Source organism: Brevundimonas sp. Bb-A (assembly GCF_009394735.1).
GTDB classification, from domain to species: domain Bacteria; phylum Pseudomonadota; class Alphaproteobacteria; order Caulobacterales; family Caulobacteraceae; genus Brevundimonas; species Brevundimonas aurantiaca.
The window spans coordinates 2,084,999-2,197,118 of sequence record NZ_CP045456.1 but is presented as its reverse complement, the minus strand read 5'-3'; the positions used below and the strand labels follow the sequence as shown (position 1 = coordinate 2,197,118).

Below are 112,120 nucleotides of genomic sequence, written 5' to 3'. Positions count from 1 at the left end.
CGACAAGCCGGCTCCGGCCGGCCATGAAAGCGGACAGGCCGTGGCCACGCCCGAAGGCGTCAAGTCCGCCGAGGCCGTTCTGCCGCCTAAGAGCGCGCCGGCGCCGAAGTCCGAAAGCGGCCAGCGCATCTTCGCCTCACCCCTGGCGCGCCGCATCGCGGCTCAGAACGGCGTCGATCTGAAGTCGGTCAAGGGCACCGGTCCGCATGGGCGCATCGTGCGCCGCGATGTGGAAGCCGCCGGCAAGGGATCTGTCCAGCCCGCCGCCGCCGCTGCGACGGCCGCCGCCGCTGAGCCCCGCAAGGCCCTGTCCCTGGCCCAGATGGGTATTCCGGACGGCAGCTACGACCTGATCCCGCTGGACGGGATGAAGAAGGCCGTGGCGCGGCGGATGGTGGAGAGCGTGCAGAACGTGCCGCACTTCCCCTTGTTCATCGACTGCGAGATCGACCAGCTGATGGCCGTCCGCGCCAAGGTGAACAAGATGCTGGAGCCGCAGGGGATCAAGGTCTCGGTCAACGACTTCGTCATCAAGGCCGCCGCCCTTGCCCTGAAGATGGTGCCGGAGGCGAACGCCTCCTACACGCCCGAAGGCATCGCCATGCACCACAACGCCGACGTCTCCATGGCGGTGGCGATCGACGGCGGTCTGATCACCCCTATCATCAGGAAGGTCGAGACCAAGGGTCTGGCGCAGATCGCGACCGAGTCCAAGGACCTGGCCAAACGCGCCCGTGACCGCAAGCTGAAGCCCGAAGAGTTCCAGGGCGGCACCTTCTCGGTGTCCAACCTGGGCATGTTCGGCATCAAGCAGTTCACCTCGATCATCAACGAGCCCCAGGGCTGTATCATGAGCGTGGGCGCGGGCGAGCAGCGGGCCGTGGTCAAGAACGGCCAGGTGGTTCCGGCCACGGTCATGACCGTGACCCTGACCTGCGATCACCGCGTGGTGGACGGCGCGACCGGCGCCCGCTTCCTGCAGGCGTTCAAGCCGCTGATCGAAGATCCCGTCGCGATGCTGGCGTGAGGGGGAGGAAGTCATGACCTCGGTCTATGACTTCTCCGCCCGCGCCATCGACGGCGCCGAGGTGTCGCTGGACCGGTTTCGCGGTCAGGCGCTGCTGATCGTCAATACCGCGTCCAAGTGCGGCTTCACCGGCCAATACGAGGGTCTGGAGACGCTGCACCGAGATTTCGCCGATGCGCCGTTCGAGGTTCTGGGCTTTCCCTGCAACCAGTTCGGCAACCAGGAGCCGGGCCGTGCGGCGGAGATCGCCGCCTTCTGCGCCACCAGTTTCGACGTGAGCTTCCCCCTCTTCGACAAGGTGGAGGTCAATGGGCCGAACCGGCATCCGCTCTATGCCTGGCTGACCAAGCAGAAACGGGGCTTCCTCGGCTCCCAATCCATCAAGTGGAACTTCACCAAGTTCCTGACCGACCGCGAGGGCAGGGTGGTCGCCCGCTACGCCCCGCAGACTGAACCTGAGGCCATCAAGGCCGACATCGAGAAGTTGATCTGATCATGGCTGCTGAATTCGATCTCGTCGTCATCGGCTCGGGCCCCGGCGGTTACGTCGCGGCCATCCGCGCCAGCCAGCTGGGCCTGAAGGTCGCCATCGTCGAGCGCGAGAACCTAGGCGGCATCTGCCTGAACTGGGGCTGTATCCCGACCAAGGCCCTGCTGAAGTCGGGCGAGAAGTTCGAGAGCCTGAGCCATCTGAAGGACTACGGCCTGTCGGCGTCCGGCGCGTCGTTCGACTTCGACGCCATCATCCAGCGCTCGCGCGGCGTCGCGGCGACGATGAACAAGGGCGTCGCCTTCCTGATGAAGAAGAACAAGATCGAGGTGATCGAGGGTTCGGCCAAGCTGGAGAAGGGCGCTGCGGCGCCCAAGGTCGTGATCGCCCTGAAGGCCGGCGGATCGCGCACGGTCGAGGCCAAGTCGGTGATGCTGGCGGTCGGCGCGCGGGCGCGCGCCCTGCCGCAGATCGGTCTGGAGGCCGACGGCGACAAGATCTGGGCCTATCGCGACGCCTTGGCGCCGAAGAAGCTGCCCAAGACCTTCGTGGTGATCGGCTCGGGCGCCATCGGCATCGAGTTCGCCAGCTTCTATCGCGCCCTGGGCTGTGAGGTGACGGTCGTGGAGGCGGTCGAGCGCATCATGCCGGTCGAGGACGAGGAGGTCTCCAAGGCCGCCCAGAAATCGTTCGAGAAGCGCGGCGTCAAGTTCAAGGTCGGGGCCAAGGTGACCAAGGTCTCCAAGACCGGCGCGGGCGTGAAGGTGGACATCGAAGTCGGCGGCAAGGCCGAGGCCCTAGAGGCCGAGGTCTGCATCTCGGCCGTGGGCATCACCGCCAACACCGACGGCATCGGCCTGGAGGCCCTGGGCGTCGAGCTGGACCGCGGCCATATCAAGACCGACAGCCACTGCCAGACCAACGTCAAGGGCCTGTTCGCCATCGGCGACTGCGCCGGCGCGCCCTGGCTGGCGCACAAGGCCAGCCACGAAGGCATTCACGCCGCCGAATATATCGCCGGTTACAAGACTCCCAATGTCGTCTCGCCCATCGCCGGCTGCACCTACGCCCAGCCGCAGGTCGCTTCGGTCGGCGTCACCGAACAGGCCGCCCGCGCCGAGAAGCGCGAGGTCAAGATCGGCCGCTTCCCGTTCCGCGTGAACGGCAAGGCCGTCGCCGCCGGCGAGATCGACGGCTTCGTCAAGGTGATCTTCGACGCCAAGACCGGCGCCCTGATCGGCGCCCATATGATCGGCCACGAAGTCACCGAGATGATCCAGGGCTATGTCACCGCCATCACCATGGAGGCGACGGAAGAGGACATCCACGGCATCGTCTATCCGCACCCGACCATGTCGGAAGCCATGCACGAGGCGGCGCTGGACGCCTATGGGCGGGTGCTGCACATCTGATGGAGAGGTCCATGTTCGCCAAGGTCACCGAGACAAACGGCGTGGTTCACTGGATCAACCTGAACCACGTCCGCGAATTGATCGTGAAGGACGGCAAACATGGTCAGCCGACTCTGACGGAGGTCAGCATCGATAACCAGTTTGTGGCCAAGGTGTTTCGCGTCAGGGAAACGCCCGAGATGATCCTGACGCAGGCCAGGGACTGAGGCTCAGCGCTTCTTCCCCAGCTCCGCCGCGATGTCCTTGGTCATGCGGCCGACCTTGCGGTGGGCGGCGGTGATCTGATCCTTGGTCACGCCCCAGCGCTTCATCCGGTATTCGACCGACTGACGCTCGGTCAGGTCGATGCGGTCCTTGTCGATGAAGCCGCGCTTGTCCTTGAGGCCCGCCATGGTCGGCTCCTGTAGAGGTTCGGACCGTTTGCGGCCTCTCGGCTCTTCTTAGTCCTGTTCATCCCGACAAGACAGGCGGTTCAGGCCTCGGGCAGGACGCCGGTTTCGAAGAAGGCGTCCAGGCGGGCCTCCCAGGGCGCTGTGTCCAGGCCCTGGGAGGAGATCCAGGCGTCGTCGAAATAGGTCGAGGCGTAGCGGTCGCCGTGGTCGCACAGGATCGAGACGATCGAACCGCATTCGCCCGCCTGCGCCATCTCCTGAGCGAGTTCGACACAGGCCCACAGGTTGGTGCCGGTCGATCCGCCGCAGGGGCGGCCCAGACGCCGGCTGAGGACGCGGGTGGCGGCGATGGAGGCGACGTCGGGGACGACGATCATCCGATCCACCACGCTGGGGATGAAGGAGGGCTCGACCCGCGCTCGGCCGATGCCCTCGATCAGGGACGGGCGATCGGCGCTGCTCTGGACCGCCGCGTCGGCCCAGTGACGGTGAAAGACCGAGGCTTCCGGGTCGGCGACGCAGATCCGGGTGTCGTGGCGATTGAACCGGGCGAACCGGCCGATGGTCGCCGAGGTGCCGCCGGTGCCGGCGCCGCACACGATCCAGCGCGGGACGGGGCAGGGCTCGCGTCGCATCTGGGCGAAGATGGACTCGGCGATATTGTTGTTGCCGCGCCAGTCTGTCGCTCGTTCGGCATAGGTGAACTGGTCCATGTAGTGGCCGCCCAGTTCGTCGGCGAGCCGCTGGCTCTCGGCGTAGGCCTCGCCGGGCACGTCCACGAAATGGCAGCGTCCGCCGTAGAATTCGATGGCGGCGATCTTCTCCTGGGCGGTGGAGCGCGGCACCACGGCGATGAAGGGCAGGTTCAGCATCCGGGCGAAATAGGCCTCGGACACGGCGGTCGAGCCGCTGGACGCCTCGATGATGGTCATGCCCTCGCCGATCCAGCCGTTGCTGAGGGCGTAGAGGAACAGCGACCGCGCCAGACGGTGCTTCAGGCTGCCGGTCGGGTGGCTGGATTCGTCCTTCAGATACAGGGCGATGTCCGACAGGGCCGGCATGTCCACCGGGATCAGATGGGTGTCGGCCGAGCGGTTGTAGTCCGCCTCGATCCGCCGCATGGCCCAGCTCAACCAGGCGCGATCAACGGTGGGACGGGCAGGGGCGGACATGGCGGACTCGGTCGCAGACAGGAAGGCGATGGCTTAGGCCAAAGCTTGGCCGACGGCAAAGGCGGATGATCGCCGCCACGCCGACGTCGCTCCGTTCAGTCCGCCTTCTCCACGAAACTGTCGATCACCCGTTTCTCGCCCGCCTTTTCGAAATCGACCAGCAGCTTGTTGCCCTCTATGACGCGGACGTGGCCGTAGCCGAACTTCTGGTGGAAGACGCGCTGGCCGCGCGCCCATCCTGAGCTGGACTTCGGGTCCGCCGTGGCGATCAGGCGGCCGTCGCCCTCGATCACGGCCTTGCGCGCGGGGATGCGGTTCGGCGTCTGTGCGGCGGTGAAGCTTTGGGCCCGTTTCCAACCGGGGGAGGAATAGCCGCTGCCGAAGCTGGGCGCGTCGTCCCAGCGGCTCTTGGCCTCCTTCATGCCGGTCGAGGCGCCGTAGTAGCCGGTGTCGGATTGGGGATCGACGTGGGCGATGGGCAGTTCGTCGACGAAGCGGCTGGGCAGTTGCGAGGTCCAGCGGCCATAGACCAGGCGGTTGGCGGCGAAGGAGATGCGGGCGTCCTGTTTGGCGCGGGTGACGCCGACATAGGCCAGGCGGCGTTCCTCCTCGAGGCCCTTCTCGCCCTTTTCGTCGATGCTGCGCTGGCTGGGGAAGACGCCTTCCTCCCAGCCGGGCAGGAAGACCAGCGGGAACTCAAGTCCCTTGGCGCCGTGCAGGGTCATGATCTGGACCGCCCCGTCGCCGTGCGGGTCCTCGGCCGTCGCCCGTTCCAGGTCCATGACCAGGGAGACATGCTCCAGATAGGCCTGCAGCGTCTCGAACTGCTGCATGGACTGGGTCAGTTCCTTCAGGTTCTCCAGCCGCGTCTGGCCGCTGGTGCGGTCGGCCTTCTGCATCTCGGTGTAGCCGCTCTCCTCCAGCACCGTCTCCATGACCTGCCAGTGAGGCGTGGTCTCGGCCAGGGCGCGCCAGCGGTCCAGGTCGCGCACGAAGTTGGACAGGGCGGTGCGGGTGCGGGCCTGAAGCTCGTCGGTGTTGATCAGGCCTCGCACGGCCGTCAGGGCGGACAGGTCGTGCTGGCGGGCGATCTGCAGGATCTTCTGGACGCTGGTGTCGCCGATGCCGCGCTTGGGGACGTTGACGATCCGCTCGAAGGCCAGGTCGTCGTCCTCGGACTGGATCAGGCGCAGATAGGCGTGGGCGTCGCGGATTTCGGCGCGTTCGAAGAAGCGGGGGCCGCCGATGACCTGGTAGGGGATGGCCAGCATGACCAGCCGCTCCTCGAAGGCGCGCATCTGGAAGGAGGCGCGGACCAGTATGGCCATGTCCTTGTATTTCAGCCCCGGCTTGCCGGCGTGGGGGCGACGCGCGGTCTCGATCTCATCGGCGATCAGACGGGCCTCGGCCTCGCCGTCCCAGACGCCGCGCACCCGCACCTTGTCGCCGCTGTCGTCCTCGGTCCACAGGGTCTTGCCCAGACGGTCGCGGTTGGCCGCGATCAGGCCCGAGGCGGCGCCCAGGATATGGCTGGTCGAGCGATAGTTGCGCTCCAGCTTGACGATCTTGGCGCCGGGGAAGTCGCGCTCGAAGCGCAGGATGTTGTCCACCTCGGCCCCGCGCCAGCCGTAGATCGACTGGTCGTCGTCGCCGACGCAGCAGACATTGCCGGTCGAGGCCGTCAGCAGCCGCAGCCACAGATACTGGGCGACGTTGGTGTCCTGATATTCGTCGACCAGAATGTAGCGGAAGCGTCGCCGGTATTCCTCGGCCAGGTCCGCGTGCTTGGACAGGATGGTGATGTTGTGCAGCAGCAGATCGCCGAAGTCGCAGGCGTTCAGGGTGCGCAGGCGGGCCTGATAGGCGGCGTAAAGACCCTGGCCCTTGCCGTTGGCGAAGTCTTCGCCGGGCGGCAGTTTGTCGGGCGTCCAGCCGCGGTTCTTCCAGTGGTCGATCAGGCCGGCCAGGGATTTGGGCGTCCAGCGCTTGGTGTCGATATTGGCGGCTTCCAGCAGCTGTTTCAGCAGCCGCTCCTGGTCGTCGGTGTCCAGGATGGTGAAGCTGGACTTCAGCCCGACCAGTTCGGCGTGGCGGCGCAGGATCTGGGCGGCGATGGAGTGGAAGGTGCCCAGCCAGCGCAGGCCTTCGGCGGAGGGGCCGATCAGATGGGTGATCCGTTCGCGCATTTCGCGCGCGGCCTTGTTGGTGAAGGTGACGGCCAGAAGCTCCCACGGGCGGGCGCGGCCGGTGGCCAGGATGTGGGCCAGTCGCGTCGTCAGCACCCGCGTCTTGCCCGTGCCGGCGCCCGCCAGGACCAGGACCGGGCCTTCCGTCGTCTCGACCGCCTCGCGCTGCTCGGGGTTCAGTCCAGACAGATAGTCGCGCGCCTCTCCCTCCTGCGGCGCACGCGCGCGGGCCAGGTCTGAAATACGGGGGGCGGGAAGATCGGTCACAGGCGGCAAGCGGTCCGGGCGGTCAGAATCGAAGAAGGGAACATAAGGGGACCAGACGGCGATGTCAGGACCGGTCCGGAAATGAACTGCGGAACCGGTTCCGCCGAGGCTCTGTTCCCCTGACGATGCAACGGAAGGCGCAGAGGATGACCCGACCATCGGACCGAAGACCTGGACAGGACGGAGGCGGTTGGCGGGCTTTCGTCCTCGGCATGGTCGGCATGTTCGCCGTTATCGCCGTGTGGGTCGCCCTGGTCGAATCGACGGGTGAGCGGGAGGTCGACGAGCGGCGACCCACCGAACGGCCCGCGTCCGAGATCGTCCAGCTGGGCGAGGTACAGGCGCCGGACGGGCCTATTTCAGACTATAGGTGATGGTGGTCACGACCCGGACCTTCTTGTCGATGGAGCCGGATTCGTCGCCGCCCGCGCCGTCGCGCGGCAGGATTTCGAAGGAGCCCTGGGTCGCCTGGCGAATGGGGCCGAGCGGCGTGCCCGAGTCCTTGGCGAACTGTTCGGCGCCGGTGCGCGCCGCCGCCGTGCCTTCGGCGATCATCTCGGGCCGGACGGCGTTCAGCTTGGTGAAGATGTAGGAGGGGCCCTGGAAATCCTGAAGCACCACGCCCTGACGGACCAGGTCGTTGAGGGCGCGGGTGGTGGCCTGGACCCGGGCGACGTCGCCGGTGCGGACGATGACGGTCTGGGCCAGGATGAAGCGAGGGCCGCCGTTCTGGACTCCGTATTCCCGAGACCGCGTGTCGGCCACCTCCAGCCGTCCCAGATCGACGGCCTCGGCCGGATAGCCCTGGGACTTCAGGAACTGGCGGACCAGGGCCAGGTCGCCGTCGATCCGTGCCTGGACTTCGGACAGAACCTCGCCCGAGGCGGTGAAGCGCAGCGGCAGGACCGCCAGATCCGCCTTCACCTCGCGCTCCGACAGGCCGCGCACGGTCACGGTGCGGTCGCCGGCGCGGGCGTGGACCACGCCCTGGCCGATCAGAGCGCCGGCGCCGATCAGGCCCAGGGCGACCAGGCCGCCGAAGACGGCGGCGGGGATCAGGCGCGGGGTGTCCATAGGGAAGGCTCCTTGTCGGCGGCCGATTTTACATCTCCACCCCGTGTTCCGCCACCCAGCTGAGCGCCAGCAATCGACAGGCGGAGGCGAGCGGGCGCCGGCCCCGACCCGCGTCGATGTCGGCCAGCAGTTGCGCCTTGGAGAGGCTGCGGCGGGCCGCGATCCGGTCCAGTACGGCCCAGAACTCCGGTTCCAGCGCCACCGAGGTGGCGTGGCCCGCGAGCACGACCGAACGCTTCCGCAGGCCGCTCACTGCGCAGGTCCCCTGAAGCGTCCGGGCGAGGGACGGCGAGTACTGCACATGGCGGGTTTTCTCCTGGAATTGACGTCACACACGGGCGCAAGACGTGAACGGCGCCGGAAGGGCGGGGATGGTATTCCGGCGCCGTCAGCCGGAGTCTTGCATGAGTCGCCCCGTCACCGTCCTAGCCATCCTCGTCTGCGCCCTCATCTGGGGCACGACCTGGTTCGCCATCACCCTGCAGCTGGGCGTGGTTGATCCGATCGTCTCGATCGTCTGGCGTTTCGGTCTGGCGGCTGTCGTCCTGTTCGGCTTCTGCGCCCTGACGCGGCGGCCGCTCAGGCTGAGTCGCGTCCAGCATCTGGCCGCCGTGGGGCAGGGGGCCTTCGTCTTCGCGGTCAGCTACGGCTTCGTCTATGCGGCCGAGGAGCGGGTGGCCTCGGCCGTGGTGGCGGTCATTTTTGCGGCCCTGGCCTTCGTGAACCTCGTCATGTTCCGGCTGGTGGAGCGACAGAAGGCGTCCGCCGGCGCCTGGCAGGGGGCGGTGCTGGGGATTTGCGGTGTCGCGGTCCTGTCGTTTGGCCAACTGGCGGGAACGGGGGCTTCCGCCGGATCGGCGCCGGGGCTGGGCATTGTGCTGGCACTCGTCGCGGTGCTCGCCTCCGCCTTGGGCAACTGGTTTGCCTGGCGCGGTCAGCAGGCCGGAGCCCCGGTCATGGCCGCCACAGCCTGGGCCATGGCCTATGGCACGGCCATGTTGGCTGCTTACGGGCTTGCAACCGGAGTGGAGTGGCGGGTCGAGGCGACACCCGCCTATGTTCTGTCCCTGCTGCACCTGTCGCTTTTCGGATCGGTCATCGCCTTCGGCCTGTACTTCACCCTGGCGAAACAGAGGGGGTTCGCCCTCGCCAGCTATATCTCGGCCCTGACCCCGCCGATCGCCGTCATCATGTCCGTTCTGTTCGAGGGGGCGGAGGTCGGCGTGACCATGCTGGTCGGGCTGGCCCTTGTGCTGGCGGGCCAGGTCTTGCTGATCCGGGCGCCCAAGGCGGCTTAAGGCTCAGTCCTCCGTCGGCGTCTCGCGCTTCTGAGCGTCCAGGCGACGGTCCGCTCGCTCCTGCTCGGTCCGGGCGGCCTGTTTCTCGGCCTTGGAGCGTCCGTGGACGACGCGGTTTGCCGCCGCGCGGGTCTTGTCTTCGGACTTCGCGCGGGCCTTGCGCACCCGGTTCAGGTTGATGATTTCGGCCATGGTCAGTTCTGTTTTTCGGGTCTGTCGGCCTCGTGGGGTCTCAGTGGCTCGGGGACCTCGTCGGCGGGCAGGGCCTTGGCGGGAAGGAAGCCAGGCGAAGGGTCCGGCCGATCCAGGCGGGTCCAGGCCTCGGCGGACCGACCCTGCCGGCGCCCCAGTTCGAACAGGGCGGTCATGGTTTTCTGGTCGAACTCCAGGCTGGAAGCCTCGACATTATCGGGAATGGCGGACAGGGACAGGCTCATCCCGTTGCGCCGGGCGAAGGCGGCGGTGGTCGCCAGATGGGTGCGAAGCGAAGCCTTGCTCATGCTGTCGTAGCTGCGCATCAGGATTGCGGTCAGCCGACCGGGCGTGACCCCTTCGTTGCGGCCGACCTGGCCGTTGACCACGACATAGAGGGCGCCGCCGCCGGGCTCGTCCTGCGGCCGCGTCCACAGGGCCAGGGGCTCGGGGATGGCGAGGAAGGGGGTGTTGACCCCGCCGTCGGCGTGCATTTCCATCACCACGGTCTGGTCCGGCTGAAGACCGGCGATCAGCACGGGCGGAAAGACGCCCGGGATGCTGGCGGACGCCACCAGCACCTCCTTGAACAGGGCGCGCGAATTCTCGTCGTTCTGGCTGGCCAGCAGGCCCATGTCCCAGATGACCGTCTCCTCGCTGTCCAGATTGGTTGTGGCGACCAGCAGGCGGCGGCCCTTGGCGTGTTCGCGGGCGATGGCCGCCAGGAGGTCGGGGGTGACGTTCTCGTCGACGAGAGTCCGGAGCGCCGAGGCGCTGTAGAGGCTGGGGTAGAGGAAGAAGGCCAGGCTGCGCCAGCTCAACAGACTGCTGGCGCCCCCGTCCGTATAGGCGTGGCCCAGCTGGGCGTCCCATGCCGAACCGGCGAAGGCGAAGGGGGCGGCCAAGGCGCCCGTGCTGACGCCGGTGACGATGTCGAAGACCGGCCGGTCGCCCCGCTCGGTCCAGCCGACCAGCACGCCTGCGCCATAGGCGCCGTTGGCCCCGCCGCCGGACAGGGCCAGGATCGACAGATCATGTTTCTGAGCCAGGCGCTGGCCCACTTCTTCGGTGAAGGCCTCGAGGCGCGCGGCGTCGTTCGTGCGGATGCGCGGATCCTGAGCCGGGATCAGGGCGCCATCGGCCAGGCGCAGCGGGCCTTCCGGCCGCTGCAGGGTGCCGCAGGCGGCGACGGACCAGGCTATCATCATCGCCAGCAGCGTCGAACAGGCGCGTTTCATAGGTACCTCGACGATCCGTGGCGGAGCCGGCGGCGGGCTCAGGTTCTGCCTCGTCGCCTATACAGCAGCAAGCGCTGCGGTTTGAAACCCGCTCGTGGCGCGTCCGTTTCATGGGACCAACCTTCAAACCCGGAGAACCCTCATGGTCGACGCCTCGCTCATCAAAGAACATCTTGAAGTCGTCGGATCGGACGGCGGTCATGTCGGCCGCGTGGATCATGTTCTCGGCGACCAGATCGAACTCGCCAAGCTGGACCTCGCGGGCGCCTTCAAACACCACCTGATCCCGGTCAGCTGGGTCGAGCGGGTTGACGACAAGCACGTCCATCTGAGCCTGACGAAAGACGACGCCAAGGCGCGCTGGACCGAGAAACCCCACTAGGGCCAGGTGTCGGCGAATTAATGAAGGCCCCGCTGTCGCCGGCGGGGCCTTCGTTCTATCTGGAGGACATTGTTCTCGGAGAGGTGCGATGATCCGTCTGATCCTGAATATCCTGTGGTTGGTCTTCGGCGGGTGGCTGTCGGGCCTGCTGTGGCTGCTGGGCGGCGCGATCCTGGCCCTGACCGTGGTGGGCCTGCCCTGGACCTTCGCCGCCTGGCGGATCGCCAGCTATTCCTTCTGGCCCTTCGGACGCGAGATCGTCTGGCAGGACGCCCATCCGGTGGCGGGCTGTCTGGGTCTGGTGCTGAACATCGTCTGGTTCGTCGTGGCGGGCTGGTACATCGCCCTGTCGCACCTGGTTATTGCGGTGGCCGAGTTCGTGTCGATCATCGGCATTCCCTTCGCCCTGAAGGATCTGGAACTGGCCAAGCTGGCGCTGGCTCCGGTGGGACGAACGATCCGCGACAAGCCTTAGGTTTATGTGGGTGGTGCGTCGGGGCGAGTCGGTTCGGGCGGTCGGGCCGGCTTGACGCCGGTCTCCGCGACGATCCGCCAGGACCGCTGGCGTTCGACAAAGATCCGGTTGGGGATGTCGTCCAGGGGTGTGTCCGCCAGCACCGCCGAGATGTCGTCGTTCATCGCCTGGCTCCGCACATAATAGCTGTGCTCGATGAAGGGATCGGCCGATCCCGCGACCACGCGGCAATCGACCAGGGCGACCTTCTTGGGGATCAGATCCACCAGGCGAGGGCCGTCGGAGCCGAGGCGGTCCGGATTGGCCTTGGTCTTGTCCGAGACGGTCAGGCCCTTGTCGTTGGGATTATGATAGACGGTCACCTGTCGCCCGATGCGGGGCAGCAGCCGAAGCTTCGTGTCGTGCTCGAAGGCGTCGTCGTCCTCGTCCGGGGCGGCCAGAAGGATCTGGTCGAACAGACGGGTCAGTCCATCCCGATCTTTGGCGATCAGGGCCTGCAAAGCCTGGCGCAGCACATAGGCGCCCATGCTGTGGGTCAGCAGATGCACGCGCCGCTGACAGTAGTCGGCTTCGTTCAGCGCCAGGACGAAGTCCCTGAACTTCAGGAACGCCCGCGCGACCGACGGCCCTGACGCCCGCGCATCCTCCCGGTCGCTGTAGTAGGACATCCAGGGCACGGCCGACCCATCCGAAGGCCAGCTGAAGACGACGACATTCAGCGGATGCCCGCCGATGTTCAGTCCCTGAGCCAGCAGGGCCGCGCTCTGCAGGGCGCCGGTGAAACTGACGTTGAAGCCGTGGATGAAGACCAGGGTGTCGCACTTCCTGCCTTGGGCCATAGAGGCGCGCAGATCCTCCATCAACATGCCGCCGCCTGTTTTGATCACGTCGGTCTGGTTCAGGACATCGGGATAGACGTGCAGGTCCTGCAGGACCGGTCGTTGGGGATCGGACTTGAAATCGGCATAGCCGAACCGCAGGGCGGCGACGCCGTCGGGATTGAAGGTACGGCCGAAAACCTGTCGCTTGTTGGCGGGCTGATAGTTGCGGTTGGTGGTGAAGAATACCCGGACCTCGGTCATCGCCGCCTCCAAATGACGACGGCCCGAGGGCTGATCCCTCGGGCCGCGCCTTGGTTGCAAGTTTAACAGCCGGACGTCAGCCGGGCGAGATCATCTTTTCAGGTCGCACCGCCTCGTCGAACTCGGCGTCGGTCAGATAGCCGCCGCCCACGGCTTCCTCGCGCAGGGTGGTGCCGTTCTTGTGCGCGGTCTTGGCGATCTTGGCGCAGAGGTCATAGCCCAGCTTGCCGTTCAGGGCCGTGACCAGCATCAGCGAGTTGTTCAGGCCGCGCGCGATATTGTCTTCGCGGGCTTCGATGCCGACGACGCAGTTGTCGGTGAAGCTGATCGCCGCATCGGCCAGCAGGCGGACCGACTGCAGGAAGTTGTAGGCCATGACCGGGTTGTAGACGTTCAGCTCGAAATGGCCTTGCGAGCCGGCGAAGGTCAGGGCGGCGTTGTTGCCGAAGACCTGGACGCAGACCTGGGTCAGGGCTTCGCACTGGGTCGGATTGACCTTGCCCGGCATGATCGACGAGCCCGGCTCATTCTCCGGCAGGGCCAGTTCGCCCAGGCCCGAACGCGGACCGGAGCCCAGGAAGCGGATGTCGTTGGCGATCTTGAACAGCGAGGCGGCCACCGTGTTGATCGCGCCGTGGCTGAAGACCATGGCGTCGTGGGCGGCCAGGGCCTCGAACTTGTTCGGGGCGGTGGTGAAGGGCAGGCCGGTGATCTGAGCGATCTGGGCGGCAACCTTTTCGGCAAACCCGATGGGGGCGTTCAGGCCGGTGCCGACGGCGGTGCCGCCCTGGGCCAGTTCCATCAGCTTGGGCAGGGTCTGTTCGATCCGCTCGATGCCGTTGGCGACCTGCTGGGCGTAGCCGCCGAACTCCTGGCCCAGGGTCAGGGGGGTGGCGTCCTGGGTGTGGGTGCGGCCGATCTTGATGATGTGGGCCCAGGCCTTCGACTTGGCGTCCAGGGCCGCGTGCAGGTGCTTCAGCGCAGGGATCAGGTCGTTGACGACCTGTTCGGCGCAGGCCACATGCATGGCCGTCGGATAGGTGTCGTTCGACGACTGGCTCATATTGACGTGGTCGTTGGGGTGGACCGGCTTCTTGGAGCCCATCTCGCCGCCCAGGATTTCAATGGCGCGGTTCGAGATCACCTCATTGGCGTTCATGTTCGACTGGGTGCCCGAACCCGTCTGCCAGACGACCAGGGGGAAGTGGTCGTTCAGCTTGCCCTCGATGACCTCGTTGGCGGCCTGGATGATGGCGTCGGCCAGGGCGGGGTCGAGCTTGCCCAGGTCGCGGTTGGTCTCGGCGGCGGCGCGCTTGACGATGCCCAGGGCCCGCACGACCGGCAGGGGCTGCTTCTCCCAGCCGATCTTGAAATTGCCCAGAGACCGTTGCGCCTGGGCCCCCCAGTAGCGATCGGCGGCGACCTCGATGGGGCCGAAGGTGTCGGTTTCAGTGCGGACGTTGCTCATGCGCGGACAAGGCTCTCAGGCGTGGCGATTGTATGCGCGGCGGTGTAGCACGAGAGAAGAGCAGGGCAAGGCGAGGCGGCCATGGGACCAAAGCATATTCTAACGGCGACTCTGCTGATGCTGGCGGGATGCGCCGGACTTCCCGCTGAAGAGCCTCGACCGCGCGTCGCCCTGGACACGACGGCCGGGCGAATCGTTCTGGCCCTTGACGCCGAAGCGGCGCCGATCAGCACCTGCAACTTCATCAGCTACGTCGTCTTCGGCGACTATGACAACGGGTCCTTCTTCCGCACCGTGGTGCGCGAGACCAATACGGCCAACCCGAACCCGATCGACGTCATCCAGGCGGCGACGCCGCGGGGCAGCGACGACGACGCCCGTCCGCCCATTCCGCTGGAGCGGACTCGGGACACAGGACTGCGTCATCTCGCGGGGACCGTGTCCATGGCGCGTGACGGTCCGGACAGCGCGACGTCCAGCTTCTTCATTGTGACCCAGGACACGCCCAGCCTGGATTTCGGCGGCGCCCGCAATCCGGACGGCCAGGGATTCGCCGCCTTCGGCCGGGTGATCGAGGGATTGGATGTGGCGCGCCGCATCCAGAAGATGCCTGCGAACGCGCAAGAGCAGCTCACGCCGCCGGTCGTCATCCGTTCCGCCCGTTTGCTGGACGCCGCGCCGTCCGTCTGCACCCGATGACCGTCGGCTGGATCGGAACCGGCAAGGTGCGGGCCCGTGAGGACGGCGAGGCGGTCGAGATCGTCATCGACGGCCTGACCACCCAAGCCAAATACTACAAGCCGCTGGTCTATGAGTTCATGCGCAAGGAGTGGGCGTCGCGGCCGTCCTGGGGCGATCATGTGGTCGAGATCCGCATGGAACATGTCGGCGAACCGCCGTGGATGGACCTCGACAACCTGGCCAAGGCCCTGCTCGATTCGATCAAGGGCTATCTGTTCCACGACGACAGCCAGGTGGCCCGTCTTCTGGTGGAGCGGCGGGAAGGCGAGCGCGAGCGGATTACGATCCGGTCCTATCCTCGTAGGGCCTGAACCGCAGCGTCGGCAAAAGCAGTTGCATGTTCGCGCCGATCGCCGTTTGAGGCTCGGAGGCCGGAGAGAGCCCCTCCGCCTGTTCGCGCGCGTCGACGCAAGACGTGGCGGCGCGGGACAGGGCGATGAAATCCGGCGCAGTCTTCAGCCCGTCCAGCACGCATTCATCAAAATAGGGATACAGGGCGTCGGCGGCGCAGCCGAATGAGGAGCGATCGCGCCGGGCGGCGGTCATGACCATGCGGTTCGGTCCCTTCAGGCCGTCGACGAAGACGCCCGAGAAACAGGCGGACAGCACCACGACCGTCGGACGATCGCCGCAGGTTTGACGCAAGACAGGGATCAGATCCTCTGGAGCCAGCGTCGCCTCCGGTCCGAAAACCAGGCCTTCGGGAGAGCCGTGGGAGGTGACGTAGAAGAGGCAGCCGCGCGTCGCCCGTTCAGCCGCCTCGGCAAACCGACGCAGGCTGTCCTCGGCCTCCACCGGCGCGGCGACGTCCGGACGCAGGCTCACGCTGACCATGGAGGCCGGATCGAAGCCGGCTCGCTGAAAGGCCTTGGACAGGTCGCGTTGGGCGTTGTCGAAGGCGGTGATCGCTCGGCCGTCGCTGTCGCGCCAGTCGGCGGCTATGACGGCGGAGGCCCAGCCGTCGAACCGGTTCTGCGCCTGGGCCGAACAACCCAGGACGACCAGGCTGAACATTACGACCGCCGCCGTGGTCCACCGACCCATCGCACGTCCTCATCCACATCCCTTACACGGGAGCTTAGCGCCAGGACGGGGTGAGGGAAGGCGCTATTTCTTGCGGAACTGGTCCAGGGAAACGACCTTCGGACCGTCGGACGTCGGCACCGGATCTTCCGGCGGCGTGGCGTCTTCCACATTCTCGACGATCTCGGGTTCTTCGAACTGCAGCAGGAACTGGACGCTGGGATCGTAGAAGCGGGTCACCGCCGTATAGGGCATGGCGAGGGTGCGAGGCACGCCGCCGAAGCGGAGCTTCACGGAAAAGCGGTCGGCCTCGACCTGAAGATCCTCATACTGATGTTGCAACACCACCGTCATTTCATCGGGATATTTGGTCAGCATGTCCGCAGGAATGCTGACGCCGGCGGCCCGGGTCTTGAAGGTGATGTAGAAGTGATGCGCGCCGGGCAGACCTTCGGCGGCCACATGATCGAGCGCAGACCGGATCACGCCGCGCAAAGCCTCGTGCGCCAGCCGCTCGTACTGCATCTCATCGACCGGAGGGGTCTGGTCGGTCATCGTCACCTCGCAATTAAGCGCGACTGATAGCGGCGCAGGCGCGTGGGCGAAAGATGTGAATGAGGTAAAGACGCAGGATGTGCGGGATAAGCGCCGGGATTCTGTTGCCAGGCTCCCGACAGGCCCCGCCCAGGGATCTGAACCCCTAGGACTTAAGGTTCGAAATCACCCGAACCGCATTACGCGGCGAGAGCGACTTCTCCAGCGAAGTTATCGTTCGCAGTTAGAAAATGGCCCGATACGGTGGGCCAGGACGAGCGAAAGCAATCCTCTTTACACGTCCGTCGATGCTAGTCGGCCCCATACTGCCTCCGCCGATAACGCGGGGAGAAATGGTGGAGCCGCCGGGAATCGCACCCGGGTCCGGTCCGCTTATTACAGGCACCTTTATCGCCATAGTCCGGCCGAAGCCGAACGACGCGAATATAGGCGTGGCCTGGGCGGTTTCCAAGCCCCGTCGTCAGGCGCCGGGGAGCCGAAGCCAGTCCGGCGTCTGGTTTCGGAACCAGGTCAGCTGCCGCTTTGCGTAGTTCCGTGTGGCCTGCTTCAGCGCAGCGACGGCCGGCTCGCGCTCAAGGTCGCCGGAGGTATAGGCGGCGAGCTCGCGCACGCCCACTGCCTTGAGGGCCGGCAGGGCGGGTGAAAGATTGCGCGCGATGAGGCGTCGAACTTCGGTCAGGGCCCCCGTTTCCACCATCGTATCCACGCGCCGGTCGCAGTTGGCGTAGAGGACCGCGCGATCCGGTTCGAGCACGAGGCCCGTCCATGAACCGGGCTCCAGAAGCGGGCGGGTCCGCGCCTTCCAGTCTGTCAGCGAGCGACCGCTGGCGGAATGGACGCTCATGGCCCGCACCAGGCGCTGGCGGTCGCCGACTTCTATGGATTGGGCGGCCTGGGGGTCGACGTCGGCGAGGCGGGCGCGAAACGCAGCCTCGCCTTGCGCCAGATAGTCCGCCTCGATCTGGTCGCGGACGGCGGGGGGAACCGGAGGAATGTCGGCCAGCCCACGTGTCAGGGCTGCGAAATAAAGGCCCGTGCCGCCGACGAGGACGGCGGGGCGATTCTCCGTCCGCAGTTCGTCCAGAATGGTCAGGGCGGCCCGGCTCCATTGTCCGACCGACCAGGCCTCCGCCGCGTCGGCGACGCCATAGAGTCGGTGGTCGGCCAGAGCTTCGTCCTCCGGCGAGGGGCGGGCGGTCAGGATGCGCAGGTCGGCGTAGAGTTGCTGGCTGTCCGCGTTGATGATGACCGCCCCGGTCTCGCGCGCCATCTTCAACGCCAAGGCGGATTTTCCCGAGGCGGTGGGGCCGGCGATCAGGGTGACTAACGGCGGCTTGGACAAATCGAGGCTCGCGGGCGGCATCCAGGGGCGATAGAACGCGCCCCTTATCGCCTGCAAGTCTTGTGGAGACCGTCTTGGTCGAACGTTCCGCCGTCATCGCCGCGCTCGACGCCGTCACGGACCCGGTTTCGGGCCAGGGCCTCCATGCTTCGGGTCTGGTTCAGGGGCTGGTCGTCGCCGAGGACCGGGCGGGCTTCGCCCTGGAGGTGGACCGTAGTCTGGTCGCGACCTACGCCCCCGTCAGGGACGCGGCCGAGGCGGCGCTGAAGGCCATCCCCGGCATGAGCCGGGTCTCGGTGATCCTGACGGCGGAGGCCAAGCCTGGGCTCGGCAAGCCCGCGCGCACCGCCGGCCTTTCGAAAGCCGCCGTGGATCAGGGACGTCCCAAGGCGCCGGTCCCCACGGACCGCCCGGCCCATGTCCGGCGCGTCCTGGCCGTCGCCAGCGGCAAGGGCGGGGTGGGCAAGTCGACCGTGGCCGTCAATCTGGCCGCGGCCCTGGCTGCACGGGGGCTGTCTGTCGGGATTCTGGACGCCGACGTCTACGGTCCCTCGCTGCCCACCATGCTGGGGATCAGCGGCCAGCCCGCCTATGAGGACGGGGCTATCGTGCCGCACCAGGCGCATGGACTGAAAGCGATGTCCGTGGGCCTGCTGACCAAGATGGACGACGCCATGATCTGGCGCGGGCCGATGGCGTCCCAGGCCATCACCCAGATGCTGACCCAGACCCGATGGGGCGCGGCCGAAGCGCCGCTGGACGTGTTGGTGGTCGATCTGCCGCCCGGCACAGGCGACGTGCAACTGACCCTGATCCAGAGGACCCCGCTGGACGGCGCCGTCATCGTCTCCACGCCGCAGGAGGTGGCTCTGGCCGACGCCCGGCGGGCGCACACGCTGTTCCAGAAGGTGAATGTGCCGACCCTGGGCCTGATTGAAAACATGAGCGGCGCCGTGTTCGGACAGGGCGGCGCCAAGACCGAGGCGGAGCGCCTGTCTGTTCCCTTCCTGGGCGATCTGCCGCTGGAGGCCGCTCTGCGAGAGGGCGGAGATGCGGGGAGGCCTGTGGTTGCGTCGGATCCCAAAGGCGCGATCGCGATGCGGTTCGCTGTGATCGCCGAGCAGGTGGCGGCTTCTTTGGGACTGTAGAAACTTCAGGGCGTGGGGTTTTCAAACGCAACTCTATTCGCCACCTTCACCCTTGCCATTTCGCGAGGAGATCCGATGAGCGTCGATGCCCTGTTTCGCCCCTTTACGATCAAGGGGCTGACCCTGCCCAACCGCATCGTCATGGCGCCGATGACGCGGTCCTTTTCCCCGAACGGCATCCCGACGTCCGATGTGGCCGGCTATTACCGCCGCCGCGCCGAGGGCGGGGTGGGGCTGATCGTGACCGAGGGCACGGTGGTGGAACGGCCCGCTGCGCGCAATGACGTCAATGTGCCCGTTTTCCACGGCGAGGCCCTGCCGCACTGGAAGACGGTGGTGGACGAGGTCCACGCCGCCGGAGGCCTGATCGCGCCGCAGATATGGCACGTGGGATCGGCGCGGGGCCAGGGCGCTGATTGGACGCCCCTGGGCAAGGTGGACAGTCCGTCAGGCCTGACTTCGCCGGGCAAGGCCAAGTATGAGCCGATGACCGAAGAGGACGTCGCCGACACCATCGCGGCCTTCGGTCGCTCTGCGCGCGCGGCGCGTGAGCTGGGCTTTGACGCCGTCGAGATCCACGGCGCCCACGGCTATCTGATCGACCAGTTCTTCTGGGGCGGGGTCAATCTGCGCGGGGACCGCTGGGGTGGCCCGACCATCGCCGAACGGGCGCGCTTCGGCGCCGAGGTGGTCAAGGCGGTGCGCGAGGGCGTCGGCGACGACATCCCCGTCATTCTGCGCCTGTCGCAATGGAAGCAGCAGGACTTCGCCGCCCGGATCGCCGAGACGCCGGACCAGATCGTGGAATGGCTGACGCCCTTGTCGGACGCCGGGGTCGACGTCTTCCACTGCTCGCAGCGCCGATTCTGGGAGCCGGAGTTCGAAGGGTCTGACCTGAACTTCGCCGGCTGGACCAAGAAGCTGATGAACAAGCCGACCATCACCGTCGGCTCGGTCGGGCTGGACGGCGAATTCATCGCGGCCTTCGGGGGCGAAGGCTCCAAGCCCGCCTCGCTGGACGGCCTGACGCGCCGGCTGGAGAAGGAGGAGTTCGATCTGGTGGCGGTCGGCCGCGCGCTGCTGGCCGATCCGCACTGGGTGGAGAAGATTCGGGACGGGCGCACCGAGGAACTGCGCAATTTCGAGCGCTCGGACCTGATGACTCTGTCCTGACCCGAGGCGTCGGGCCGGCCGGCCTTCCGAGAGGTCAGGCCGGCTCGACGATCACGGCTGTGCCGTAGCACAGCACCTCGGTCACGCCCGGCATGATCTCGGTGGCGTCATAGCGGACGGCCAGAATGGCGTTGGCGCCGTGGGCCTGGGCGTGTTTGACCAGTTCGTCATAGGCTTCCTGACGCCCCGCCTCGGCCAGTTTCACATAGGCGCCGACCCGGCCGCCCAGCATGGACTGGACGCCGCCGATGGCGTCGGAGATGGCGTTGCGGGATCGCACCGTCACGCCGCGCACCAGGCCGATGTGGCGGGTGACGCGAAAGCCGGGCAGGTCATTGGTGGTGGCGACGTACATGAGGGGCTCCTAACGACGGTCCAGAACGCGGAAGGTGAAGGCGTGATCGTCCTTCTCGCCCGCCGCATGGGTTTCGGACGATACTTCAACCCAGGCTGTTTCGTCGAACGACGGAAAGACCGCATCTCCCTCGGGGGCCGCGTCGACCTCGGTGATATAGAGGCGGCGGGCGCGGGGCAGGGCGGCGGCGAACAGGGCCGTGCCGCCGATGATGCAGATCTCGTCCACGCCGTCCTCCTCGGCGGTCTCGCGCGCGATCTCGATCGCCTCGTCCAGATTGGAGCAGACCACGGCGCCCTTGGCCATGCCGTCGGCCTCATAGGACTCGTCCTTGGTCAGGACCAGGTTCAGCCGGCCGGGCAGGGGCTTCAGCGGCAGGCTCTCCCAGGTCTTGCGCCCCATCAGACAGGGCTTTCCGATAGTGATCGCCTTGAATCTCTGCAGGTCCGAACGCAGCCGCCAGGGCAGGTCGCCGTCCCGGCCGATGACGCCGTTCCGGCCGCGGGCCACGACCAGGGCGATCCGAGCGGGCCCGGTCATGCCGCAGGCTCCAGCCACTTCAGCCATTTGCGTCGCATCGCGGTTTCAAGGTCGATCCCGGCGCCCGCGCAATAGATCAACAGCATGCCCAGAACATCGGCCGCCTCGTCGCCCAGGGCCTCGGCGTCGCCCGCGCCGCGCGCCCGACCGGACAGCCGCAGATGTTCAGCCGTCAGCTCTCCCAGCTCTTCCTGGAGCTTCAGCAAGGCCCAGTCCCGGTCGCGATCAATGCCGTGATTGGCGGCGTAGAGGTCGGAGATGCGCAGGACGTCGGCCTGCAGACTCTTGAAATCCATCAGACGGCCACTTCGGCCTTTATGTGCGGCCAGGCTTCATAGCCCTCCAGCGTGAAGTCCGACAGTTCGAAGGCGAACAGATCGTCCTTCGGCGCGATCTTCATCACGGGCAGGGGCAAGGGTTCGCGTGTGAGCTGGAGCTCGGCCTGTTCCAAATGGTTCAGATACAGGTGGGCGTCGCCGAAGGTGTGGACGAACTCGCCCGGCTCCAGCCCGACCACCTGGGCCAGCATCATCGTCAGCAGGGCGTAGGAGGCGATGTTGAACGGCACGCCCAGGAAGACGTCGGCGCTGCGCTGATACAGCTGGCAGCTCAGTTTCCCATCCGCCACGAAGAACTGAAACAGGCAATGGCAGGGCGGCAGGGCCATGTCGTCGACGTCGGCCGGGTTCCAGGCCGTGACGATGTGGCGGCGGCTGTTGGGATTGGTCTTCAGGCCGTGGACCAGTTTCTCGATCTGGTCGATGACGCGGCCGTCCGGCGCCGTCCAGGACCGCCACTGCTTGCCGTAGACCGGACCCAGTTCGCCCTCGGCGTCGGCCCATTCGTCCCAGATGCGGACGCCGTTCTCCTTCAGATAGGCGATATTGGTCTCGCCGCGCAGGAACCACAGCAGTTCGACGATGATTGAACGCAGGTGCAGCTTCTTGGTGGTGAGGACCGGGAAGCCCTTGGACAGGTCGAACCGCATCTGGCGGCCGAAGACGCCCAGGGTTCCGGTGCCGGTGCGGTCGTCGCGGCGAACGCCGTTGTCCAATATGTCGCGCAGCAGGTCCAGATACTGCCGCTCCGGATGGTCGGCGGGGGCCGTCCGGCCCTGAAGTTCTGAAGAGGCGACCTGAGCGTTCATTAGGCGAGATTGCCTCAGCCGGGGTGATTCGCCACGCGGTTCCGAACCGGCGTCCACAGGAAAGACGGCCCGGCCCCCTCCGTCGCGGCGCGAAGAGGCGCCGCGCCACCCCCAGAGGGGGAGGATTTCGGTCATCGCATTCCTCCCCCTCTGGGGGAGGGGGACCGCGCGAAACTTGGTGGAGGGGGAACCGCCCGGCCGCCGTTGCCCGTAACCGCGCGGGCGGGTAGAGCGTTCGGCTTCTCCCGCCCAACCGAAGTTTCAGACCATGCACGACATCAGAGCCATTCGCGAAAACCCCCAGGTTTATGTCGCGGGCTGGTCGTCGCGCGGGGTGGATCAGGCCGACGGGCTGGTGGCGGACATCCTGCGGCTGGACGCCGAACTGCGCCACGCCCAGACCACGGGCCAGGACGCCCTGGCCAAGCGCAACGCCGCCTCCAAGCTGATCGGCGCCGCCATGGGCAAGAAGGACATGGCCGAGGCCGACCGGCTGAAGGCCGAGGTCGAGGCGCTGAAGGGCGATATCGCGGCGGCGGCCGAGATCGAGGCGCGCGTTGGCAAGGACCTGCGCGACCTGCTGGCGGGGTTGAAGAACCTGGCGGCCGAGGATGTGCCGGACGGCGAGGACGAGGCGGGCAATGTCGAGGTCTCGCGCTGGGGCACGCCCCGCGAAGGCGGCCCGGCCAAGGATCACGCCGACCTGGGCGAGGCCCTGGGGATGCTGGACTTCGAGGCGGCCGCGAAGATGTCGGGCGCTCGGTTTGCGGTGCTGAAGGGGCAGTTGGCGCGGCTGGAACGGGCCGTGGGCCAGTTCATGCTGGACCTGCAGACGGACCAGCACGGCTATCTGGAAGTGAACCCGCCGCTGCTGGTGCGGGACGAGGCGATGTTCGGTACGGGACAATGGCCGAAGTTCCGGCCAGATCTATTCCAAACGGGGCTGTCCTTCCGGGACCAGTACGAAATGATCAAGTCACGCGGCATTGATGCTGGCGACGTTTATGATCAACTCGTTGCTGACTATGAGCGCAACAACGGGCCCATCGAAATTGATGAGAACGGCTACTCTGAAGTTTATTCGGCGTTGGGAGAGCGAGCTTGGATCGAAGCTGAAGAGGCATTCTTCAAGCTTCAAGCCAGTGAGGCACAAAGCCGCCGTTGGCTCATCCCCACCGCCGAAGTCTCCCTGACCAATCTCGTGCGCGAGACCATCCTGTCCGAGGACGACCTCGCCACGCCGATGCGGATGACGGCGCTGACGCCCTGCTTCCGCGCTGAAGCCGGGTCGGCGGGGCGGGATACGCGCGGGCTGATCCGCCAGCACCAGTTCTCCAAGGTCGAGATGGTGTCGATCGCGCGGCCGGAAGACTCCGACGCCGAGCACGAGCGGATGACGGCCTGCGCCGAGGCGGTGCTGAAGGCGCTGGAGCTGCCGTTCCGGCGGATGCTGCTGTGCAAGGGCGACATGGGCTTCTCGGCGCAGAAGACCTTCGACCTGGAGGTCTGGCTGCCCAGCCAGAACACCTATCGCGAGATCAGCTCCTGCTCGAACTGCGGCGATTTCCAGGCGCGGCGCATGGACGCCCGGTTCAAGCGCGCCGGCGAGAAGAAGACCGAGTTCGTCCATACGCTGAACGGCTCGGGCCTGGCGGTCGGCCGGACCCTGGTGGCGATCATGGAGAACTATCAGCAGGACGACGGGCGGATCGCAGTGCCGACGGTGTTGCAGCCCTATATGGGAGGTCTGACCCATGTGGGCTGAACCTTCTCTTTCGTCATCCTCCGGCAAGCCGCGCAGCGGCGCAGACCGGGGGACCCAGCGGCGCGCGAGAGCGCGAACCTGTCGCGCACGCCAGCCGTTGGTCTTGTTGAACCATTTCGCCTTCGGCGCCGCTGGGTCCCCCGGTCTCGCTGCGCTCGCCGGAGGATGACGAAAGAAAATATGAGAATCCTCCTGACAAACGACGACGGGATCGAGGCGGAAGGTCTTGAATCCCTTGAGCGGATCGCGCGGACCCTGAGCGACGACATCTGGGTGTGCGCCCCCGCCGTCGAACAGTCGGCCAAGGGGCGGGGGATCACCCTGACCGAGCCGCTGCGGGTGCATAAGCATGGCGAGCGGCGGTTCTCGGTGACGGGGACGCCGACCGACTGCGTCATCCTGGCGGTCAACGATCTGATGCCGGAGAAGCCGGACCTGGTGCTGTCCGGGGTGAACCGGGGGCACAATATCGGCGAGGACGTCAGCTATTCCGGCACGGTGGCGGGAGCCCTGCAAGGCATGGCCTTCGGCATCCGCTCCATCGCCCTGAGCCAGAGCCTGGAACGGTTCCACGACGAGGTGGTGGCTCACTGGGAGACGGCCGAGGCCTTCGCGCCGGCGATCATCAGCCGTCTGCTGGACCAGAAATGGGCCAATGGCGTGGTGATGAACGTCAACTTCCCCAACCTGCCGCCCGAACGGGTCGAGCAGATCGAGGTGACGACGCAAGGCTTCCGCGACGTGGGCGAGATGCACGCGGTGCGACGCACCGACCTGCGCGGGCGCGACTACTACTGGATGAGCTTCCGCGGCGAGAAGCAGGAGCATGCCGAGGGCACCGACCTGAGGGCCATCGAGGCGGGACGGATCTCGGTCACGCCGCTGCACATCGACCTGACCCATATGGCCAGCGTCCATGACCTGAAGAAGGTGCTGGGCGGGGCGCCGCCAAAGGCGGTGAAGGCGGCATGAACCTGCACGACGACCGCGCCGGACGTCTGATCCTGTCGCTGCGCCAGCAGGGGGTGACGGACCCCCGGGTGCTGGGCGCGATGGAGAGCATCGACCGCGCGGTCTTCGTGCACGAGAAATTCCTGGATCAGGCCTGGGAAGACCAGGCCCTGCCCATCGACTGCGCCCAGACCATCAGCCAGCCCTATATCGTCGGCCTGATGACCCAGGCTCTGGACGTCCAGCCCCGTCACCGGGTGCTGGAGATCGGCACCGGCAGCGGCTACCAGTGCGCAGTGCTGAGCCGGCTGGCCCGCTATGTCTATTCGGTGGAGCGGTATCGCAGTCTGCTGGTCGAGGCCGAGGCGCGTCTGCGCGCCCTGGAGATCGAGAACGTCATCACCCGCCACGGAGACGGCGGCCTGGGCTGGATCGAACAGGCGCCCTTCGACCGGATCATGGTGACGGCCGCATCGCCGGGCGAGCCGACCGAACTGCTGAAACAGCTGAAGCCCAATGGGGTTCTGGTGGCGCCGGTGGGCCGCACCTCGGTGCAGATCCTGCATCGCTATGTGGGGCAGGGCGACGGCTCGTTCCGGCGCGAAAGCCTGACGGAGGTGCGGTTCGTGCCCCTGGTCGAGGGGACGGCGAAGGAGGGGTGAGGCCTTCCCCCCGCAAGCGGGCGTTCTGGACATCCGTTAACCTTCTCGCCCCACTTTGGCGATGATTGCGGGCTTGGCTTGCGCGGCGCGAGCGGGCAAACCGGGCGGGCGGATTTAACCACGTAAGGAGCGGCCGGTGGCAGTGATGTCGGGCGGAATGAGAACGGTTGTGATCGTGGCGGCGTCGCTGAGCGCAGCGGCCTGTATGACCTATCCGTCCGAGCCGCAGTATTCGACGCGCCCTGTTCCTGCCGGAGGCGCCCAGCCGCAGGCTCAGCAGGGCCCCTATGGTCAGCCGGCCCAGCCGCAGACCCCCGCCCAACCGTATCAGCAGCCGCCGGCGACGGCGCCGGTCGGCTCGATCGACGGCGGGGCCCTGCCGCCGCCGGTTTCGGTCACGCCGGCCCAGCCGACCTATCCGGCGACGCCCGCCCCATCTTCGCCGCCCGCCGTGGTGACGCCGGGCGCGGCCTATGTGATCCAGCCGGGCGACACCATCTCGGGCGTCGGCCGGCGGTTCCAGACGCCGGTTCAAACCCTGATCGACCTGAACGGGCTGGGGCCGCGCGGCGCGATCACCAGCGGTCAAAGAATCATTCTGCCCGATTCCGCCGTGGACACGGGACGCGATCCCTACGCCACGGGGCCGTCGCCGGCCGGTGTGCTGGTGCCGAACTCGGGGGTGGTTCCGCCGCCCCCGCCGCCGCCCTCGGGCAATCCGGCCCTGCCGGCCCAGACGCGGCCGGTCCAGACGCGGCCGGTCGAGAGCGCGCCCGGTCCGGCGACGACGCCCGTCGCAGGCGGAACCATCGCCCTGCAATGGCCGGTGCGGGGCGACATCCTGAGACGGTTCGGTCCGGTCGGCATGGGCGAGCGCAACAATGGGATCAATATCGGCGCCTCGGCCGGCGCCTCGGTCGTGGCGGCGGCCGGTGGGCGCGTGGCCTATGTGGGCGACGATCTGGTGGGCCAGGGCCTGACGGTGCTGATCGTGCACAACGGCGGCTGGCGCACGGTTTACGGCCATCTGGGCTCGGCCACGGTCAAGGACGGCGACGACGTGCGCGCGGGTCAGCAGATCGGCACCGTGGGTTTGACCGCCGGGGACGGCCGCCCGTCGATCCATTTCGAGACCCGCCAGATGCGCGGCGACGACCCCGTGGCGGTCGATCCCCTGAGCGTATTGCCGCGCTGATCGTTCGTTACGTTGCAATCCGCGAAGCGCGGCCCTAGGTTCCGCGCCTCGTTTTAATGGGGGCGCCGACGAGGGCCGCCCCGCCTTGTGTTCGGAGAGACCCCATGGGCGCCCCAGCTGACGGCGGCATGATGGCCGTGATCATGCAGTTCCTGCCGATCGTCGCCATCTTCATCCTGTTCTACTTCCTGCTGATCCGTCCGCAGCAGAAGCGCGCCAAGGAACATGCGGCCGCCATCGCCGCCGTGAAGCGCGGCGACACGGTGGTCCTGTCCAGCGGCGCCATCGGCAAGGTGACCCGCGTCGAAGAGGCCGAGGTCAATGTCGAGATCGCGCCCAGCGTCAATATCCGCGTCGTCAAGGCGATGATCGCCGAGGTGCGCAACCGCACCGCCGTCGCCGCCAACGACTCCAAGGCCTGAGACCCGAAGCGTATCGCTGAACCTGGACTGTCCTCATGATTCAGCTGTCGCGCTGGAAAATCATTCTCGTCGTCGCCTCGGCGATCATCGGCTGCCTGCTGGCCTATCCCAACCTGCTGAGCCCGGCTCAGCGGGAGGCGCTGCCCGGCTGGCTGCCGAAGAACGCCCTGAACCTGGGGCTGGACCTGCAGGGCGGCTCCTATCTGCTGCTCGAGGTGGACGTGCCGGCGATGCGCGAGAAGCGCGTCACCAATCTGATCGAGGACGTGCGGGTGACCCTGAACGGCGAGGGCATCGCCACCAACGGCCTCCAGCGCGAGGCGGGCGGCGTCGTGGTCGCTTTGGCGGACCCGGCGAAACAGACCGCCGCCTTTGAAGCCCTGCGCCGCCTCGCCGGCGCGCCGGGACCGTCCGGCCAGGTCGAACGGACGGCCAGCCGCGTCGGTTCGGACCGGGTCCGATTCGCCTATACGGACGCGGCCCTGGCCGGCATGGGATCGACGGCGGTCGATCAGTCCATCGAAGTCGTCCGTCGCCGCATCGACAGCCTGGGTACGCGCGAACCCTCGATCACCCGCCAGGGCGCCGACCGGATCGTGGTCCAGGCGCCGGGCGAGAGCGATCCGCGCAAGCTGGAGGAGGTCATCGGCCAGACGGCGCAACTGACCTTCCAGATGGTGGACACTGAGAATTCGGTGACGGAGGCCCAGGCGGGTCGCGTGCCGCCGGACGCTGAACTGCTGACCGATGAACAGGGCACGCCCTATCTGGTCAAGAAGCGGGTTCTGGTCTCGGGTGAAAACCTGACACGGGCCTCGGTCGACGCCGATCAGAGCGGCCGCCCCGCCATCGGCTTCCGCTTCGACGGCGCCGGCGCCCGCCGCTTCGGCGAGGCGACCTCGGCCAATATCGGCAAACCCTTCGCCATCATCCTGGACGGCAAGGTCATATCCGCGCCGCGCATCAACAGCGCCATCACCAACGGATCGGGCATCATCGAAGGCCAGTTCACGATCCAGGAAGCCGCGACGATGGTGAACCTGCTGAACGGGGGCGCCCTGCCGGCGCCGCTGAACGTCGAGGAACGCCGGACCGTGACCGCCGAACTGGGCGCCGACGCCGTGGCCGCAGGCGCCCTATCGACCGCCGTCGGCTTCGCCATCATCGTGGTCTTCATGATCCTGGCCTACGGCCTCCTGTTCGGGGGCGTTTCGGTGGTCGGCCTGATCCTGAACGGCGTGCTGATCGTGGCGGCCATGTCGCTGACCCAGGCGACCCTGACCCTGCCGGGCATCGCGGGTCTGATCCTGACCTTCGCCGTGGCGGTGGACGCCAATGTGCTGATCTATGAGCGGATGCGCGACGAGGCCCGGGCGGGCCGCAGCGTGATCGCCAGCATGGACGCCGGATTCTCCAAGGCCTGGGGCACGATCCTGGACGCAAACGTCACCACCCTGGTGGCGGCGGCGATCATGTTCGTCTTCGGCGCCGGTCCGGTACGCGGCTTCGCCTGGACGCTGAGCATCGGCGTCTTCACCTCGGTGTTCTCGTCGGTTCTGGTGGCCCAGGTGCTGCTGGCCTACTGGCTCAAGACCGCCAAGCCCAAAAAACTGCCGATCGCGGAGTAATGGCGATGCGTGGATGGCCCCTCATCAAACTGCTGCCGCAGAAGACGAACTTCCATTTCGTCAAATACTCCCGGTACGCCGCCGTCCTGTCGGTGGTGCTGTGCATCGCCTCGATCGTGGGCTGTTTCGTGCCCGGCCTGAACATGGGCATCGACTTCCGGGGCGGCGCCTCGATGGAGGTGTCCAAGCCCGCCGGCCAGACCATCGAGCTGGACCGGGTGCGCGAGGCGGTGAACGGTCTGAACCTGGGCGACGTCCAGGTGCAGGGCATCGCCCGGCGCGACACCAATGTCGATGACGGCTCGACCGCCATCCTGCGCTTCCAGGTGCCGGAAGGCCGCGATCAGACCCAGGTGGTGAACCAGGTCGAGCGCGCCATCAGCGGCACGGTCGGCGAGGTGCAGTATTCGGGCGTCAGCGTGGTCGGGTCCAAGGTGTCCGGCGAACTGTTCACCTCGGGCCTGTTGGCCCTGGCCGTCGCTATCGGCCTGATGTTCCTCTACATCTGGTTCCGGTTCGAGCCGCAATTCGGCTTCGGCGCCGTGATCGGCCTGCTGCACGACGTGGTGCTGACCTTCGGCCTGATCGTGGTCTTCCGCCTGGAGTTCAGCCTGAACATGGTCGCCGCCATCCTGACCGTCATCGGCTATTCGATGAACGACACCGTGGTGGTGTTCGACCGGCTTCGCGAGAACCTGCGCAAGTACAAGACCATGCCTTTGGGCGAGGTGATCGACCTGTCGCTGAACGAGACCCTGTCGCGGACCATCATCACCGGCGTGACCGCCGTCATGGTGCTGGCGGCCCTGGCCCTGTTCGGCGGCGAAGCCCTGTTCGGCTTCTCGATCGCCCTGATGTTCGGCATCATCGTGGGCACCTATTCGTCCATCTATGTCGGCGCGCCGATCATCCTGCTCTGGGGCGTCAAGCGCGGCGCCCTGAACGAGGAGGCCAAGCCGGTTAAGCTGGGCATGGCCAGCCGGCCCTGATCAAGACGACCTAGGTCTGCGGGGAGCCTTGAATAGGCGACGAGGGTGTTTAGGGTGAGCGACCTGTGATCGTTCTCAAGAACGGCGCGCCCTGGGGAGGGATCATCGCATGACCAATGCGGAGCTGAGTGTCGCCTTTTTCCTGCAGATGGCGGTGATCATCGCCGCCTGCCGGGTGGTGGGATGGGCGGCCAAGCGCTGGTTGGGTCAGCCGCAGGTCGTCGGCGAAATGATCGCAGGCGTGATCCTGGGGCCGTCCCTTTTCGGACTTCTGGCTCCCGACTTGCAGGCCGCCCTGTTTCCGAAGGAGTCGCGGTCCATCCTGTTCGTCGGCGCCCAGCTGGGCGTCGGTCTCTACATGTTCCTGGTCGGGCTGGGGTTTCGCCGGGATCATTTCCGCGCCCATGCGACCAGCGCGGCGGCCGTGTCTCTGGCCGGTATGGCGGCGCCGTTTCTGGTCGCGGTCGCCATCGCGCCCTGGCTACTGAGTCTTGGCCTGTTCGGCGAGGGAATCGTGACCTGGCAGGCCATGCTGTTTATGGGCGCGGCCATTTCGATTACCGCCTTTCCCATGTTGGCCCGCATCATTCACGAACGCGGCCTGAGCGGATCGAGGCTGGGATCGCTGTCTCTGGCCGCCGGCGCCATCGATGACGCCGGGGCGTGGTGCGTATTGGCGATCGTCCTGGCCAGCTTCGGCGCCGGCCCGATGGTGGCGGTGGTGGCGATCGCCGGAGGCGGCGCCTTCGCCCTTTTCATGATGACCTTGGGGCCCCGGCTTCTGGCGCCCCTAGGCCGGATCGCAGAGCGGGAGGGGCGCGTCGGACCGAGCGTATTGGGCGTCGTCCTGATCCTGTTCATGCTCAGCGCCTGGGCGATGGACGCCGTCGGCATCCATGCGGTGTTCGGCGGTTTCATCCTGGGGGTCGCCATGCCGCGCGGCCTTTTGACGGCGGAGATCAAACGTCAGCTGGAGCCTTTCGCCGTTCTGGTTCTGCTGCCGATGTTCTTCACTTTTTCGGGGCTCAATACGCAGCTGACGATGGTGGACAATATCGGTTTGGCCGCCGTCACCCTGGTGATCCTGGCCGGCTCCGTCCTGGCCAAGGGGGGCGCCTGCTGGGCGGCCGCCCGGCTGACGGGCCAGGACAACGCCACGGCCATGGGGATCGGCGCCCTGATGAACGCGCGCGGGCTGATGGAGCTGATCATCATCAATATCGGACTTCAGCGCGGCGTCATCGGCCCAGCCCTGTTCTCCATCCTGGTCCTGATGGCCATCATCACGACCCTTATGGCGTCGCCGCTGTTCGAATGGGTCTATGGCCGCAGGGCGCGAGAGCAAGGGGAGCTGGGCGATCCGAACGAACCGGACGGCGACGGAGCCCGACTGTCGCCTCGCGTCACGGCCTGAACTGGGGCCGTTGATCCGGACGGACACAGAGGCGTCCGTCCGGTGGGGAAAAATCAACGCAGCGAGGCGGCGAAGCGCTGGATGCGGGTGCAGGCCTCTTCCAGCACGGCGTCGGAGGTGGCGTAGCTGATGCGGAAATAGGGCGACAGGCCGAAGGCCTCGCCCTGGACCACGGCGACGCCCTCGGCGTTCAGCAGCTCGGCGGCGAAGGTCGAGTCGCCGTCGATGACCACGCCCGATTCCGTCGTCTTGCCGATCAGGCCGGCGATGGACGGATAGACGTAGAAGGCGCCTTCCGGCACAGCACAGGTGATCCCCGTCGCCTGGTTCAGCATCGAGACGACCAGGTCGCGGCGCTTCTCGAAGGCGATCTTGCGCTCGGGGATGAAGTCCTGGGTTCCGTTCAGGGCCTCGACCGCGGCCCACTGGCTGATGCTGGTGGGGTTGGAGGTGGTCTGGCTGGCCACCTTGCGCATCAGGTCGATCAGCGGCTTGGGGCCGCCGGCGTAGCCGATGCGCCAGCCGGTCATGGCATAGGCCTTGGACACGCCGTTGACGGTCAGGGTGCGGTCGATCAGGTCGGGGGCGACCTGGGCGATGGTGGTGTATTCGAAGTCGCCATAGACGAGGTGCTCGTACATGTCGTCGGTCAGCACCCAGACGTGGGGGTGACGACGCAGAACCTCGGCCAGGGCCAGCAACTCCGCCTGGGTGTAGGCGGCGCCGGTCGGGTTGGAGGGGCTGTTCAGGATCAGCCACTTGGTCTTGGGCGTGACGGCGGCCTCCAGCACCTCGGGACGCAGCTTGAAGCCGTCCTTCTCCTCGCCGACCACGGTCACGGGCTCGCCCCCGGCGAGCAGGACCATGTCGGGATAGGAGACCCAGTAGGGAGCAGGCACGATGACCTCGTCGCCGGGGTTCAGGGTCGCGACCAGGGCGTTGAAGATGACCGGCTTGCCGCCCGGGGCGACGTGGATCTGCGACACGTCGTAGGTCAGGCCGTTCTCGCGGGCGAACTTGGCCACGATGGCCTTCTTCAGTTCGGGCATGCCGTCGGCGTCGGTATATTTGGTCTCGCCGCGATTAATGGCGTCGATGGCGGCCTGTTTGATATTCTCCGGCGTGTCGAAGTCCGGCTCGCCGGCCCCTAGACCGATCACGTCGCGGCCTTCTGCTTTAAGCTTCCGGGCCTGGGCGGTCACGGCGATGGTGGCCGAAGGCTTGACACGGGCGAGGGCGGAAGATTGCAGGCTGGACATGGGAATCCCATCGGTCTTGGAAGGTTGTTGCCGGGGAGGCGAGGTTCCTTACGCGCGCAGGCCCGCCGGGACAATCCGCCCAGGCTCGCTAATGTACAGCCGGGGTGATAAGCGGCGCGTCTGATGCGTTGGATCCTCGATTTCCTGTCCAATATGGAGGCGCGGCGCTGGCGCGCCGTGCTGGCGACTATTGTCGTCCTGGGCGCGATGACGGCTCTGTTTGCTGTGGGTAAGAGCCAGCTGGGGCTGGACGCCGAGGCGCGGCTGGAGGCCTGGCTGGGCGGGTTCCGGCACGGACCGTGGGGCCTGCCTGCGGCCGTGATCGTGTTCACGGTCGCAGCCTTCTTCGGCGCGCCTCAGTTCATTCTGATCGCCGCCTGCGTGGTGGCCTTTGGCCCCTGGTTCGGGTTTCTGTACAGCTGGATCGCCACGGTCGCCTCGGCCGCCGTCACATATTGGATGGGGCGCGGGCCGACCGCGCGGGTGCTGGAGCGGCACGGCGGCAAGACGGTGGGGCGGCTGACCCGGTTCGTGGGTCAGAACGCCTTCTACGCCAGCTTCATGATCCGCAACGTGCCCTCGGCGCCCTTCATCGTGGTCAACATGGCCTTTGGCGCGGCGCGGGCGTCCTTTCCGGGCTTTCTAGCCGGGTGCGCGCTGGGGGTTTTGCCCAAGACGGCGCTTGTGGCGTTTTTCGGCGGCTCCTTCATGACGGCCGTCAGCGGCGACGGTGTCTGGACCTCGGCCATCCTGGCGGGCGTGGCCCTGGCTTGGTTGGGTCTAATGCTGGGGGTCCGGGAGTGGGTGAGGCGTCGCGAAAAGGCGCGTGGAGACTGACGTCGCGGCAAGCGCCGGCAGGATGTTTCACAGGGAGTCCTTGCCGCTCATGACACTATCGTGAACGGCCCTGAGCGCCAAGCTTCCACAGGCCTGGGGGTGAACGCGTGTCCGGCACGCGAAGGGGGTTGTATTCCCTGTTTCATACGGGCACACGGGCCAGCGGTAGGCGTGGCGAAGACGATCAGGAAGCTGTCCGGCAAGGGGATGTCAGGACGGCGGGGCGTCGCCAGGTCGACTGCGAAACTGACGCCCTCGGTCAAAGAACAACGGTATCGATTCCCATGAGCTTTTCCCTTTTCGGCGCGATCTCCAACGACATCGCGATGGACCTGGGCACCGCCAACACCCTGATTTACATGAAGGGCAAGGGCATCGTCCTGAACGAGCCGTCCGTGGTGGCCCTGCGCAACGTCGGCGGACGCAAGATCGTTCACGCCGTGGGCATTGAGGCCAAGCAGATGCTGGGCCGAACGCCCGGCCACATGGAAGCCATCCGCCCGATGCGCGACGGCGTCATCGCCGACTTCGAAGTCGCCGAAGAGATGATCAAACACTTCATCCGCAAGGTGCATAACCGCAAGGGCTTCGTGAACCCGAAGATCATCGTCTGCGTGCCGTCCGGCGCCACGGCGGTCGAGCGTCGCGCGATCAATGATTCCTGCCTGAACGCCTCGGCGCGCCGCGTGGGCCTGATCGACGAGCCGATGGCCGCCGCGATCGGCGCCGGCCTGCCGATCCACGAGCCGACCGGCTCCATGGTCGTCGATATCGGCGGCGGCACCACCGAGGTGGCCGTGCTGTCGCTGTCGGGCATCGTCTATTCGCGTTCGGTCCGCGTCGGCGGCGACAAGATGGACGACAGCATCATCAGTTATATGCGTCGCAACCATAATCTGCTGATCGGCGAGACCACTGCCGAGCGCATCAAGAAGGACATCGGCACCGCCCGCATCCCGGCCGACGGGGAAGGCCTGTCGATCGAGGTCAAGGGCCGCGACCTGATGCAGGGCGTGCCGCGCGAAGTGCGCATCTCCGAACGCCAGGCGGCGGAAGCCCTGGCCGAGCCGGTGACCCAGATCATCGAGGCCGTGAAGGTCGCGCTGGAGGCCACCCCGCCCGAACTCGCCGCCGATATCGCCGACAAGGGCATCATGCTGACCGGCGGCGGCGCCCTGCTGCGCGGCCTGGACGTCGAGATCCGCGACCACACCGGCCTGCCGGTTTCGGTGGCGGACGACCCGCTGTCGTGCGTGGCGATCGGCTGCGGTCGCGTGCTGGAGCATCCGCGCTGGATGAAGGGCGTGCTCGACTCGGCGCTCTGATCTTTTTTGATTGCGGCCGGACGGAAGTCCGGCCGCAGATCCTTTTCAGCCCTGCGTGATCGACGGTTCCATTCCGGCCCTGATTTTGCGATAGGCAGGCAGAACGACAGGGATCGCCTGTCAATTCCAACCCCTTTTGTGGAAGGTCGCCCGTGGCGTTTCGCGACGGTCCCTTTGAAAACCTGAAGGTGCCGCTGGTCTGGACCGCCGCGGTTGTGGTCGTCGTGTCGATCGTGGCCGCCGGCCTCCTACTGGTGAGCGATCGCAAGGCCGTCGACGGCGGTTCCAGCTATGGCGCCGTGCGCGGAGCGGCTGATACGGTGACTGGACCTGTCAGCGGGATCTTGGCCGCGCCGGTGCGCTGGGTCGGCGCCGTCACCGACTATGTCGGGGGCTATTTCTTCGCGGTGTCGGAAAATCGGAAACTCAAGGCGGAATTGGCGGAACTCCAACCGTGGCGCGACCAGGCCATCGCCCTGAAGAACGTCAACGCGCGCTATGAAGCCTTGCTGGGGCTGCGGACTGAGCCGCCCGTTCCGATGATCACGGCGCGCGCCATCTCCGACGCGCGCGGACCCTTTAATCGGGCCAAGCTTCTGGACGTGGGCACGCGCCGCGGCGTGCGGATCGGCAATCCGGTGATCAATGAACACGGCCTCGTCGGTCGCGTGACGGGCGCGACCGGAGGCGTGAGCCGCATGGTGCTCCTGACCGATGTGGCGTCTCGGACGCCCGTCCTGGTGGATCGCACCGATGCGCGGGCGCTTCTCACCGGCGACGGCAGCGACAACCCGCGTCTGGAGTTTGTTCGCGGAGCCGGCTCGGTGCAGCCGGGTGATCGCATTCTGAGTTCTGGGGACGGTGGGGGACTGCCGCGCGGCATACCGATCGGCGTCGCCGCCAAGGGCATTGACGGCAGCTGGCGCGTCAAACTGTTCAGCGATCGTGGCGCTGTCGATTATGTGCGTGTGCTGTTGTTCCAGGACTTCGGCCAACTGGTCGATCCCAACGCCCTGAATGCGCCGCCCCTGGCGGGTCTGGGGACGGCGCCCGAGCCCAGCCTCGAACAGGCGGCTGCGATTGCGGACGTTGCCGCACGCCGGCAAGCGGCCGCACGCGCCCAGGCCGAACGCACGCGGCAGGCCCAGGCTTCGCAGGCCGCAACCGCCGGGCCGTCGGTTCAGCGCGGTCCGGCTCCGCGCGCCGCTCCGGATCAGTCCACGCCTGAGACTCCGCCGGGCGGACCCTCGCCTGCGCCGGGAGGCGCCGCGTGAGACGGCCGGTTGCGGTCCGCGTCGTCGGGCCTTTGCAATGGATCCTCTATCCGGCCCTTGTGGCGGTCGCGGCGACCATCGTCCTGGCCACCCCCGCCCAGCTTTTCGGCCTGACCTTGCCGGAGCCGGTCGTGCCCATGGTTCTGGCCTTCGCCTGGCCCTTGATCCGTCCGTCGATGACGGCGCCGGCTGTGCTGTTCGCCCTGGGCCTGTTCCTTGACCTGTTTTGGAACGGCCCGCTCGGCATGTGGGCCCTGTGTCTGATGGGGGTCTATGGCGTCCTGCTTCTGTCGCGCAATCTTTTGGCCGGACACGAAGGGCTGATCCGGTTCGCCTGGTATGTGGCCTGCACCCTGGGGGCGTTTCTGTTCGCCTATGTCATCGTGACGGTGCGGGCGGGCAATCCGCCGGCCATTCTGTCGCTGATCGGCCAGATCGTCCCGACCCTCCTGCTTTATCCGGTCGCTGACTGGATGCTTGAGCGGTTCGACGATGGAGACATTCGCTTCCGATGAGCGGCGAACCTTCCATTTTTTTCGCCGACGTCAATGAACGACAGGGCTCGTTCCTGCGGCGCACCTTCGTGTTCGGCGGCCTGGCGACCCTCGGCGTGGCGGCGCTTGTAGGGCGGCTGGCCCAGCTCCAGGTCGTGCAGGCTCAGGAGTATGCGACCCTCTCGTCGCAGAACCAGTTCAACTTCCGCATGGTTCCGCCGCCGCGGGGCCTGATCAAGGATCGCAACGGCGTCGTCATCGCCGGCAACCGCCCCAGTTTCCGAGTGCTGGTGGTGCGCGACGAAACCAAGGACCTGGATCAGACCCTGGACCTGCTCGGCCGGCTCTTGCCCGACACCCTGGAGCGCCGCCGGGCTATCATCCGCGATGTCAACGCCTCGTCCAAGTTTAACCCGGTCCCGGTCAAGAGCGACCTGACCTGGGAGGAGTTCGCCAAGGTCAATCTGTACGCCAACGAGCTGCCGGGCGTCATGGCCGACATGAACGACGCCCGCTACTATCCGTTCGGCGGCTCTTTCGCCCATGTGGTCGGCTATGTGGCCAAGGTGTCGGACCGAGACGTCAAGGCCATCCGCGACAAGGGCGAGGAAGTGCCGCCCCTGCTTTTCAATCCCAGTTTCCGCATCGGCCGTCAGGGGGTGGAGAAGGCGCTGGACGAGGCCCTGCGCGGCGAGCCCGGCGGTAATCGCGTCGAGGTGGACGCGCGGGGTCGGGTGGTGGCCGAGGATGTGGGCGGCTCCCGCCCGGCGGTTCCCGGGCAGGAAGTGGTTCTGACCCTCGACGCCGACATTCAGAACCGGGCGCTGGAGGTGTTCGGCGAGGAGTCCGGGGCCTGCGTCGTGATGGACGTCCGCAACGGCGACATCCTGGCGATGACCTCCGCCCCATCGTTCGATCCCAACCTGTTTGTGGGGGGCGTGCCTTCCAGCATCTATCGCGCCTTGGCCGACTATGAACGTCGCCCGCTGCTGGACAAGGCTCTCACGGGGACGTTCGCGCCCGGCTCGACCTTCAAGCCGGTCGTCGGGCTGACGGCGTTGAAACGGGGCGGCGATCCGAACCGACGGATCGTCTGCAACGGGGCCTACTATCTGGGGCGGCGGTTCGCCTGCCTGGGACGGCACGGTTCGCAGGACATGCGTTCGGCGATCAAGAACTCCTGCAACGTCTATTTCATGACCCTGGCGGTCGAGGTCGGGCCGGACGCCATCGCCGAGACGGCGCGCGAAATGGGCTTTGGCCAGACCTACGACATCGGCATCTCCGGCCAGAAGCCGGGCCTGGTGCCTGACCGAGAATGGCGGCGGAAGAATCCCGTGCGGGGCGACGGCAAATGGTATCCGGGCGAAACGCCGAGCTACGGCATCGGTCAAGGCGCCTTGACGGTCAACGCCCTGCAACTGGCCGTCTATGCTTCGCGACTGGCCAATGGCCGAAAGGCCGTGACGCCGCGGCTGATCAAGTCGATCGGGGGAGTGGAGCAGGGGGGCGACCGCAGCTTCGCCGACCTGCCCTATGATCCGGCCTTCGTGCAGGTGATGCGGGAAGGGATGGAGGCGGTGACCGACGTCGGCGGGACCGGCTTCAGGAACAGCCAACTGGGCCTCGGCGACATCCGCATGGCGGGCAAGACCGGGACGGCCCAGGCGCAGAACTACGGCGCCGGCTCCCGCAAGGGCGCGGGCCGGCCCTGGGCCCAGAAGGACCACAACCTGTTCATCGCCTTCGCGCCGGCGGACAATCCCCGCTACGCCGTGTCGGTGATTGTGCAACACGGCGGCATGGGCGGCGGTACAGCCGGCGCGCCGCGCGCGCGGGAGGTGATGAAGGTCGCCTTGCTGAAGGATCCGGAGATGCGCGCGCGAATGGAACGCCCGCCGGCGCCCGAGCCGACAGAGACGACGGACCTGACCCAGCCTTCGACCGTCGAGCCGGCGGCGCCGACGCCGGAGGCGGTTGATCCGCTTCCCCCATCGACGGAGCCGCGCTTATGACCGCTTCCGCCCTGTCTCGTCCCGGCGAGCGCGAGCGCGTTTCGACCAAGATCAGCCAGCTCGACTGGCGGCTTCTGCTGCTCATCTGCGCCGTAGGCGGCGCGGGCGCAATGATGCTCTATTCGGTGGGGGGCGGCTCGTGGTCACCCTGGGCGGCTAAACACCTGATCCGGTTCGGCGTCTGCCTGGTGCTGATGCTGGGGCTGTCGATGATCAACATTCGCTACTGGTTCGCCCTGGCCTATCCCATCTATGGCGTGGCCCTGTTCCTACTGGCTCTCGTCGAGACGCCGTTGGGCTACACCGCGCTCGGCGCCACGCGCTGGCTTGACCTGGGCGTGACCCGCATACAGCCCTCGGAAATCATGAAGATCGGCGTGGTTCTGGCCCTGGCGCGTTGGTACCACGGGGCCTCGGCCAAGGAGGCGAGCTTTCACTGGAAGCTGATCATTCCCGTCGCCATCATCGGCATGCCCTTCCTGCTGGTGGCGCACCAGCCGGATCTGGGCTCGGCCATGCTGATCGGCCTGACCGGCGCGGCCATCATGTTCATGGCCGGTCTGAACTGGAAGATCATCGCCGCCGTCGCCGCCGTCGCCACGGTCGCCGTGCCTCCCTATGTGATGTTCGGCATGCACGACTATCAGCGCCACCGGGTCCTGACCTTCCTGAACCCTGAGGCCGACATGGCCGACAAGGGGTATCAGATCGTCCAATCCAAGATCGCGATGGGCTCGGGCGGGCTTCTTGGCAAGGGCTACGGCCTGGGCAGCCAGAGCCAGCTGGAGTTTCTGCCCGAGCGGCATACCGACTTCATCTTCGCCGCCTTCGCTGAGGAGTTCGGCTTCGTCGGCGCCTTCTTCCTGCTCAGCGCCTATGCGGCCATCATATTGATCTCTTTGCGAATAGCGTCCCTGTCCCACAGTCATTTCGGCCGTTTGGCGGCGTCCGGCGTGATCGCCACCTTCGCCATGTATGTGCTGATCAACGGAGCCATGGTTATGGGGCTTGCGCCAGTCGTGGGCGTGCCCATGCCGCTGTTGTCCAACGGCGGCACGGTGATGCTGACCGTCATGATAGGCTTCGGCCTCGTCATGGCGACGCGGGTGCATCGATACGCCGAACTGCCGAAGGGCCATGGGCTGATCTGAGGCTGATTGGAAAGCGCGCCTGGGCGGGCCGTCCAGCATGTTTGATTAAAGCGCCGCATATTCTGCGGGCGCCATAGGCCGACCAGGATTTTTCGACCTGTAGGTAACCGGTGTCTTTTTTGTCCTCGGCCCTGTAACAGGAGGGACAGAAACGACTCGTCGCGTCCGGCCGGCGGGAACTGAGGGAAGGATTTCATGACTCAGCCGCTCCGACTTCATCCCGACCGCCTGTTTCCAGCAGATGCGGGAACCCGCGCAGTCGCGCGGCGGCTGTATGACGCCGTCAAAGATCTGCCGATCATCAGTCCGCACGGGCATACAGACCCCAGCTGGTTCGCCCTGAACCAAGCCTTCGCCAACCCGGCTGAGCTGCTGATTACGCCCGACCATTACGTCTTTCGGATGCTGTATTCGCAGGGGATGGCGATGGAGGATCTGGGCGTGCCGCGCGTCGACGGCGGGCCTGTGGAGACGGATCCCAGGAAAATCTGGCGCCGGTTCGCCGAGAACTATCACCTGTTTCGCGGCACGCCTTCGCGCCTCTGGCATGACTGGGTCTATGCCGAGGTGTTCGGCCTGGATGTGCGTCTCTCGGGCGAGACGGCGGACCATTATTACGACGTCATCGACGCCGCCCTCAAAACCGACGGTTTCCGGCCACGCGCCCTGTTCGAACGCTACAATATCGAGGTTTTGACCACCACCGAGAGCCCGCTGGACACCCTGGATCACCACAAGACCATCGCGTCGTCAGGCTGGAAAGGCAGGGTGCTGACCGCGTTTCGACCCGACCCGGTCCTGGATCCGGACTATGAGGGTTTCCGCGACAATCTGCACAGCCTGGCCGATCTCACCGGTCGCGACGTCATGAGCTGGGACGGCTATCTTCAAGCTCTCCGCGACCGTCGCGCCTTCTTCATCGAAAGGGGCGCGACCTCGACCGACCACGGCCATCCGACCGCCTTCACGGCGGATCTGCCGAGAGGAGAGGCCGAGGCTCTGTTCCGTCGCGTATCCGCGGCGCCCGCGACAGCTGCGGACGCCGAGCTGTTTCGCGGCCAGATGCTGACCGAAATGGCCGCCATGTCGGTCGAGGACGGCCTGGTGATGCAACTGCATCCCGGCAGTTTCCGCAATCATTCGGCGACGGTGTTCGATCGCTTTGGACGCGACAAGGGATGCGACATTCCCACCCCGACCGATTACGTCAGGGCCTTGAAGCCGCTGCTGGATCGCTTTGGAGCGGACAGGCGCCTGTCCTTGATCGTCTTCACCCTCGACGAGACCAGCTACAGCCGCGAACTGGCTCCGCTGGCCGGTCATTATCCGGCGTTGAAACTGGGCCCCAGTTGGTGGTTCCACGACAGCCCAGAGGGCATGCGCCGCTTCCGCGAACAGGTCACCGAGACCGCCGGCTTTTACAACACGGTCGGGTTCAATGACGACACCCGCGCCTTCCTGTCGATCCCGGCCCGTCACGATGTGGCGCGCCGCATGGACTGCGGCTTCCTGGCCCGGCTTGTGGTGGAGCATAGGATCGAGGAGGACGAGGCGCACGAGGTCGCCCACGCCCTGACCTATGGTCTGGTCAAGGCGGCCTACAAGCTGTGAGCGGTCCGACGTCCCGGCTGAACTCAGAGGCCTTGTCGCGACTGCCTTTGGACGTCGCTCAGCCCAGATATGACCGAGCGGAGGTGAAGACCGGCGTGGTGCATCTGGGGGTGGGAGCCTTCCACCGCGCCCATCAGGCGGTTGTCTTCGACGACGCCCTGGCCGGCGGCGACCTGCGTTGGGGGGTTCTCGGGGCCTCGCTGCGGTCACCGGGCGTCAGAGACCAACTGAATCCCCAAGAGGGACTGTACACCCTGGTGGTGCGTGACGGGGCGCGTGAGGATCTTCGCGTCATTGGCGCGGGCTGCGGCGTCCTGGTCGGCCCAGAAGACCCCGCCGCCCTGGTGGCCGCCATGGCGAGGGCTGAGGTTCACATCGTCACCTTGACCGTCACCGAAAAGGGTTACCGTATCGACCCCGCAAGCGGCGATCTGATTTTCAATGATCCGGACGTGGCCGCGGATTTGACCGATCTGGAGGCGCCGCGCACGGCCCCTGGATTCCTTGTTGCGGCGTTGAAGGCGCGCAAGGCTGCGGGCCTCAAACCCTTCACCGTCATCAGCTGCGACAATCTTCCGCAGAACGGGCAAAGAATCAGGGCGGCCGTGCTGGCGATGGCGGGCCGTATCGACCCTGACTTGGCCGATTGGATCAGGCGTCATGGCGCCTTCCCGCAGACCATGATCGACCGGATCGTTCCTGCGACCACCCCCGACGACGTGGCGCGACTGACCGGCCGGCTCGGCGTCGAGGATCAAGGCATGGTCAAGACGGAGCCCTTCACCCAGTGGGTGATCGAAAACCATTTCGCCGGCGAGCGACCGGACTTTCCAGGCCTGGGCGTTCAGTTGGCGGAGTCCGTCGAGCCTTGGGAGAACGCCAAGCTGAGACTTCTGAACGGCGCTCACTCCGCCTTGTCCTACCTGGGGGCCCTGGCCGGCTTCGAACATGTGCATGAGGTGGTGGGCGTGCCGTCTTTCCGCACCTATGTCGAAGCCCTGTGGGACGAGGTCGAGACGACGTTGGAGCCGCCGCCCGGTTTGGTGATCGCCGACTATCGGAACGCCCTGATGGCGCGCTTCTGCAACGCCGCCCTGATGCATCGCACACGCCAGATCGCCATCGACGGTTCTCAGAAGCTGCCGCAGCGACTGTTGGCGACGGCCGCAGATCGTTTGGCGGCAGGGCTCGGGATCAAGGCGACGGCGCTGGGCGTAGCGGCCTGGATGAGGTGGCAATCGGGTTTGACGGAAGGGGGAGAGCGCTTCGAGGTCGATGATCCGCTGGCCGCCGAAACGGCCCGGCGTCTGGCTGAGGCTGACAATGAAGCCGACCAGGTGCTGAGTCTTCTGAGGCTTGCGGCCGTTTTTCCGCAGCGCCTGGCGGCGGACGACCGCTTCGCCCTGGCGGTTACGGACGCCTATCTGTCGCTGTGTCGCAAAGGAGCGGTCGAGGCGGCGCGGGAGGCGGCGGTCTAGATCATGTCTCGCATTCTGGTCTTAAATTCACTCGACGACGTCGCCATCGCCCTGGATGACATTTCCGAAGGCCAGACTCCCGAAGGCTTGGACGTCCCCGCGCGCACCCACATCCCCACGGGTCATAAGATCGCGCGTCATGCTGTGGAAGCGGGAGGAGTGGTTCGTCGCTATGGTCAGGTCATCGGCCGCGCCGGCATGGCGATCGCGCCGGGAGACCACGTTCACATCCATAATCTGATGATGACCGACGATGGACGAGAGGCCGAGGTGGGGGCGGATCTGCGTTCGCCGCCGCTGCGGTCTGACGCGACCTTTCAGGGGATCGTTCGCCCGGACGGGCGAGTGGGGACGCGAAACTATATCGGCGTGCTCACCAGCGTGAACTGTTCCGCCACAGTGGCGCGCCGCATCGCCGACGCCTTTCCTGATGACGGCCTGCCGGACGGTGTCGACGGAGTGGTCGCCTTCACCCACCAGGGGGGATGCGGCGGCTCATCCCTGTCTTCCGATGTGGCCCTCTTGCAGCGCACCCTGGGAGGCTATGCCCGCCACCCCAACTTTCACGCCCTGCTGATCGTGGGGCTGGGGTGCGAGGCCAATCAAATCCCCGCCTGGCTCGCCAATGAGGGGCTGAACGCCGGTCCCACCCTTCACGCTCTGACCATACAGGAGGCCGGAGGAACGGCGCGCGCGATCGAGGCCGGCGTCGCGATCGTTCGCGATCTGATCACGGAGGCCGCCAAGACACGACGCACGACCGTGTCGGTCGAGCATCTAACGGTCGGCCTTCAGTGCGGCGGTTCGGACGGCTGGTCCGGCGTCACGGCCAACCCGGCCTTGGGCGAGGCGGTCGATCGGCTGGTCAGCCACGGCGGGTCGGCCCTGTTGTCGGAGACACCCGAAATCTGGGGAGCCGAACACCTGCTGCTGCGCCGTGCTGCGTCACAGGCCGTCGCCGACAAGCTGCAGGCGCGCCTGGCCTGGTGGCGCGACTATGCGGCGCGACATCAGATGGAGCTGAACAACAACCCCTCTCCGGGCAATCTGAAGGGCGGATTGACAACCATCCTGGAGAAGTCTCTGGGGGCCGTCGCCAAGTCGGGCTCGACGCCGCTCAACGACGTGATCGGCTATGCCGAACCGCGGGCGGCCAGGGGGCTCAGCTTCATGGACAGCCCAGGCTACGACCCCTGTTCGGCGACGGGCCAGATCGCCTCGGGCGCCAATTTGATCGTCTTCACCACCGGCCGTGGCTCAGTCTTCGGGGCCAAGCCGGCGCCCTCGATCAAGATCGCGTCCAACGCCAAGTTAGCGCGTTGGATGGACGAGGACATGGATATCGACGCTTCGCCGGTGCTTACGGGCGCCAGCCTGGCCGACGTCGGCGAACGGATCTTCCAAAAGATGCTGGCCGTGGCCTCTGGCGAGCCTTCAAAGTCGGAGGCGCTGGGCATCGGCGACAATGAGTTCGTCCCTTGGCAGGTGGGCGCCTACCTCTAAAGGACTGACACCGGACGGCCCGATCATTCGGGCCGTCCGATCCGGTCAGGCGACCAGGGCCTGGATCAGATCGCCCATGTTTCGAATAAAGACCGAGGTGGAGACGCCCTCGACCGGGTAGTCGGTCCGATAGGGCGACGTGTCCCAGACGTCGCCGACACGTGTCATCTGATATTCGCCGCCGGTCACGGCGGTCGGGGAGTCGCCCCTGTAGGGGTTCGACGTCGTCGTCAGCGGCGTCGGCCAATAGCCCCGCGCATTCAGTCCGGCCAGAACCTCGGCTACGCGGCTTTCGCTGACCGGCGACGGCCGTTTGGCCTCGCTGGACATGTCCCAGACATCGACGTCCTGAAGGGTGAAATAGGTCGGAAGCCGTAGAGAGCCCGGTCGCGCCTTCAGCGGCGACCCTTGCGTCACAGCCTCGACCGGCAGGGCGGAGAGGCGGGCATACTCCGCGCGAAGAGCGGGCGTGTCCACGTTCCGGAACGAACCGTAGTGGACGATCAGATTCTCGGGATTGTCGTCGGCGTAGTACTGGCCGTTGGCGACGTTGGATCCCCGACGATGGATGTAGATCGGGGTGTTGGCGCCTTCGAGAATGAAGGTGGGATGGGTCCGCCCCGGTGTATTGAGCGGCGGCTTGGTCGCGACCTGATCCAGCCAGTCCAGGGCCTCAGGCAGGCGGTCAAGGAATTTCCGGTCCCCGGTCAACCGGTAGAAGCCGAGCATCGACTTGATGTTGGTGCCCGTCGCATGGGTGACGAGGGCCTGAGGTTCGATCGTCCGCGCGCCGGCCGGCTTTAGGGTGTCGGGGAAATGCTGCAGGCCCCAGGCGGGCTGGGGCTGAGGCTGTTGGGTTCTGACGAAGATATCCATGCCGCGGTTGATCGCATCCAGGATGCGCGGATCGCCGCGTCCGTTCCGCGCCAACCCGTGCCAGGCGTAGATCAGAAACTCCAGATTCTCGCCTGCGACATCGTCATTGAAGGTGATGTAGGGCGTGTAGTCGGCGTGCCCGTGGACGCCGCCGTTCTGTACGAAGGGGTAACGTTGAGGCCAGCCTCCGTTCGGATACTGGCTGTCGAGAACAAAATCGATCGCCTTGTTCAGAGGCGCCAGATATTTGCGGTCTCGCTTTTCGAGGTACAGGCGAAGAAGCAGTTGCGAGGCCTCAGCCGTACCCGCGTCATCGAAGGTGGCGTTGCCGTAGTAGCGATGAAATTCCTCCAGCCGCCATGCGTTCTTGCCGACCGTGTCGTACCACCGCCTCAGCGAAGCCTCGCCGGCCGTGTCGATGACATAGTTCCAACCGCCAGCCGGGTGTTGGCCCCGGACAAGAGCGTCGGCGGCGGACTTGGCGGCCTCATAATAGAAGTCGTCGCCGGTCGCATGATAGGCGTCCAGGAACAGGTGCCCCATGGTCGCGGTTCCAGGCGGCTGCACCCAGATCATGGTCGGGCTGGCTTCCAACTCGCCCCAGCGCCGAGAAAAGTCGGGCAGATACTGCCAGACATAACCGCCTTCGACTGCAGCCTCATCGGTCATAAAGCGTGCGGCCCGCTTCATCCCAGCCAGGATGGCGTCCCGCTGAGGCGCCGAGGCGGCGCCAGCGAGGGCGGGTGCGGAGGCGGCGACGAATGTGGCGGCGGCGCCGGCGGCCAAGACGGCGCGACGGCTCATGGAAGGGGCATGCATGCTGAAACTCCTGGACCTCTGAAACGGCTCTTCGCGGCCGGTTGGAGACTCAATCAAGCACGACTGACACCGGTTTCCTAGAGGCGTCTCGACGGAATCCGGCCGGGGATCTAACGGCGAATGTCGAAACCGTTGTCACCCATGGACGCCCGAACCTGATCGGCCGAGAACAGGTTGAAATCGCCCGGAACCGAGTGTTTCAGTCCGGCGGCCGCCAAGCCGAAATCCAGCGCCTGCTGATCCGACCAGCCGCTCCAGAGCCCGAACAGCACCCCGGAAGCGAAGGCGTCGCCGCCGCCCACCCGGTCAACGACACCGGCCATGTGTAGGGCGTCCGCCCGCGTTTCGACGATCCGTCCACCGTCTCGCGTCAGCATCACCGCCGAAAGCGCCTGGTCGGCGACGCTGTCCTGCACCCGCATGGTGCAGGCGATGCGTTGAAGACGAGGGAAGGCGTCGAAGGCGGCCTTTGCGGCCTCGCGACGCCGCCCGGCGGGGTCGGCGTCGTCGAACCGCGTCCTCAGCACCAGGCCGAAGTCGCGATCGTCAGCAAAGGCCAGGGTCGCGCCGCTCAGCATGCGGCCCAAAACCGTCGGGGGATCGCCGTCCCATTGCTCCCACAGCTTTCCGCGGAAGTTGCCGTCATAACTGACCTTGACCCCCCGGCGCGCCGCAGCTTCTATCAGGGCGACGGCGGCGGAAGAGCCGTTAGGGCCCGTAGCCGGCGTGACGCCGGACGCGTGCAGCCATTCCACCCCGTCCAGCAAGGCGTCCCAATCGAACGCCGTATGGACATGTTCGACGAAGGCGGAGCCGGCGCGGTCGTACAGGACTTCCGATGGCCGCCTCACGGCCCCAGGCGTGAGGAAATACAGCCCCATGCGACCGGCCTTGAACACGACCGTCGAGGTGTCGACGCCGTGGCGGCGCACTTCGTCACGCGCGGCGCGACCCAGGACATTGTCGGGCAGGACTGTCGCCAAACCCGTGGGGGCGCCGAATTGGGCCAGGGAGACCGCGACATTCGCCTCCGCGCCCCCTGGACGGACCGTCAGGGCGGGAGACTGCAGAAGCAACTCGTGCTGATTGGGCGAAAACCGCAGCAGCATCTCGCCGAAGCAGAGGATGCGGCGGGGAGATGCGCTGTGGGTCATGCTTCAGACTAGCCGTCGCTCAGCGCGCCTGCCAACCGCCGTCGACCGGCAGGATGGCGCCTTGGACATAGTCGGACGCTCGGCTCGCCAGGAAGACGGCGGCCCCGCCGAGGTCCGAAGGCTCGCCCCAGCGGCCGGCCGGGATGCGGCCCAGGATTTCAGCCGAGCGGACGGGGTCCTCGCGCAGCGCCTGAGTGTTGGCAGTGGCGAAATACCCAGGCGCAATGGCGTTGGCGGTGATGCCGTGCGGCGCCCATTCGTTGGCCATCAGCTTGGTCAGGCCGGCCACGCCCGACTTGGAGGCGGTGTAGGAGGGCACCCGGATGCCCCCCTGGAAGGAAAGCATGGAGGCGATGTTGATGATCTTGCCGCCTTCGCCCTGTTTGATGAAGTGACGGGCCACGGCCTGGCTGAGGAAGAAGACGGTCTTCAGATTGATGTTCATCACCAGGTCCCAGTCGGCCTCGGTGAAGTCCACGGCGTCGGCGCGACGGATCAGGCCCGCATTGTTGACCAGGATGTCGATCCGGCCCATCGCCTCAAGGGTTTCCTGAACCACGCGCTCGACCGGTTCGATCGAGGTCAGATCGGCGCTGACCGCATGAGCGCGGCGTCCCATGGCCTTCACCTTGGCGACCGTGTCGTCGGAATCCGACAGGGCGACCGAAACGATGTCGGCGCCGGCTTCCGCCAGAGCCAGAGCGATTCCCTGGCCCAAGCCCACATTGCCGCCGGTGACCAGGGCGACTTTTCCGGTGAGGTCGAATGGAGTGGTCATATTGTGTTTCCTCTGGTCTGCGCCTTTTGCGACGCCGTTTAGCGGGTGTGATGCGGCAAGGGCTAATGTTCCGCTCTGTCAGCCTCGCCGGGAAATCGATCCGGCTGACCTTGCATCTCTCCCCATGTGGACTAGGTAACCGGTGTCATATTATGATGCAATCCATTAGCCCATAATCGCGCGACATGGTTCGATGTCGCCTGAACTCGCCTTGAGGAGTCCCCATGAAGATCGCGCTCATTATCGAAAACAGCCAGGCCGCAAAAAGCGAGACGGTGCATGCGGCTCTGTCCGCCGTCGCGGAGCCGCTGGGGCATCAGGTGTTCCACTATGGAATGTACGCCGCCGAGGATAAGGCGTCGCTGACCTATGTGATGAACGGCGTGCTGACCGCCATCCTGCTCAACTCCGGCGCCGCCGACTTCGTGGTGACCGGTTGCGGCACCGGCATGGGATCGATGCTGGCCTGCAACAGCATGCCGGGCGTCTTCTGCGGCCTGGTCATTGATCCGACCGACGCCTTCCTGTTCGGCCAGATCAATGACGGAAACGCCATCTCCATGCCCTATGCCAAGGGGTTCGGTTGGGCGGCGGAGCTGAACCTTCAGGACGTGTATCGCAAACTGTTCGAGGGCGAGCGCGGCCTGGGCTATCCCAAGGAACGTGCGGAGATCATGCGCAAGAACCGAGGCGTGCTGCGCGATCTGAAGGCCGCATCCTGCAAGGACATGCTGACCGTGCTGAAGGAGATGGATCAGGACTTGCTGAAAGCCGCGATCGCGGGCGAGCGGTTTTCCGAATACTTCTTCGCCAACGCTACGGACGAAGATATTCGCGACTATCTGAAGGGCGTTCTGAGCGGCGCGAAGGCTTTGGAGCCCGCATAAGGCCAAGGCTCGGCCGGCGCGTGGCCCGCGCCGGCCGCCTTTTTGAAAAGCGTTTTCAAGCCGCAGGGATAGCGGATTTCCGCACCACGAGAGCAGGTCGGACTTCCGGCTGCTTCAACTGGGCCGCATCCACGCCGCGCATGGGCGCCAGAAGCTTCTCGGCCGCCATGCGGCCCATGTCGCGAATCGGCAGGCGGACGGAGGTCAAGTTCGGCCAGACCCGCGCGGCCATGGGCAGATCGTCGAACCCGACGATCGACAGGTCGCGTGGCAGCTCCAGCCCCCGCTCGCGGGCCGCCTGCATGATCCCGATCGCCATGTCGTCGTTGAGGGTGAAGATGGCGCTGGGCGGGTGGGCCAAGGAAAGCAGGGCGTGGCCGGCTTCAACACCTGATTCAAACGTATAGGCGCCCTTGAAGTCGTATTCGGGCGCCAGTGGAATCCCGCGCGCCGACAGGGCGTCGATAAAGCCCTTGCTTCGCACCGCCGACGATCGGAACAGGTCCGGCCCGCGAACCAGACCGATCCGCCGGTGGCCCAGGTCGGCAAGGTGATTCGCCGCCTCAGCCGCCCCTATCCCGTCGTTCGTCACCACCATCGACGCCGGCTCGTCCAGGGCTACCGAGGCGATGCGGACATAGGGGCAATCCAGTTCGCGCAGCAGCGCGATGACCGCCTCGTCCTCAGACACCGAAGGGGGCATGATGACGCCATAGAGCCTTTGCCGCTCCACGAAGCCTCGGATGTCCTCAAGCAGAGTAGGGGAGTTGCGGTTGCAAGGATGGACGACAAGTTCCAACCCCGAACCCTTCAGGGCGTCCAGCACGCCTTGCTGCATATTGACGACATAGGTCGGGCTGGGGTTGTCGTAGATCAGGCCGATCAGGAAAGAGCGGCGGAACGCCAGCCCGCGCGCCTGGGGATCGGGCGTAAAGCCCAACGCCTTGATGACCGCATTGACTCGTTCCCGCGTGTCCTGGCGCACGAACGGCGACTGGTTGATCACGCGCGAGACGGTCTTTTTGGACACTTCCGCCACGCGGGCGACGTCGTTGATGGTGGCCCGCTTAGCCGTCTTGCCGGGGCGCGGATCGTCTTGAGCCAAGGTGCGGCTCCTTCCTTCTTGTCGAGCTTCAGCCATAACGCCGACTCGCGCCGGACGCTACAAACCTCTTCAAAGCGCATTGACACCGGTTTCCTCGCTCGCTCTTATCGCGGCCTGTTTGCGAGGCCTTACCTTGATCCGCACCTATTCATTCGTGAGCGTAGCGTCATGAGCGCGACGCCGATCGCCGAAATCGGGACGGCCCCTGTCGCCGCAGAGCCAGATCAGATCGCGGCGCGCTTCGTGGCGGCGCGGCTCGCCTGCCGCGCCACGCCGGATTATCCAGGCCGGATTCCCGAAAACATGGTCCAGGCCTATGCGATCCAGTCCGCCGCCATAGAGCGGTTTCCCGACAAGGTCGTCGGATGGAAGGTCGGCGGGGTGCCGCCTTCACAGCAGCCGGAGCTGGGGATTCACCGACTGGCCGGCGCCATCTTTGCACGCAATGTTTGGGCGAACGTTGAAGGCGCTGCGACGGCGTTGCCGGAGATCGAGGGCGGCTTTGCAGCCGTCGAGTCCGAGTTCATCGCCCGCATCGGTCATGATCTGGACCCCGACAAGACGGATTGGAGCTTGGCGGACGCCGTCGCGGCGATCGACAAGATCTTCGTGGGGGTCGAGCTGGCGGGCAGCCCCTTGTCGGCGATCAATGACCTGGGCTCCGCAGTCGTCGCCTCAGACTTCGGCAACAACGGCGGCCTGATCATCGGGCCTGAGTTGGCGGATTGGCGCGAGCGGCTCGAGGCGATCGAGGTCGAAACCTTCGTCAACGGCGAGAGCGTCGGCGTCGGCGGTTCTGCGTCGCTTCAGGGCGGCGCAATGGAGTCCGTCCGTTTCTTGGCCGAGCATTGCGCCCGATGGGGCCGACCGCTGAAGGCCGGCATGTTGATCTCCACCGGCGCTGTCACCGGCGTACACCGGGTCCATGCAGGGGATCAGGCCGTATGCGTGTTCAGGGGCGTTGCCGAACTCCATTGCTCGGTCGTGAGGGCTGAAGCGCAGTAATCTTCTTAAACACGTCAACCTGGCCGCCGTTGAGGGACGAGAGAGCCGGGACGCGTGAGGAACCATCAGGAACGGGAATAATCATGACCGACGCGTCAAGCGCAGGACCGATTGAGATCAAGGCGCCGTCGCCGGGCAAGTATCGGTGGATCATCATGTGGCTGCTGTTTGCAGCCATGGTCATCAACTATGTCGATCGCCAGATGATCGGCTTCTTGAAGCCCATGCTGTCAACCGAGTTCGGTTGGTCGGAGACCGACTACGCCGACATCGTCTTCTGGTTCCAGGCCTCCTACGCCGTGGCCTATCTGCTCTGGGGCCGGATCATGGACCGCGTCGGCGCGCGCTGGGGCTTGGGCGTGGCATTCGGCATCTGGCAGATCGGCCACATCCTGCACGGCGCGGCGCGGGATCTGTCGCACTTCATGATGGCGCGCATGCTCCTGGGCGTCGGCGAGGCCGGCGGATTCCCTGGAGGCATCAAGGCCGTCGCCGAGTGGTTCCCAAAGAAGGAACGCGCCCTGGCGACGGGCCTGTTCAACGCGGGCACCAATATCGGCGCCATTGTCACGCCCCTGATCGTTCCGGGTCTGGTTCTGGCCTTCGGCTGGCAACTGGCCTTCGTCATCACCGGCCTGCTGGGCCTAATCTGGCTGCCGATCTGGCTCCTGGTCTATCGGCGGCCGCGCGAACAGAAGCGGCTGTCGGCTGCCGAGCTGGCCTATATCGAGCAGGATCCTGCCGATGTCGTTGAAAAGGTCAAATGGACCAAGCTGTTGGGCGTCAAGGAAACTTGGGCCTACGCCCTGGGCAAGTTCCTGATCGATCCCATCTGGTGGATGTTCCTGTTCTGGCTGCCGGACTTCCTCGGCAAAACCTACGGGCTTGATCTGAAATCCTTCGGCCCCCCGCTGGTCGCCATCTACCTGTTGTCGGACGTGGGATCGGTCGGCGGCGGCTGGCTGTCGTCTCGCTTCATGCACCGCGGCATGAGCGTCAATAGGGCCCGCAAGATCACCATGCTGATCTGCGCCCTGTGCGCCGTCCCGGTCGCTTTCGCCGCCATGGCGTCCAACCTCTGGGTGGCGGTCGGCATCATCGGCTTGGCCACCGCGGCCCACCAGGGCTTTTCGGCCAATCTCTACGCCCTGCCGGGCGACGTCTTCCCGCGCTCGGCGGTCGGTTCGGTCGTGGGGATCGGGGGCATGTTGGGGGCCATCGGCGGCATGGCGATGGCGAAGTACGCCGGCTATGTGCTGGAGCAGATCGGCACCTATACGCCGATCTTCATCGTGGCGGCTTCAGCCTATCTAATCGCCCTGTTGGTGGTGCATCTGCTTTCGCCGAAGTACGCTCCGGCCAAGGTCTGATCAAAGCGCGGCCGGACGATCACTCGTCCGGCCGCTTCTTTTTGGATGAAGAGATGAAGCTGCTTCGAAGACATCTGCTCGGCCTGGTCTTCGCCGCAGGCGGGCTGGCGTTCGGACGACCGGCGGCGGCCGAGGCTTTCTCTGCTGGAGAGCGGCAGGCGGCCGCGCCGCCTGACCCCGACGAAACGATCCGGTTGTGGCCCCGCGGCGCGCCGGGCGGGGAGGGGGTGCGGCTCACGCCGATCGTGCCGGAGCGTTCGACCGATCCGGCTTTTCACGACCGCTACGCCCAGTACACCGATGACCCTATGCTGACAGTCTTTCGGCCGGCACGGCCCAACGGCTCGGCCCTGCTGTTGATCCCGGGCGGCGGCTACCGTTGGGCGGTTCTCGACAAAGAGGGCTACGACGTCGCCCGCGTCTTTGCGGCGACCGGTACGACCTGTTTCGTGCTTCGCTACCGACTTCCGGCGGATGGCTGGGCCGCCGGGCCGGACGCCCCGCTACAGGATGCGCAACGGGCGATGCGGCTGATCCGCTCCCGCGCGGACGTCTATGGAGTGGACCGGGCGCGGATCGGCGTCCTCGGAGCCTCTGCGGGCGGGCATCTCGCAGGATTGCTCAGCGCCAGGCGCGATGAGACCTATACCGCCATCGACGCCGAAGACGCCGTTTCGCTGCGGCCCGACCTGACGGTCCTGATGTACCCGGTCGCCACCATGGCTGATCCCCACGCCCACCAGGGTTCGCGAACCCATCTGCTGGGCCCGGCTCCCGCAGCGGACCAGATCAGGGCCTATTCTCTGGAGGCGATGGACTGGCGGGACGCCGCGCCGGTTTTCCTGCTTCACGCCATGGACGACCTGGCGGTCCCGGTCGAGAACAGCCTTCAACTGTTGAGCACGCTGAAGGCTGCGGCCGTGCCGACGGAGGCGCACATCTTTCAAGAAGGCGGCCACGGCTTCGGCGTACGTCTGATCCAGGGCCGACCCGCCCAGGTTTGGCCTGACTTGGTCCGGGCCTGGGCCGGTCGGCTGAACGTGCCGCTCTAAGCAGGTCAGGTTCCGGGCTGGATATAGGGAATGGCGGCGAAGAAGGCGCGCTCGTCGCCCCTGGGATCGTCCACCATGCGTGGCTCGACATCAAACAGCAGAGTCTGGCGCTGCGGCAGTTCGTAACGGTCCCAGCGCGGCAGGCCGGGGTGGTTCGGATCGCCGTCCCGCGCCAGGGCGGCGAACGCCTTTCGCATGGCCGCTGAGACGGTCTCGGCGCCAGGACCGTTCACGCGGGATTCGGGCGAGGCGACAGTTCCGAAGACCAGGGGGATGTCCGCCGTGTGGAAGGCGCCCTTGCGGCCAGAGACCATGACGCCGGGAAAGTCGAGCTGATAGACCCAGGCGGGCGCGCCGGCCTTGGCGCGTTCCTCGGCCTCGATCACCGCGCCACGCCAGGAGCGGCCGGCCGTGGTCGCGGCGATCAACACCTGGTCGGGCGACCAGTCGGGATGCATGCGACGATAGGCGTCGACGACGACCTCAGGCGCGACGTCGATCCGCATGACGGACGGCGTCAATCGACCCGGCAGCGTGTCCCAGGTCAGATTCTGGTTTTTGGGATCGTCGCCCATGAAGCCCAGCGTCTCCTCGCGGGTATTGCCGATGATCATGGGCGTCTTGAGACCCGAGGACGCGGCGTCCGGATAGAAGGGATGTCGGGGCAGGGCGCGGAAATCCAGAACCGGGCCGAAATACAGTCCGCCGAACCCGAGAATCGGGTCCTGCTCCGCCTGGGCTTCGAGCAGGCGTTCCACCGGCAGGGTCGCCGCCTCGGCCGCGCGATCGGGCGTCAGCCCCAGGGCCTTCAACCAGGTCACAGCGCGAGTGGTGGCGTTGATCGGCCCGGACGCCGTGACCTGTTGACCGCTCATGGTGGCGGCGCAGTGGAACAGGCCTTCCGCCGCCGGCATGGCCATCAGGGTGGCGATCTTCGCGCCGCCGCCGGACTGGCCGAACAGCATGATCCGATTGGGATCGCCGCCGAAGGCCGCGATATTGTCGCGAACCCATCTCAGCGCGAGGATCAGGTCAAGCTGACCGAGGTTGCCGGAGTCTTCAAAGCCCGGAACGAGCCGCGCCAGATAGGCGTAGCCGAAGGCGTTGAGGCGATGATTGAGCGTGACCACGACCACATCCTCCTCTGCGGCCAGTCGCGAGCCGTCGTAGAGGGGATGCGAGCCCGAGCCGGTGGCGTAGGCGCCGCCATGGATATAGACCATCACCGGCCGCCGAGCGGCGTCGGCGCCAGGGGTCCAGACATTCAAGAAAAGGCAGTCTTCGCTTTGGTTGGGTTCATCCCCGCGTTGAGGAGCGGCGGCGCCGAACTGGACGGCGAGGACCGGCGTCCGCCAAGGCGCGGGCGGTTCGGGCGGCCGAAATCGCCGTGTCGGGGCTCCGTAGCGAATCCCCTTGAAGACGCTGAGTTCCCCTTCTCGCAGGCCGATGATGGGCCCGGCCGTCGTCGTGACGCGCGGCGCCGAGGCGCGCGGCCCTGCGGTCGCCGTTTGCGCTATGACGGCGGCGGTCAAACCCGCCGCTAAGGCCGATCGCCGCGTCATGGACGTCTGTCCTGCGGAACTGCTGGAGAGGGGCTGCTTCAACCTGATGTCCTTCCCTGTCGCCGGTGTTCTGTCGCCCGGTCGGTAATGGTCGGCAAGGCCGCCTTGCCTATGATGCGCGGGCCTCGAAAACCCGTCAGACGTCCGTCTTGCAATAGAAAGGCGACTGTGCGTACAACAACTATGACACCGGTAGCAGTACTTTGGCAAACCAAAGCTGACACCGGTGTCGTCCGCCAGCAGCGGGCGGCTGAACGGAGGCGGTTGATCTCCGAGGGCCATGAACGGGAGGAGAAAACCAAATGACCCCACGCCAGAAATTCGCCCAACGCGCCCTGACCGCGACCGCATCGCTCGGCGCCTTGACCCTCGCGCTCATGGCGCACGACGCCGCCGCTCAGGCGACCGAGACCGCGCCTCAGCCCCAGAACGCCACTGAGGTTGACGAGATCGTGGTCACCGGTTTTCGGGCCAGCCTTCAGAACGCCCTGAACATCAAGCGGCGCGAGGCGGGCGTGGTGGACGCCATCTCGGCTGAAGACATCGCTGACTTCCCCGACACCAACCTCGCCGAGTCGATCCAGCGCATTCCCGGCGTCTCCATTGACCGCGACGCCGGCGAAGGCCGCACCCTGACCGTCCGGGGTCTAAGTTCGGAGTTCACCCGGACGCGGATCAACGGCATCGAAGCCCAGGCTTCCACCGGGGCGACCGATTCTTCCGGCGGCGTCAACCGAGGGCGGGGCTTCGATTTCAACGTCTTCGCCTCGGAGCTCTTCAACAATATCACGGTGCGCAAGACCTCCTCGGCCGAGGTGGAGGAGGGCTCATTGGGGGCCACGGTGGACCTTCGGACCAGCCGACCCTTCGACAAGATGGGCTTCCAAGGCGCGCTGTCTGGCCAGTACGGCTACAATGACCTGTCGGAAGACTGGAGCCCCCGCTTCGCGGGCCTGATCTCCAACACCTGGGCCGACGATCAGCTGGGCGCCCTGTTTTCCATCGCCTACAGCGAACGTGAGAGCCTCGAAGAAGGCTTCAGCTCCGTCCGTTGGGGCCCGGCCAGCGCCGACGGGGGTTTCCAGAACGGCAGCGTCCTGCCCAGCCCGGCGAACACCTATCATCCGCGTATTCCGCGCTACGGCAGCCTTGAACATGGTCAAGAGCGGCTCGGCGCGACCCTTTCGCTTCAGGCGCGGCCCGGCAACGGTCCGACCCTGTTCACCCTGGATATGCTCTACTCCAAGTTGGATTCGACCCGCAGCGAGAACTTCCTGCAAGCTTGGTCCCTAAGTCGCGGGGCCGATCAGGGCGGCAAGCCCCAGGTGGACATCGTCGATTTTGCAATCGATCCCGACACCGGCGAAATGACCTATGCCCGGCTCGACGACATGGACATCCGCAGCGAGCAGCGGTTCGACGTCCTGGAGACTGAGTTCAAGCAGATGACCTTTGCGGTCGAACACGAGTTCTCGGATCGACTGAGGTTCAACGGCCTGATTGGCCGGGCGGAATCGAGCTTCGGCAATCCGGTGCAGGTCAGCGCCATCATCGACCGACAGAATGTCGACGGCTATTCTTATGATTTCCGGGAAAATCGCAATCTTCCGGCCATCAACTGGGGCTTTGACGTCACCGATCCTGCGCAATGGTCCATCGTCGGCCCGACCGGCGCCCAGCCCCGGTCCGAGCTGCGCTCCAGCGCCAACTTTCAGGACAATGTCTACACCACCGGCGAAGCCAATTTTGCGTTCGAGTTGAGCGAGCGTCTGACCCTGAAGGCGGGCGTCAGCCGCAAGGAATATGAATCAAGCAGCCGGGCCTTTGCGCGGCTGGCGAATGGCGCGCCGGCGCTTCCGGCTGGGGTGACCATGGCGGATGTGACGGATCTGCGGACCGGGTTCGGCAAGAATTTGGACCTGCCCGCCGGGGCGGCGACATCCTGGATCCGTCCGGACCTGGAGGCGCTGCAAACCGTCTGGGATTATCGTTGCAACTGCGACACCGGGGTGGCCGGCGGCGACTTCCGTCTGGTCGGGTTGAACGGCAACCCCTCTACCTACGGCAACTGGCGCGAGGTGACGGAGACCGACACGGGCGGCTTCGTTCAGGCGGATTGGAATCTGGAGATCATGGGCCTGCCGGTCCGCGGCAATGTCGGCGTGCGTCAGGTCAAGACCGAGGTCGAAGCCCTGGGCTATTCCAACGTCGGCGGGGTGGCGACGCCGGTGACGGGCCAGAACGAGTATGAAGACACCCTGCCGTCGCTGAACGTCGCGATTGAGCCGATGGAGGACCTGATCGTCCGCTTCGGCGCCGCCAAGGTGATGTCGCGTCCGCCGGTCACCAGCCTTGTTCCGGTCTTCGCGCTGAGCGCGGTCAACGCATCGAGCAACACCGCCTCGCTTGGAAACGTCGAACTGGAGCCCTATCGCGCCAAGACCTATGATCTGTCGGTCGAATATTATTTCGCGCCCGAAGCCCTGCTGTCTTTCGCCTATTTCTACAAGGACATCTCCACCTTCGTGCAGACGACCCAGCAGACCCTGACCTACCGCGAACTGACGGCGCTCAATGCTGTGGCCTTCCCGGCGGTCTCCACCCGGCCGCCCGGTTCGCCCTATGTGTTCAGCACCCCTACCAATACGGAAGGGGGGCCGCTGAAGGGGTTTGAAATCAGCTACCAGCAGACCTTCAGCTTCCTGCCGGGGCCGCTGTCCAACATCGGCGCGCTGCTGAACTACACCCACGTCGAGTCTGAGATCGACTACTGCACCACGGCGAGCTGCACCGTCATCGTGACTGAGGATCTGGTGAACCTGTCGCCCGAGGCTTGGAACGCGACCCTCTACTATGACGACGGCAAGCTGAACGCGCGGGTCTCAGCCGCCTACCGCGACGCCTATTACCAGAATGTCCCGGGTTCAAACGGCGCGGCGGGTCTGATTCCGTTCCAGGGCAAGTCCGAGACGACGACGATCGACGCCTCTGCCTCTTACAATCTGACGGACAGCCTCAGCTTGTCGGTTGAGGGGCTGAATCTGACGGACGAGGAAAACCGTCAGAACCACGGCGACCTAGGCGGATCGCGCGACAGCACCTATGTCTACCATCACACCGGCCGCCAGATTTACATCGGGGCGCGCTACCGCTTCTGATCGACGGGGCTTCCTGTCCATCGTGCGGCCGAACGGGCGATGCTTAGGCATCGCCCGTTTTGCATGAAAGGCCCTGAGTTTGGCCTTCACGCAGCAAGAACCCCGGTCCCGCAAGGCGGAACCGGGATTGGAAGGTCAGATCGGTTGGTGATCAGGCCTTTGCGGCCCGTTGCTTATCCGACGCGCTGCGGGCCAGCTCGCGGTTCATCCACAGGGCGACCAGGGTGCAGATCGCGCCGGACAGCAGATAGGCGCCGGCGGCGATCAGGCCGAACTGGCTGGAGATCCACAGGGCGGCGAGGGGAGCGAACCCGGCCCCGAACAGCCAAGCCAGATCTGACGTCAGGGCCGAGGCCGTATAGCGGTTCGCCAGGGAGAAGCTGGAGGCCACCGGACCCGAGGCCTGGCCGAATGACAGGCCCAGCAGGATGAAGCCGGAGATCATGAAGGTCAGCTCGCCGATCGCGCCGCCGTTCAACAGTTGAGGCGCAAAGCCCGAGAAGGCGGCGATGCCGGCGGCTGTGATCGCCAGCAGGGTCCGGCGGCCGTAACGGTCAGCCAGAAGACCCGAGGCCAGGATGGACAGAAGACCGAAGGCGGCGCCGACCATTTCGATCAGCAGGAAGCGCACCGGCGTCTCCTGCGTGAACAGGAAGACCCAGGACAGGGGGAAGACGGTGACCATGTGGAACATGGCGAAGCTGGCCAGGGGCGCGAAGGCGCCGATGGCGATGCGCGGACCCTCGGCCTTAACAGCGGTGTGGACCGGCACCGGCTGAAGTTCGCGCGTCTCGAACAGCTTCTGGAAGCTGGGGGTGACGACGATGCGAAGCCGCGCGAACAGGGCCACGACGTTGATCGCGAAGGCGACGAAGAACGGATAGCGCCAACCCCAATCCAGGAAGTCGGCGGCCGACAGGGTGTTCAGGAAGAAGGCGAACAGGGCGGAGGCCACGATCAATCCGATCGGGGCGCCCAACTGCGGGATCATGGCGTACCAGCCGCGCCGGTTCTCCGGCGCGTTCAGGGCCAGAAGCGACGCCAGCCCGTCCCAGGCGCCGCCTAGGGCGACGCCCTGGCCGATGCGGAAGACGGCCAGCAGGACGGCCGCAGCGATGCCGATCGTCTCGTAGCCCGGCAAGAAGGCGACCGCGACGGTCGAAGTGCCCAGAAGGAACAGAGCGGTCGTCAGCTTGGCGCCGCGCCCGAACTTCTGGTCGATGGCGATGAAGAGGGCGGTGCCGAGAGGCCGCGCCAGGAAGGCCAGGGCGAAGACGGCGAAGGACAGCAGGGTGCCGCCGATCGGACCCGCAAAGGGAAAGATCAATTGCGGGAACACCACGACCGAGGCGATGGCGTAGACGAAGAAGTCGAAGAACTCCGACGTGCGGCCGATGATCACACCAATGGCGATCTCCCCGGCGTCCACCTTGCCATGGCTATGGTCATGACGGGCATGGAGGGCGGCGGCGTCGCGTTCCAGCGACTCTGACGAGGGGGTCGTCGAGGCGGACATGGGCTGGCATCGCTCCGTAAAACGGGTAAAATTGGAAGGTCACGGCACTGACGCCGTATTATGACCGCGCGCCCTTTGCGATGAAAGGCGGTCCAAGGGGATAGGACAGATTGTCCAATGTCGTTCCGCGTCGAAGCTGACTATCGGGCCGAATTCGAACGCCAACCGTCGCGACTCCTCCCCCTTGTCCGACGTTTTCCGATTGGAGCCGTCTTGCGCCTTCTGCGCCTACTTCTGCTCGCGCCCCTGGCAGCCGCGCTGTCGGCCTGCGACCTGGTCGTCCTGAAACCTGCAGGCGACGTCGCCCAGCAGCAGGGCGACCTGTTGATGGTGTCGACCCTGCTGATGCTGCTGATCATCGTGCCGGTGATGGCTCTGATCGTCTTCTTCGCCTGGAAGTACCGGGCGTCGAACAAGGAGGCCGAATATCAGCCCGACTGGGACCACTCGACCCATCTCGAAGTCGTAATCTGGGCGGCGCCGCTGCTGATCATCATCTGCCTGGGCGCCCTGACCTGGGCGGGCACGCACCTCCTGGACCCCTATCGCCCGATCGACCGGATCAAGCCGGGGCAGGCCGTGGCCGAAAACGTCGAGCCCCTGCAGGTCAATGTGGTGGCCCTGGATTGGAAGTGGCTGTTCATCTATCCGCAGTACGGCGTGGCGACGGTCAATGAACTGGCTGCGCCGGTGGATCGCCCGATCCGGTTTCACATCACCTCCTCCTCGGTGATGAACTCCTTCTATATTCCGGCCCTGGCGGGTCAGATCTACGCCATGCCCGGCATGGAGACCAAGCTGCACGCCGTGATCAATCGACCCGGCGACTACGAGGGCTTTTCGGCCAACTATTCGGGCGACGGCTTCTCTCACATGCGCTTCGTCTTCCACGGGGTCGATCAGGCCGGTTTCGACGGTTGGATCGCCGGCGTGCGGCGCGGCGGCCAGGTTCTAAACCGTGAACGTTATCTGGATCTGGAAAAGCCCAGCGAAAAGGTCCCTGCCCTCTATTTCGCCAATGTCGAAGGCGGCCTGTGGGACGCCATCCTCAATATGTGCGTCGAGCCCGGCAAGATGTGCATGGGCGAGATGATGCAGATCGACCGCAAGGGCGGCCTCACCATGGCTTCGGTGCGCAACACCATGCCGCTGGTCTACGACAAGTACGCCGGCCGCGGGAAGAACGCCGCCATCTTCGGCTCTGACGACAGCTATGTGATGACCATCTGCACCCCCTTGCAGGCCGAGGCGGCCGCCGCAGAGCGTATTCGCCGCGCTGAATTGGATTCGGTCAGCGCCCCGGTCAGCCTGGCGCCTTTGATGGGGCAGGGCCTGTCGCTTCAGGGACAGCCGATGGCGGCGCTGTCCCGATCACAACAATCGACGGGGGCGGTTTCGACCGACGTCCGTTCCGCCCCCAACGCTTGAGCGAACACAGTCGATGAACGCTGACACCCTCATTCCCCTTATCTTCGGGCGGCTGACGCTCGAGGCCCTGCCGCATGAGCCGATCGTGCTCGCGACCATGGTCGTCGTCGTGCTCGGCGGGGCCGCCCTGGTGGGCGCCCTGACCTATTTCAAACTGTGGGGCTATCTCTGGAAGGAGTGGTTCACCACCGTGGACCACAAGAAGATCGGGATCATGTACATGATCCTGGGTCTGATCATGTTCGTGCGCGGCTTCGCCGACGCGATCATGATGCGCCTGCAACAGGCCATGGCCTTCGGCGGATCCGAGGGCTATCTGAACGCCCACCACTACGACCAGATCTTCACCGCCCACGGCGTGATCATGATCTTCTTCGTGGCCATGCCGCTGGTGACGGGCATCATGAACTATGTCGTGCCGCTGCAGATCGGCGCGCGCGACGTGTCCTTCCCCTTCCTGAACAACTTCAGCTTCTGGATGACGACGGCCGGCGCCGTCATCGTCATGGCCTCTTTGTTCGTCGGCGAGTTCGCCCGGACGGGCTGGCTGGCCTATCCGCCGCTCTCGGGCATCGGCTACAGCCCCGGCGTCGGCGTCGACTACTATATCTGGGCGCTTCAGATCGCGGGGGTGGGGACCACCCTGTCCGGCATCAACCTGATCGCCACCATCGTGAAGATGCGCGCGCCCGGCATGGGCATGATGAAGATGCCGGTCTTCACCTGGACCTCGCTGTGCACCAATGTCCTGATCGTGGCGTCCTTCCCTGTCCTGACCGCCGTTCTGGCCCTGCTGACGCTGGACCGTTACGTCGGCACCAACTTCTTCACGAACGACTTCGGCGGCAATCCGATGATGTACGTGAACCTGATCTGGATCTGGGGTCACCCGGAGGTCTACATCCTGATCCTGCCGCTGTTCGGGGTCTTTTCGGAGATCGCCTCGACCTTCTCTGGCAAGAAGCTGTTCGGCTATACCTCCATGGTCTACGCCACGGTCGTCATCACCATCCTGTCGTACCTGGTGTGGCTGCACCACTTCTTCACCATGGGCTCAGGCGCCTCGGTGAACTCCTTCTTCGGCATCACCACGATGATCATTTCGATCCCGACGGGCGCGAAGATCTTCAACTGGCTGTTCACCATGTATCGTGGCCGCATTCGTTTCGAACTGCCGATGATGTGGCTGGTCGCCTTCATGCTGACCTTCGTCATCGGCGGTATGACGGGCGTGCTGCTGGCGGTGCCGCCGGCCGACTTCGTGCTGCACAACTCGCTGTTCCTGATCGCCCACTTCCACAACGTCATCATCGGCGGGGTGTTGTTCGGCCTGTTCGCCGCCATCAACTTCTGGTGGCCCAAGGCCTTCGGCTTCAAGCTGGACAAGTTCTGGGGGATGGTCAGCTTCTGTTGCTGGGTGCCCGGCTTCTGGCTGGCCTTCGCGCCCCTGTACGTTCTGGGGCTGATGGGCGTGACGCGCCGGATGCGCGTGTTCGACGATCCGTCGCTGCAGATCTGGTTCGTGATCGCGGCCATCGGCGCGGGCGTCATCGCCCTGGGCATCGCCGCCATGTTCATCCAGTTCGCGGTCTCGATCATCAATCGCGACAAGCTGCGCGACACGACCGGCGACCCTTGGAGCGGCCGGACGCTGGAATGGGCGACCTCTTCGCCGCCGCCGGCCTATAACTTCGCCTCCACCCCCGTCGTGCATGACGCCGACGCCTGGTGGGACATGAAAAAGAAGAAGTATCAGCGCCCGCTGAGCGGCTACAAGGCCATCCACATGCCCTCGAACACGGGCGCCGGCGTCATCATCTCCGGCCTGTGCCTGGTGATGGGTCTGGCCCTGGTCTGGTACATCTGGTGGCTGGCGGCGCTCAGCTTCCTGGGCGTGCTGGCGGTCTCGATCGCCCATACTTTCAACTACAAGCGCGACTACTACATCCCTGCGGATGAGGTCCGCGCGACCGAAGAGGCGCGCACCCGCCTCCTGGCCGGAACGGAGGCCTGATCCATGAGCGCGACGGCGATCAAGATCGACGACCCGAACGTCTTCCACCTGGAAGAGGAGCCGCATCACGAGGAAGGCTCCAGCACCATGCTGGGCTTCTGGCTCTATCTGATGAGCGACTGCCTCATCTTCGCGATGCTGTTCGCCGTGTTCGGCGTCGTGGGGGGCAACTATGCCGCAGGCCCCGGACCGAAGGAGCTGTTCGACCTGGAGCTGGTGGCGGTCAACACCGCCATGCTGCTGTTCTCGTCGATCACCTACGGCTTCGCCATGCTGGCGATGGACAAGAACAAGACGCGCCAGACCCTGATCTGGCTGGCCGTCACCGGCCTGTTCGGTCTGGCCTTCCTGGGGATCGAGCTCTACGAGTTCGCCCACCTGATCCATGAAGGCGCGACGCCGCAACGCAGCGCCTTCCTCTCCGCCTTCTTCACCCTGGTCGGCACCCACGGCCTGCACGTGACCTTCGGCATCATCTGGCTGGTGACGCTGATGGTCCAGGTGAGCTGGAAGGGGCTGATCCCCGCCAACAAGCGCCGCCTGATGTGCCTGTCGATGTTCTGGCACTTCCTCGACGTCATCTGGATCGGCGTCTTCACCTTCGTCTATCTGCTGGGCATGGTTCGATGAGCGCCGACAAGAACGACCACTCGCCGGAGTCCCACGACACCGACCACCTGGGCCACGAGGGGCATAATCACGGCTCCTTCAAGAGCTATCTCATCGGGTTTGTGTTGTCGGTGATCCTGACGGCCATCCCCTTCTGGCTGGTCATGACCGGGGTCCTGCCGACCCAGGCCACCGCCCTGATCGTCATGGCCTTCGCCGTGGTGCAGATCGTGGTGCACATGATCTACTTCCTGCACATGAATTCGAAGTCCGAAGGGGGCTGGACCATGCTGGCCCTGATCTTCACGATCATCGTCGTGGTCATCGCCCTGTCGGGCTCGCTGTGGGTCATGTATCATTTGAACACCAATATGATGCCCTCCACCCATGACATGAGCCAGATGTCCTCCTGAGAGGACGGCTAGGAGACCGCCATCCAGGCCCGGCAGTCCATCGCGCGGCGTACTTCCCCGGTTCTCCTCTGGGCCGGGCTGGGGGCGGCCCTGCTGTTCGCTGGCTTCGTCGCCCTTGGCGTCTGGCAGCTCGAGCGGCTGAGGTGGAAGACCGAGCTGATCGCACAGGTGGACGCCCGGGTTCACGCCGCCCCTCAACCGGCGCCGGGCCCCGCCGCCTGGGCGACGCTGTCTCAGGCCAATGATCAGTACCGACGGGTCATGGTCCGCGGCGTGTTCGATCATGGCCGCGAGACCCTGGTTCAGGCGGTGACCGACTATGGCGCCGGCTTCTGGGTTCTGACGCCGCTGCGAACGACGCAAGGCTTCACCGTTCTGGTCAACCGGGGCTTCGTTACCCCCGAGAGGCGCGCGCCCGAGACTCGAAGCGGCGCGCAGGTGGGCGGTCCGCAGACCGTCGTGGGTCTTTTGCGCGTCACCGAGCCCGGAGGCGGCTTTCTTCGCGCCAATGATCCCGGCGCGGGGCGCTGGTATTCGCGCGACGTCGCGGCCATTGCGGCGGCGCGCGGCCTGTCGAACGCCGCACCCTATTTCATCGACGCCGACGCCCGACCGAACCCGGACGGATGGCCGCGCGGCGGATTGACAGTTATCGCCTTTCCGAACTCTCATCTCGTCTACGCCCTCACCTGGTTCGGCATGGCCTTGCTGACCCTGGTCGGATACGGCGTGTTGGCGCGCGAAACGCGACGCCGACGGGCGGCGCCATGAACTCGGTCTTGCAGCGCCTGTTCGGAATGGGCGACTGGCGCGAGACGGCGGTGTCTCAGGAAGCCGTAAACCGCCGCAATCTTCGCCTTCTGGTGCAGTTGCGATGGCTGGCCGTGGCGGGACAGATCGCCACCATCCTGATCGTCCACTTCCTCATGGATATTCGGGTTCCGATCGGCTGGCTGCTGATCGCCCCGGCCGGTCTGGTGGTGGTGAACCTGATCAGCATTCCATTGACCCAGAGGCGCGACGCCATATCCGATCAGGAACTGATGCTGGCGCTTCTAGCCGACGTCGCCGCCCTGACATGGCAACTCTTCCTGACGGGAGGCGCGGCCAATCCATTCGTGGCCCTCTATCTGTTGCAGGTGGTCCTGGGCGCCGTGCTTCTGGCGCCGGCCTACGCCTGGTCGCTGATCGTCGTGACCAGCCTGTGTTTCGGCGGGCTTGGCCTGTTCAACCGGCCGCTCGACCTTCCCGCAGAGCATGGCGGGGGCTTAAGCCTCTATCTCGCGGGTGGGCTGATCTGTTTTCTGCTAATGGCGGTTTTGCTGGTCCTGTTCATCACCCGGATCACCGAGAACCTGAGAGCCAGAGACGCCTATCTGGCGGACATCCGACAGCAGGCGACCGAGCAGGACCACATCGTCCGCATGGGCCTGCTCGCCTCCGGCGCAGCCCATGAACTCGGGACGCCCCTGGCCTCCCTTTCTGTCATCCTCAGCGACTGGCGTCGCATGCCGCTCCTGAAGGCCAACGCTGATCTGATCCAGGACATGCAGGTGATGCAGGCCGAGGTCGAGCGCTGCAAATCCATTGTGACCGGCATTCTGATGTCGGCCGGAGAGGCGAGGGGACAGGCGCCGACCCAAACTACCCTGGTGCGATTTCTGCGCGAGGTCGCCGACGGCTGGGGCGCGCGGGACAGCCGCGTGAAGGTGGAGCTGACGCCGTGGAACGGACTCGATCCACGGATCATCGCCGACCCGGCCCTGCGACAGGTTCTGAGCGTCCTGTTCGACAATTCGGTCGAGGCGGGCGCCCGGCGGGTCATCGTCACGCCCACGGTGACCGAAGGCTGTTTGCAGGTCACGCTGCGGGACAATGGGCCGGGCTTCCCCGCCACGGTTCTTGAGCGGCTGGGCAAGCCCTATAATACGACGAAGGATCGCCCTGGCGCGGGCCTGGGCCTGTTTCTGCTGGTCAATGTGATCCGCTCCCTCGGCGGCGTGGTCGAAGCGTCCAATCCCGCCGCAGGCGGGGGAGAGGTGCGGCTGACCGTCCCGATCGACGTCCTGGCGCCGGAGGATAATTCTGCTGGAGAACTTCCATGAGCGATGAAGCCCCCGTGCTGTTGATCGTCGAGGACGACGAGTCCTTTTCGCGCACCCTGCGGAAATCCTTCGAGCGTCGCGGCTACACTGTCGTCAGCGCCGACGGCCCCGACCAGATGGGCGAGGTTTTGAAGACGCATCGGCCCGGCTTCGCCGTAGTGGATCTGAAACTGGGGGGCGCCTCGGGCCTGGCCTGCGTCTCCACCCTGCATGCGCTGGACCCCGAGATGAACATCGTCGTCCTGACCGGCTTCGCCAGTATCGCGACGGCGGTGGAGGCCATCAAACTGGGCGCCCGTCACTACTTGGCCAAGCCGGCCAGCACCGACGACATCGAGGCCGCCTTCGGCAAGTCCGCAGGCGACGCCGATACGCCGCTGACTACTCGTCCCACCTCCATCAAGACTCTGGAATGGGAACGCATTCACGAGACCCTGGCTGAAACCGACTTCAACATCTCAGAGGCCGCCCGCCGCCTGGGCATGCACCGCCGCACGCTGGCGCGAAAGCTGGAGAAGCGCCGCGTCACCTGATCGACAGGCTGAGGTCGTCGTCGCATGCCAAAGGCGGCGGTGAGCGATCGGATGTGGAGGGAAGGGGGCGCCGCCGATCGCGTCGGCGACTAATCCCGAGTGGCTCCGCGGGTAGGATTCGAACCTACGACCAGCCGATTAACAGTCGGCTGCTCTACCACTGAGCTACCGCGGAACTGCTCGGGAGGCGGGCCTATAGCAGCGGCCGTTCGATTCGTGCAATGGGGAAAATGACGAATGCGCACGATCTCCATCCATGACCCTGACGATCCGAGGATCGCCGGCTTTCGCCACATCCGCGAACGGGACCTGACCGGCCGAGAGGGACTGTTCGTGGCCGAGGGCGAGGTGGTTTTGCGCGTTCTGGCCTCCGCCGCTTCACGCTGTCGTCCACGCGCGATCCTGCTGGCGCAGAAGCGCGTCGAGGCGCTGGCGGACGTGATTGCGATCCTTCCGGCCGACGTTCCCGTCTATGCGGCGCCCCAGCTGGTGCTCGACGGGATCGCGGGCTTCGCCCTGCACCGCGGCATCCTGGCCCTGGGGGAGAAGCCGGCGACGGCTTCCGTCGAGGCCCTGCTGTGCGACGTGCGAGCGGATGATGTGTTCGTCGTGGCCTGCGGCGTCGGCAATCACGACAATATGGGCGGCCTGTTCCGCAATGCGGCCGCCTTTGGCGCGCGGGCGGTTCTTCTGGACGACCTCTGTTGCGACCCCTTCTATCGCAAGGCCATTCGGGTTTCCGTCGGGGCCGTGCTGCGAACCCCATTCGCCGTGGGAACCAGGGCGTCAGCCTTGGTCGAGGCGCTTCGAGCGGCCGGCGTCGAGGTGCTGGCGCTGACGCCCTCGGCGACCGAGCGATTGGCCGACTATCGTCGCAGCGGACCGGTGGCCGTCGTGTTGGGATCGGAAGGGCCGGGCCTGCCCCCAGAGGTGATCGGTCGATGCCGGGCGGTCGGCGTTCCCATGGCGGGCGGCTTTGATTCGCTGAACGTCGCGGCGACCAGCGCCCTGGCTCTGTATCAGATGACCTCGAACGGAGATCACCCAGAGTTTAAGCGTTAACCTTCTATTCACCTTGCGTGTCGAACGAAGTTGTGGCGACCATCAGCCTGCTGGGGGGCTGATCATGAATCTTCTGTACTTTCTGAACAGGAACGCCAGGGTCGCTCTGGCTATCGCCTTGGGTGTCGCCGCCTTGGGCGCGGCCGGTGCGATCGGGTGGATCACCGCACCGGTCTGATTCGGATCGGCGGCTGAGACAGAAGGGGCGCGAACCGTGCGGTTCGCGCCCCTTTTCAGTGCAGCGTCTCTTCGCGATGGAGGCCTGACCGGGAATCGAACCCGGGTGCAAGGATTTGCAGTCCTCTGCGTCACCACTCCGCCATCAGGCCGCTGTGATCCCCGATCACTCGGGGGCGGTCATCGCGAGGGGCGTTCGCTATCAGATCGGATTGTCCGCTGCAACGCACGGAACTATAAGCACGCGATAATTCCTCTCCCCCTCCCGTTTGAAGGCTGACCACAGATGGATTTCACTGCCGAGCGCAAGGCCATGGTCGATTCCCAGGTTCGCGTGAACGATGTCACCAGCCATGAGATCCACAAGGCGATGATGGCTGTGCCGCGCGAGAACTATTGCGCGCCGGACCGGATCTTCGCCGCCTATTCGGACGCCGAGGTCGAGATCGCGGCCGACCGTCGACTGATGCCGGCGCGGGATTTGTCGAAACTGCTTCAGGCCGCCGACGCCCGCGAGGGCGAAAAGGCCCTGGCCATCGCCGCCCCCTATGCGGCGGCGGTGCTGGCCCGCATGGGTTTGACGGTGACGGCTCAGGAGGCCGAACAGGCGGTGTTCGACGTCGTGGGGACGGCTCTGGAGGCGGAAGGGGTGACGACGGCGGTCGCCCCTCTGAGCCAACCGGTCGGCGAGGGCTGGGACCTGATCGTCTGCGAAGGGGGCGTCGCCGCCCTGCCGGACGCCTGGGGCGCCGCCCTGCGGATCGGCGGTCGGATGGTTCTGGTCGAGCGTCGCGGCGCTATCGGCAAGGCGGCCCTCTACACCAAGGGCCGAGAAGGGCTGTCTCGCCGCGAACTGTTCGATTCGTCGCCGGCCCTCCTGGCGGAACTGACGCCGGCGCCCAGTTTCGCCCTGTGAAACCGACGGTAAGCCCGGGTGCAGCCTGGACTCGGCGGTGAGCGTGAAAAAAACTTAACTGGCGTGGAACGGGCGGAAGCCGCAGTTACGCTGAAGAACATCGGACGCTCGCGGGGGCGTCAGGCAAGGACGGACAATGTTGAAACGCTCGCGTACCCTGGCTTCGGCCGCTGTGGTTGCTCTCGTGACCGGACTGGGCGCGCCCGCCTGGGCTGAAACCCTCCAGGATGCGATCGCCCTGGCCTATCGCACCAATCCGAACCTGCTGGCGCAACGCGCCAACCAGCGGGCTTTGGACGAGACGGTCGTTCAGGCGCGGTCGGGCCTGCGGCCGACGCTCAGCGGTTCGGTGGGGGCCAGCTACACCCGCAACGACTTCCCGACCGTGACCCAGTTCGTCGACACCAACAATGACGGCGTGCCCGACACCCAGGTCTCCAGCTCCTCGAGCGAGAGCGACGGCGCCACGGCCGGCGTCAGCCTGTCCCAGAACATCTGGACGGCGGGACGCAGCGCCCTGGCGATCGATCAGGCCCGCGCCGGGGTGTTGGCGGGCCGGGAGACCCTGCGCGGTACCGAACAGTCGGTCATGCTGGCGGTGATCCAGGCCTATGTGAACGTCACCCGCGACATGGAGATCCTGCGTATTCGCGAGGAGAATCTGTCGGTTCTTCAGCGCCAGCTGGAAGAGACCAGCGCACGGTTCGAGGTGGGAGAGATCACCCGCACCGACGTGGCCCAGGCCGAAGCCTCCCTGGCTCAGTCGCAGGCCGACCTGGCCAGCGCGCGGGCGCAACTGTCGACCTCGCGCGCCGCTTATGCCGCCGTGGTGGGCCAGTCGCCGACCGACCTGGAGGCCGCCCCCGTCCTGCCGACGATTCCGGCCGATTTCGACGCCGCCATGGAGGTGGCCCTGGCGCGCAACCCCGGTCTTCTGGCGGCGCAATACCGGCTTCAGCAGGCCGAGGCGGCGGTGGCGGCGGCGCGCGCCGAATATCTGCCTTCCATTCGCGCGACAGCCTCCTACGGCGGTACGGCGACCGACCTCAGCAATCTGGATGAGCTGGCGGATCGCCGCAGCTTTACGGCCGGCGCCACCCTGTCGGTGCCGCTGTTCACCGGCGGCCTGAACCGTTCGCGGGTCGCCCAGTCCCTGGAACAGGCCAACGCCGCCCAGATCGCCATCGAGGCCGAACGGCGCACCATCCTGCAGAACGTCAGTTCCGCCTACGCCCAGGTTCTGTCCACACGGGCGAACGTCACCGCGGGGAACGAGGCGGTTCGCGCCGCCTCCGTCGCCGCCGAGGGCGTGCGGCAGGAGGCCCAGGTGGGCCTTCGCACCACTCTGGACGTGCTGAACCAGGAAGTGGCTCTGCGCTCGGCCCAGACCGCCCTGGCCAGTGCCCGCGCCGCCGAATATGTCGCCCGCGCCTCGCTGCTGTCGGCCATGGGACAGTTGGAAGGGCCTGCCTTGAACCCGACGCTGGAAGCCTATGACGCCAAGGCCAACTACGACCGCGTGCGCAATCGCGGGGCCTTGCCCTGGGACGGCGTGATCGAGGCGCTGGACCGGGTGGCCTCGCCGCCCGTCGTGGACGCTGACGATGCGCCCGACGCCCCGATCGACGCCCAGCTGAAAAGCGAAGTTGTCGAGACGGCGCCGCAGAATTGAGCCTCTGATCAGCCTTCAAGCCTAAAACGCCCGTTGATTCCGGCGGGCGTTGGTGCGACGACAAACGGGCGGCCGGGGGGATCAGCAGTCTTTTCGGGGCGTGTCGCGACGTCTGGCGTCGTGTCTCAGTTTGTTCCAGGTCTCTCCAAGGTTTAGCCATGACCGATCAGCCCGCGCAGGAACCGACCATGGAGGAGATCCTGGCGTCTATTCGCCGGATCATCTCCGAAGACGAGGCGCCGGCGGAAACCCCCGCTGCTGCGGCGGCGGAGCCGCAAGCCGCCCCCGAACCGGAACCCCAGCCGGAGCCTGAGCCGGAACCGGCCGAGACCATCTTCGCCGCCCAGCCGGAGCCGGTCGCCGATGCCGAGCCCCAGCCAGCGGCTGCGGAAGAAGACGTTCTCGAGCTGACCGAGCTTTATGAAGCGCCGCCTGCCGCCGAGAGCATCGGCGATCTGGATGTGGTCGAAGCCGTTGAAGAGGCCCCTGCCGCGACGGAGCCGGCGCCTGCGGCGTCCAGCGGCTATGATGCCCTGGTTGGCGAAAGCGCCGCCGCCAGCGCCGCCTCGGCCTTTGCGGGCTTGGCGGCCAGCTTCAAGAAGCCGGAGGCCGCGCCTGCGCCGGCGGGAGGCGACATGAGCTTCGTCAGCGGCAATACGGTCGAGGCGATGGTGGCGGAAATGCTGCGTCCGCTGCTCAAGGACTGGCTGGACAACAATCTGCCGGGGATCGTCCAGGCGGCGGTACAGAGGGAAGTCGAACGCATCGCGCGCAGCGCCTAGCCCTTCGCTTCACCTCAGACTATCGAGGGGCGGCTCCTGAAGGGGCCGCCCTTTGTCATTCAAGGCCGCGCCCTGGCCGCACGACAACGATCAAAGAAGACCCATGCTCGAAAAGACCTTCGAACCCCAGGCCGCCGAACCCCGCCTGTACGCCCAGTGGGAAGATAGCGGCCTGTTCGCGCCCCGCACGGAAGGGGCCGAGGGCACCTATTCGATCGTCATTCCGCCGCCGAACGTGACGGGCAGCCTGCACATCGGCCATGCGTTGAACAACACGCTGCAGGACATCCTGGCCCGCTATCACCGGATGAAGGGCAAGGCGGTGCTGTGGCTGCCGGGTACGGACCACGCCGGCATCGCCACCCAGATGGTGGTCGAGCGCCAGCTGGCCGCCGCCGGAAATGTCGGGCGGCGCGACATGGGTCGCGACGCCTTCATCGACAAGGTCTGGGAGTGGAAGGCCGAGAGCGGCGGGACCATCGTGCGCCAGCTGCGCCGCCTGGGGGCCTCGTGCGACTGGTCGCGCGAGCGGTTCACCCTGGACGAGGGGCTGAACGCGGCCGTGCGCAAGGTCTTCGTGCAACTGCACAAGGAGGGCCTGATCTATCGCGACAAGCGGCTGGTGAACTGGGATCCGCATTTCCAGACCGCCATCTCGGACCTGGAGGTCGAGCAGCGCGAGGTGGACGGCGCCTATTGGCATTTCGCCTATCCGCTGGCGGACGGCGTCACCTACGAACACCCCGTCGCCTTTGACGAGGACGGCGAGGCGACGGAATGGGAGACGCGCGACTTCATCGTGGTGGCGACGACCCGGCCCGAGACCATGCTGGGCGACACCGGGGTGGCGGTGCATCCTGAGGATGAGCGGTACAAGGGGCTGGTCGGCCAGTTCGTGATCCTGCCGATCACCGGCCGGCGCATCCCCATCGTCGCCGACGACTATGCCGATCCGACCAAGGGCTCGGGCGCGGTCAAGATCACCCCGGCGCACGATTTCAACGACTTCGGCGTGGGCAAGCGCGCCGGCCTGCCGGCCCTGAACGTCATGGACGCCTTCGCCCAGATCGTCGCCGACGACGTGCCGGAAATCCCGGCCGAATACGTCGGCATGGACCGCTTCGCCGCGCGCAAGGCCATCGTGGCTCGCGCCGAGGAAGAGGGCTGGCTGCGCGAGATCGAGAAGACCAAGCATGTGGTGCCGCACGGCGACCGTTCCGGCGTGGTCATCGAGCCCTGGCTGACGGACCAGTGGTACGTCGACGCCAAGGTCCTGGCCCAGCCCGCGCTGAAGGCGGTGGAGCAGGGCGAGACGGTGTTCGAGCCGAAGTCGTACGAGAAGATTTATTTCGAATGGCTGAGGAACATCGAGCCCTGGTGCATCAGCCGCCAGCTATGGTGGGGCCACCGGATCCCGGCCTGGTACGGTCCGAACGGCGAGATCTATGTCGCCGAGACGGAAGAAGACGCCCGCGAACTGGCGATGGCGGACTATGATTCCGAGGTCGCCCTGACCCAGGACGAGGATGTGCTGGACACCTGGTTCTCCTCGGCCCTGTGGCCCTTCTCGACCATGGGCTGGCCCGAGAAGACCGAGGATCTGGAGCGGTTCTATCCGACCAGCGATCTGGTCACGGCGGCGGACATCATCTTCTTCTGGGTCGCCCGGATGATGATGATGGGCCTGCACTTCATGGACGAGGTCCCGTTCAAACGGGTCATCATCAACGGCCTGGTCCGCGACGAGAAGGGCCAGAAGATGTCAAAGTCCAAGGGGAACGTCATCGACCCCCTGGGCATCATCGATGAGCTGGGCGCCGATCCCTTGCGCTTCACCATGGCCATCCTGTCTGGCACGCGCGACATCAAGCTGTCGAAGCAGCGGATCGAGGGATACCGCAACTTCGGCACCAAGCTGTGGAACGCGGCCCGGTTCAGCCAGATGAACGGCTGCGCCCGCGTCGAGGGCTTCGATCCCGCGACCGTCGAACAGACGATCAACCGCTGGATCCGGGGCGAACTGACCAAGGCCGAGCGGGCCGTGTCGGAGGCCATCGAGGGCGGGCGGTTCGACGATGCGGCCGGGGCGCTGTACCGGTTCGTCTGGAACGTCTTCTGCGACTGGTATCTGGAACTGGCCAAGCCGGTCTTCCAAGGCGCGGATGAGGCCGCCAAGGCCGAAACGCGAGCCATGACGGCCTGGACCCTGGACCAGACGCTGAAACTGCTGCACCCGGTCATGCCCTTCATCACCGAGGAGCTGTGGGCCGAGCTGGGCAAGGAGGGGCCGGCGCGCGAGACCCTGCTGATCGGCGCCGAATGGCCGGTGCTGCCGGACGGCTTCGTCGACGCGGCGGCCGAGGCCGAGATCGGCTGGCTGGTCGATCTGGTCGGCGAAATCCGCGGGTTGCGGGCCGAGATGAACGTGCCGCCTTCGGCCAAGCCGCCGCTGGCCTTCGTCGCGCCGGACGCCGCCACGGCCGAACGGATCGCGCGCCATCGCGACCTGATCCTTACTCTCGGCCGGGTGTCCGAGGCCGGTTCGGCGGACGCCGCACCGACGGGGGCCGTGACCTTCGTCTCGGGCGGATCGACGGCGGCCCTGTCGCTGGCGGGGATCATCGACCTGACCGCCGAACGGACGCGGTTGGAAAAGGAGATCGCCGTCTTCGAGGCCGACATCGGCCATGTGAACAAGAAGCTGGGCAATCCCAACTTCGTGTCGCGCGCCGCGCCCGAAGTGGTCGAGGAGCAGCGCGCCAAACTGGCCGAGGCGGAAGCCGGCAAGGTCAAGCTGCAGGCGGCGCTGGCGCGGCTCAGCGAGATCGGATGACCCAATCCTCCCCCACGGGGGGAGGGGAACCGCGAAGCGGTGGAGGGGGCTCGATCCAAGGCCGGTGTCTGGGGCAGGGCCCCTCCACCACGCTGCGCGCGGTCCCCCTCCCTCGATGGGGGAGGATTTAGATGCGCATCGACCAACTGCTCGTCGCACGGGGACTGTTTGACACCCGTTCCCGCGCTCGCGCCGCCATTGAGGCGGGATGTGTGAAGGCGGACGGGCGCGTCGTGGCCAAGCCCTCGGAGCAGATCGCCGAGGAGGCCGAAATCGAGGCGGAACCGGCCCACCGCTGGGTCGGGCGCGGGGCGTTGAAGCTGGATCACGCCCTGACTCTTTGGCCTGTGGCGGTCGAGGGGCGGGTGGTGCTGGACGTCGGGGCGTCCACAGGCGGCTTCACCGAGGTCTGCCTGGATCGCGGGGCGGCCAAGGTGTTCGCGGTCGATGTCGGGTTTGGGCAGATGCACGACCGGGTGGCGGCCGATCCGCGCGTGGTCAATCTGGAGCGGACGGACGCGCGCGATCTGACGCGCGACCTGATCCCGGAGGCGGCGGCTGTGATCGTGTGCGACGCCAGCTTCATCAGCCTGAGCAAGGTGCTGCCCGCCGCCCTGGATCTGGCGGCGCCCGGCGCGGATCTGGTCACCCTGGTCAAGCCGCAGTTCGAGGCGGACGGTCCCGGCGCCGGCAAGAAGGGCGTGGTCAAGGACCCCGCCGCCCACGCCGCCGCCGTGGAGCGTGTCAGGAACTGGCTGGAGGCCCTGGGTTGGGCGGTTCAGACGACAACCGAAAGCCCGATCACCGGCGGCGACGGCAATGTCGAATTTCTGCTGTGGGCGAAGCGCGCCTGAGGCGGCAACCCTGCGCCGCCGGGCTCAAGTGGGCCGAAGTCCGGTACCCCCCTAAACAACGGGCTCAAGTAGGCCAAAGGCCGGTAGCCCCTAAAAAATGAGAAACCGCCGGAGGACTGATCCTCCGGCGGCTCCCGTCACGTCGTCGATTTGACAGGGGGGCTGAAATTAATCGACGACGCGATAGCGGCCGTACTGGTCGGGGCAGGTGCGGACATAGCGGGTGTCCGTGCGACCGTCCGGCAGACGGATGCGGCTTTCCGCCAAGCGGCATCGGTCGGAGTTCTGATAGGAATCGATCGGGCGCGAGCGGTAATCATCGTACCGGTCGTCGGCGTAGTCGTCGCGGCGATCATCGTAGCGATAGCCGTTATCGCCCGTATAGCGATCGTCGTAATAGCCGTAACTCGGCTGGCTGTAGCCGCCGCTGTAATAGCCGTTGGAGGCGTAGCCGGCTTGATAGCTGCGGCAGGCGTCCGAGCTGGAGCGGCCGACTTGCGAGCCGATGACGGCGCCCACGACCCCGCCCAGAATACTGCCTTCGGTGCGGCGTCCGCGCGCGGCCAGCTGAGAGCCGATGACGGCGCCCGCGCCGCCGCCGATCACGGCGCCGGCGCCGGTGCGTCCTTCTCGCTCGCGGGCGCAGGGATCGTAGGTCTGCCGACCATAGCGGCCGTAGTCATAGGCGGGGGCGTAGGCGCCGGTTCCGTAGTTGCGGCTGTAGCTGTAGGCTTGAGCCGAGGCGGAGACCGGGGCGGCCAAGGCGCCGATCGTAAGGGCCGCAACTGCGGCGAGTGACGTGTTGGAAAGGCGCATCTTCAACCCCTTATGGTCGGACATTCAGTGACGGGCGCTGAACGGCTGGACCGGCTGTCTGTTGCATGCAGGTTTAGGACCGCGAAGCTGAACGGCTTTTGAGCGGGCTGTTCATCTTCGTTCATGTTTCGTGGGCCTATCGCGCTCAGCGCTGCTTGAGGCGGTGGCTTGGCGCGGGGGAGCGTCGGGGCTAGAAGCCCGGCGATGCAGACCTTTACCATCAGCCGCGTCGGCGGGCAGGGCGACGGCGTCGCCGAGACGCCGCAGGGGCCGGTCTTCGCGGGCCTAACCCTGCCTGGGGAGACGGTGCGGGGGGAAGTCGTCGACGGGCGGCTGGAGCAGGTCGAGATCCTGACCCCCAGCCCAGACCGGATCGCGCCGGTGTCGCCCCAGTACGGCGACTGCGGCGGTTGCTCGCTGCAACACTGGGCGGACAGACCCTATCTGGAGTGGAAGCGCGAACAGGTGCGGCTGGCCCTGGCGCGCGAGAAGATCGAGACCGAGGTCGAGGCGACGGTGGCGAGTCCCACCGGAACGCGCCGACGGGTGGCTCTGCACGCGCGCCGAACCCAGGACGGCCGGGTGGTGCTGGGCTTCAAGGCGCGGCGGTCGTGGCGGCTGGTCGAGGTGCGGGAATGCCCGGTGGCCGATTCCCGGATCATCCGCGCCATCCCGGCCCTGACCGAGGTGGCGGCGGCCTTTCTGGAGCATCCCAAGTCGGCGCCGACCCTGCACGTGACCTGGACCCTGTCGGGGCTGGACGTGGATGTGACGGGGGTGGAGCGACGCTCGGGCGGGGGGCTGTCGGCCGACGCCCAGATGCGGGCCATAGAGGCGGCGCGGCGGGCCGATCTGGCGCGGCTGAGCCTCGCGGGCGAGACCCTGATGATGGCGCGTCAACCCTTGATCGGCTTCGGCCCCGCCACCGTGCCCCTGCCGGCGGGGGGCTTTCTGCAGGCCGTGCCCCAGGCCGAGGCGGCCATGGTTGAGCGGGCCGTGGCGGCGGTGAAGGGCGCCAAAAAGATCGCCGATCTGTTCTGCGGGGCCGGGACCTTCACCTTCCCGCTGGCGACGGTGGCGCCGGTGATCGCGGCCGATGCGTCCAAGGCGGGGATCGCGGCCCTGAAGGCGGGCGCAGGCTCGGCCAAGGGGATGAAGGCGATCACGGCGGAGGCGCGCGACCTGTTCCGGCGGCCCCTGACCCCCTATGATCTGAAGGGGTGCGAGGCCATCGTGTTCGACCCGCCGCGCGCGGGCGCCATCGACCAGACGGCCCAGATCGCCGGGACCAAGGCCGCCGTCGTGGTCGGGGTGTCGTGCAATCCCCAAACCTTTGCGCGGGACGCGCGGGTGCTGATTGACGCCGGGTTCCGGCTGGAGCGGGTCACGCCGGTGGACCAGTTCCTGTGGTCGGCCCATGTCGAACTTGTCAGTGTTTTCAAGCGGTAGCCCCATGGATGACGAGCTGGAAGATGGCGGCGGGTTTGACGCCGACGACTGGAGCCGGTTAACGCCCTTCGTCGGGGTAGTGGCGACCCTGGACGACGTCCAAGCGCGCCGGGCCGTCTTCGCTTTGGGCGAGACCGACGACCCGCGCCCCATCGCCATGGACCTGCCCCAGCCGGTGATCTGGTGGGAGGAGGACGGCGAACAGGCGGCCGTCGCCGTCCAGGCCGAGAGCCATCTGGGGCCGGACGGCGAGGCGATGGAGATCCTGGGCCTCATCCTGCCGGACGGGGAGGGGGCGGTGGCCCTGATGGAGGATGTCGATCTGGTCGACGACACGGACCCGACTTGGCGCGATCTGGTGACACGGGCCGTCGATCCGTCGGCGGCGGACGAGGCCTGATCGTTCAAGAAAAATGAGTGCACTTTAGTGCACATTTTGGCGGGAGCTCCCCGAGGCGCTGAATTGTCAAAGACCTGTTCACGACCTTACCACGCCAGTGGAAAGCGCCGGGTTCAGGGTGGTTTGACGCTCTCAACAGGCTGAAAAGGCGGGCGTCTTCCGTCAAGATTACGAGCGTCGGCCAAGCGTCGCATGATTCAGCCGAACAGCTCCAACTGCGGCCGGGCGTCGGCGGGGATGCGGAACTGGGTTTCGTCGAGCGGTCGCAGCGGCGCATCCAGGCCGTAGCGTTTGACGGCGGCCTTGAAGCGGGCGCCGATCAGTTCGGCGACGGGACCGGTTCCCTTCATCCGCTGGGACCAGTCGGCGTCATAGTCCTTGCCTCCGCGCGTCTGGCGGATCAGGGACATGACGCGGGCGGCTCGATCGGGGCGGGCGTCGGCCAGCCATTCGCGAAACAGATCCTTGATCTCCAGCGGCAGGCGCAGGGTGACATACATGGCCCGGGTCGCTCCGGCCTTGGCCGCCGCCTCCAGCACTGATTCCAGCTCGTGGTCGTTCAGGCCGGGAATGACCGGGGCGAAGCCGACCCCGACGGGACAGCCGGCATCGGCGAGACGGCTGATGGCCTCCAGCCGTTTGGCGGGGGTTGAGGCGCGGGGCTCCATGGCGCGGGCCAAGCCCCGGTCCAGGGTGGTGATGGAGACGAAGGCCGAGGCCAGGCCGGCCTGACCCATGGGCCCCAGGATGTCGGCGTCGCGCGCGATCAGCACCGACTTGGTGATGATGCTGAAGGGGTGGTTGAAACGCCGCATGACTTCGAGGATCGAGCGGGTCGATTTCAGCTCGCGCTCGACCGGCTGATAGGGGTCGGTATTGCCGCCTATGTGGATGCGTTTGCACCTGTATCGGGGGGCGAGGAAGGCCTGTTCCAGCAGACGTGCGCCCTCGGGCTTGAAGAAGATCCGGCTCTCGAAATCCAGGCCCGGGGATAGGCCCATCCAGGCATGGGACGGACGGGCGTAGCAGTAGATACAGCCATGTTCGCAACCTTTGTACGGGTTGATGGAGCGGTCGAAGCCGATGTCGGGACTGTCGTTCCGGGCGATGATGGTGCGGGCGTGTTCGGGCGTGAGGGTGGTGCGCAGCGGCGCGGCCTGGGCGTCGTCGTTCGTCCAGCCGTCCTCGAACGACTCATGCTGCTCGGGCTCGTAACGGCCTGTCGCATTCGAACGCGCGCCTCTTCCCTTGGCGGTTTGCATGAAAGGCAAGGTGGATCAAAAAAGAGAACAGAGCAAGAACATTTGTTCTCCATCTTCGAGGCGGACCACTGACAACCAGGACCAAACGATACAGTGTCTGTTGCGAAATCAGCCGCTGCGGGTGTAGAGGGCTGTCTTGCTTCCTCGCACGGCGATGGCCGAGGCGGCGGGAGCTGCTTGGGTCCTGATCCGGAGAGCCCGATGGCCGCCCGCCGCTATTCCGCCGTCGCCGTCGCCCTGCACTGGGTGATCGCGCTCTGCATCCTGTCCATGATCCCGATGGGGTGGTGGATGACCGCCGCGATCGAACAGCCGGGGAGCCAGGCCGCAGCCTACCGCCTGTTCCAACTCCACAAGTCGATCGGCTTTCTGATTCTGGCCCTGACCCTGGTGCGGATCGTCTGGCGGCTGACGCATCGGCCGCCGGCCCTGCCTGCGGGGATGAGGCGGTGGGAGGCCTTCGCCGCTCATGCGACCCATGCGGCCTTCTACGCCCTGATGCTGGGTCTGCCGTTGACGGGGTGGCTGTATGTCTCGGCCGGCTGGGCCGTGTCGCAGGACCGGGCGCTGGAGGTGGCGACCCGCTGGTTTGGCCTGTTTCCCGTCCCGCACCTGCCGGGGGTGGCCGAACTGGCGGCGGAGGCGCGGCGAGCTGTGGCCTTTTCGGCCATGGGCGCGCACGCCGCCATGGCCTGGGGCGCGGTCGTCCTCGTGATCCTGCACGTCGGGGCGGCGCTGAAACACCAGTTCCTTGACCGCGACGGCGTCCTGGCGCGCATGGTTCCAGGTCTGAGGCCGGGCGGAGAGGATTCCGAGGAAGGCGTGGAGCCGGACGCGCGCGCGGCCTGGGCGGAACGTGGTCTCGGCCTGGCCTTGATCCTCGTCGTGGCGACGGCCGGGGCGATAGCCGCGCAGCCTGCCCTCAGGACTGAACCGACGCCCCGACCTGAAATCGCGCCCGTTCCGGCGCCCGAGCCCGATATCCGGGCCGAACCGACGGACGTCCAGGCGGCCGAGGCCGAAACCGCCGAACCGGCTGCGGCGGCGGAGGCGTCGCAAAAGGCCGTCGACTGGACCATAGACCGCGAGGCCTCCGAGATCGCCTTCGCCGGGAGCCAGTCGGGCGCCGCCTTCAACGGCCGGTTCGAACGCTGGAGCGGCCAGATCCGGTTCGACCCTGCCGATCTGGCGGGGTCGAAGGCGGTGATCACCGTCCAGACCGGCTCGGCGCGGACAGGGGACTCGACGCAGGAGGCTTCGATCCAGGGGGCTGAATGGTTCGACGTCGGCCAATATCCGACCGCCCGGTTCGAGACGACGGGCTTCCGGTCGCTCGGCGGGGATCGATACCAGGCGACGGGCCGCTTGCGGATCAAGACGACCAGTCTGCGGGTTGTCCTGCCCTTCACCTACCGTGAGACCGGCGGCGTCGCGGCGGTGGAGGGTCGGCTGCAACTGGACCGGACCGCGTTGAACCTGGGCCTGGAATCCGACGCGACCGGCGACTGGGTCTCTAAGATGGTCGACGTCCGGATCAAGGTCAGAGCGCGGCGGGCCGAATAGGCGCCGACTTGCCCTGACGGAAGTCTGGCCTTAGGGGTCCGCGCTCTTGATCAATGATTCAGGGAGCGGTCGATGACCCTCGCACTTCTGTTTCCGGGACAGGGCAGCCAGGCCGTCGGCATGGGCGCGCAACTGGCCGACGCCTTCGCCTCCGCCCGCGACGTCTTCGCCGAGGTGGACGAGGCCCTGGGCCAGAAGCTGTCGGTGCTGATGCGCGAAGGCCCCGAGGATCAGCTGACCCTGACCGAGAACGCCCAGCCGGCCCTGATGGCGGTGTCGGTCGCGGTCATCCGGGCGCTGAAGGTCGAGTTTGATTTCGACGTGGCCAAGGCGGCCTATGTGGCCGGTCACTCTCTGGGCGAATATTCGGCCCTGGCGGCGGCCGGGGCGATCTCGCTGTCGGATACGGCGCGGCTGCTGAAACTGCGCGGCCAAGCCATGCAACGCGCGGTTCCGGTCGGGCAGGGGGCGATGGCTTCGCTGATCGGGCCCAAGACCGATCTGGCCCTGGCCGAGGCCGCAGCGGCGGCCGGCGCTGAAGTCGGCGTCTGCGTGGTCGCCAATGACAACAACGCCGGCAACATCGTCATCTCGGGCGAGAAGGCGGCTGTGGACCGGGCCATCGAAAAGGCCAAGGAACTGGGGGCGCGGGCGATTCCGCTGAACGTCTCGGCGCCCTTCCACTGCCCGCTGATGCAGCCGGCGGCGGACGAGATGGCGGCGGCCCTGGCCTCGGCGACCATTCTGGCGCCGGCGGTTCCCGTGGTGGCCAATGTGCTGGCGCGGCCGGAGAACGATCCTGAAGTCATCCGGCGCCTGCTGGTCGAGCAGGTGACCGGCCGGGTGCGCTGGCGCGAGAGCATGGAGTGGATGGCGAGCGAAGGGCGGGTGACCCGCTTCGTCGAGGTCGGTTCCGGCAAGGTGCTGACCGGCATGGCCAAGCGGATCGCGCCTGACGCCGAGAGTCTGCCTCTGAACACGCCGGAAGAGCTGGAAGCCTTTGCGAGGGGAGTGACGAGTGGCGAGTGACGAGTGGCGAGACTATCGCCGCCCCACTTTGCTTTTCCTCGTCACTCGCCACTAATCACTCGCCACTTCGGAGAGACATAAATGTTCAATCTTGCAGGCAAGACCGCGCTGGTGACCGGCGCGACGGGCGGGATCGGCGGGGCTGTGGCGCGGGCGCTGCACGCCCAGGGCGCGACCGTGGTGCTGTCGGGCACACGCGAGGCGGTGCTGGCGGATCTGGCCAAAGAACTGGGCGAGCGGGCGCATTTCGCGACGGCGAACCTGTCGGACCCCGAGTCGGTCGATAATCTGGTGAACGCGGCCGAGACGGCGGCGGGCTCAGCCCTGGACATCCTGGTGGCCAACGCCGGCATCACCAAGGACGGCCTCCTGATGCGGATGAAGGACGAGGATTTCCAGTCGGTCATCCAGATCAATCTGGAGAGCTATTTCCGCCTGACCCGCGCAGCGGTGAAGGGGATGATGAAGCGCCGGTCGGGCCGGATCATCGGCGTGACCTCGGTCGTCGGCGTCACCGGCAATCCGGGCCAGACCAATTATTCGGCGTCCAAGGCCGGGATGATCGGCTTTTCCAAGTCGCTGGCGCAGGAGGTCGGATCGCGCGGGATCACAGTCAATTGCATCGCGCCGGGCTTCATCGCCTCGCCCATGACCGACGTGCTGAACGACCAGCAACGCGAGACCATTCTGGGCCGGATTCCGGCGGGCCGGCTGGGCACGGGCGACGAGATCGCGGCCGCCGCCGTCTATCTGTCGTCTGACGAAGCGGCCTATGTGACGGGCCAGACCCTGCATGTGAACGGCGGCATGGCGATGATCTGATCGTCATCACGACACGCAACAGACTATTTCCCGCCCGAAAGCCTGTGCTAAAGGGCAGGAACGCATCGGCGGTTCAGGCTTTCGGGCTTGCATCGTCGTCGCTGCCGTGAGACGGCGATTTCTGAAGCTACCCCCGCCTCTACGGCGATTTTAAACAGGCAGAGAGACACTCATGTCCGACACCCTCGAGCGCGTTCGCAAGATCGTCATCGACCACCTGGACGCCGATCCGGACAAGGTCACGGAAAAGGCCAGCTTCATCGACGACCTGGGCGCCGACTCGCTCGACAACGTCGAGCTGGTGATGGCCTTCGAAGAAGAGTTCGACATCGAGATCCCGGATGACGCCGCCGAGCACATCCAGACGGTCGGCGATGCGGTCAAGTTCATCGACGAAAAGTCGGCGGGCTGATCCAGCCCCGACTGGCGGCCGACAGGCTGACAGATCACAGGGCCGCCCGGCGCTCCTAGCGGAGACGCCCGGCGGCCTTTACTGTTTCTGACCCTCGCGAATCCGCAGTGATTCCCCGGGACAGGATTGGAGTTGAAGGAGCACGCACCATGCGCCGCGTCGTCGTTACGGGCATCGGTCTGCTGACCCCCCTGGGCTGGGGCGTCGACAAGAGCTGGAAGGGCATCGTCGAGGGACGGTCGGGCATCGGTCCGATCACGGCCTTCGACACCGAGGGCTATGGCTGCACCATCGCCGGCGAAGTGCCGAGCGTCGACGGGCGCGGCGGCGGCGGCGAAGGCGACTTCGACCCCGAGAAAATCATGTCCGCCAAGGATCGCAAGCGCGTCGACGACTTCATCCTGTACGCCATAGCGGCGGCGGACGAGGCCCTGCATGACGCCGGCTGGAAGCCCGAGACGGACGAGGACAAGGAGCGGACCGGGGTCATGGTCGGTTCGGGCATCGGCGGCCTGGGCCCCATTGCCGATACGGCCATCGTCTTGAAGGAACAGGGGCCGCGCCGCGTCAGCCCCTTCTTCATCCCCAGCGCCCTGATCAATCTGGCCGGAGGGCAGATTTCGATCCGGCACGGGCTGAAGGGGCCGAATCATGCGGCGGTGACCGCCTGCGCCACCGGCGCCCACGCCATCGGCGATGCGGCGCGCATGATCGCCCTGGACGACGCGGACGTCATGGTGGCGGGCGGGGCGGAAAGCTCGATCGTGCCGATCGGCATCGCCGGCTTCCTAGCCTGCAAGGCGCTTTGCACCGCCTATAACGATACGCCGGAGAAGGCTTCGCGTCCCTATGACCGGGGCCATGCCGGCTTCGTCATGGGCGAGGGCGCAGGGATCCTGGTGTTGGAGGAGTACGAACACGCCAAGGCGCGCGGGGCCAGGATCTACGCCGAGGTCGTCGGCTACGGCATGAGCGGCGACGCCTATCACATCACCGCCCCGTCCGAAGACGGCGAGGGCGGGGCGCGCGCCATGAAGGCGGCGCTGAAGCGCGCCGGGCTGCAGCCGTCGGACCTTGACTATGTCAACGCCCACGGCACCTCGACCATGGCCGACTGGATCGAGCTGAAGGCCATCGAGGGCCTGGTCGGCGACCATGCGAAGAACCTGGCCGTCAGCTCGACAAAGTCGATGACGGGCCACCTGCTGGGCGCCGCAGGCGCGATCGAAGCGGCCTTCTGCGTCCTGGCCCTCCGTGACCAGATCGCGCCGCCGACGATCAATCTGGACGACCCGGAGATGGAGACCCCGATCGACCTGGTGCCGAACAAGGCCAAGCCGATGAAGATCGACGTCGCCATGTCCAACAGTTTCGGCTTCGGGGGCACCAACGCCTCGGTGATCTTCAAGAAGGTCGACTGACATGTTCGGACGGGGGCGGGGTGACAGGCGTGTGGAGAAGCGGTCGGGGCTGACGGTCAGTCTGCTGACCGCCTCAGCGACCTTCAGCCTGTTCCTGATCGCCGCCCTCGCCGTCGTCTGGGGCGTCTATTACGGGCCAGGACCGGGCGCACGGCAGGGGGATCGAACGGTCGTGACCCTGGCCAGCGGCTCGGGCGTCTCCGCCATCGCCGCCCAGTTGAAGGCGGCGGGGGTGATCCGTTCGACCGACCTGTTCAAGGCGGCGGCCACCTTCACCGGGGCGGACCGCAAGCTGCGGGCCGGCGAATATGAGGTGCCGTCGGGGACCTCGCTGGCCGGAGTGCTGAACCTGCTGGTCGAGGGGCGGGTGGTGCGACATTTCGTGACCCTGCCGGAAGGCTGGTCCTCGGCCCAGGCGGTGGACATCCTGGCCAAGGAGCCGGTGCTGACCGGAACCGTCGAGACGACGCCTGAGGAAGGCAGTCTGTGGCCCGACACCTATGAGGTGTCACGCGGCGACACCCGCCAGTCGGTGATCGACCGGATGCAGCGCGCCGCCAAGGAGAACCTGCGGCTATTGTGGGCCCGGCGCGGACCGGGAACCGTGGTGCGCTACCCCGAAGAGGCGGTGATTCTGGCCTCCATCGTCGAGAAGGAGACCGGGCTGGCGGCTGAGCGGCCGCGCGTGGCGGCGGTCTTCTCCAATCGACTGCGTCAGGGGATGCGGCTGGAGAGCGATCCGACCATCGTCTACGGCCTGACCCAGGGGCGGCCGCTGGGCCGCGGCATCCGCCGGTCCGAGCTGCAGCGCCAGACGCCCTGGAACACCTATCAGATCGACGGCCTGCCGCCGACGCCCATCGCCAATCCGGGCAAGGAGGCGCTGGAGGCCGTGCTGAACCCGCCGGCGGACCCGGCCCTGTTCTTCGTCGCCGACGGATCGGGCGGCCACGTCTTCGCCGTTACCTATGAAGAGCATCTGCGGAATGTGGCGCGCTGGCGTCAGATTGAGCGACAGAAGGCCGGCCTGCCGCCCGAAGATCCGGCGCCGGTCGCGGCGGAGGCCGAATCGGCAGCGCCCGGCGTCGCCGATCAGGCGACGATCACCCTGCCCCCGAGGGCGGGCCAGGAGCTGAGATGAGCATATCCGGCATGACGGGCTTCGGCCGCGCCGAAGGCGCCGGCTGCGGCTGGACCTGGTCGGTCGAGGCGCGGTCGGTGAACGGGCGCAATCTCGAAGTCCGGTTCCGCGGGCCGAACGGTTTCGACGCCCTGGAGCGCGCCGTCAGGACGGCCGCCCAGGCTCGCTTCGCGCGCGGTCAGATCACCGTCGGCGTCCAGGCCAGACGGGTGGAGGGGGCGGAGGCGGCGGTCACCATCAACGCCCCGCTGCTGGCGCGTTATCTGACCCTGGCGAATGAGCTGGCGGAGGATGGGGCGACGCCCCCGTCTGCGGACGGCCTGTTGGCCCTGCGCGGCGTCATAGAGGCCCCTGAGGAGACGGACGATCCCGAGGCGCGCGCCGCGCTGGAGACCGCCATCGGCCGGACGGTCGAAGAGGCGATGGACGCCCTGAGGGGCGCGCGTCATGCGGAGGGCGCCCAGCTGGCGCCCGTGCTGGGCGGGTTCATCGACCGGATCGAGGCCCTGGTCGCCTCGGCCGAGGGCGAAGCCCAGGCGCAGATCGCGGCCATCCGCGACCGGTTCAGCCGCCGTATGGCCGAACTGGCGCCGGATGCGCCGGGCCTGGAAGAGCGAATCTTTCTGGAAGCTGCGTCGCTGGCGGCCAAGGCCGACGTGCGCGAGGAACTGGACCGGCTGTCGGCCCATGTCGCTGCGGCGCGCCAGCTGATGACCGCGCCGCCGGCCGGACGGAAACTGGACTTCCTGCTGCAGGAATTCATGCGCGAGGCCAACACCCTCTGCTCGAAATCGGCTACGACGGCGCTCACTGGAATCGGCCTCGAGCTCAAGGCCGTCATCGAACAGTTGCGTGAACAGGTTCAGAATGTCGAATGAACGCTCGCCCCGCCGGGGCGTCCTCCTCATCGTCGCCAGCCCTTCGGGCGCCGGCAAGACGTCGCTGTGCCGCCGGTTGATGGCGGACCACGGGGGGCTGGAACTGTCCGTGTCGATGACGACCAGGGGCATCCGTCCGGGCGAGGTTGACGGTCGCGACTATAATTTCGTGGATCGCGAGCGGTTCCAGAAGCTGATCGACGCCGACGCCTTCCTGGAATGGGCCGATGTCCACGGCAATCTGTACGGCAGCCCGCGCGGCCCGGTCGATCGGGCCCTGGCCGAGGGGCGTGACGTCCTGTTCGACATCGACTGGCAGGGCGCGCGTGACGTAGCCGAGAAATGCCCGGAGGACGCGGTGCGGGTCTTCATCCTGCCGCCCAGCCTGGAAGAGCTGCGCCGACGACTGGTCACCCGGTCGCAGGACTCGGACGATGTCATTGAGCGCCGCGTCGCCAACGCCAAGGGTGAGATCGAACACTGCGACGCCTTCGACTATGTGATCGTCAACGAGGATTTTGACCGGTCCTACGCCGAGCTGGCGCACATCTATCACGCCGAGCGATCGCGCCGGTTCCGCAATCTGTGGGTGGGGGATTACAAGGCCGCCCTGCTACGCGAGCCTGTCTGACGAACAACGACACCGCGGCTGGCGGGAGGGGGACAGGCCGCCGCAGTGTCGTCTTCGGCTGTGAAGCGGCGACGACATCGCGCCGGCGGGGGCGTCCTGCGCGATGTCGTCCTATGCGCTACGCAACTGCACTCCTTTTCCCACAAGGCAGGTTCCAGAGCGTAAATATCGGCCTAGGGGCGATTGCTTAGGTACGACCCACCATGGGCCTGCCGCCTTTTGCGGATCGGCTCAGCCTGGATTTCGAGCGGCGAACCAGGGCGTGATCCGTTCCAACGCGACCTTGATCTCTCCTGTCGAGACCGCGAAGCTGAAGCGGATGTAGCGTCGACCATCGACGGGGTCGAAATCCACGCCCGGCGCGGTGGCCACGCCGGTATCGCGCAGCAGTTGTTCGCAGAAGGCCACGCTGTCGTCCGTCAGGTGGCCGATGTCGGCCCAGATGTAGAAGGCGCCGTCAGGCGGCGCGATCTTCCTCAATCCAAGCGCCGGCAGGGCCGCCAGCATCAGCTCGCGGTTGCGGGCGTAGGTCTGGATATGGCCCTCAAGCTCTTCGATCGCGTCCATGGCGACCAGGCCTGCGTGCTGGCTGAGGCTGGGCGGGGTCAGGAACATGTTCCCGATATAGGCGCGAGCGGCCTCGATCAGGGCCTCGGGGACCAGCAGCCAGCCCAACCGCCAGCCGGCCATGCTCCAGTATTTGGAGAAGCTGTTGATCACCAGGGCGTCCGGCGCGAACTGCAGCATCGACGGGGTCGGGCCCGCGTAGGACAGGCCGTGGTAGATCTCGTCCGAAAGGATGGCGATGTTTCGCGCGCGGCAGACCTCGGCGATGGCGGCGAGTTCGGCCTCCGGGATGATGGTCCCGGTCGGATTGGCCGGGCTGGCGATGATGACGCCGGCCGGAGCGGGATCGAGCGCCTCCAGCTGGGCGGCGGTCAGCTGGAACCGGGTCTCGGGACCGCAGGCGATCTCCACCGGCTCCAGATGCAGGGCGCGCAGGCTGTTGCGATAGGCGACATAGCCGGGACGGGCCAGGGCGATGCGGTCGCCCGGCTTGAACCGGACGCTGAGCGCCAGGACCAGGGCGGGCGAGGCCCCGCAGGTCAGCAGGATGTTGGCGGGATCGACCGTTACGCCGTACCGGTCCTGGTACAGGTGAGCAATGCGGGCGCGCAGGTCGGGGCTTTCCCAATAGCCCATGGCGTCGGCGTCCAGCACCTGATGTGCGCGGGCGACGGCGGCAGCGGGCGCGCCGGTGGAGGGCTGGCCGAATTCCATATGGATGATCGACCGGCCTTCGGCTTTCAGCTGGTGCGCCAGACGGCTGACGGTGATGGCGCGGAAGGGTTCGACGGTCATGTCAGGGCGTCCGCCAGTCTGAGGAAGCCGGCCACGTCGATCGTCTCGGCGCGGGCGTCGGGTTCGATGCCGGCGGCCTCGCACAGGGCGGCGCCGCCCAGCTGTTTCAGGCTGGAGCGCAGCATCTTGCGGCGCTGGCCGAAGGCGGCGGCGGTGACGCGTTCCAACTTCTTCAGGCGCTCAGGCGACGGGCGCTCATCCAGCGGGACCAGATGGACCACGGCCGAGGCCACCTTGGGCGGCGGGGTGAAGGCGGCGGCGGGCAGGTGCATGACGATGCGGGCGGTGCAGACGGCCTGGGCGATGACGGCGAGGCGGCCGTAGGCGTCCTCGCCGGGCCCAGCGGCGACGCGCTCGGCGACCTCCTTCTGGAACATCAGGGTCAGGCTGTGGGACAGCCAGGGGCCGGTCAGCCATTTGATCAGCAGGGCGGTGCCGACATTGTAGGGCAGGTTGGAGACCAGGTGGGCGGGGCCGGAGACCAAGTCCGCCTCCTTCACCTTCAGGGCGTCGGCCTCGACGATGGTCAGCCGGCCCGAGCCGTCGTCCAGTTCGGTCAGCAGGGGAATGAAGCGCGGATCTTTTTCCACCAGGACCACGGCGCCGGCGTCGGATTCCAGCAGGGCGCGGGTCAGGCCGCCGGGGCCGGGGCCGACCTCGATCACGGCGCGCCCGTCGAACGGACCGGCCAGGCGGACGATCTTGCGCGTGACATTGAGGTCCAGCAGGAAATGCTGGCCGAAGCTCTTTTTCGCCGACAGGCCGTGGGCGTCGAGGGTTTCGCGGAGGGAAGGAAGGTCGGTCACACGCCCTGTTAGCGCGCGGCGCGGGCCGCCGCCATCTCCGAGGCCAGACGAATAGCGGCGATCAGGCTGTCCGGACGCGCAATCCCCTTGCCGGCGATGTCGAAACCCGTTCCGTGATCGGGCGAGGTGCGGATGACGGGCAGACCCAGCGAGACATTGACCCCGCCCCAGAAGTCCAGGGTCTTGACCGGGATCAGGGCCTGGTCGTGGTACATGCAGATCACCGCATCATAGGTCGCGCGGGCGGCGTCGTGGAACAGGGTGTCGGCGGGTCTGGGATCGGTGATGTCGATCCCTTCGCCGCGCAGATGTTCGGCGACGGGGATCAGGGTCTCGATCTCCTGCAGCCCCAGGGCGCCGCCTTCGCCGGCGTGGGGGTTCAGGGCGGCCATGGCCAGGCGCGGGCGGGCGATGGCGAAGTCGCGCTTCAGGCTTTCGTGGACGACGCGGGCGGTGCGGGCGACCCGCTCGGCCGTGATCAGCTCGGGAACCTGATCCAGGGCGACGTGGATGGTGACCAGACAGGCGCGCAGGTCGCGGGCGGTCAGCATCATCACGGGCCCCCGTGTGCCGGCGTAGGGGGTGTCGGCGGTCAGTTCGGCGATGAACTCGGTGTGGCCCGGAAAGCGGAAACCCGAGGCGTACATGGGCGCCTTGGCGATGGGGGCGGTGACCAGACCCGAGGCTTCGCCCGACAGAGCGAAACTGACGGCTTCTTCGATGCCGTCGGCGACCGAGGGCGCATTGACCGGGTCGGGAAGGCCGACTGTCACCGGCGCAGGCAGCGCGCGGTGAATGACCGGGAGGGCCCGCTCGAAATGCTGGGCGGCCTCGCCGGGCGTGAAGACGTCGGCGACGGCGATCCCTTGCGCCTCAAGCAGGGCGGCGTCGCCGATTACGGCGAACGGCAGCATGTCGGCCGAACGCGCCCGCCAGGCGGCGGCCACGATCTCCGGCCCGACGCCGGCGGGTTCGCCCAGCGTCAGGACCAGAGGCCGGGTCATTTGAACTCGATCAGGGCGTCGTTGCGCAGATCGCGGATATAGCGACGCTCCAGCACCGCCAGGTTCTGGCCGCGCAGGCGGTTCTCGACCTGCTGACGATTGGGGGCCTCAGGACCGCCGACGCGACGGCCGCAGACGGCGACCAGATGCAGGCCGAGCGGCGTACGAATCGGGGTCGAGACCGAGCCGATCTCTCCGGTGCGGGCGAACTGCTGGAACTGGGGCGCCAGATTGGCCACGTCCGATTCGCCCAGGTCGGCGCCGATTACGCCCTGGGTCGCTCGCGCCTGGGACAGGATGTTGTCGCAGTTCAGTCCCTGGCGCAGGCCTTCCAAAGTCCGGGTGGCCGCTGCGAGCTCGGCCTCGGACGCCGATTCCGGCAGTTCGACCATCATCTGTTTCAACGAAACCAGGCTGGTCGCCGCGCCGTCACGCTTGTCTCGCATATAGATGATGTACACGCCGCCATCGACCGGGACGGGGTTCGACAGCTGGCCGGGCTGGAGCTGGTCGAAGATGGTCTGAAGGGCCGGCTGCACCGTGCCCTTGACCACCCAGCCTGCGTCGCCGGGGACGCGGGCCGAGGCGGACGGGGCGGAGGAGAACTGTTGGGCGACCGCCTGGAAGGGCGCGCCCTGAATGATCTGCTGCACCAGCTGGCGGGCGCCGTTCATCGCAGCCTCTTGGCCGCCGACCCGTGCCGCTTCGATGTAGATCTCACCGATCAGATACTGGGGCTGGGCCGCCGCCTCGTTCAGGCGGCGCAGTTCCTGCTCGACTTGAAGCGTGCTGGGCCGGGCGCGGCTGTTGAAGCGGCCGGGCACCAGCTGGCTCCAGCCGATTTCCGTGCGCAGGTTTTCGCGGAAGGCGCTGGGCTGAATGCCGCCTTGCTGGAGAAACTCCATATAGGCGGCGGGCGTGACGCCGGCCTGGCGCGCCATCTGGGCGATTTCCTCGTCGATCTCCTGGTCGGTGACCTTCAAGGTCTCGAACTTGGTGATTTCCTGGGCCTTCAGCCGTTCTTCGATCAGACGGTTCAGCGCCGCCTGCTGAATCGCCGGCAGATTCTGTTCGGTCGGCTGAACCTGGGACGAGGCGATCAGCATCAGCATCTGCTGGCGCAGGTCATAGCCGGTGATGATCTTGTCATTGACCGTAGCGACAATGCCGTCGGCCAGTTCGAACTGAGGCGCGGCGCGGGCCGCAACCGGTCCGTCTCCGGCCGCCGGGTTAGGCGCGCCTGCGGCCGTCGGCTGCTGGGCGGCCGGAGCGGGCGCCGTCTGACCATAGGCCGAACCGGCGAGGAGGAGCGCCGCGAGCGCAGCCCCCGTCGAATAACGCATCAAACCCATTGGTCGTCCTGATTCCTCACAGCGGTCCACCGGCCGGGCCGGCAGGCGGTCGCGCCCCGTACAGCGTCATGCTCAACGCAATCCGCCCTGTCCATAACCTGAACCTCCGAAAGTGGCGAGGTTTAGGCGTAGATACACCCCGTCCGACGGACCACTGGCCCGAACCCGCGTATTGTCGCGGCGATAACCGATCTCGACCCTAAAACAATCGTCGTCGAACAGGAGGCCGACCTCCTGGCGGGTGATGACGTTGCGCTCCAGATCGGCGATGCCGGCTACGGCCACGCCCCAGTGGCCGTAGACGAACTGCTGACCCGCCAGCTGGACGAATTCATAGTTCCGATTGAGCGGCCCTGACAGCGGATTGGACCGATCGACGATATAGCTGAAGCTGGCGAGGTTGCGCCGGCCCCAACGTCCGTCCAGCGCGGCCTCGGCGCGCCGGATGTCGCCGGAACCGTCAAAGGTGGCGTGGCCCCAGCTGCGGATACGGTCCGACGGTGAGAAGCTGCCTTGAACCACCCAGTCTGAGGCGGAGGACGCCAGGCCGGTGGGGTCGTAAAGGGCGCCGGTCGTGCTGTCCGGTATGGTGGTGCGGAAGGCGTCTTCGTCGTCGGCGCGATAGCTGCGGCCCACGAAAAGGCTGGCGCTGCGGCCTTCGGACCAGCGGATCGTAGCGCGGGCGCCGGCGGTGAAACGGGCGCCGCCTTCCACCAGATCATAGCCCGAGAAGCGGTCCATGCGGAACAGGGAGGATTCATCCAGTTCGATGACCTGTGAATCCTCATTGGGAATGCGTGGGTCGATGTCGGACTTGTTGGAGACCGACAGCTGGGCGACCGGCTCCAAGATGATGTCGCCGCGCGGCGTGCGACGCACCAGGGGGTAACTGAGGTCCACCCCGGCGCTCGCGCGCGTGCGGCTCAGCGTCTCGTCGCTTTCGACGCCCATCATCGGCGGCAGGTCGGACAGGGCGTAGAAGTCCACGCGGCCGTCGACGAACGGCTCGATACGCAGACCGTTGGCCGTGATGAAGACGCGACGCCACTCCGCCTGACCTGTGATCCGTCGGCTGTCCACGCCCGAAAGCCCCGCTGGGTCCCCCGGCACGATGTTCGGATTGAGCACCGGCGCGCCGACGAAAACGTCGCGATACAGGGATACGGCGGACCCCTTCAGCCGCAGCCGGCCGCCGCCGATCAGACCCGACGGCTCCCAGCGGGCGTCGACCAGGGGGGCGACGATCGGCAGGGCACCGTCGTTTTCAAAGACCTTGAACCCTTCCGCGTCGCGGAAATCCGTGTCGGCGAAGCGGTTGTCCAGTCTCAAGCTCTGGATCGAAAAGGCTGCGATCGAAATATAGGAACGGTCGGTCTGACGCTCGGCGTAAACTTGGCTGATCAGACGACGACGGTCGCCGTAATAGAGGCCGTTGTCCTGATAGGGGTTCTGAATGTCATAGCGGTCGAACAGGGTCTTGTCGGACGTCCGCTCGGCCGTGAAGCCGAGGCGCCAGGGGCCCCAGAGGTCGAACTCGCCATGGGACAGCACATAGCTGCGATGTTCCTTGTCGCCGAAACGGATGTTGCTCTCATAATCCCCGTCGCCGTCCCGATCGAAGTCGCCGAAGGTCCGTTCGTAGGTGTAGCCGCCGCGGGCGACGATCGTTCCGTTGACGAAGCGGCGGCGCCACTGAAGGTTCAGCAGGGGCGACACCCGCGTGTTGAACTGCGGGCTGATCAGCCAGTCTTCCGACGGCGAAACGACATGCAGATAGGGGGTTTCGATCGAGACGCCGCGGCCTTCGTCATAGTTGACGATCGGCACCAGGAAGCCGGACGCGCGTTCGACGGTGGGATCCGGGTGGGCGAAAAAGGGGGTGTAGAAGACGGGCACCCCGCCGATGCGGAACATCGCATTGCGGTAGATGACGGCGCGCAGGGCCTCATCCTGAACCACCTTCTCAGCCTGGATCGAGAGGCTGGGGGTCTTGGGACCCTTGTCGTCGCAGATGGGGCAGGGGGTGAAGACGGCGTAGTTCAGCTCATTGACCCGTTCGCTTCGGCGAACCGCCGTCGCGGCCATCAGGCTGGCGCCGTTGCTGAAACGGGTGGCGAAATCGACGGCGACGGCCGCCTTCAGTTCGCCGTCGGCCTCCAAATGGCTGGCGTAGACGACCGTGCCGTCCGGCGCGATCGCCTCCACCCGGCCGTCGGCCGCGGCCGCGCCGGTGGACAGATCATAGGTCAGGTTCTCGCCCCGAAGCACATGACCGTCAGCGCGCAGATAGACCCGGCGCGCGCCGTTGCTCTGGGCGACGATCGTGTCGCCGACACGGCCGGCGCTGTCGGCGTCCACATAGACGGCGCCCTGGGGCAGGACGTCGGAAACCGCCGATTGATCCGGCACCGGCTGAGCCTGGGCGAGCGCCTCTTCCGCGAAGGGCAGACACGCCAGGAGCGCCGCGCCGGCCAAAAGCCTAGCCCGTAAGGCCCTTGAACGCCGATCGCGATCACCTTGCATGAAGCATCCGTCTGTCTTGAGCGAGGCGCTCGCTTAGCCGTCTTCGGTATAGAACAGCAAGGTGAAGGCGGCGAGGGCCGTCAACAAGGGCGGCAGCCATGCCGCCACCAGGGGCGGCACCACCTCGGCCGAACCCATGGCCGAGCTGAATTGGTTCAGGAAGAAGAAGGCGAAGCCCAGGACGACGGCGGCCACGCTCATCCTCGCCAGGTCCCCAAGACGCATCAGACGTAGAGAGAAAGCCGCCGCCAGTATGGACATGGCCGCAAAGACCAGGGGCGTCGCCAGCAGCTGCTGAAGCCGAAGGCGATAGGCGGTTGAGGCGAAGCCGGCGTCCTCGATCCGCTGGATCTGATTCGGCAGGGACCAGAAGGGCGTCGATTGGGGACGGGCGAATCGCTCGAACGCCTCTTCGTCCGCCAGGCTGGAGAGCAGATCGAGGCTTGAATAGGCGACGGCCCTCTGGCCGATGCTGGCGCCGACGGCGTTGGTCAGACGCCAGCGGCCGGCGCTGAGCGCGGCCGACTGGGCGTCGATCCGTTCGGAAAAGTCGCGATTTCCTTCCGCATCCGTGACGTAGATGAAGAAGGTGACGTCCAGAAGCCGGGCGTTGGCGCGGTCCTGACGTCCCGCTCGGATGATCATCTGACGCTGATCGTCGCCTTCGCGCAGCCAAATGGGGGCGTCCGTCCGGTCATCGTTGGCGGCGCCGGAAATGCGGGCGCGTTCGCGCTGCCACAGACCGTCGCCGGCTGAGGCCAAGGGCCCCAAAACGGTCACGGTAAGAACGCCCAGGGCGAAGGCCATCCCGGCCGCCGGAAGGACGAAACGCCAGGCCGACACCCCCGCCGCCCGCATGGCGACCAGTTCGCTGCGTCGGTTCAGGCCGATATAGGCGCCCAAGGTGCCGAACAGGAAGACGAAGGGCAGCAGCTGGACGATCACCGCCGGCGACTTCAGCGCCACCAGACCCAGGATGCGCAAGGCCGAGAGATCTTGATCCGATCCTACGCCGCGTGACACCTCGACGAAGTCGATCAGCATGACCAGGGCGGAGATCACCGCCAGGGCCACGCCCAAGGCGCGCAACTGTTGAATCAGTACATAGATTTCGATGCGGCCCAGACGGGGAAGGCGCGAACGCAAGGACCGGGCGGGAAGGGACAGAGACCTCATGGTCACCCCGTCCTAGCCGGAGACAGGGGCCGCAGCCGCTCAACGATCGCCCAGGACCGGCGCTTTCGCGGCTTAAGTGCGCGAAACAGAAGCCGGAGCGCCAAGGCGGTCGCGGCGAGGGGCGCGATATATTGGAGCAGGTTCATCCAGGGGTTCCAGGCGCTGGCCGCGACCAGGCCATAGCCGATCACCCGCACGAGCAGAAACAGACCGGCCGCCTTAGCGATGCGAAGCGAATAGCCGGTGCGGCTGAAGGCGCCGCCCAGGATCGCCGCCAGGGCCATGGCCATGGCGGTCAAGGCGTAAAGCGGCGCTGATATCCGCGCATGGGCCTCCGCCAGAAGTTCTCCCCGCGAGCCCGCCGTTTCGAGCACGCGCGGGGTCGGGTTGAGCAGTTGACGCAGATAGAGGTCGGCCGGCTTGTAGCGAATCTGCTCGGTCACGGCCGAGAACTGTCCCAGCGGAAAGTCGTAGCGGTCGAAAGACAGGGTCTCGAGCACGCCGCGCGAGGAATATTTCTGCCAGGAGCCGTCGATCATGGTCAGGACCGGCTCATTGGCGGCGTCACGCCCGAATCGGGCCTCGGCCGCGCTCCAGTTCTGGCTGGACTTGCCGTCGTCCAGATAGACGAAAAGGTTCTTCAGAAGGCCATTCTGTTCGATCTGCTGGACATAGACGGTCAGCCCGTCCGGCCCCTGGACGAACTGACCTTCCTCGACAAGCAGGGCCGCCAGGTCGGTGCGGATGGCGAAGGCCTGGTTGCGAGCCTCCCTCTGGGCCCAGGGCTGGGCGAACAGAGTCATGATCAGGTTCAGGATCAGGACGAGGACGGCGAGCCGGGCCGCCGGCGATATGACCTGCCAGCGGGTCATGCCTCCGGCGAAGGCGGCGGTGAGTTCCTGTTCGCGCTGCAGCCGGGTCAGGGCGATCAGGGCGCCGACGAACAGGCCTATGGGCAGGATGACGGCCAGCAACTGAGGCAGGGCCAAAAGCGTCAGCTTGACCATCACCCAGACGCTCTGACCCCGTTCCACGATGACCTCGAGCTGGTCGAGGCTCTGACTCAAAATTCCGATTCCAGCCAGGGAGGCGCACGCCGCGACCACGGGTAGGGAGAGCTGGCGAAAAAGGTATCTTTGGATCAGGGTCATGGGCGGATGGACTTCGCCCGGTTGCAGGCGGCGGCGATGAGGCGCATCTAGTAGCACAGGAGGGCGCGTCCGCGACAAGCAGACGCGCCGTTTGTCTTTTTCTTCTGTTGTGAGCGCCGGGTGGGGCCCGGCTGGAGTCGTTGAATGAAGATCGAGTTCGTCGCTGCCGTTGACGCCGCTGAAATCCTGGCCGTGCCTGTTCATGAAGATCGCGTCCTCGCCGGCTCCGGGTCGGAGCTGGACGAACAGTCCGGCGGCGCCCTGACCCGCGCGATGAGCAAGGGGCGGTTCGTCGGCAAGGCTGGCCAGACCCTGATGGTTGCAGCCGTCTCTGGCGCAAAGGCGGAGTCCATCCTGCTGGTCGGCGCTGGGTCGGCGGACAAGACCGACGACCTGGCGGTCGAGGCGTTCGGCGGCAACGCCTATGCGGCGGTGAAACTGTCGGGCGCCGAGGTTCTGACCATCGACGCCTCCAACCTGAGCCCCGAACAGGCCGCGCGCGTCGGCTTCGCGGTGCGACTGGCCGCCTACCGGTTCGACAAATACCGGACGACCCAGAAGCCGGACAAGATTCCGTCGATCAACACGGTGCGCGTCGTGACGTCCGACCTGCGCGCCGCCGAGGCCGCCCTGGAGCCGCTGACGGCCGTGGCCGACGGCGTGATCTTCGCCCGCGATCTGGTGTCCGAGCCCGCCAACGTCCTCTATCCCGCCGAGTTCGCGCGCCGCGTCAAGGCGCTGGAGAGCCTGGGCCTGGAGGTCGAAATCCTCGGCGAGGCCGAGATGGAGAAGCTGGGCATGCGCACCCTGCTGGGCGTCGGCCAAGGCAGCCGCCGCGAGAGCCAGCTGGCGGTCATGAAGTGGAACGGCGGCGAGACGGGCGCGCAGCCCCTGGCCTTCGTCGGCAAGGGCGTCTGCTTCGACACCGGCGGCATCTCGATCAAGCCGGCCGAAGGCATGGAGGACATGAAGTGGGACATGGGCGGCGCCGCCGCCGTGACCGGAACCATGATCGCCCTGGCCGGCCGCAAGGCCAAGGTCAACGCCGTGGGCGTGCTGGGCCTGGTCGAAAACATGCCGGACGGCAACGCCCAGCGTCCGGGCGACGTGGTCGTGTCCATGTCGGGCCAGACGGTCGAGGTGATCAACACCGACGCCGAGGGCCGCCTCGTCCTGGCTGACGCCCTTTGGTACACGCAGGAGCGGTTCAAGCCGAAGTTCATGATCGACCTGGCCACCCTGACCGGCGCCATGATCGTGGCCCTGGGCCTGGACTACGCCGGCGTCTTCTCGAACTCGGACGAGGTCGCCGAGCCGATCCTGGCCGCCTCTAAGAAGGTGGGCGAGAACTTCTGGCGCATGCCGATCCCGGCCATCTACGAACAGCACATTGATTCGAAGATCGCCGATGTGAAGAACACCGGCAACGGCCGCGCCGGCGGCTCGATCACCGCGGCCCTGTTCCTGCAGCGCTTCACCAACGGCGTGCCGTGGGCGCACCTGGACATCGCGCCGACCGCCTGGGCGAACAAGAGCCCCAGCCCCACCGTGCCGGAAGGCGGCGTCGGCTTCGCCGTGCGCACCCTGGACCGGATGGTGGCCGACACCTACGAAGCCTGAGCCCTGGACGGTAGAGCCGGATGAGCAAGCCCGAAATCTGGTTCTACCACCTGGAACGGTCCACCCTGTACCAGGTGCTGCCGACCCTGCTCGAGAAGACCCTCGAGCGGGGCTGGCGCGCCCTGATAAAATCGTCTCATGCCCATCGGCTGGATGATCTGGACGAGCGGCTGTGGACCTTCCACGAAGAGAGTTTTCTGCCGCACGGTCGGGCGGATCAGCCCCATGCCGATCGCCAGCCGGTGCTTCTCAGCGAATCGGGAGAGAACCTGAACGGCGCTCAGGCGCTGTTCATCGTCGACGACGCAGAACTGGGCGCCACGGAAGGGATCGAACGATGCTTCATCATTTTCGACGGTCGGGACGAAACGGCGCTCCAGCAGGCGCGCGCCCGCTGGAAGACGCTGAAGACGGACGGGGCCAATATGGCCTATTGGCGCCAGACGGACGAGGGGCGCTGGGAAAAGGCGGCCTGATCGTCTTGGCGGCCTTGGCCGGCTGTTCCACGCCTGTCGCAGAAAAGCCGGCCCCGCGAACCGTGGAACAGGCGCAGGTCACGCCGCCCGTAGGCAGCCGCATGCCGACCGCCCAGACGACCGATGTCTGCAAGGCGGGGGAACTTCAGTATCTGGTGGGGCGGCCCAAGACCGAAATCCCGGTGCCTGTGGATGTCGTCAACCGGCGCGTGACCTGCACCACCTGCCCGGTCACCCATGATTTCTCGGCCTATCGGCTGAACATCTTCTACGACGCCCAGACAGGGATCATCGAACAGGTCCGCTGCGGCTGACGCTGGCTTTTAGGAGAGACGACCATGAAGACCGCCTTCATCCTGACGACCCTGATGTCGGCGGGCCTGGCCCTGTCGGCCTGCGCCCCGACCGAGACGCCCGCCGCCGGCGCTGCGCCGGGGGGCGACACCGCGTTCAAAGCCTGCAAGGTGGAGGACTATCAGGCCTATGTGGGCCGGAACCGTTCGACGGTGCCCAGCGCGCCGGAAGGTCAGACCTTCCGCATCCTGTGCACCACCTGCGCGGCGACCATGGACTATCGCGAGAACCGGGTGAACTTCGTCTATGACGAGGCGACCGGCGTGATCCAGCAGGTCAAGTGCGGCTGAGGCTCAGCGACCGACCGTGTCGCCGGGCCAGAGCGGAGCGCTGAACGTCTTCGCCAGATAGTCCATAAGGGCCGATACGCGCGCGGGGCGCGGTCCGCCGCTGGGCGCGACCAGATGCAGGGCGATGGGGGGCAGGCGCCAGTCGGTCATGACCGTTTCCAGCCGGCCTTCGGCGACGTCTTTCCAATAGATGAAGTCCGGCTGGGGGAAGAGGCCCAGGCCCGCGCAGAGGGACGCGGTCAGGGCGTCGGAATTATTGGCCCGCAACGGCCCGCGCGGCCGCACCACGACCTCTTCGCCGGCGTCATTGATGAAGCGCCAGGCGTCCGGGGTCGGCATATAGGCGTAGCCGAGGCAGGAATGCCGCTCCAGATCGTTCGGATGGATCGGCCGCCCGCGCTGGGCCAGATAGTCAGGCGAGGCCACGAGGAACCGCTCGACCGGCCGCAGACGACGCGCCGTGAGCGATGAGTCGGGCAGGGCGGCGATGCGCAGGGCGCAGTCGAAGCCGCCGCCCACCAGATCGACCACCTCGTCCGACAGATGCAGATCGACGGAGACATCCGGATGGGTCGCCAGGAACTGCGGCAGGGCCGGGGCGACATAGGCCATGCCGAACGACATGGGGGCGGCCAGCCGCACCAGGCCGCGCGGCGTCACCGACATGTCCAAGGCCTCCGACATCGCCCCTTCGGCCTCGGCCAGCATGAGGCCGGCGCGCGCCGCCAGATTGCGCCCGGCGTCGGTCAAGGCGAAGCGGCGCGAGGTGCGGTGGAGCAGGGTGGTCTTCAACTGCTGCTCCAGCCGGGCCACGGCCTTGGACACGGTCGCCTTGGACATGGCCAGAGCTTCGGCAGCGCCCGAAAAGGACTGAGTTTCCGCGACCTTGGCGAAGATGGCCATGGCCTCGAGGTCAGGCAGGCGGGACATGGCGGTCTCCAAGTCGGAAACGATGAGTTTCAGGGGTTTCTATTTCTGTTCGGTCGTCGATCTCTATCTTGGCGTCAAGTCAAGGACGCCGGGACGGCCCGGCCTGAGGACAGACCGATGATCGAACGCAGACCCTTTGAATCTCTCGGCGGCGCCAACCATGGTTGGCTGAACGCCAAACATCACTTCTCCTTCGCCAACTACTATGATCCCAAGCGGATGAGCTGGGGCAATCTGCGGGTTTGGAATGACGATGAGATCGCCGCCGGAACGGGCTTCCCGCCTCACCCGCACGCCGACATGGAGATCATCACCTATGTCCGTGACGGGGCCATCACCCATGAGGACAGCCTGGGCAACAAGGGCCGCACTGTCGCCGGCGATGTTCAGGTCATGAGCGCCGGCACGGGCATTCGTCACGCCGAATATAACGCCGAGCCGGAACTGACCCGGATCTTCCAGATCTGGATCGAGCCGACGCGGCGGGGCGAGGCGCCCAGCTGGGGCTCCAAACCCTTCCCCAAGGGCGAGCGCGCGGGGCAATTCGTCGTCCTCGCTTCCGGCTTCGACGGCGATAAGGACGCCCTGCCGATCCGCACCGATGCACGGATCGTCGCTGCGACCCTGAAGGCCGGCGACAGCGCCGACTATGCTCTGGGCGACGCGCGACGCGGGTATCTTGTCCCCGCCAAGGGGGAGATTGAGGTCAATGGTGTGCGGTTGAACGCCCGTGACGGCGCCGCCATTGCCAAGGAGGACGTCGTGACGGTCAAGGCCCTTTCGGACGCCGAGGTGGTCTTGGTGGACGCGGCCTGACGGCCAAAAGGCGCCGGGCGGGACCGATCCCGCCCGGCGTCGCTTCAGAGATTCGCCGCCCAGTCCGTCGCGCGGATCAGGCTGTCGATGACGCCAGGTTCGGACGAGGCGTGGCCGGCGTCGCCGACGATGTCCAGCTTCGCCTCGGGCCAGGCGCGGTGCAGGGCCCAGGCGCCGGCGATCGGCGTCACGACGTCGAACCGGCCTTGGGCGATCCAGCAGGGAATGTGGCGCATCCGGTCCACATTCTTCAGAATCCAGCCGTCTTCAGGAAAGAAGCCGGCGTTGGTGAAGAACCAGTTTTCAATCCGCGCGAAGGCGACAGCGAAGGTCGGGTCGGCGAACTTGTCCGGCTTGGCGCTGGGCCCTTCCACGCTGACGGTCTCGCCTTCCCAGCAGGACCAGGCGACGGCGCAGCGCTCCCGCTCGCCCTGATCCTCGCCGATCAGTCGCTTGTGATAGGCCCCCATCAGATCGTCGCGCTCAGCGACGGGAATCGGCTCGACAAAGCGTTCCCAGGCGTCGGGGAAGATCATCGAGGCGCCGTCCTGATAGAACCAGTGCAACTCCTTCTTGGTCAGAAGGAAGATGCCGCGCAGCACCAGGGCCATGACCCGTTCAGGATGGGTGATGGCGTAGGCCATCGAGAGGGTGGAGCCCCACGATCCCCCGAACACCACCCATTTGTCGACGCCGCAGCGCTCGCGCAGCCGTTCGATGTCCTCGATCAGGGTCCATGTGGTGTTGTTCTCCAGGGACGCATGCGGTCGGGATTGGCCGCACCCCCTCTGATCGAACAGGATAATCCGGTAACGCGCCGGGTCGAAATAGCGCCGCATGCCCGGATTGACCGCCCCGCCGGGGCCTCCGTGCAGGACCAGGACCGGCCGGCCCTGGGGATTGCCGCATTCCTCGTAATAGATCTCATGGACCCCGTCGGTCTGCATCCAGCCGGAGGCGAAGGGCTCGATCTCGGGATAAAGGTCTCGACGCGGCTCAGAAGGCGCAGGGAAGGCCATGGGGAGGTCTTTCGGAGAGGCTGCAAGCGCGGCCGTACTGGAAACTAGGGTCGCAATGCCGCAACAGCGAGGCAAAACCAAGCCGAGATCATCAGCAGACCGCCGATTGGAGCCACCATTCCCATGGTCGACAGGCTGAGCACGCCAAGAAGGGCCAGGGCGAGCCCGAACACCAGCCCGCCCGCCGCGCCCAGCCATCCGGCGAGCCGCGCCAGCCGCCCGCCTCCGGTCCAGACAGCGCAGGCCAGGGCGAAGACGGCATGGGTCAGTTGATAGGCCGCGCCGGTCGACAGCAGCGTCCGGACCTGCGGCGCCGCGCCATGAGCGGCGAAGGCGCCGAGCGCCACGGCCATGGCGCCGTTGAACGCGGCGAAGACGATCAGATTGCGGTTCACCATCATGGATCGACCCTAGGGCATGATCGTTTCGGGCGGAACCGGGGAGTTATTCCTCTTCAGCCGATCGGCTCTACCGGTTGATCCGCCGAGCGCAAACGTCAGAAGCGCGGCAGAAGCGCCATCTGCCCCGCCATTACAGAGGCGGCGGTCTTCACCGCCTTCTTCACCGCCGCCTCGTCGGCGCCCGGCGGCGCGCGCAGCAGGCCCACGGCCGGCGTATGCGCTTCGTCGGGCAGATCGGCCAAGACCCGATAAAGGAGATAGGAGCCCACATCATCGACAGAGTCCGATGAAGCATCGGCCGCCAAACCGATTTCGTTCAAGGCGCGGACGATATCCGCCACAGGAGCCGTCGTCCGGGCGACGGCGGGGCCGGTGTCGGAGAGGCGGGATTTGCGATCCAGCGCGCGGTTTTCGGCGCGCATCTGCATGCGGAAGCCGCTCCCCTTTGGATTACGTCCGACAAGAAGAACGGCGCGGCAGTCGCCGCTGTCCAGGACGCCCCCGATCATCCGAGCCAGATGATCCGGGTCCTCGGCCGGAATGCGCAGGGTGCGGGCGCCGGCAGGGCTCCAGACCTCGCCCGAAAGATCCTCGACCAGATCCCAGCCGGGCGCGTTCGCCTCATAGGCGCATATGGCGATGCCGGGTCGACGGTCGGATGGCCCCGGCGTTTCGGTCTCAATGATCATGCCGGCCCCGATCCCCACGAATTCCATGAAGTTTCCGTGACGAAGACAGGTGAAGGAAACAGGGGGCCGACGTCAAGCCTCATCCCAGATCGCCGACCGCTGCGTCCAACAACATAAAGGCGCGGCCGCCGTCGGACGCCAGGCGGGTCTGGATGGCCTGAAGATCCCGCATGCGCGCCGCGCTCGCCAATTCCTGGGCGAAGACCCGGACATAGCGTTCCGCGTCTGCGCGGAGTTCGGGGTCGCTCAGCACGCGCCGAGACACGCTGCGAACGGCGGCCGGGGCGACGCGCCGGACGATGTGACGGGCGCCGTCAGGGTCGCCTTCGCCCAGCAGGCGCGCCGCCTCTTCCACGCGCGAGCGCGGCAACAGGGCGTTGGGATCGACACCCATGCGGCGGATGGCGGCCGAGACGCGGTCCGACAGGGCCGCCGTGTCCGGCGCGGCGGCCGTCGGGGTGTCCAGGTCCAGCGGCGGCGCTTCCGGGCCGCCCGCGACCAGTTCGGCCCAGCCCAGGCCGGCGCCGGGCGACTTGGCCTTGTCCGGCTCGGTCGGCGCCAGACGCAGCCGGCCCCGCAGGCCGAAGCCCTTGTCCTCTTCGCGCTCCGGCGGCGAGGCGGGCAGGCGAGACGAAGGCCGGGGCTCCGGCTCAAAATCAGGGTCTCGGCGGCGGCCGGCCGGGGCGTCCCCGGAGACAACGCCCATCAGGCGCACCGCCTCCGTCAACATGTCGTAGTTTCGGCGAACCCTTTCCTGGAAGCCGACATCCAGCGCCTCGGTGTCCTCGGCCGCCTTGCGCGAGGCGGCGGCCAGGGCGTTCAGCCCTTCTTCCACACTGGCGCGAACGGCGTCGACGCGCGCGCGCGCCTGTTCGGGCAGGCGGGCGGCCCTTTCATCGACATCCGCTACGGCCGTGTCGATCTCGGAGAGGGCGGCGTTGAGGCGATCGATCAGGCTTTCCAGCCGCTGGACCATCCGTTCGCCCGCCTGTTCCAGCAGGCCGGAGGTTTCACCGACGATGCGTCGGGCGTCTTCGATCCGGGCATCAGCGGCTTGGTCGGCCTTCTGCGCGGCCTCGAACAGGGCTTCGCCAAGGCGGTCGGCGCGCAGCCGGGCCTGTTCGGAGGCGTCGGCGGCGGCGGCGCGGGAATCCTCGGCCGTGGCGCGCATCTGCTCCAGGGCGCGGCGGGTTTCCTCCATCAGGGTGTCGCGCGCATCGGCGGCCAAGGCTTCGAACCGATCGAGCGAGACCTTTGTGGCGGCGTCGAAGCCGTCCGCCTCGCGCTGAGACATGTCGATGAGAGCGCGGAACTGATCGCCGGCGGCTTCCAGAATTTCCCGCAAGGCCTGGATCGAGACCTCGGAGGTCTGTCCCATTTCGTTATGGGCGGCGCGTGTCGCCGACAGATGTTCGACGAACTGGGCCCGTTGGCTCTCGACCTGGGCGGAGAAGTCCTCCTGATCGGTGCGCAGGGCGTAGGCGGCGGTAACCAGGGCTGCGCGCTGCTGGCTGAGCCCTTCCTCGACCGACTGAATCTGTTCGGCGACCCCCGAGCCCGCATTCTCCAGGCGGATCGTCTGGCGCGCCAAATCATCGGCGGCGACGCGAGCGGCGTCCTGAGCCTCTCCCGCAGCCGCCGCCATGTCGGCGGCTCGGGCGGCCAAGGCGGCTTCCGCCTCGCGAAGCTGGGCTTGAGCCAGGTCGGAGGCGTCGGCGACCATGCGCGACTGGCGCTCGACCGCGTCGAGGACCCCTGCGGCCTGGCTGTCCAGATGAAGGCCCAGGGCCTGCATCTGATCCCGCTCCCGCCCGAGGTTCTCGACCAGGCGTCGGGCCGTGCGGCCGGCGGCTTCCGCCGCCTCGTTCAGACGCTCGGTCTCCTCGGCCAGGGCCTGCCGAAGCAGGGCCATGTCGCTGCGGGCGCGCTCGGCCGCAAGGGCGGCGTGGTCGATGTCGGTCCGAAGCGAGGTCAGGACCTGCCCCGCCTGATCTGCGGCGAAAGCCGTGGGAGCCACCAGCGATTCAGCCATTCTGCGCGCGCGCCGCGTCTCGGCCGCCAGGCCGGCGCCCTGGAGAATGGCGTTGGCCAGGACCAGCGTCAGGCTGGCGGGCGCCAGGGCGAGCAGGGCGTAGACGGCGATCCTGAGCGGATCCAGGTCCGTCCCGCCTGCGCCGACCTCATAGGCCGCCCATGACGCGACCCCTCCGATCCACACGGCCGAGGCCAGGCCGGCGAAGAGATAGGCGTTGCGGCCGCTTGGGGCCGGCGTCGAGCTCCCGGGCGAGGCTGGGACGGGCGGGGAGCGTTCGAAGGGCGCCGGCGGCTGGCCCTGGGCGACCGCCATTTCCAGCGGAGCCGCTGCGGCGTCGGCGATCGTCGGTTCGTCGATGGGAGCCGACGCGGCCTCCGACGCCTGTTGCGAAACCGGCTGGTCTTGATCCGGCGTTCTGATCCGGAAACGGGAGGGGGGACGACGCTGGGAGGCGGGCTCCGGCTCAAACCCGGCAGGCGCGTGATCCGCAATCTGGGCTTCGGCGTTCAGACGCTCCGCCTCTTCTTGGGCGCGCCGCGCCTCTTCCGCCAGCCGACGACGACGACGCTCAGAGATCGGACGTTCCGGCGGTGGCGGCGGCGGAAGAGGCGCCAGCTCGGCCTGTGGCGGACCTTCGCCGCCGGATTCGTCCGCGATAGGGCCGGGTTCCCCGTCAGCGGGCAGGGCGACGTCCGGCGTCTCCTCAGGCAGGACGGCGTCTTCGTTCGTCAGGGTCAGCGGCGGCCGGTTACGGGATTTCATCAGGCGTCGAGCTCGATTCATGCGCAGGCGCGCGAGCACGCGCCGATTCGACCCTAGCGAGTTGAAACCCAAGGTCCAAGTCGAACCAGTTCAACAGGAGTGGACGGTTCGAAATCAGCAGTCCGGCCGGGCGTCTGTCTTGAGCGCGCCGGCGTCGTCCGTGCGGCAGTCCTGGACGCGGTGAACTTCGCGCTTGCCAGTCGCCGGGGCGTGGATGTCCACCCCGAATTGCGAGAGGACGAGGGCGGCCAGCAGGGCGACAAGGCCGGCGATCAGTTCGACCAGCACCTGCATTGAAAACTCCTCCCCACCCGCTCGGCTGCGCACTTATGCGCCTTTTTGGCGAACGTCACAATCCTGCCGCCAAAGATTGACCGCGCCGAGGCTCCATGGAACGGAGACGGCAAGGGTCCCATCGCGGTGTCACGCGAATCGGGCAGGCAGGCGGAATGACCCAAGTCGCTGACGGCTATGAAGGAAGTCTGTTGGGCCCCGGCGCCGGGGTGTGGCGCAGCGCGCCCGCCGGCCGCTTCTCGATTCTGATGGAAAATGAGGCCTATTTCGACGCCCTCTCGTCCGCACTGCAAAAGGCGGAGCGGTCGATCGTCATCCTGGGTTGGCAGTTCGACCCCCGCACCCACCTGGACCCCGAAACCCGGCCCGGTGAGAAACAGCATGAGATCGGCCATCAGCTGCGGATGCTGGTGAAGCGCAAGCCCGAACTCGACGTTCGGCTTCTGATCTGGAAATCACCGCTGCTGATCGCGGCATCCCAAGGCTTTTATCCGCACCGGGCCCAGCGCTGGTTCCGCAAACGTATGGTCGAGTTCCGCATGGACGCGCCGGGCCCGATCGGCGCCTGCCATCATCAGAAGGTGATCGTGATCGATGACCGGGTCGCCTTCTGCGGCGGGGGCGACATCTCGACCGACCGCTGGGACTCAGACGAGCATCTGGACGGGGATCCGCGGCGAGCCCTGCCCAGCGGGCTCATCTGCAAGGCGCGTCACGAGGTGATGTGCGTCATGGACGGCGAAGCGGCGCGCGCCCTAGGCGACCTGGCGCGCGAGCGCTGGTTCCGTGCGACCTGGGAAAGGACTGCGCCGGACGAGGTGGACAACGACCCCTGGCCGGACGGCGTGCCGGTTCAGATGACCAATGTCCCGATCGGCATCGCCCGGACCGAGCCGAAATGGTCAGGCCGTCACGAGGTGCGGGAAAACGAGACCCTGCATCTGGAGTCGATCCGACGCGCCAAACGGCTGATCTATTTGGAGAACCAATATTTCACCTCGCCCGTGATCGCCGCCGCCTTGGCCGAACGGCTGGCGGAGGTGGACGGGCCGGAAGTGGTGGTGGTGTCCACCGGCAAGAGCCCCAGCTGGTTCGACAGCATCACCATGGACACCGCCCGCGCCGAGGTCCTGTACCGGCTGGAGCAGGCGGACCGTTACAACCGCTTCTTCGCCTTTTCCCCCCTGACCAGAAGAGGCGACCGGATCATCGTCCACGCCAAGGTGTCCATCATTGACGATCAGCTGCTGCGGATCGGCTCCACCAATCTGAACAATCGGTCGATGGGGCTGGACACCGAATGCGACGTGGCCGCCGAACCCCGGGACGACGCCGGGCGCGCAGTAATTCGCGCCCACCGCCATCGCACGATCGCGCACTGGATCGGCGTCGCCGCCGAAGAGTTCGCCGCCGTGGAGGGGCTAATGGGGTCCACCGGGGCGGCCATCTGCAGCTTCGAAAGCGAGCGGCTGCGACCGCTGGGCGCCGAACCCCCGACGCCTATCGAGCGCCTTATCGCCGAATGGCAGTTGGGCGACCCCACCTCCACGGGCGACGCCTGGCGGCCGTGGAAACGGCTGAATCGATCCCATCGAACGCGGCCCGCCTCCGAAGGCGGCCTCGCGCCGGGCTGAGGCTCCGCGCAGCGGTTCCGTCCGGAAGGCCCCGGCTCTAAGCCGGATCAGCGTCCGGAACGATGTCGAAGTCGATGATCAGAGGCAGGTGATCCGACGCCACCCTCGCCAAGGGAGAAAAGTCGGATCTTACGCCCGTGACGCGGATCTCGGAGCTGACGAAGCAATGGTCGATTCGGATGGCCGGAAAGCTGGACGGGAAGGTTTTCACCGAGGGCTTCAGATCGAGGCGACGCTGACAGTCGTCGAGACGCCGCGCCAAGGTCTGATAGGGGCGGGTGATCGATGTGGCGTTGAAGTCCCCGGCCAACAGGGCCGGACCCTGACATCCGCCCAGCCAGCCTGACCCCACCAGGGCGGCGGCCTGCAGTCTTTGCTCTCGAGGCACCAGGCCCAGATGGGTGTTCAGAACATTGACGGCCGCGCCGTCGATCATGATCTCGGACCAGAGGGCGCCGCGCGGCTCCAATCCCGGAATGCCGCGGACGGTAGGCAGGGCGTCGGCTCGGATCAACCGCTCGGGGTGGGGGGTCAGGATGGCGTCGCCGTAAAGCTCGGCCTCCACTCGCATGGCGGGGTGAAAGCGCGAGGTCATGGCCAGGCCCTCGGCGATCGCCTCGGCCTGATCCACCTTGCCCGTCCGCAGCCGGCCGACGTCCAGCTCCTGAAGGCAGACGACGTCCGGCTCATGCTGGCCTATGACGGCGACGATGCGATCGACGTCCAGTCGCTTGTCCGTGCCGACACAGCGGTGAACATTATAGGTCAGTAGGCGAGGCATGATTTCCCGGTAAGCGGGGCAGGGACGCAGGATTAGGCATTTTGGGCGCGGATTACGACCGCGGTGCGACGATCACAGCACGATCAGCCGGTCAGAAAGCTCATTGGGGTTGTCTGGGCGGGGTGGAAAATGCGCAGCCAGCACATCGCCGCACTGTCGAACTGCAGCCTCGAAACCGGCCGCAGGCGACCCGGCTTTTAGCCCCCGCACCAGGGCGGCCACGGCGTCGGCCCAAACGCCCGCATCCACCTTCTGAAGGATCAGCTCGTCCGTGATCAGCTCGACCTGATGTTCGGCCAGGGCGGCGAAGATCAAAACGCCGGTCCGTTCGCGCGTGACATGGACGCCGTGGGCGAGGAACTGCTGCAAGGCGGCGGCCCGAACCCGCGTACGCCGGATCGAGCGCGGCGTGACCCAACGCAGCACCGGCGGAATGCGCGTCAGCACGAAGACGAGGGCGAAGAGAAGGACCTGGATCAGGGCATAGACGGCCAAGGTCTGGCCCGCGACCGCTGATGTCGATGCATGCGCAGCCTGCCAGCCGCTCGTCGGCCAACCTTCGGGCCAACTCAGACCGACGCCGAAGGGAATGAACAGGGCCGGGACCGCCAGAGCCGCCAATGCAGCCCAGACCAGGCTGACATCGACATAGGACGAAACGCGCCCCGCCAGGACGCAGAAGATCTCGCCTGAGGTGGCTTGTTCGGCCTTGGCCACCGCATCGGCGATACGGTTCCGATCGTCTTCGGTCAGTCGCATCACCACCCTCCCGAGGCGCCGCCGCCGCCGAACCCGCCGCCGCCGCCCCTGAATCCGCCGAAGCCCCCTCCACCAAAACCCCCGCCGCCGCGTCCGGCGTTCTTCAAGGCCTCGGACGCGGCCCAGATCAGAATGGGCGACACGCCGTCGCGTCGATGGCGACGACCGCCGTTCGCCAGGCTGACGCCGACGATGAAGAGGCCGAAACCGATCAGGGCGATGACAATCAAGGGCACGGCGGGTCCAGCCTCGGCCTCTTCCGTCTGGGCCGCCGCCGCCCGCGCCTCCGCCTCGGCCGGGTCAAGCCGAAGCTGTTCGATCAGGCCGTCCACGCCGTTGACGATCCCGCCCGAATAGTCGCCCTCGCGGAACGCCGGCAGGATTCGGTTGCGAATGAGCTGGGACGAGAAGGCGTCGGTCAAGATCGGCTCCAACCCATAGCCGACCTCGATCCGGACCTTGCGTTCCGTTGGGGCCACGATCAGCAGGGCGCCGTTGTCCTGATCCTTTTGCCCGATCCCCCAGGCGCGCCCCAGTTGATAGCCGTAGTCCTCGATCTCCAGCCCATCCAGACTCGGCACCGTAACCACGACCAGCTGGTCGCTGGACTGAGCCTCCAGCGCCGCCAGCTTTTCCGTAAGGGCCTGCTCCGTCGCCGCGTCCAGAAGATCCGCCTGATCGACGACACGGCCGGAAAGGGGCGGAAAAGCCGGCTCCGCCAAGGCCGCGGACGCGACCGCCAGGGCGATGATCAAGGTCGTGAGAAGGCCCGCCAGACCGGCCGCGACCGTGCGATGTTTCACCAGGGCGAGAAAACCGCTCACGAGGACGTCACTGCGCGGGCGGGGCGGATCCCGGCGTCACCGGCGCCGCCCCGCCGCCCGGGGCAGCGGCCGGCGCTCCGAGGTTGAACTCCACCTTGGGCGCCGACTGGGCTTCGGCCGTCGCGGTGAACAGCTGCATCGGCTGCGAGCCGGAATGGACCGTCTTGGCCCAGATCACATTGGGGAAGGTCCGCAGGGTGGTGTTGTAGTCCCGCACGGCCTCATTGTAGTCGCGGCGGGCGATGGTGATCCGGTTTTCCGTCCCCTCCAGCTGAGACTGCAGGGTCAGGAAGTTCTGGTTGGCCTGGAGCTGGGGATAGGCTTCGACAGAGACCAGAAGGCGCGACAGAGCGCCGGAAAGCTGCCCCTGGGCCTGCTGGTACTGCTGAAAGGCCTGGGGATTGCTGAGGTCAGCGGCCGAGACATTGACCGAAGTCGCGCGGGCGCGGGCGTTGATCACCTCCGTCAAGGTGGTGCGTTCCTGGATCGCCGCGCCCTGAACGGTGGCGACCAGATTGGGCACCAGATCCGCCCGGCGCTGATACTGGGCCTGGACGTCGGCCCAGGCGGCTTCAGCCCGTTCCTGTTTCGTCGGGATCGTATTGTAGCCGCAGGCGGACACCGCCGGAACAGCGACGAGCGTTGCGGCCAAGGCCAGAGCGCGAGCATTGGAACGAGCCATGGTTTCTCCCCTCTCGGCGATCAGCGCCGTGGCGGCGACTATCGCCCCACGGCTGCAACGCTTCAAGCGTCCAATGGCTCCGGTTCGACGCCGATGGAGCGACAGGCGGCCGAATAGGTGTTGGCCAGCAGACAGGCGATGGTCATGGGGCCGACGCCGCCGGGAACTGGGGTGATGCGACCCGCTATCTCCACCGCTTCCCTGAAGGCGACATCGCCGACCACGCGGGTCTTGCCCTCGGCCGCCTTGACCGGATCGGCGGACGGCACGCGATTGATGCCGACGTCGATCACGGTCGCGCCCGGCTTGATCCAGTCGCCCTTGATCATCTCAGGCCGGCCGACGGCGGCCACCAGTATGTCGGCCGTGCGGCAAAGGGCGGCCAGGTCGCGGGTCTTGGAATGGGCCACGGTGACGGTGCAGTTTTCGGCCAGCAGCAGTTGCGCCATCGGCTTGCCCACGATGTTCGACCGGCCCACGATGACGGCGTTCAGACCCGTCAGGTCGCCCAACTGATCCTTCAACAGCATCAGACTGCCCAAGGGGGTGCAGGGGACCATGCCGGGCAGTCCGACCGCCAGCCGTCCCGCATTGACCACATGAAAGCCGTCGACGTCCTTGTCGGGATCAATGGCGTCCAGCACGACCGAGGAGTCGATGTGTTTCGGCAGCGGCAACTGCACCAGAACGCCGTGGATGTCGGCATCGGCGTTCAAGGTCGCGATAAGGGCGAGCAGATCTTCCTGGCTGATCGTGTCGGGCAGGCGGTGGGTGTCGGACCGCATGCCGGCGCGCAGCGTGGTCTCGCCCTTGTTGCGGACGTAGATCTGGCTGGCCGGATCTTCGCCGACGATGACGACGGCCAGGCCCGGCTTCACCCCCTCATTGGCCTCCAGGCGGGCGGCGGCGGCGGCGACCCGGTCCACCAGGGCGGCCGCATAGGCCTTGCCGTCAATCAGTATGGCGTGCGCGGGCTCGGCCGACATGAGAGCTCCTGGGCGAGAAGGGACGGAAAGGGGATGGCGCGATTTACAGCCGTCCCCGTTCTGCGTCTATGATCGGGCGCAAACTCTTGGAGTGTTCTTCATGAAGCCCTCGCTTCTCGCCGCCGCCGGCGCCCTGGCCCTGATCTGGAGCGTCTCGCCCGCCCTGGCGCAGGAGGCTGCGAGCCTGAGGATCGGCGCGACCGTTGACGGCGCCCTGGGGGACGGCGACGCCCGGGGCACCGACGGCGACTATGTCTACGACGACTATCGATTCGCCGCGCGCGCGGGCCAGCGGCTGGAGGCGGTGCTGAGATCCGACTCCTTTGACGCCTATTTGGCCCTTTACGCCGAAGGATCGGACGAGTCCTTGGCGGAAGACGACGACGGTCTGGGTGAGGGCACGGACGCGCGGCTGCGCTTTACGCCCGAAGAGGACGGAACCTATGTGCTGCGGGCGCGGACCCTGTCGGGAACGGACGGCGGGGGCTACAGCCTGTCGCTCCGCGAACGGCCCGCCCCGGCCCGAGCGCCCCGGCCCGCGCGGATCCGACTGGGCGCCGAGGAGGCCGGAGAACTGACCGATCGCGACCCCCAACAGGAGGACGGCGGCTCCTATGACGCCTACAGCTTCCGGGCGGAACAGGGCCAGAGAGTCATCATAACCCTGGACTCCGACGACTTCGATCCCCTGGTGCGGGTCGGGCGAATGGCGGGCGGCGACTTCGTCGAACTGGCTCA

At 66.6% G+C, this 112,120-nt stretch carries 107 protein-coding genes, 2 tRNA genes and 1 other RNA gene (2 of these 110 cut by a window edge); 64 read left to right on the top strand and 46 right to left on the bottom strand.

Translation table 11 applies throughout. From position 1 onward, the window contains the following. The 4 genes in view from BSP_RS10800 to BSP_RS10785 are tightly spaced (at most 13 nt apart) and all read left to right on the top strand, a layout consistent with a single transcriptional unit that may run on beyond the window. On the top strand, window positions 1–1,027 hold the 3' portion of the coding sequence (locus BSP_RS10800) for a pyruvate dehydrogenase complex dihydrolipoamide acetyltransferase (RefSeq protein ID WP_152950340.1). 287 nt of this gene lie to the left of the window's left edge; only the last 1,027 of its 1,314 coding nucleotides appear in the window; its start codon lies beyond the left edge, outside the window; the stop codon is at window positions 1,025–1,027. Window positions 1,028–1,040: 13 nt separating this feature from the next. After that, window positions 1,041–1,520, top strand: coding sequence for a glutathione peroxidase (locus BSP_RS10795; protein WP_152950339.1), 480 nt, complete (start codon window positions 1,041–1,043; stop codon window positions 1,518–1,520). A 2-nt stretch (window positions 1,521–1,522) separates the two neighbouring features. Then, window positions 1,523–2,929: a dihydrolipoyl dehydrogenase gene (gene lpdA / locus BSP_RS10790; RefSeq protein ID WP_152950338.1), complete on the top strand. Its 1,407-nt coding sequence runs from the start codon at window positions 1,523–1,525 to the stop codon at window positions 2,927–2,929. An 11-nt stretch (window positions 2,930–2,940) separates the two neighbouring features. Then, a complete protein-coding gene (locus BSP_RS10785; RefSeq protein WP_054765885.1) occupies window positions 2,941–3,135 on the top strand; it encodes a hypothetical protein in 195 nt (64 codons plus the stop codon). A gap of 3 nt (window positions 3,136–3,138) precedes the next feature. On the opposite strand, the gene BSP_RS10780 is transcribed toward BSP_RS10785, so the two are convergent. The 3 genes from BSP_RS10780 to BSP_RS10770 all read right to left on the bottom strand — a co-directional run bounded on the left by BSP_RS10780 (window position 3,139) and on the right by BSP_RS10770 (window position 6,946). Then, a complete protein-coding gene (locus BSP_RS10780; protein ID WP_054765884.1) occupies window positions 3,139–3,321 on the bottom strand; it encodes a DUF3606 domain-containing protein in 183 nt (60 codons plus the stop codon). Between the two features lie 80 nt (window positions 3,322–3,401). Beyond that, window positions 3,402–4,493 carry a PLP-dependent cysteine synthase family protein gene (locus tag BSP_RS10775; protein WP_054765883.1) on the bottom strand — a complete coding sequence of 364 codons (1,092 nt, stop codon included), beginning with the start codon at window positions 4,491–4,493 and terminating at the stop codon, window positions 3,402–3,404. Window positions 4,494–4,588: 95 nt separating this feature from the next. Beyond that, window positions 4,589–6,946, bottom strand: coding sequence for an ATP-dependent helicase (locus tag BSP_RS10770; RefSeq protein ID WP_054765882.1), 2,358 nt, complete (start codon window positions 6,944–6,946; stop codon window positions 4,589–4,591). A 146-nt stretch (window positions 6,947–7,092) separates the two neighbouring features. On the opposite strand from BSP_RS10770, the gene BSP_RS10765 reads away from it, so the two are divergent. Next, on the top strand, window positions 7,093–7,320 hold the full coding sequence (locus BSP_RS10765) for a hypothetical protein (RefSeq protein ID WP_152950337.1): 228 nt from the start codon (window positions 7,093–7,095) through the stop codon (window positions 7,318–7,320). Here the strand turns inward: BSP_RS10765 and BSP_RS10760 are convergent. Together BSP_RS10760 and BSP_RS10755 are read right to left on the bottom strand one after the other, a co-directional pair. Continuing rightward, on the bottom strand, window positions 7,301–8,020 hold the full coding sequence (locus BSP_RS10760; protein ID WP_054765881.1) for an SIMPL domain-containing protein: 720 nt from the start codon (window positions 8,018–8,020) through the stop codon (window positions 7,301–7,303). The genes BSP_RS10765 and BSP_RS10760 overlap by 20 nt on opposite strands. Before the next feature lie 28 nt (window positions 8,021–8,048). Further along, entirely contained in the window at window positions 8,049–8,273 is a 225-nt protein-coding gene (locus BSP_RS10755) for a ribbon-helix-helix domain-containing protein (RefSeq protein WP_054765880.1), read from the bottom strand. A 151-nt stretch (window positions 8,274–8,424) separates the two neighbouring features. Between BSP_RS10755 and BSP_RS10750 the strand changes: the two genes are divergently transcribed. Further along, entirely contained in the window at window positions 8,425–9,318 is an 894-nt protein-coding gene (locus tag BSP_RS10750; RefSeq protein WP_054765879.1) for a DMT family transporter, read from the top strand. 3 nt (window positions 9,319–9,321) lie between these two features. Here BSP_RS10750 and BSP_RS10745 read toward each other — a convergent pair whose 3' ends face one another. Both BSP_RS10745 and BSP_RS10740 read right to left on the bottom strand, forming a co-directional pair. Next, window positions 9,322–9,510, bottom strand: a complete 189-nt coding sequence (locus BSP_RS10745; protein WP_054765878.1) for a DUF4169 family protein — start codon at window positions 9,508–9,510, stop codon at window positions 9,322–9,324. Between the two features lie 2 nt (window positions 9,511–9,512). Continuing rightward, on the bottom strand, window positions 9,513–10,748 hold the full coding sequence (locus BSP_RS10740) for a patatin-like phospholipase family protein (protein ID WP_152950336.1): 1,236 nt from the start codon (window positions 10,746–10,748) through the stop codon (window positions 9,513–9,515). 142 nt (window positions 10,749–10,890) lie between these two features. Between BSP_RS10740 and BSP_RS10735 the strand changes: the two genes are divergently transcribed. Together BSP_RS10735 and BSP_RS10730 are read left to right on the top strand one after the other, a co-directional pair. Continuing rightward, window positions 10,891–11,130 carry a DUF2171 domain-containing protein gene (locus BSP_RS10735; RefSeq protein ID WP_152950335.1) on the top strand — a complete coding sequence of 80 codons (240 nt, stop codon included), beginning with the start codon at window positions 10,891–10,893 and terminating at the stop codon, window positions 11,128–11,130. Window positions 11,131–11,218: 88 nt separating this feature from the next. Beyond that, a complete protein-coding gene (locus BSP_RS10730; RefSeq protein WP_054765875.1) occupies window positions 11,219–11,605 on the top strand; it encodes a YccF domain-containing protein in 387 nt (128 codons plus the stop codon). A 2-nt stretch (window positions 11,606–11,607) separates the two neighbouring features. Here BSP_RS10730 and BSP_RS10725 read toward each other — a convergent pair whose 3' ends face one another. Next, window positions 11,608–12,687 (bottom strand): alpha/beta hydrolase, encoded by a 1,080-nt coding sequence (locus tag BSP_RS10725; RefSeq protein ID WP_152950334.1) that lies wholly within the window; start codon window positions 12,685–12,687, stop codon window positions 11,608–11,610. Window positions 12,688–12,763: 76 nt separating this feature from the next. Next, the gene (fumC, locus tag BSP_RS10720) at window positions 12,764–14,155 is read right to left on the bottom strand and encodes a class II fumarate hydratase (RefSeq protein WP_152950333.1); all 1,392 of its coding nucleotides are present in this window, start codon (window positions 14,153–14,155) and stop codon (window positions 12,764–12,766) included. An 81-nt stretch (window positions 14,156–14,236) separates the two neighbouring features. On the opposite strand from fumC, the gene BSP_RS10715 reads away from it, so the two are divergent. Together BSP_RS10715 and BSP_RS10710 are read left to right on the top strand one after the other, a co-directional pair. Continuing rightward, window positions 14,237–14,854 carry a peptidylprolyl isomerase gene (locus BSP_RS10715; protein ID WP_082382700.1) on the top strand — a complete coding sequence of 206 codons (618 nt, stop codon included), beginning with the start codon at window positions 14,237–14,239 and terminating at the stop codon, window positions 14,852–14,854. Then, window positions 14,851–15,207: a RusA family crossover junction endodeoxyribonuclease gene (locus tag BSP_RS10710; RefSeq protein ID WP_054765871.1), complete on the top strand. Its 357-nt coding sequence runs from the start codon at window positions 14,851–14,853 to the stop codon at window positions 15,205–15,207. Before BSP_RS10715 ends, BSP_RS10710 begins: the two co-directional genes overlap by 4 nt. On the opposite strand, the gene BSP_RS10705 is transcribed toward BSP_RS10710, so the two are convergent. From BSP_RS10705 to miaA, 4 genes are all read right to left on the bottom strand, one after another. Continuing rightward, window positions 15,176–15,940 carry a C13 family peptidase gene (locus tag BSP_RS10705; protein WP_152950332.1) on the bottom strand — a complete coding sequence of 255 codons (765 nt, stop codon included), beginning with the start codon at window positions 15,938–15,940 and terminating at the stop codon, window positions 15,176–15,178. The two genes, BSP_RS10710 and BSP_RS10705, sit on opposite strands and share 32 nt — an antisense overlap. A 63-nt stretch (window positions 15,941–16,003) precedes the next feature. Continuing rightward, entirely contained in the window at window positions 16,004–16,474 is a 471-nt protein-coding gene (locus BSP_RS10700) for an SspB family protein (protein ID WP_152950331.1), read from the bottom strand. Window positions 16,475–16,563: 89 nt separating this feature from the next. Then, window positions 16,564–16,929, bottom strand: a transfer-messenger RNA (tmRNA) gene (ssrA, locus tag BSP_RS10695). A 5-nt stretch (window positions 16,930–16,934) separates the two neighbouring features. Further along, window positions 16,935–17,816 (bottom strand): tRNA (adenosine(37)-N6)-dimethylallyltransferase MiaA, encoded by an 882-nt coding sequence (miaA, locus tag BSP_RS10690; protein ID WP_370513358.1) that lies wholly within the window; start codon window positions 17,814–17,816, stop codon window positions 16,935–16,937. 74 nt (window positions 17,817–17,890) lie between these two features. Between miaA and BSP_RS10685 the strand changes: the two genes are divergently transcribed. Beyond that, entirely contained in the window at window positions 17,891–18,964 is a 1,074-nt protein-coding gene (locus BSP_RS10685; protein WP_152950329.1) for an Mrp/NBP35 family ATP-binding protein, read from the top strand. Window positions 18,965–19,039: 75 nt separating this feature from the next. Then, a complete protein-coding gene (locus BSP_RS10680; protein WP_152950328.1) occupies window positions 19,040–20,137 on the top strand; it encodes an NADH:flavin oxidoreductase in 1,098 nt (365 codons plus the stop codon). Window positions 20,138–20,171: 34 nt separating this feature from the next. Here the strand turns inward: BSP_RS10680 and BSP_RS10675 are convergent, their stop codons facing one another. From BSP_RS10675 to BSP_RS10660, 4 genes are read right to left on the bottom strand one after another with little or no spacing between them, the layout of a single operon-like run. After that, window positions 20,172–20,492: a YbjQ family protein gene (locus BSP_RS10675; RefSeq protein ID WP_054765867.1), complete on the bottom strand. Its 321-nt coding sequence runs from the start codon at window positions 20,490–20,492 to the stop codon at window positions 20,172–20,174. A 9-nt stretch (window positions 20,493–20,501) separates the two neighbouring features. Next, window positions 20,502–21,032 carry a dihydrofolate reductase gene (locus BSP_RS10670; RefSeq protein ID WP_054765866.1) on the bottom strand — a complete coding sequence of 177 codons (531 nt, stop codon included), beginning with the start codon at window positions 21,030–21,032 and terminating at the stop codon, window positions 20,502–20,504. After that, the gene (locus tag BSP_RS10665) at window positions 21,029–21,328 is read right to left on the bottom strand and encodes a hypothetical protein (RefSeq protein ID WP_054765865.1); all 300 of its coding nucleotides are present in this window, start codon (window positions 21,326–21,328) and stop codon (window positions 21,029–21,031) included. The genes BSP_RS10670 and BSP_RS10665 overlap by 4 nt, the downstream gene beginning before the upstream one ends. Then, a complete protein-coding gene (locus BSP_RS10660) occupies window positions 21,328–22,179 on the bottom strand; it encodes a thymidylate synthase (protein ID WP_152950327.1) in 852 nt (283 codons plus the stop codon). The genes BSP_RS10665 and BSP_RS10660 overlap by 1 nt, the downstream gene beginning before the upstream one ends. A 268-nt stretch (window positions 22,180–22,447) precedes the next feature. On the opposite strand from BSP_RS10660, the gene serS reads away from it, so the two are divergent. The 8 genes from serS to BSP_RS10620 all read left to right on the top strand — a co-directional run bounded on the left by serS (window position 22,448) and on the right by BSP_RS10620 (window position 31,205). Beyond that, window positions 22,448–23,944, top strand: coding sequence for a serine--tRNA ligase (serS, locus tag BSP_RS10655; protein WP_152950326.1), 1,497 nt, complete (start codon window positions 22,448–22,450; stop codon window positions 23,942–23,944). A 180-nt stretch (window positions 23,945–24,124) separates the two neighbouring features. Beyond that, window positions 24,125–24,916, top strand: coding sequence for a 5'/3'-nucleotidase SurE (surE, locus tag BSP_RS10650; protein ID WP_152950325.1), 792 nt, complete (start codon window positions 24,125–24,127; stop codon window positions 24,914–24,916). Then, window positions 24,913–25,557: a protein-L-isoaspartate(D-aspartate) O-methyltransferase gene (locus BSP_RS10645; protein ID WP_054765861.1), complete on the top strand. Its 645-nt coding sequence runs from the start codon at window positions 24,913–24,915 to the stop codon at window positions 25,555–25,557. The genes surE and BSP_RS10645 overlap by 4 nt, the downstream gene beginning before the upstream one ends. A 157-nt stretch (window positions 25,558–25,714) precedes the next feature. Further along, window positions 25,715–26,752, top strand: a complete 1,038-nt coding sequence (locus BSP_RS10640) for a M23 family metallopeptidase (RefSeq protein WP_227975927.1) — start codon at window positions 25,715–25,717, stop codon at window positions 26,750–26,752. A 104-nt stretch (window positions 26,753–26,856) separates the two neighbouring features. Then, complete coding sequence (yajC, locus tag BSP_RS10635; RefSeq protein ID WP_054765860.1) at window positions 26,857–27,174, top strand: preprotein translocase subunit YajC; 318 nt, start codon at window positions 26,857–26,859, stop codon at window positions 27,172–27,174. Between the two features lie 35 nt (window positions 27,175–27,209). Continuing rightward, complete coding sequence (secD, locus tag BSP_RS10630) at window positions 27,210–28,802, top strand: protein translocase subunit SecD (protein ID WP_054765859.1); 1,593 nt, start codon at window positions 27,210–27,212, stop codon at window positions 28,800–28,802. Then, the gene (secF, locus tag BSP_RS10625; protein WP_054765858.1) at window positions 28,802–29,791 is read left to right on the top strand and encodes a protein translocase subunit SecF; all 990 of its coding nucleotides are present in this window, start codon (window positions 28,802–28,804) and stop codon (window positions 29,789–29,791) included. The genes secD and secF overlap by 1 nt, the downstream gene beginning before the upstream one ends. A 109-nt stretch (window positions 29,792–29,900) precedes the next feature. Further along, on the top strand, window positions 29,901–31,205 hold the full coding sequence (locus BSP_RS10620; RefSeq protein ID WP_152950324.1) for a cation:proton antiporter: 1,305 nt from the start codon (window positions 29,901–29,903) through the stop codon (window positions 31,203–31,205). A 53-nt stretch (window positions 31,206–31,258) separates the two neighbouring features. Here BSP_RS10620 and BSP_RS10615 read toward each other — a convergent pair whose 3' ends face one another. Then, entirely contained in the window at window positions 31,259–32,464 is a 1,206-nt protein-coding gene (locus BSP_RS10615) for a pyridoxal phosphate-dependent aminotransferase (RefSeq protein ID WP_152950323.1), read from the bottom strand. A gap of 123 nt (window positions 32,465–32,587) precedes the next feature. Between BSP_RS10615 and BSP_RS10610 the strand changes: the two genes are divergently transcribed. The 9 genes from BSP_RS10610 (at window position 32,588) to BSP_RS10570 (ending at window position 44,152) form a co-directional block, all read left to right on the top strand. After that, complete coding sequence (locus BSP_RS10610; RefSeq protein ID WP_152950322.1) at window positions 32,588–33,301, top strand: TVP38/TMEM64 family protein; 714 nt, start codon at window positions 32,588–32,590, stop codon at window positions 33,299–33,301. A 284-nt stretch (window positions 33,302–33,585) separates the two neighbouring features. Beyond that, window positions 33,586–34,626 carry a rod shape-determining protein gene (locus BSP_RS10605; protein ID WP_054765854.1) on the top strand — a complete coding sequence of 347 codons (1,041 nt, stop codon included), beginning with the start codon at window positions 33,586–33,588 and terminating at the stop codon, window positions 34,624–34,626. Between the two features lie 152 nt (window positions 34,627–34,778). Beyond that, entirely contained in the window at window positions 34,779–35,900 is a 1,122-nt protein-coding gene (gene mreC, locus BSP_RS10600) for a rod shape-determining protein MreC (protein WP_054765853.1), read from the top strand. Beyond that, the gene (locus tag BSP_RS10595) at window positions 35,897–36,415 is read left to right on the top strand and encodes a hypothetical protein (protein ID WP_054765852.1); all 519 of its coding nucleotides are present in this window, start codon (window positions 35,897–35,899) and stop codon (window positions 36,413–36,415) included. Before mreC ends, BSP_RS10595 begins: the two co-directional genes overlap by 4 nt. Further along, window positions 36,412–38,409 carry a penicillin-binding protein 2 gene (gene mrdA, locus BSP_RS10590; RefSeq protein WP_152950321.1) on the top strand — a complete coding sequence of 666 codons (1,998 nt, stop codon included), beginning with the start codon at window positions 36,412–36,414 and terminating at the stop codon, window positions 38,407–38,409. Before BSP_RS10595 ends, mrdA begins: the two co-directional genes overlap by 4 nt. Next, on the top strand, window positions 38,406–39,560 hold the full coding sequence (gene rodA, locus BSP_RS10585) for a rod shape-determining protein RodA (protein ID WP_054765850.1): 1,155 nt from the start codon (window positions 38,406–38,408) through the stop codon (window positions 39,558–39,560). Before mrdA ends, rodA begins: the two co-directional genes overlap by 4 nt. A 195-nt stretch (window positions 39,561–39,755) precedes the next feature. Further along, on the top strand, window positions 39,756–41,171 hold the full coding sequence (gene uxaC / locus BSP_RS10580) for a glucuronate isomerase (RefSeq protein WP_054765849.1): 1,416 nt from the start codon (window positions 39,756–39,758) through the stop codon (window positions 41,169–41,171). Window positions 41,172–41,254: 83 nt separating this feature from the next. After that, window positions 41,255–42,649: a mannitol dehydrogenase family protein gene (locus BSP_RS10575; protein ID WP_227975926.1), complete on the top strand. Its 1,395-nt coding sequence runs from the start codon at window positions 41,255–41,257 to the stop codon at window positions 42,647–42,649. A gap of 3 nt (window positions 42,650–42,652) precedes the next feature. Continuing rightward, entirely contained in the window at window positions 42,653–44,152 is a 1,500-nt protein-coding gene (locus BSP_RS10570; protein ID WP_054765847.1) for a UxaA family hydrolase, read from the top strand. A 45-nt stretch (window positions 44,153–44,197) separates the two neighbouring features. Here BSP_RS10570 and BSP_RS10565 read toward each other — a convergent pair whose 3' ends face one another. The 3 genes from BSP_RS10565 to kduD form a co-directional block, all read right to left on the bottom strand. After that, window positions 44,198–45,847, bottom strand: coding sequence for a pectate lyase (locus BSP_RS10565; protein WP_152950320.1), 1,650 nt, complete (start codon window positions 45,845–45,847; stop codon window positions 44,198–44,200). A gap of 110 nt (window positions 45,848–45,957) precedes the next feature. Continuing rightward, window positions 45,958–47,001 carry a sugar kinase gene (locus BSP_RS10560; RefSeq protein ID WP_152950319.1) on the bottom strand — a complete coding sequence of 348 codons (1,044 nt, stop codon included), beginning with the start codon at window positions 46,999–47,001 and terminating at the stop codon, window positions 45,958–45,960. A gap of 19 nt (window positions 47,002–47,020) precedes the next feature. After that, window positions 47,021–47,779, bottom strand: a complete 759-nt coding sequence (kduD, locus tag BSP_RS10555) for a 2-dehydro-3-deoxy-D-gluconate 5-dehydrogenase KduD (protein WP_152950318.1) — start codon at window positions 47,777–47,779, stop codon at window positions 47,021–47,023. A gap of 224 nt (window positions 47,780–48,003) precedes the next feature. Here kduD and BSP_RS10550 point away from each other — a divergent pair, with 224 nt between their 5' ends. Next, a complete protein-coding gene (locus BSP_RS10550; protein ID WP_054765843.1) occupies window positions 48,004–48,666 on the top strand; it encodes an RpiB/LacA/LacB family sugar-phosphate isomerase in 663 nt (220 codons plus the stop codon). 55 nt (window positions 48,667–48,721) lie between these two features. On the opposite strand, the gene BSP_RS10545 is transcribed toward BSP_RS10550, so the two are convergent. Then, window positions 48,722–49,771, bottom strand: coding sequence for a LacI family DNA-binding transcriptional regulator (locus BSP_RS10545; RefSeq protein ID WP_227975925.1), 1,050 nt, complete (start codon window positions 49,769–49,771; stop codon window positions 48,722–48,724). Between the two features lie 18 nt (window positions 49,772–49,789). On the opposite strand from BSP_RS10545, the gene BSP_RS10540 reads away from it, so the two are divergent. The 3 genes from BSP_RS10540 to BSP_RS10530 all read left to right on the top strand — a co-directional run bounded on the left by BSP_RS10540 (window position 49,790) and on the right by BSP_RS10530 (window position 53,198). Next, on the top strand, window positions 49,790–50,776 hold the full coding sequence (locus BSP_RS10540) for a 2-keto-4-pentenoate hydratase (RefSeq protein ID WP_194166956.1): 987 nt from the start codon (window positions 49,790–49,792) through the stop codon (window positions 50,774–50,776). Between the two features lie 83 nt (window positions 50,777–50,859). Then, window positions 50,860–52,146, top strand: coding sequence for an MFS transporter (locus tag BSP_RS10535; protein WP_152950316.1), 1,287 nt, complete (start codon window positions 50,860–50,862; stop codon window positions 52,144–52,146). 53 nt (window positions 52,147–52,199) lie between these two features. Further along, window positions 52,200–53,198 (top strand): alpha/beta hydrolase, encoded by a 999-nt coding sequence (locus BSP_RS10530; RefSeq protein ID WP_152950315.1) that lies wholly within the window; start codon window positions 52,200–52,202, stop codon window positions 53,196–53,198. Window positions 53,199–53,203: 5 nt separating this feature from the next. Here the strand turns inward: BSP_RS10530 and BSP_RS10525 are convergent, their stop codons facing one another. Beyond that, complete coding sequence (locus BSP_RS10525) at window positions 53,204–54,760, bottom strand: carboxylesterase/lipase family protein (protein WP_152950314.1); 1,557 nt, start codon at window positions 54,758–54,760, stop codon at window positions 53,204–53,206. A 302-nt stretch (window positions 54,761–55,062) separates the two neighbouring features. Here BSP_RS10525 and BSP_RS10520 point away from each other — a divergent pair, with 302 nt between their 5' ends. Next, on the top strand, window positions 55,063–57,918 hold the full coding sequence (locus tag BSP_RS10520; RefSeq protein ID WP_152950313.1) for a TonB-dependent receptor: 2,856 nt from the start codon (window positions 55,063–55,065) through the stop codon (window positions 57,916–57,918). A gap of 151 nt (window positions 57,919–58,069) precedes the next feature. On the opposite strand, the gene BSP_RS10515 is transcribed toward BSP_RS10520, so the two are convergent. Continuing rightward, the gene (locus BSP_RS10515; RefSeq protein ID WP_152950312.1) at window positions 58,070–59,434 is read right to left on the bottom strand and encodes an MFS transporter; all 1,365 of its coding nucleotides are present in this window, start codon (window positions 59,432–59,434) and stop codon (window positions 58,070–58,072) included. Window positions 59,435–59,647: 213 nt separating this feature from the next. Here BSP_RS10515 and cyoA point away from each other — a divergent pair, with 213 nt between their 5' ends. The 7 genes from cyoA to BSP_RS10480 are packed head-to-tail and all read left to right on the top strand — an operon-like array spanning window position 59,648 to window position 66,536. After that, on the top strand, window positions 59,648–60,862 hold the full coding sequence (gene cyoA, locus BSP_RS10510; protein ID WP_152950311.1) for a ubiquinol oxidase subunit II: 1,215 nt from the start codon (window positions 59,648–59,650) through the stop codon (window positions 60,860–60,862). Between the two features lie 13 nt (window positions 60,863–60,875). Continuing rightward, on the top strand, window positions 60,876–62,876 hold the full coding sequence (gene cyoB, locus BSP_RS10505) for a cytochrome o ubiquinol oxidase subunit I (protein ID WP_152950310.1): 2,001 nt from the start codon (window positions 60,876–60,878) through the stop codon (window positions 62,874–62,876). A 3-nt stretch (window positions 62,877–62,879) separates the two neighbouring features. Next, window positions 62,880–63,506, top strand: a complete 627-nt coding sequence (gene cyoC, locus BSP_RS10500; RefSeq protein WP_054765835.1) for a cytochrome o ubiquinol oxidase subunit III — start codon at window positions 62,880–62,882, stop codon at window positions 63,504–63,506. Next, entirely contained in the window at window positions 63,503–63,898 is a 396-nt protein-coding gene (gene cyoD / locus BSP_RS10495; protein ID WP_152950309.1) for a cytochrome o ubiquinol oxidase subunit IV, read from the top strand. The genes cyoC and cyoD overlap by 4 nt, the downstream gene beginning before the upstream one ends. Before the next feature lie 21 nt (window positions 63,899–63,919). Then, on the top strand, window positions 63,920–64,669 hold the full coding sequence (locus BSP_RS10490) for an SURF1 family protein (protein ID WP_321208060.1): 750 nt from the start codon (window positions 63,920–63,922) through the stop codon (window positions 64,667–64,669). After that, window positions 64,666–66,003 carry an ATP-binding protein gene (locus BSP_RS10485; RefSeq protein WP_152950307.1) on the top strand — a complete coding sequence of 446 codons (1,338 nt, stop codon included), beginning with the start codon at window positions 64,666–64,668 and terminating at the stop codon, window positions 66,001–66,003. Before BSP_RS10490 ends, BSP_RS10485 begins: the two co-directional genes overlap by 4 nt. After that, the gene (locus tag BSP_RS10480; RefSeq protein ID WP_152950306.1) at window positions 66,000–66,536 is read left to right on the top strand and encodes a response regulator transcription factor; all 537 of its coding nucleotides are present in this window, start codon (window positions 66,000–66,002) and stop codon (window positions 66,534–66,536) included. The genes BSP_RS10485 and BSP_RS10480 overlap by 4 nt, the downstream gene beginning before the upstream one ends. Window positions 66,537–66,636: 100 nt before the next feature. Here the strand turns inward: BSP_RS10480 and BSP_RS10475 are convergent. Further along, window positions 66,637–66,711, bottom strand: a tRNA-Asn gene (locus tag BSP_RS10475). A gap of 62 nt (window positions 66,712–66,773) precedes the next feature. Here BSP_RS10475 and BSP_RS10470 point away from each other — a divergent pair. After that, on the top strand, window positions 66,774–67,598 hold the full coding sequence (locus tag BSP_RS10470; protein WP_152950305.1) for an RNA methyltransferase: 825 nt from the start codon (window positions 66,774–66,776) through the stop codon (window positions 67,596–67,598). Between the two features lie 255 nt (window positions 67,599–67,853). On the opposite strand, the gene BSP_RS10465 is transcribed toward BSP_RS10470, so the two are convergent. Beyond that, window positions 67,854–67,927 (bottom strand) — tRNA-Cys (locus BSP_RS10465). Window positions 67,928–68,061: 134 nt separating this feature from the next. On the opposite strand from BSP_RS10465, the gene BSP_RS10460 reads away from it, so the two are divergent. The 5 genes from BSP_RS10460 (at window position 68,062) to BSP_RS10440 (ending at window position 74,832) form a co-directional block, all read left to right on the top strand. After that, a complete protein-coding gene (locus BSP_RS10460) occupies window positions 68,062–68,691 on the top strand; it encodes a protein-L-isoaspartate O-methyltransferase (RefSeq protein ID WP_054765830.1) in 630 nt (209 codons plus the stop codon). Between the two features lie 136 nt (window positions 68,692–68,827). Further along, window positions 68,828–70,363 carry a TolC family outer membrane protein gene (locus BSP_RS10455; protein WP_054765829.1) on the top strand — a complete coding sequence of 512 codons (1,536 nt, stop codon included), beginning with the start codon at window positions 68,828–68,830 and terminating at the stop codon, window positions 70,361–70,363. Between the two features lie 158 nt (window positions 70,364–70,521). Continuing rightward, on the top strand, window positions 70,522–71,145 hold the full coding sequence (locus BSP_RS10450) for a DUF2497 domain-containing protein (RefSeq protein WP_152950304.1): 624 nt from the start codon (window positions 70,522–70,524) through the stop codon (window positions 71,143–71,145). Window positions 71,146–71,248: 103 nt separating this feature from the next. After that, on the top strand, window positions 71,249–73,978 hold the full coding sequence (locus BSP_RS10445; RefSeq protein ID WP_152950303.1) for a valine--tRNA ligase: 2,730 nt from the start codon (window positions 71,249–71,251) through the stop codon (window positions 73,976–73,978). Between the two features lie 131 nt (window positions 73,979–74,109). Beyond that, window positions 74,110–74,832: a TlyA family RNA methyltransferase gene (locus tag BSP_RS10440; protein WP_152950302.1), complete on the top strand. Its 723-nt coding sequence runs from the start codon at window positions 74,110–74,112 to the stop codon at window positions 74,830–74,832. Window positions 74,833–75,000: 168 nt separating this feature from the next. Here BSP_RS10440 and BSP_RS10435 read toward each other — a convergent pair whose 3' ends face one another. Beyond that, complete coding sequence (locus BSP_RS10435; RefSeq protein ID WP_054766953.1) at window positions 75,001–75,648, bottom strand: glycine zipper 2TM domain-containing protein; 648 nt, start codon at window positions 75,646–75,648, stop codon at window positions 75,001–75,003. Window positions 75,649–75,852: 204 nt separating this feature from the next. Between BSP_RS10435 and BSP_RS10430 the strand changes: the two genes are divergently transcribed. Next, window positions 75,853–77,097, top strand: coding sequence for a class I SAM-dependent RNA methyltransferase (locus tag BSP_RS10430; RefSeq protein WP_054765825.1), 1,245 nt, complete (start codon window positions 75,853–75,855; stop codon window positions 77,095–77,097). Window positions 77,098–77,101: 4 nt separating this feature from the next. Then, window positions 77,102–77,497, top strand: coding sequence for a hypothetical protein (locus BSP_RS10425; RefSeq protein WP_152950301.1), 396 nt, complete (start codon window positions 77,102–77,104; stop codon window positions 77,495–77,497). A gap of 197 nt (window positions 77,498–77,694) precedes the next feature. On the opposite strand, the gene BSP_RS10420 is transcribed toward BSP_RS10425, so the two are convergent. Then, window positions 77,695–78,759 carry a PA0069 family radical SAM protein gene (locus BSP_RS10420; RefSeq protein ID WP_152950300.1) on the bottom strand — a complete coding sequence of 355 codons (1,065 nt, stop codon included), beginning with the start codon at window positions 78,757–78,759 and terminating at the stop codon, window positions 77,695–77,697. 201 nt (window positions 78,760–78,960) lie between these two features. Here BSP_RS10420 and BSP_RS10415 point away from each other — a divergent pair, with 201 nt between their 5' ends. The 8 genes from BSP_RS10415 (at window position 78,961) to gmk (ending at window position 86,656) form a co-directional block, all read left to right on the top strand. Beyond that, complete coding sequence (locus BSP_RS10415) at window positions 78,961–80,322, top strand: cytochrome b/b6 domain-containing protein (RefSeq protein ID WP_152950299.1); 1,362 nt, start codon at window positions 78,961–78,963, stop codon at window positions 80,320–80,322. Between the two features lie 72 nt (window positions 80,323–80,394). Continuing rightward, window positions 80,395–81,351, top strand: coding sequence for an ACP S-malonyltransferase (gene fabD, locus BSP_RS10410; RefSeq protein WP_152950298.1), 957 nt, complete (start codon window positions 80,395–80,397; stop codon window positions 81,349–81,351). 81 nt (window positions 81,352–81,432) lie between these two features. Then, a complete protein-coding gene (gene fabG / locus BSP_RS10405) occupies window positions 81,433–82,173 on the top strand; it encodes a 3-oxoacyl-[acyl-carrier-protein] reductase (protein ID WP_152950297.1) in 741 nt (246 codons plus the stop codon). Between the two features lie 172 nt (window positions 82,174–82,345). Further along, window positions 82,346–82,585: an acyl carrier protein gene (locus tag BSP_RS10400; protein WP_008264317.1), complete on the top strand. Its 240-nt coding sequence runs from the start codon at window positions 82,346–82,348 to the stop codon at window positions 82,583–82,585. A gap of 149 nt (window positions 82,586–82,734) precedes the next feature. Next, window positions 82,735–84,006, top strand: coding sequence for a beta-ketoacyl-ACP synthase II (fabF, locus tag BSP_RS10395; protein ID WP_152950296.1), 1,272 nt, complete (start codon window positions 82,735–82,737; stop codon window positions 84,004–84,006). Between the two features lies 1 nt (window position 84,007). Beyond that, window positions 84,008–85,147 carry an endolytic transglycosylase MltG gene (gene mltG / locus BSP_RS10390; protein ID WP_152950295.1) on the top strand — a complete coding sequence of 380 codons (1,140 nt, stop codon included), beginning with the start codon at window positions 84,008–84,010 and terminating at the stop codon, window positions 85,145–85,147. Beyond that, window positions 85,144–86,025 carry a YicC/YloC family endoribonuclease gene (locus BSP_RS10385; protein ID WP_152950294.1) on the top strand — a complete coding sequence of 294 codons (882 nt, stop codon included), beginning with the start codon at window positions 85,144–85,146 and terminating at the stop codon, window positions 86,023–86,025. The genes mltG and BSP_RS10385 overlap by 4 nt, the downstream gene beginning before the upstream one ends. Further along, complete coding sequence (gmk, locus tag BSP_RS10380) at window positions 86,015–86,656, top strand: guanylate kinase (RefSeq protein WP_152950293.1); 642 nt, start codon at window positions 86,015–86,017, stop codon at window positions 86,654–86,656. The genes BSP_RS10385 and gmk overlap by 11 nt, the downstream gene beginning before the upstream one ends. Before the next feature lie 231 nt (window positions 86,657–86,887). On the opposite strand, the gene BSP_RS10375 is transcribed toward gmk, so the two are convergent. The 7 genes from BSP_RS10375 to BSP_RS10345 all read right to left on the bottom strand — a co-directional run bounded on the left by BSP_RS10375 (window position 86,888) and on the right by BSP_RS10345 (window position 96,030). After that, the gene (locus BSP_RS10375; protein WP_152950292.1) at window positions 86,888–88,018 is read right to left on the bottom strand and encodes a pyridoxal phosphate-dependent aminotransferase; all 1,131 of its coding nucleotides are present in this window, start codon (window positions 88,016–88,018) and stop codon (window positions 86,888–86,890) included. Next, entirely contained in the window at window positions 88,015–88,824 is an 810-nt protein-coding gene (gene rsmA / locus BSP_RS10370; RefSeq protein WP_152950291.1) for a 16S rRNA (adenine(1518)-N(6)/adenine(1519)-N(6))-dimethyltransferase RsmA, read from the bottom strand. Before rsmA ends, BSP_RS10375 begins: the two co-directional genes overlap by 4 nt. Window positions 88,825–88,832: 8 nt before the next feature. Next, a complete protein-coding gene (pdxA, locus tag BSP_RS10365) occupies window positions 88,833–89,828 on the bottom strand; it encodes a 4-hydroxythreonine-4-phosphate dehydrogenase PdxA (RefSeq protein WP_152950290.1) in 996 nt (331 codons plus the stop codon). Next, window positions 89,825–91,180, bottom strand: a complete 1,356-nt coding sequence (locus BSP_RS10360; RefSeq protein WP_224760935.1) for a peptidylprolyl isomerase — start codon at window positions 91,178–91,180, stop codon at window positions 89,825–89,827. The genes pdxA and BSP_RS10360 overlap by 4 nt, the downstream gene beginning before the upstream one ends. 72 nt (window positions 91,181–91,252) lie before the next feature. After that, a complete protein-coding gene (locus BSP_RS10355; protein WP_227975924.1) occupies window positions 91,253–93,655 on the bottom strand; it encodes an LPS-assembly protein LptD in 2,403 nt (800 codons plus the stop codon). An 81-nt stretch (window positions 93,656–93,736) separates the two neighbouring features. Further along, window positions 93,737–94,879: an LPS export ABC transporter permease LptG gene (gene lptG / locus BSP_RS10350; RefSeq protein ID WP_152950288.1), complete on the bottom strand. Its 1,143-nt coding sequence runs from the start codon at window positions 94,877–94,879 to the stop codon at window positions 93,737–93,739. Window positions 94,880–94,881: 2 nt separating this feature from the next. Further along, window positions 94,882–96,030 carry an LptF/LptG family permease gene (locus BSP_RS10345; protein WP_152950287.1) on the bottom strand — a complete coding sequence of 383 codons (1,149 nt, stop codon included), beginning with the start codon at window positions 96,028–96,030 and terminating at the stop codon, window positions 94,882–94,884. A 144-nt stretch (window positions 96,031–96,174) separates the two neighbouring features. On the opposite strand from BSP_RS10345, the gene BSP_RS10340 reads away from it, so the two are divergent. From BSP_RS10340 to BSP_RS10325, 4 genes are all read left to right on the top strand, one after another. Then, window positions 96,175–97,650, top strand: coding sequence for a leucyl aminopeptidase (locus BSP_RS10340; protein ID WP_152950286.1), 1,476 nt, complete (start codon window positions 96,175–96,177; stop codon window positions 97,648–97,650). 20 nt (window positions 97,651–97,670) lie between these two features. Beyond that, window positions 97,671–98,126 carry a DNA polymerase III subunit chi gene (locus tag BSP_RS10335; RefSeq protein WP_152950285.1) on the top strand — a complete coding sequence of 152 codons (456 nt, stop codon included), beginning with the start codon at window positions 97,671–97,673 and terminating at the stop codon, window positions 98,124–98,126. Window positions 98,127–98,227: 101 nt separating this feature from the next. Beyond that, window positions 98,228–98,440 carry a hypothetical protein gene (locus tag BSP_RS10330; protein ID WP_054766951.1) on the top strand — a complete coding sequence of 71 codons (213 nt, stop codon included), beginning with the start codon at window positions 98,228–98,230 and terminating at the stop codon, window positions 98,438–98,440. A gap of 24 nt (window positions 98,441–98,464) precedes the next feature. Next, window positions 98,465–98,770 (top strand): hemolysin, encoded by a 306-nt coding sequence (locus BSP_RS10325; protein WP_152950284.1) that lies wholly within the window; start codon window positions 98,465–98,467, stop codon window positions 98,768–98,770. A gap of 3 nt (window positions 98,771–98,773) precedes the next feature. Here BSP_RS10325 and BSP_RS10320 read toward each other — a convergent pair whose 3' ends face one another. Further along, entirely contained in the window at window positions 98,774–99,700 is a 927-nt protein-coding gene (locus BSP_RS10320) for a LysR family transcriptional regulator (protein ID WP_152950283.1), read from the bottom strand. 117 nt (window positions 99,701–99,817) lie between these two features. Between BSP_RS10320 and BSP_RS10315 the strand changes: the two genes are divergently transcribed. Beyond that, window positions 99,818–100,516: a pirin family protein gene (locus BSP_RS10315; protein ID WP_152950282.1), complete on the top strand. Its 699-nt coding sequence runs from the start codon at window positions 99,818–99,820 to the stop codon at window positions 100,514–100,516. A 44-nt stretch (window positions 100,517–100,560) separates the two neighbouring features. Here BSP_RS10315 and pip read toward each other — a convergent pair whose 3' ends face one another. From pip to BSP_RS10290, 5 genes are all read right to left on the bottom strand, one after another. Beyond that, window positions 100,561–101,535 (bottom strand): prolyl aminopeptidase, encoded by a 975-nt coding sequence (gene pip / locus BSP_RS10310; RefSeq protein ID WP_152950281.1) that lies wholly within the window; start codon window positions 101,533–101,535, stop codon window positions 100,561–100,563. A gap of 44 nt (window positions 101,536–101,579) precedes the next feature. Beyond that, complete coding sequence (locus BSP_RS10305) at window positions 101,580–101,936, bottom strand: DUF423 domain-containing protein (RefSeq protein WP_007445956.1); 357 nt, start codon at window positions 101,934–101,936, stop codon at window positions 101,580–101,582. A gap of 95 nt (window positions 101,937–102,031) precedes the next feature. Next, window positions 102,032–102,652, bottom strand: coding sequence for a hypothetical protein (locus BSP_RS10300; protein WP_227975923.1), 621 nt, complete (start codon window positions 102,650–102,652; stop codon window positions 102,032–102,034). 52 nt (window positions 102,653–102,704) lie between these two features. After that, window positions 102,705–105,422 carry a tipN gene (locus tag BSP_RS10295; protein ID WP_227975922.1) on the bottom strand — a complete coding sequence of 906 codons (2,718 nt, stop codon included), beginning with the start codon at window positions 105,420–105,422 and terminating at the stop codon, window positions 102,705–102,707. A gap of 114 nt (window positions 105,423–105,536) precedes the next feature. Beyond that, on the bottom strand, window positions 105,537–105,716 hold the full coding sequence (locus BSP_RS10290) for a hypothetical protein (protein WP_054765804.1): 180 nt from the start codon (window positions 105,714–105,716) through the stop codon (window positions 105,537–105,539). Window positions 105,717–105,871: 155 nt separating this feature from the next. Here BSP_RS10290 and BSP_RS10285 point away from each other — a divergent pair, with 155 nt between their 5' ends. Then, complete coding sequence (locus tag BSP_RS10285; RefSeq protein ID WP_054765803.1) at window positions 105,872–107,350, top strand: phospholipase D-like domain-containing protein; 1,479 nt, start codon at window positions 105,872–105,874, stop codon at window positions 107,348–107,350. A gap of 37 nt (window positions 107,351–107,387) precedes the next feature. On the opposite strand, the gene BSP_RS10280 is transcribed toward BSP_RS10285, so the two are convergent. The 5 genes from BSP_RS10280 to folD all read right to left on the bottom strand — a co-directional run bounded on the left by BSP_RS10280 (window position 107,388) and on the right by folD (window position 111,382). Further along, window positions 107,388–108,131: an endonuclease/exonuclease/phosphatase family protein gene (locus tag BSP_RS10280; RefSeq protein ID WP_054765802.1), complete on the bottom strand. Its 744-nt coding sequence runs from the start codon at window positions 108,129–108,131 to the stop codon at window positions 107,388–107,390. Between the two features lie 72 nt (window positions 108,132–108,203). Further along, a complete protein-coding gene (locus BSP_RS10275; RefSeq protein WP_227975921.1) occupies window positions 108,204–108,890 on the bottom strand; it encodes a TPM domain-containing protein in 687 nt (228 codons plus the stop codon). Continuing rightward, entirely contained in the window at window positions 108,890–109,714 is an 825-nt protein-coding gene (locus BSP_RS10270; protein ID WP_082382696.1) for a YgcG family protein, read from the bottom strand. Before BSP_RS10270 ends, BSP_RS10275 begins: the two co-directional genes overlap by 1 nt. A 7-nt stretch (window positions 109,715–109,721) precedes the next feature. Further along, window positions 109,722–110,396 carry a LemA family protein gene (locus tag BSP_RS10265; RefSeq protein WP_054765800.1) on the bottom strand — a complete coding sequence of 225 codons (675 nt, stop codon included), beginning with the start codon at window positions 110,394–110,396 and terminating at the stop codon, window positions 109,722–109,724. A 62-nt stretch (window positions 110,397–110,458) separates the two neighbouring features. Beyond that, window positions 110,459–111,382 carry a bifunctional methylenetetrahydrofolate dehydrogenase/methenyltetrahydrofolate cyclohydrolase FolD gene (folD, locus tag BSP_RS10260; RefSeq protein WP_054765799.1) on the bottom strand — a complete coding sequence of 308 codons (924 nt, stop codon included), beginning with the start codon at window positions 111,380–111,382 and terminating at the stop codon, window positions 110,459–110,461. A gap of 100 nt (window positions 111,383–111,482) precedes the next feature. On the opposite strand from folD, the gene BSP_RS10255 reads away from it, so the two are divergent. Continuing rightward, window positions 111,483–112,120, top strand: partial view of a PPC domain-containing protein gene (locus BSP_RS10255; RefSeq protein WP_054765798.1) — the beginning only. It continues 1,186 nt past the right edge of the window; 638 of the gene's 1,824 nt are visible here — the first part of the coding sequence; it begins with the start codon at window positions 111,483–111,485; the stop codon falls past the right edge of the window.

Coding starts and splice junctions, on each gene's coding strand:
- BSP_RS10795 (WP_152950339.1), top strand. CDS start 1,041: ATGACCTCGGTCTATGACTTCTCCGCCCGCGCCATCGACGGCGCCGAG.
- lpdA (WP_152950338.1), top strand. CDS start 1,523: ATGGCTGCTGAATTCGATCTCGTCGTCATCGGCTCGGGCCCCGGCGGT.
- BSP_RS10785 (WP_054765885.1), top strand. CDS start 2,941: ATGTTCGCCAAGGTCACCGAGACAAACGGCGTGGTTCACTGGATCAAC.
- BSP_RS10780 (WP_054765884.1), bottom strand. CDS start 3,321: ATGGCGGGCCTCAAGGACAAGCGCGGCTTCATCGACAAGGACCGCATC.
- BSP_RS10775 (WP_054765883.1), bottom strand. CDS start 4,493: ATGTCCGCCCCTGCCCGTCCCACCGTTGATCGCGCCTGGTTGAGCTGG.
- BSP_RS10765 (WP_152950337.1), top strand. CDS start 7,093: ATGACCCGACCATCGGACCGAAGACCTGGACAGGACGGAGGCGGTTGG.
- BSP_RS10760 (WP_054765881.1), bottom strand. CDS start 8,020: ATGGACACCCCGCGCCTGATCCCCGCCGCCGTCTTCGGCGGCCTGGTC.
- BSP_RS10750 (WP_054765879.1), top strand. CDS start 8,425: ATGAGTCGCCCCGTCACCGTCCTAGCCATCCTCGTCTGCGCCCTCATC.
- BSP_RS10745 (WP_054765878.1), bottom strand. CDS start 9,510: ATGGCCGAAATCATCAACCTGAACCGGGTGCGCAAGGCCCGCGCGAAG.
- BSP_RS10740 (WP_152950336.1), bottom strand. CDS start 10,748: ATGAAACGCGCCTGTTCGACGCTGCTGGCGATGATGATAGCCTGGTCC.
- BSP_RS10735 (WP_152950335.1), top strand. CDS start 10,891: ATGGTCGACGCCTCGCTCATCAAAGAACATCTTGAAGTCGTCGGATCG.
- BSP_RS10730 (WP_054765875.1), top strand. CDS start 11,219: ATGATCCGTCTGATCCTGAATATCCTGTGGTTGGTCTTCGGCGGGTGG.
- BSP_RS10725 (WP_152950334.1), bottom strand. CDS start 12,687: ATGACCGAGGTCCGGGTATTCTTCACCACCAACCGCAACTATCAGCCC.
- fumC (WP_152950333.1), bottom strand. CDS start 14,155: ATGAGCAACGTCCGCACTGAAACCGACACCTTCGGCCCCATCGAGGTC.
- BSP_RS10715 (WP_082382700.1), top strand. CDS start 14,237: ATGGGACCAAAGCATATTCTAACGGCGACTCTGCTGATGCTGGCGGGA.
- BSP_RS10710 (WP_054765871.1), top strand. CDS start 14,851: ATGACCGTCGGCTGGATCGGAACCGGCAAGGTGCGGGCCCGTGAGGAC.
- BSP_RS10705 (WP_152950332.1), bottom strand. CDS start 15,940: ATGGGTCGGTGGACCACGGCGGCGGTCGTAATGTTCAGCCTGGTCGTC.
- BSP_RS10700 (WP_152950331.1), bottom strand. CDS start 16,474: ATGACCGACCAGACCCCTCCGGTCGATGAGATGCAGTACGAGCGGCTG.
- BSP_RS10680 (WP_152950328.1), top strand. CDS start 19,040: ATGAGCGTCGATGCCCTGTTTCGCCCCTTTACGATCAAGGGGCTGACC.
- BSP_RS10675 (WP_054765867.1), bottom strand. CDS start 20,492: ATGTACGTCGCCACCACCAATGACCTGCCCGGCTTTCGCGTCACCCGC.
- BSP_RS10670 (WP_054765866.1), bottom strand. CDS start 21,032: ATGACCGGGCCCGCTCGGATCGCCCTGGTCGTGGCCCGCGGCCGGAAC.
- BSP_RS10665 (WP_054765865.1), bottom strand. CDS start 21,328: ATGGATTTCAAGAGTCTGCAGGCCGACGTCCTGCGCATCTCCGACCTC.
- BSP_RS10660 (WP_152950327.1), bottom strand. CDS start 22,179: ATGAACGCTCAGGTCGCCTCTTCAGAACTTCAGGGCCGGACGGCCCCC.
- serS (WP_152950326.1), top strand. CDS start 22,448: ATGCACGACATCAGAGCCATTCGCGAAAACCCCCAGGTTTATGTCGCG.
- surE (WP_152950325.1), top strand. CDS start 24,125: ATGAGAATCCTCCTGACAAACGACGACGGGATCGAGGCGGAAGGTCTT.
- BSP_RS10645 (WP_054765861.1), top strand. CDS start 24,913: ATGAACCTGCACGACGACCGCGCCGGACGTCTGATCCTGTCGCTGCGC.
- BSP_RS10640 (WP_227975927.1), top strand. CDS start 25,715: ATGAGAACGGTTGTGATCGTGGCGGCGTCGCTGAGCGCAGCGGCCTGT.
- yajC (WP_054765860.1), top strand. CDS start 26,857: ATGGGCGCCCCAGCTGACGGCGGCATGATGGCCGTGATCATGCAGTTC.
- secD (WP_054765859.1), top strand. CDS start 27,210: ATGATTCAGCTGTCGCGCTGGAAAATCATTCTCGTCGTCGCCTCGGCG.
- secF (WP_054765858.1), top strand. CDS start 28,802: ATGGCGATGCGTGGATGGCCCCTCATCAAACTGCTGCCGCAGAAGACG.
- BSP_RS10620 (WP_152950324.1), top strand. CDS start 29,901: ATGACCAATGCGGAGCTGAGTGTCGCCTTTTTCCTGCAGATGGCGGTG.
- BSP_RS10615 (WP_152950323.1), bottom strand. CDS start 32,464: ATGTCCAGCCTGCAATCTTCCGCCCTCGCCCGTGTCAAGCCTTCGGCC.
- BSP_RS10610 (WP_152950322.1), top strand. CDS start 32,588: ATGCGTTGGATCCTCGATTTCCTGTCCAATATGGAGGCGCGGCGCTGG.
- BSP_RS10605 (WP_054765854.1), top strand. CDS start 33,586: ATGAGCTTTTCCCTTTTCGGCGCGATCTCCAACGACATCGCGATGGAC.
- mrdA (WP_152950321.1), top strand. CDS start 36,412: ATGAGCGGCGAACCTTCCATTTTTTTCGCCGACGTCAATGAACGACAG.
- rodA (WP_054765850.1), top strand. CDS start 38,406: ATGACCGCTTCCGCCCTGTCTCGTCCCGGCGAGCGCGAGCGCGTTTCG.
- uxaC (WP_054765849.1), top strand. CDS start 39,756: ATGACTCAGCCGCTCCGACTTCATCCCGACCGCCTGTTTCCAGCAGAT.
- BSP_RS10570 (WP_054765847.1), top strand. CDS start 42,653: ATGTCTCGCATTCTGGTCTTAAATTCACTCGACGACGTCGCCATCGCC.
- BSP_RS10565 (WP_152950320.1), bottom strand. CDS start 45,847: ATGCATGCCCCTTCCATGAGCCGTCGCGCCGTCTTGGCCGCCGGCGCC.
- BSP_RS10560 (WP_152950319.1), bottom strand. CDS start 47,001: ATGACCCACAGCGCATCTCCCCGCCGCATCCTCTGCTTCGGCGAGATG.
- kduD (WP_152950318.1), bottom strand. CDS start 47,779: ATGACCACTCCATTCGACCTCACCGGAAAAGTCGCCCTGGTCACCGGC.
- BSP_RS10550 (WP_054765843.1), top strand. CDS start 48,004: ATGAAGATCGCGCTCATTATCGAAAACAGCCAGGCCGCAAAAAGCGAG.
- BSP_RS10535 (WP_152950316.1), top strand. CDS start 50,860: ATGACCGACGCGTCAAGCGCAGGACCGATTGAGATCAAGGCGCCGTCG.
- BSP_RS10530 (WP_152950315.1), top strand. CDS start 52,200: ATGAAGCTGCTTCGAAGACATCTGCTCGGCCTGGTCTTCGCCGCAGGC.
- BSP_RS10525 (WP_152950314.1), bottom strand. CDS start 54,760: ATGACGCGGCGATCGGCCTTAGCGGCGGGTTTGACCGCCGCCGTCATA.
- BSP_RS10520 (WP_152950313.1), top strand. CDS start 55,063: ATGACCCCACGCCAGAAATTCGCCCAACGCGCCCTGACCGCGACCGCA.
- BSP_RS10515 (WP_152950312.1), bottom strand. CDS start 59,434: ATGTCCGCCTCGACGACCCCCTCGTCAGAGTCGCTGGAACGCGACGCC.
- cyoB (WP_152950310.1), top strand. CDS start 60,876: ATGAACGCTGACACCCTCATTCCCCTTATCTTCGGGCGGCTGACGCTC.
- cyoC (WP_054765835.1), top strand. CDS start 62,880: ATGAGCGCGACGGCGATCAAGATCGACGACCCGAACGTCTTCCACCTG.
- cyoD (WP_152950309.1), top strand. CDS start 63,503: ATGAGCGCCGACAAGAACGACCACTCGCCGGAGTCCCACGACACCGAC.
- BSP_RS10485 (WP_152950307.1), top strand. CDS start 64,666: ATGAACTCGGTCTTGCAGCGCCTGTTCGGAATGGGCGACTGGCGCGAG.
- BSP_RS10480 (WP_152950306.1), top strand. CDS start 66,000: ATGAGCGATGAAGCCCCCGTGCTGTTGATCGTCGAGGACGACGAGTCC.
- BSP_RS10470 (WP_152950305.1), top strand. CDS start 66,774: ATGCGCACGATCTCCATCCATGACCCTGACGATCCGAGGATCGCCGGC.
- BSP_RS10460 (WP_054765830.1), top strand. CDS start 68,062: ATGGATTTCACTGCCGAGCGCAAGGCCATGGTCGATTCCCAGGTTCGC.
- BSP_RS10455 (WP_054765829.1), top strand. CDS start 68,828: ATGTTGAAACGCTCGCGTACCCTGGCTTCGGCCGCTGTGGTTGCTCTC.
- BSP_RS10450 (WP_152950304.1), top strand. CDS start 70,522: ATGACCGATCAGCCCGCGCAGGAACCGACCATGGAGGAGATCCTGGCG.
- BSP_RS10445 (WP_152950303.1), top strand. CDS start 71,249: ATGCTCGAAAAGACCTTCGAACCCCAGGCCGCCGAACCCCGCCTGTAC.
- BSP_RS10440 (WP_152950302.1), top strand. CDS start 74,110: ATGCGCATCGACCAACTGCTCGTCGCACGGGGACTGTTTGACACCCGT.
- BSP_RS10435 (WP_054766953.1), bottom strand. CDS start 75,648: ATGCGCCTTTCCAACACGTCACTCGCCGCAGTTGCGGCCCTTACGATC.
- BSP_RS10430 (WP_054765825.1), top strand. CDS start 75,853: ATGCAGACCTTTACCATCAGCCGCGTCGGCGGGCAGGGCGACGGCGTC.
- BSP_RS10425 (WP_152950301.1), top strand. CDS start 77,102: ATGGATGACGAGCTGGAAGATGGCGGCGGGTTTGACGCCGACGACTGG.
- BSP_RS10420 (WP_152950300.1), bottom strand. CDS start 78,759: ATGCAAACCGCCAAGGGAAGAGGCGCGCGTTCGAATGCGACAGGCCGT.
- BSP_RS10415 (WP_152950299.1), top strand. CDS start 78,961: ATGGCCGCCCGCCGCTATTCCGCCGTCGCCGTCGCCCTGCACTGGGTG.
- fabD (WP_152950298.1), top strand. CDS start 80,395: ATGACCCTCGCACTTCTGTTTCCGGGACAGGGCAGCCAGGCCGTCGGC.
- fabG (WP_152950297.1), top strand. CDS start 81,433: ATGTTCAATCTTGCAGGCAAGACCGCGCTGGTGACCGGCGCGACGGGC.
- BSP_RS10400 (WP_008264317.1), top strand. CDS start 82,346: ATGTCCGACACCCTCGAGCGCGTTCGCAAGATCGTCATCGACCACCTG.
- fabF (WP_152950296.1), top strand. CDS start 82,735: ATGCGCCGCGTCGTCGTTACGGGCATCGGTCTGCTGACCCCCCTGGGC.
- mltG (WP_152950295.1), top strand. CDS start 84,008: ATGTTCGGACGGGGGCGGGGTGACAGGCGTGTGGAGAAGCGGTCGGGG.
- BSP_RS10385 (WP_152950294.1), top strand. CDS start 85,144: ATGAGCATATCCGGCATGACGGGCTTCGGCCGCGCCGAAGGCGCCGGC.
- gmk (WP_152950293.1), top strand. CDS start 86,015: ATGTCGAATGAACGCTCGCCCCGCCGGGGCGTCCTCCTCATCGTCGCC.
- BSP_RS10375 (WP_152950292.1), bottom strand. CDS start 88,018: ATGACCGTCGAACCCTTCCGCGCCATCACCGTCAGCCGTCTGGCGCAC.
- pdxA (WP_152950290.1), bottom strand. CDS start 89,828: ATGACCCGGCCTCTGGTCCTGACGCTGGGCGAACCCGCCGGCGTCGGG.
- BSP_RS10360 (WP_224760935.1), bottom strand. CDS start 91,180: ATGGGTTTGATGCGTTATTCGACGGGGGCTGCGCTCGCGGCGCTCCTC.
- lptG (WP_152950288.1), bottom strand. CDS start 94,879: ATGAGGTCTCTGTCCCTTCCCGCCCGGTCCTTGCGTTCGCGCCTTCCC.
- BSP_RS10345 (WP_152950287.1), bottom strand. CDS start 96,030: ATGACCCTGATCCAAAGATACCTTTTTCGCCAGCTCTCCCTACCCGTG.
- BSP_RS10340 (WP_152950286.1), top strand. CDS start 96,175: ATGAAGATCGAGTTCGTCGCTGCCGTTGACGCCGCTGAAATCCTGGCC.
- BSP_RS10335 (WP_152950285.1), top strand. CDS start 97,671: ATGAGCAAGCCCGAAATCTGGTTCTACCACCTGGAACGGTCCACCCTG.
- BSP_RS10330 (WP_054766951.1), top strand. CDS start 98,228: ATGCCGACCGCCCAGACGACCGATGTCTGCAAGGCGGGGGAACTTCAG.
- BSP_RS10325 (WP_152950284.1), top strand. CDS start 98,465: ATGAAGACCGCCTTCATCCTGACGACCCTGATGTCGGCGGGCCTGGCC.
- BSP_RS10320 (WP_152950283.1), bottom strand. CDS start 99,700: ATGTCCCGCCTGCCTGACCTCGAGGCCATGGCCATCTTCGCCAAGGTC.
- BSP_RS10315 (WP_152950282.1), top strand. CDS start 99,818: ATGATCGAACGCAGACCCTTTGAATCTCTCGGCGGCGCCAACCATGGT.
- pip (WP_152950281.1), bottom strand. CDS start 101,535: ATGGCCTTCCCTGCGCCTTCTGAGCCGCGTCGAGACCTTTATCCCGAG.
- BSP_RS10305 (WP_007445956.1), bottom strand. CDS start 101,936: ATGATGGTGAACCGCAATCTGATCGTCTTCGCCGCGTTCAACGGCGCC.
- BSP_RS10300 (WP_227975923.1), bottom strand. CDS start 102,652: ATGGAATTCGTGGGGATCGGGGCCGGCATGATCATTGAGACCGAAACG.
- BSP_RS10295 (WP_227975922.1), bottom strand. CDS start 105,422: ATGAAATCCCGTAACCGGCCGCCGCTGACCCTGACGAACGAAGACGCC.
- BSP_RS10290 (WP_054765804.1), bottom strand. CDS start 105,716: ATGCAGGTGCTGGTCGAACTGATCGCCGGCCTTGTCGCCCTGCTGGCC.
- BSP_RS10285 (WP_054765803.1), top strand. CDS start 105,872: ATGACCCAAGTCGCTGACGGCTATGAAGGAAGTCTGTTGGGCCCCGGC.
- BSP_RS10280 (WP_054765802.1), bottom strand. CDS start 108,131: ATGCCTCGCCTACTGACCTATAATGTTCACCGCTGTGTCGGCACGGAC.
- BSP_RS10275 (WP_227975921.1), bottom strand. CDS start 108,890: ATGCGACTGACCGAAGACGATCGGAACCGTATCGCCGATGCGGTGGCC.
- BSP_RS10265 (WP_054765800.1), bottom strand. CDS start 110,396: ATGGCTCGTTCCAATGCTCGCGCTCTGGCCTTGGCCGCAACGCTCGTC.
- folD (WP_054765799.1), bottom strand. CDS start 111,382: ATGTCGGCCGAGCCCGCGCACGCCATACTGATTGACGGCAAGGCCTAT.